This is a genomic window from Bacillus sp. F56 (assembly GCF_001748205.1).
Classification (GTDB): domain Bacteria; phylum Bacillota; class Bacilli; order Bacillales; family Bacillaceae; genus Bacillus; species Bacillus stercoris.
Map to the genome: position 1 here is coordinate 342,827 of NZ_BDFC01000007.1, position 115,343 is coordinate 458,169.

General features: G+C 43.1%; 115 protein-coding genes, 2 tRNA genes, 2 pseudogenes, 1 riboswitch and 2 other annotated features (1 of these 122 cut by a window edge). Of the genes and pseudogenes, 16 read left to right on the forward strand and 103 right to left on the reverse strand.

What is annotated here, in order from left to right:
- Positions 1-484: 484 nt before the first annotated feature.
- Positions 485-727, reverse strand: coding sequence for a helix-turn-helix domain-containing protein (locus tag BFW96_RS12990; RefSeq protein ID WP_069839619.1), 243 nt, complete (start codon positions 725-727; stop codon positions 485-487).
- A gap of 507 nt (positions 728-1,234) precedes the next feature.
- On the opposite strand from BFW96_RS12990, the gene BFW96_RS12995 reads away from it, so the two are divergent.
- A complete protein-coding gene (locus tag BFW96_RS12995) occupies positions 1,235-1,819 on the forward strand; it encodes a hypothetical protein (protein ID WP_069839620.1) in 585 nt (194 codons plus the stop codon).
- Positions 1,820-1,831: 12 nt separating this feature from the next.
- Entirely contained in the window at positions 1,832-1,978 is a 147-nt protein-coding gene (locus BFW96_RS21665) for a hypothetical protein (RefSeq protein WP_159427647.1), read from the forward strand.
- 22 nt (positions 1,979-2,000) lie between these two features.
- Here the strand turns inward: BFW96_RS21665 and BFW96_RS22155 are convergent, their stop codons facing one another.
- The 25 genes from BFW96_RS22155 to BFW96_RS13115 form a co-directional block, all read right to left on the reverse strand.
- A complete protein-coding gene (locus tag BFW96_RS22155) occupies positions 2,001-2,930 on the reverse strand; it encodes an N-acetylmuramoyl-L-alanine amidase (RefSeq protein ID WP_069839621.1) in 930 nt (309 codons plus the stop codon).
- A 41-nt stretch (positions 2,931-2,971) separates the two neighbouring features.
- Positions 2,972-3,394 (reverse strand): phage holin family protein, encoded by a 423-nt coding sequence (locus tag BFW96_RS13005; RefSeq protein WP_069839622.1) that lies wholly within the window; start codon positions 3,392-3,394, stop codon positions 2,972-2,974.
- Between the two features lie 40 nt (positions 3,395-3,434).
- Positions 3,435-4,274 (reverse strand): glycerophosphodiester phosphodiesterase, encoded by an 840-nt coding sequence (locus BFW96_RS13010; protein ID WP_069839623.1) that lies wholly within the window; start codon positions 4,272-4,274, stop codon positions 3,435-3,437.
- An 18-nt stretch (positions 4,275-4,292) separates the two neighbouring features.
- Entirely contained in the window at positions 4,293-4,436 is a 144-nt protein-coding gene (locus BFW96_RS21170; RefSeq protein ID WP_083252875.1) for an XkdX family protein, read from the reverse strand.
- Entirely contained in the window at positions 4,437-4,790 is a 354-nt protein-coding gene (locus BFW96_RS13015; RefSeq protein ID WP_069839624.1) for a hypothetical protein, read from the reverse strand. It abuts the gene before it with no gap.
- Positions 4,791-4,803: 13 nt separating this feature from the next.
- Positions 4,804-6,336: a phage baseplate upper protein gene (locus tag BFW96_RS21920; protein WP_069839625.1), complete on the reverse strand. Its 1,533-nt coding sequence runs from the start codon at positions 6,334-6,336 to the stop codon at positions 4,804-4,806.
- A gap of 12 nt (positions 6,337-6,348) precedes the next feature.
- On the reverse strand, positions 6,349-8,916 hold the full coding sequence (locus BFW96_RS13025; RefSeq protein ID WP_069839626.1) for a peptidase G2 autoproteolytic cleavage domain-containing protein: 2,568 nt from the start codon (positions 8,914-8,916) through the stop codon (positions 6,349-6,351).
- 10 nt (positions 8,917-8,926) lie between these two features.
- Positions 8,927-10,792, reverse strand: a complete 1,866-nt coding sequence (locus tag BFW96_RS13030) for a phage tail protein (RefSeq protein WP_234698039.1) — start codon at positions 10,790-10,792, stop codon at positions 8,927-8,929.
- A 22-nt stretch (positions 10,793-10,814) separates the two neighbouring features.
- Complete coding sequence (locus BFW96_RS13035) at positions 10,815-11,648, reverse strand: phage tail domain-containing protein (RefSeq protein ID WP_069839628.1); 834 nt, start codon at positions 11,646-11,648, stop codon at positions 10,815-10,817.
- A 12-nt stretch (positions 11,649-11,660) separates the two neighbouring features.
- Positions 11,661-15,437, reverse strand: coding sequence for a phage tail tape measure protein (locus tag BFW96_RS13040; protein ID WP_069839629.1), 3,777 nt, complete (start codon positions 15,435-15,437; stop codon positions 11,661-11,663).
- A gap of 62 nt (positions 15,438-15,499) precedes the next feature.
- Positions 15,500-15,682: a hypothetical protein gene (locus tag BFW96_RS13045; protein WP_069839630.1), complete on the reverse strand. Its 183-nt coding sequence runs from the start codon at positions 15,680-15,682 to the stop codon at positions 15,500-15,502.
- Positions 15,683-15,693: 11 nt separating this feature from the next.
- Positions 15,694-16,056 (reverse strand): phage tail assembly chaperone G, encoded by a 363-nt coding sequence (gpG, locus tag BFW96_RS13050; protein ID WP_069839631.1) that lies wholly within the window; start codon positions 16,054-16,056, stop codon positions 15,694-15,696.
- A gap of 59 nt (positions 16,057-16,115) precedes the next feature.
- Positions 16,116-16,697, reverse strand: a complete 582-nt coding sequence (locus BFW96_RS13055) for a major tail protein (RefSeq protein WP_069839632.1) — start codon at positions 16,695-16,697, stop codon at positions 16,116-16,118.
- Complete coding sequence (gene gp17, locus BFW96_RS13060; protein WP_069839633.1) at positions 16,690-17,109, reverse strand: tail completion protein gp17; 420 nt, start codon at positions 17,107-17,109, stop codon at positions 16,690-16,692. The genes BFW96_RS13055 and gp17 overlap by 8 nt, the downstream gene beginning before the upstream one ends.
- Positions 17,106-17,498 carry an HK97-gp10 family putative phage morphogenesis protein gene (locus BFW96_RS13065; protein WP_069839634.1) on the reverse strand — a complete coding sequence of 131 codons (393 nt, stop codon included), beginning with the start codon at positions 17,496-17,498 and terminating at the stop codon, positions 17,106-17,108. The genes gp17 and BFW96_RS13065 overlap by 4 nt, the downstream gene beginning before the upstream one ends.
- Positions 17,498-17,824, reverse strand: coding sequence for a phage head closure protein (locus BFW96_RS13070; RefSeq protein ID WP_046160693.1), 327 nt, complete (start codon positions 17,822-17,824; stop codon positions 17,498-17,500). The genes BFW96_RS13065 and BFW96_RS13070 overlap by 1 nt, the downstream gene beginning before the upstream one ends.
- Positions 17,814-18,107, reverse strand: a complete 294-nt coding sequence (locus BFW96_RS13075) for a head-tail connector protein (RefSeq protein WP_069839635.1) — start codon at positions 18,105-18,107, stop codon at positions 17,814-17,816. The genes BFW96_RS13070 and BFW96_RS13075 overlap by 11 nt, the downstream gene beginning before the upstream one ends.
- Before the next feature lie 54 nt (positions 18,108-18,161).
- Complete coding sequence (locus tag BFW96_RS13080; RefSeq protein WP_069839636.1) at positions 18,162-18,545, reverse strand: collagen-like protein; 384 nt, start codon at positions 18,543-18,545, stop codon at positions 18,162-18,164.
- Positions 18,546-18,572: 27 nt separating this feature from the next.
- Positions 18,573-19,775 carry a phage major capsid protein gene (locus BFW96_RS13085; RefSeq protein ID WP_069839637.1) on the reverse strand — a complete coding sequence of 401 codons (1,203 nt, stop codon included), beginning with the start codon at positions 19,773-19,775 and terminating at the stop codon, positions 18,573-18,575.
- Positions 19,776-19,823: 48 nt separating this feature from the next.
- Positions 19,824-20,420 carry an HK97 family phage prohead protease gene (locus tag BFW96_RS13090; RefSeq protein WP_069839638.1) on the reverse strand — a complete coding sequence of 199 codons (597 nt, stop codon included), beginning with the start codon at positions 20,418-20,420 and terminating at the stop codon, positions 19,824-19,826.
- On the reverse strand, positions 20,413-21,639 hold the full coding sequence (locus BFW96_RS13095; RefSeq protein ID WP_069839639.1) for a phage portal protein: 1,227 nt from the start codon (positions 21,637-21,639) through the stop codon (positions 20,413-20,415). The genes BFW96_RS13090 and BFW96_RS13095 overlap by 8 nt, the downstream gene beginning before the upstream one ends.
- Before the next feature lie 4 nt (positions 21,640-21,643).
- Entirely contained in the window at positions 21,644-21,850 is a 207-nt protein-coding gene (locus BFW96_RS13100) for a hypothetical protein (protein ID WP_069839640.1), read from the reverse strand.
- A 16-nt stretch (positions 21,851-21,866) separates the two neighbouring features.
- Complete coding sequence (locus BFW96_RS13105) at positions 21,867-23,600, reverse strand: terminase large subunit (RefSeq protein WP_069839641.1); 1,734 nt, start codon at positions 23,598-23,600, stop codon at positions 21,867-21,869.
- Positions 23,590-24,075, reverse strand: a complete 486-nt coding sequence (locus BFW96_RS13110; protein WP_014479865.1) for a phage terminase small subunit P27 family — start codon at positions 24,073-24,075, stop codon at positions 23,590-23,592. The genes BFW96_RS13105 and BFW96_RS13110 overlap by 11 nt, the downstream gene beginning before the upstream one ends.
- A gap of 246 nt (positions 24,076-24,321) precedes the next feature.
- Entirely contained in the window at positions 24,322-24,930 is a 609-nt protein-coding gene (locus tag BFW96_RS13115) for a hypothetical protein (protein ID WP_069839642.1), read from the reverse strand.
- Positions 24,931-25,430: 500 nt separating this feature from the next.
- On the opposite strand from BFW96_RS13115, the gene BFW96_RS13120 reads away from it, so the two are divergent.
- Positions 25,431-25,652: a hypothetical protein gene (locus BFW96_RS13120; protein ID WP_069839643.1), complete on the forward strand. Its 222-nt coding sequence runs from the start codon at positions 25,431-25,433 to the stop codon at positions 25,650-25,652.
- A 194-nt stretch (positions 25,653-25,846) separates the two neighbouring features.
- Here the strand turns inward: BFW96_RS13120 and BFW96_RS13125 are convergent, their stop codons facing one another.
- The 17 genes from BFW96_RS13125 to BFW96_RS13195 form a co-directional block, all read right to left on the reverse strand.
- The gene (locus BFW96_RS13125) at positions 25,847-26,248 is read right to left on the reverse strand and encodes a hypothetical protein (protein ID WP_069839644.1); all 402 of its coding nucleotides are present in this window, start codon (positions 26,246-26,248) and stop codon (positions 25,847-25,849) included.
- Positions 26,249-26,688: 440 nt separating this feature from the next.
- Positions 26,689-27,066: an ArpU family phage packaging/lysis transcriptional regulator gene (locus BFW96_RS13130; protein WP_019260088.1), complete on the reverse strand. Its 378-nt coding sequence runs from the start codon at positions 27,064-27,066 to the stop codon at positions 26,689-26,691.
- A gap of 121 nt (positions 27,067-27,187) precedes the next feature.
- Positions 27,188-27,391, reverse strand: coding sequence for a hypothetical protein (locus BFW96_RS13135; protein WP_069839645.1), 204 nt, complete (start codon positions 27,389-27,391; stop codon positions 27,188-27,190).
- Entirely contained in the window at positions 27,388-27,783 is a 396-nt protein-coding gene (locus tag BFW96_RS13140) for a YopX family protein (protein ID WP_069839646.1), read from the reverse strand. The genes BFW96_RS13135 and BFW96_RS13140 overlap by 4 nt, the downstream gene beginning before the upstream one ends.
- The gene (locus BFW96_RS13145; RefSeq protein WP_046159989.1) at positions 27,770-27,961 is read right to left on the reverse strand and encodes a hypothetical protein; all 192 of its coding nucleotides are present in this window, start codon (positions 27,959-27,961) and stop codon (positions 27,770-27,772) included. The genes BFW96_RS13140 and BFW96_RS13145 overlap by 14 nt, the downstream gene beginning before the upstream one ends.
- Complete coding sequence (locus tag BFW96_RS13150; protein ID WP_069839647.1) at positions 27,962-28,477, reverse strand: putative metallopeptidase; 516 nt, start codon at positions 28,475-28,477, stop codon at positions 27,962-27,964. It abuts the gene before it with no gap.
- 37 nt (positions 28,478-28,514) lie between these two features.
- A complete protein-coding gene (locus BFW96_RS13155; RefSeq protein ID WP_069839648.1) occupies positions 28,515-29,054 on the reverse strand; it encodes an ERCC4 domain-containing protein in 540 nt (179 codons plus the stop codon).
- Positions 29,051-29,488 (reverse strand): hypothetical protein, encoded by a 438-nt coding sequence (locus BFW96_RS13160; protein ID WP_069839649.1) that lies wholly within the window; start codon positions 29,486-29,488, stop codon positions 29,051-29,053. Before BFW96_RS13160 ends, BFW96_RS13155 begins: the two co-directional genes overlap by 4 nt.
- 197 nt (positions 29,489-29,685) lie before the next feature.
- Complete coding sequence (locus BFW96_RS13165; protein ID WP_069839650.1) at positions 29,686-32,103, reverse strand: phage/plasmid primase, P4 family; 2,418 nt, start codon at positions 32,101-32,103, stop codon at positions 29,686-29,688.
- A 60-nt stretch (positions 32,104-32,163) separates the two neighbouring features.
- On the reverse strand, positions 32,164-32,601 hold the full coding sequence (locus BFW96_RS13170) for a DUF669 domain-containing protein (protein ID WP_069839651.1): 438 nt from the start codon (positions 32,599-32,601) through the stop codon (positions 32,164-32,166).
- Positions 32,602-32,625: 24 nt separating this feature from the next.
- Positions 32,626-32,823 (reverse strand): hypothetical protein, encoded by a 198-nt coding sequence (locus tag BFW96_RS13175; protein WP_139123537.1) that lies wholly within the window; start codon positions 32,821-32,823, stop codon positions 32,626-32,628.
- Positions 32,813-33,751: an AAA family ATPase gene (locus BFW96_RS13180; protein WP_069839652.1), complete on the reverse strand. Its 939-nt coding sequence runs from the start codon at positions 33,749-33,751 to the stop codon at positions 32,813-32,815. The genes BFW96_RS13175 and BFW96_RS13180 overlap by 11 nt, the downstream gene beginning before the upstream one ends.
- Positions 33,752-33,754: 3 nt before the next feature.
- Positions 33,755-34,309, reverse strand: a complete 555-nt coding sequence (locus tag BFW96_RS13185; protein WP_069839653.1) for a host-nuclease inhibitor Gam family protein — start codon at positions 34,307-34,309, stop codon at positions 33,755-33,757.
- Positions 34,310-34,375: 66 nt separating this feature from the next.
- Entirely contained in the window at positions 34,376-34,513 is a 138-nt protein-coding gene (locus BFW96_RS21740) for a hypothetical protein (RefSeq protein ID WP_200761848.1), read from the reverse strand.
- The gene (locus tag BFW96_RS13190) at positions 34,503-34,778 is read right to left on the reverse strand and encodes a YqaH family protein (RefSeq protein ID WP_041055414.1); all 276 of its coding nucleotides are present in this window, start codon (positions 34,776-34,778) and stop codon (positions 34,503-34,505) included. Before BFW96_RS13190 ends, BFW96_RS21740 begins: the two co-directional genes overlap by 11 nt.
- Positions 34,775-34,930: a hypothetical protein gene (locus BFW96_RS21745; protein WP_166638362.1), complete on the reverse strand. Its 156-nt coding sequence runs from the start codon at positions 34,928-34,930 to the stop codon at positions 34,775-34,777. The genes BFW96_RS13190 and BFW96_RS21745 overlap by 4 nt, the downstream gene beginning before the upstream one ends.
- Before the next feature lie 68 nt (positions 34,931-34,998).
- The gene (locus BFW96_RS13195) at positions 34,999-35,271 is read right to left on the reverse strand and encodes a helix-turn-helix transcriptional regulator (RefSeq protein ID WP_060399201.1); all 273 of its coding nucleotides are present in this window, start codon (positions 35,269-35,271) and stop codon (positions 34,999-35,001) included.
- Positions 35,272-35,550: 279 nt separating this feature from the next.
- Here BFW96_RS13195 and BFW96_RS13200 point away from each other — a divergent pair, with 279 nt between their 5' ends.
- The 3 genes from BFW96_RS13200 to BFW96_RS13210 are packed head-to-tail and all read left to right on the forward strand — an operon-like array spanning position 35,551 to position 37,912.
- On the forward strand, positions 35,551-35,985 hold the full coding sequence (locus tag BFW96_RS13200; protein ID WP_069839654.1) for a helix-turn-helix domain-containing protein: 435 nt from the start codon (positions 35,551-35,553) through the stop codon (positions 35,983-35,985).
- A gap of 13 nt (positions 35,986-35,998) precedes the next feature.
- Positions 35,999-36,445 carry an ImmA/IrrE family metallo-endopeptidase gene (locus tag BFW96_RS13205; RefSeq protein WP_060399203.1) on the forward strand — a complete coding sequence of 149 codons (447 nt, stop codon included), beginning with the start codon at positions 35,999-36,001 and terminating at the stop codon, positions 36,443-36,445.
- Positions 36,446-36,475: 30 nt separating this feature from the next.
- The gene (locus BFW96_RS13210; RefSeq protein ID WP_200761849.1) at positions 36,476-37,912 is read left to right on the forward strand and encodes a recombinase family protein; all 1,437 of its coding nucleotides are present in this window, start codon (positions 36,476-36,478) and stop codon (positions 37,910-37,912) included.
- Between the two features lie 12 nt (positions 37,913-37,924).
- On the opposite strand, the pseudogene radC reads toward BFW96_RS13210, so the two are convergent.
- From radC to valS, 6 genes and pseudogenes are all read right to left on the reverse strand, one after another.
- Positions 37,925-38,332 (reverse strand): annotated as a pseudogene (gene radC, locus BFW96_RS13215) (RadC family protein); the annotation flags it as partial.
- A gap of 36 nt (positions 38,333-38,368) precedes the next feature.
- On the reverse strand, positions 38,369-38,938 hold the full coding sequence (locus tag BFW96_RS13220; protein ID WP_040082267.1) for a Maf family nucleotide pyrophosphatase: 570 nt from the start codon (positions 38,936-38,938) through the stop codon (positions 38,369-38,371).
- Positions 38,939-39,089: 151 nt separating this feature from the next.
- Complete coding sequence (locus tag BFW96_RS13225) at positions 39,090-40,088, reverse strand: SPOR domain-containing protein (protein WP_069839655.1); 999 nt, start codon at positions 40,086-40,088, stop codon at positions 39,090-39,092.
- A gap of 133 nt (positions 40,089-40,221) precedes the next feature.
- Entirely contained in the window at positions 40,222-40,968 is a 747-nt protein-coding gene (locus BFW96_RS13230) for a prepilin peptidase (protein WP_083252878.1), read from the reverse strand.
- A gap of 139 nt (positions 40,969-41,107) precedes the next feature.
- On the reverse strand, positions 41,108-42,400 hold the full coding sequence (locus BFW96_RS13235) for a bifunctional folylpolyglutamate synthase/dihydrofolate synthase (RefSeq protein ID WP_069839657.1): 1,293 nt from the start codon (positions 42,398-42,400) through the stop codon (positions 41,108-41,110).
- A 59-nt stretch (positions 42,401-42,459) separates the two neighbouring features.
- Positions 42,460-45,102: a valine--tRNA ligase gene (valS, locus tag BFW96_RS13240; RefSeq protein ID WP_069839658.1), complete on the reverse strand. Its 2,643-nt coding sequence runs from the start codon at positions 45,100-45,102 to the stop codon at positions 42,460-42,462.
- 59 nt (positions 45,103-45,161) lie between these two features.
- Positions 45,162-45,384: a binding site (T-box leader), on the reverse strand.
- 165 nt (positions 45,385-45,549) lie between these two features.
- On the opposite strand from valS, the gene BFW96_RS13245 reads away from it, so the two are divergent.
- Positions 45,550-45,741, forward strand: a complete 192-nt coding sequence (locus BFW96_RS13245; RefSeq protein WP_003222590.1) for a hypothetical protein — start codon at positions 45,550-45,552, stop codon at positions 45,739-45,741.
- An 18-nt stretch (positions 45,742-45,759) separates the two neighbouring features.
- Here BFW96_RS13245 and cotN read toward each other — a convergent pair whose 3' ends face one another.
- The 8 genes from cotN to hemA all read right to left on the reverse strand — a co-directional run bounded on the left by cotN (position 45,760) and on the right by hemA (position 54,902).
- On the reverse strand, positions 45,760-46,785 hold the full coding sequence (gene cotN / locus BFW96_RS13250; RefSeq protein ID WP_069839659.1) for a spore coat protein CotN: 1,026 nt from the start codon (positions 46,783-46,785) through the stop codon (positions 45,760-45,762).
- A 32-nt stretch (positions 46,786-46,817) separates the two neighbouring features.
- Positions 46,818-48,518, reverse strand: a complete 1,701-nt coding sequence (locus BFW96_RS13255) for a LysM peptidoglycan-binding domain-containing protein (protein ID WP_069839660.1) — start codon at positions 48,516-48,518, stop codon at positions 46,818-46,820.
- A gap of 130 nt (positions 48,519-48,648) precedes the next feature.
- Entirely contained in the window at positions 48,649-49,941 is a 1,293-nt protein-coding gene (gene hemL / locus BFW96_RS13260; RefSeq protein ID WP_069839661.1) for a glutamate-1-semialdehyde 2,1-aminomutase, read from the reverse strand.
- Positions 49,942-49,970: 29 nt separating this feature from the next.
- On the reverse strand, positions 49,971-50,945 hold the full coding sequence (gene hemB / locus BFW96_RS13265; RefSeq protein WP_069839662.1) for a porphobilinogen synthase: 975 nt from the start codon (positions 50,943-50,945) through the stop codon (positions 49,971-49,973).
- A complete protein-coding gene (hemD, locus tag BFW96_RS13270; protein ID WP_069149998.1) occupies positions 50,942-51,730 on the reverse strand; it encodes a uroporphyrinogen-III synthase in 789 nt (262 codons plus the stop codon). The genes hemB and hemD overlap by 4 nt, the downstream gene beginning before the upstream one ends.
- Entirely contained in the window at positions 51,720-52,664 is a 945-nt protein-coding gene (gene hemC, locus BFW96_RS13275) for a hydroxymethylbilane synthase (RefSeq protein ID WP_083252879.1), read from the reverse strand. The genes hemD and hemC overlap by 11 nt, the downstream gene beginning before the upstream one ends.
- 32 nt (positions 52,665-52,696) lie before the next feature.
- Complete coding sequence (locus BFW96_RS13280) at positions 52,697-53,527, reverse strand: cytochrome c biogenesis protein (protein ID WP_003222575.1); 831 nt, start codon at positions 53,525-53,527, stop codon at positions 52,697-52,699.
- Between the two features lie 7 nt (positions 53,528-53,534).
- On the reverse strand, positions 53,535-54,902 hold the full coding sequence (gene hemA, locus BFW96_RS13285; protein ID WP_014664862.1) for a glutamyl-tRNA reductase: 1,368 nt from the start codon (positions 54,900-54,902) through the stop codon (positions 53,535-53,537).
- 229 nt (positions 54,903-55,131) lie between these two features.
- Between hemA and BFW96_RS13290 the strand changes: the two genes are divergently transcribed.
- A complete protein-coding gene (locus BFW96_RS13290) occupies positions 55,132-55,629 on the forward strand; it encodes a hypothetical protein (protein ID WP_069839663.1) in 498 nt (165 codons plus the stop codon).
- Between the two features lie 21 nt (positions 55,630-55,650).
- On the opposite strand, the gene yihA is transcribed toward BFW96_RS13290, so the two are convergent.
- From yihA to ilvB, 13 genes are all read right to left on the reverse strand, one after another.
- On the reverse strand, positions 55,651-56,238 hold the full coding sequence (gene yihA, locus BFW96_RS13295) for a ribosome biogenesis GTP-binding protein YihA/YsxC (RefSeq protein ID WP_014114673.1): 588 nt from the start codon (positions 56,236-56,238) through the stop codon (positions 55,651-55,653).
- Positions 56,235-58,559, reverse strand: a complete 2,325-nt coding sequence (gene lon / locus BFW96_RS13300; protein WP_069839664.1) for an endopeptidase La — start codon at positions 58,557-58,559, stop codon at positions 56,235-56,237. Before lon ends, yihA begins: the two co-directional genes overlap by 4 nt.
- A 180-nt stretch (positions 58,560-58,739) precedes the next feature.
- Positions 58,740-60,398 carry an ATP-dependent protease LonB gene (gene lonB, locus BFW96_RS13305; RefSeq protein ID WP_040082257.1) on the reverse strand — a complete coding sequence of 553 codons (1,659 nt, stop codon included), beginning with the start codon at positions 60,396-60,398 and terminating at the stop codon, positions 58,740-58,742.
- 150 nt (positions 60,399-60,548) lie between these two features.
- Positions 60,549-61,811 carry an ATP-dependent protease ATP-binding subunit ClpX gene (clpX, locus tag BFW96_RS13310; RefSeq protein WP_003229613.1) on the reverse strand — a complete coding sequence of 421 codons (1,263 nt, stop codon included), beginning with the start codon at positions 61,809-61,811 and terminating at the stop codon, positions 60,549-60,551.
- Positions 61,812-62,083: 272 nt separating this feature from the next.
- A complete protein-coding gene (gene tig, locus BFW96_RS13315) occupies positions 62,084-63,358 on the reverse strand; it encodes a trigger factor (RefSeq protein ID WP_014480469.1) in 1,275 nt (424 codons plus the stop codon).
- A 227-nt stretch (positions 63,359-63,585) separates the two neighbouring features.
- On the reverse strand, positions 63,586-64,590 hold the full coding sequence (ddcA, locus tag BFW96_RS13320; RefSeq protein ID WP_069839665.1) for a DNA damage checkpoint antagonist DdcA: 1,005 nt from the start codon (positions 64,588-64,590) through the stop codon (positions 63,586-63,588).
- Positions 64,591-64,708: 118 nt separating this feature from the next.
- A complete protein-coding gene (gene leuD, locus BFW96_RS13325) occupies positions 64,709-65,308 on the reverse strand; it encodes a 3-isopropylmalate dehydratase small subunit (RefSeq protein ID WP_014664869.1) in 600 nt (199 codons plus the stop codon).
- 12 nt (positions 65,309-65,320) lie between these two features.
- Positions 65,321-66,739 carry a 3-isopropylmalate dehydratase large subunit gene (gene leuC / locus BFW96_RS13330; RefSeq protein WP_040082254.1) on the reverse strand — a complete coding sequence of 473 codons (1,419 nt, stop codon included), beginning with the start codon at positions 66,737-66,739 and terminating at the stop codon, positions 65,321-65,323.
- Between the two features lie 49 nt (positions 66,740-66,788).
- Positions 66,789-67,886: a 3-isopropylmalate dehydrogenase gene (gene leuB, locus BFW96_RS13335; protein WP_014664871.1), complete on the reverse strand. Its 1,098-nt coding sequence runs from the start codon at positions 67,884-67,886 to the stop codon at positions 66,789-66,791.
- A gap of 20 nt (positions 67,887-67,906) precedes the next feature.
- The gene (locus BFW96_RS13340; protein ID WP_040082253.1) at positions 67,907-69,463 is read right to left on the reverse strand and encodes a 2-isopropylmalate synthase; all 1,557 of its coding nucleotides are present in this window, start codon (positions 69,461-69,463) and stop codon (positions 67,907-67,909) included.
- Complete coding sequence (ilvC, locus tag BFW96_RS13345) at positions 69,450-70,478, reverse strand: ketol-acid reductoisomerase (protein WP_003222549.1); 1,029 nt, start codon at positions 70,476-70,478, stop codon at positions 69,450-69,452. The genes BFW96_RS13340 and ilvC overlap by 14 nt, the downstream gene beginning before the upstream one ends.
- Before the next feature lie 23 nt (positions 70,479-70,501).
- Positions 70,502-71,020, reverse strand: coding sequence for an acetolactate synthase small subunit (gene ilvN, locus BFW96_RS13350; RefSeq protein WP_069150004.1), 519 nt, complete (start codon positions 71,018-71,020; stop codon positions 70,502-70,504).
- Complete coding sequence (gene ilvB, locus BFW96_RS13355; protein ID WP_069839666.1) at positions 71,017-72,741, reverse strand: acetolactate synthase large subunit; 1,725 nt, start codon at positions 72,739-72,741, stop codon at positions 71,017-71,019. The genes ilvN and ilvB overlap by 4 nt, the downstream gene beginning before the upstream one ends.
- A gap of 121 nt (positions 72,742-72,862) precedes the next feature.
- Positions 72,863-73,107: a binding site (T-box leader), on the reverse strand.
- Positions 73,108-73,553: 446 nt separating this feature from the next.
- Between ilvB and cotQ the strand changes: the two genes are divergently transcribed.
- The 3 genes from cotQ to BFW96_RS13375 all read left to right on the forward strand — a co-directional run bounded on the left by cotQ (position 73,554) and on the right by BFW96_RS13375 (position 75,511).
- Entirely contained in the window at positions 73,554-73,889 is a 336-nt protein-coding gene (gene cotQ, locus BFW96_RS13360; protein ID WP_069839667.1) for an inner spore coat protein CotQ, read from the forward strand.
- A 164-nt stretch (positions 73,890-74,053) separates the two neighbouring features.
- A complete protein-coding gene (locus BFW96_RS13365; protein ID WP_040082248.1) occupies positions 74,054-74,515 on the forward strand; it encodes a GNAT family N-acetyltransferase in 462 nt (153 codons plus the stop codon).
- A gap of 168 nt (positions 74,516-74,683) precedes the next feature.
- On the forward strand, positions 74,684-75,511 hold the full coding sequence (locus BFW96_RS13375) for a YsnF/AvaK domain-containing protein (protein ID WP_040082247.1): 828 nt from the start codon (positions 74,684-74,686) through the stop codon (positions 75,509-75,511).
- 59 nt (positions 75,512-75,570) lie between these two features.
- On the opposite strand, the gene BFW96_RS13380 is transcribed toward BFW96_RS13375, so the two are convergent.
- From BFW96_RS13380 to sdhC, 16 genes are all read right to left on the reverse strand, one after another.
- A tRNA-Arg gene (locus BFW96_RS13380) sits at positions 75,571-75,643 on the reverse strand.
- A gap of 243 nt (positions 75,644-75,886) precedes the next feature.
- On the reverse strand, positions 75,887-77,290 hold the full coding sequence (locus BFW96_RS13385) for a restriction endonuclease subunit S (protein ID WP_069839668.1): 1,404 nt from the start codon (positions 77,288-77,290) through the stop codon (positions 75,887-75,889).
- Positions 77,287-78,717 (reverse strand): class I SAM-dependent DNA methyltransferase, encoded by a 1,431-nt coding sequence (locus BFW96_RS13390; RefSeq protein ID WP_069839669.1) that lies wholly within the window; start codon positions 78,715-78,717, stop codon positions 77,287-77,289. Before BFW96_RS13390 ends, BFW96_RS13385 begins: the two co-directional genes overlap by 4 nt.
- A gap of 133 nt (positions 78,718-78,850) precedes the next feature.
- Positions 78,851-82,057: a type I restriction-modification system endonuclease gene (gene hsdR, locus BFW96_RS13395; RefSeq protein ID WP_069839670.1), complete on the reverse strand. Its 3,207-nt coding sequence runs from the start codon at positions 82,055-82,057 to the stop codon at positions 78,851-78,853.
- A 498-nt stretch (positions 82,058-82,555) separates the two neighbouring features.
- Positions 82,556-82,629 (reverse strand) — tRNA-Arg (locus BFW96_RS13405).
- A gap of 129 nt (positions 82,630-82,758) precedes the next feature.
- The gene (locus BFW96_RS13410) at positions 82,759-83,268 is read right to left on the reverse strand and encodes a metallophosphoesterase (protein WP_014664882.1); all 510 of its coding nucleotides are present in this window, start codon (positions 83,266-83,268) and stop codon (positions 82,759-82,761) included.
- A 15-nt stretch (positions 83,269-83,283) separates the two neighbouring features.
- A complete protein-coding gene (locus BFW96_RS13415; RefSeq protein WP_083252880.1) occupies positions 83,284-83,880 on the reverse strand; it encodes an XTP/dITP diphosphatase in 597 nt (198 codons plus the stop codon).
- Between the two features lie 12 nt (positions 83,881-83,892).
- Positions 83,893-84,630 (reverse strand): ribonuclease PH, encoded by a 738-nt coding sequence (gene rph / locus BFW96_RS13420; protein ID WP_069839672.1) that lies wholly within the window; start codon positions 84,628-84,630, stop codon positions 83,893-83,895.
- 110 nt (positions 84,631-84,740) lie between these two features.
- Positions 84,741-85,841 (reverse strand): spore germination protein GerM, encoded by a 1,101-nt coding sequence (gerM, locus tag BFW96_RS13425; RefSeq protein ID WP_014664884.1) that lies wholly within the window; start codon positions 85,839-85,841, stop codon positions 84,741-84,743.
- A 113-nt stretch (positions 85,842-85,954) separates the two neighbouring features.
- Positions 85,955-86,773: a glutamate racemase gene (gene racE, locus BFW96_RS13430; RefSeq protein WP_083252881.1), complete on the reverse strand. Its 819-nt coding sequence runs from the start codon at positions 86,771-86,773 to the stop codon at positions 85,955-85,957.
- A gap of 7 nt (positions 86,774-86,780) precedes the next feature.
- On the reverse strand, positions 86,781-87,221 hold the full coding sequence (locus BFW96_RS13435) for a MarR family winged helix-turn-helix transcriptional regulator (protein ID WP_069839674.1): 441 nt from the start codon (positions 87,219-87,221) through the stop codon (positions 86,781-86,783).
- Between the two features lie 246 nt (positions 87,222-87,467).
- The gene (gerE, locus tag BFW96_RS13440) at positions 87,468-87,692 is read right to left on the reverse strand and encodes a spore germination transcription factor GerE (protein WP_003184172.1); all 225 of its coding nucleotides are present in this window, start codon (positions 87,690-87,692) and stop codon (positions 87,468-87,470) included.
- Positions 87,693-87,807: 115 nt separating this feature from the next.
- Positions 87,808-88,251, reverse strand: coding sequence for an acyl-CoA thioesterase (locus BFW96_RS13445; RefSeq protein WP_040082240.1), 444 nt, complete (start codon positions 88,249-88,251; stop codon positions 87,808-87,810).
- 60 nt (positions 88,252-88,311) lie between these two features.
- Positions 88,312-89,073, reverse strand: coding sequence for a succinate dehydrogenase iron-sulfur subunit (sdhB, locus tag BFW96_RS13450; protein WP_069839675.1), 762 nt, complete (start codon positions 89,071-89,073; stop codon positions 88,312-88,314).
- Positions 89,074-89,075: 2 nt separating this feature from the next.
- The gene (gene sdhA / locus BFW96_RS13455; protein WP_014664887.1) at positions 89,076-90,836 is read right to left on the reverse strand and encodes a succinate dehydrogenase flavoprotein subunit; all 1,761 of its coding nucleotides are present in this window, start codon (positions 90,834-90,836) and stop codon (positions 89,076-89,078) included.
- 33 nt (positions 90,837-90,869) lie between these two features.
- Positions 90,870-91,478, reverse strand: a complete 609-nt coding sequence (gene sdhC, locus BFW96_RS13460) for a succinate dehydrogenase cytochrome B558 (protein WP_003222512.1) — start codon at positions 91,476-91,478, stop codon at positions 90,870-90,872.
- A 292-nt stretch (positions 91,479-91,770) separates the two neighbouring features.
- Here sdhC and BFW96_RS13470 point away from each other — a divergent pair, with 292 nt between their 5' ends.
- Positions 91,771-92,217: a YslB family protein gene (locus BFW96_RS13470; protein WP_003222508.1), complete on the forward strand. Its 447-nt coding sequence runs from the start codon at positions 91,771-91,773 to the stop codon at positions 92,215-92,217.
- 43 nt (positions 92,218-92,260) lie between these two features.
- Here BFW96_RS13470 and BFW96_RS13475 read toward each other — a convergent pair whose 3' ends face one another.
- The 14 genes from BFW96_RS13475 to zapA form a co-directional block, all read right to left on the reverse strand.
- Entirely contained in the window at positions 92,261-93,487 is a 1,227-nt protein-coding gene (locus BFW96_RS13475; RefSeq protein WP_014664888.1) for an aspartate kinase, read from the reverse strand.
- 124 nt (positions 93,488-93,611) lie between these two features.
- Positions 93,612-93,791: riboswitch (Lysine riboswitch) on the reverse strand.
- Between the two features lie 64 nt (positions 93,792-93,855).
- A complete protein-coding gene (uvrC, locus tag BFW96_RS13480; protein WP_069839676.1) occupies positions 93,856-95,628 on the reverse strand; it encodes an excinuclease ABC subunit UvrC in 1,773 nt (590 codons plus the stop codon).
- A gap of 135 nt (positions 95,629-95,763) precedes the next feature.
- On the reverse strand, positions 95,764-96,078 hold the full coding sequence (gene trxA, locus BFW96_RS13485) for a thioredoxin (RefSeq protein WP_014664890.1): 315 nt from the start codon (positions 96,076-96,078) through the stop codon (positions 95,764-95,766).
- Between the two features lie 322 nt (positions 96,079-96,400).
- Positions 96,401-97,888 (reverse strand): alpha-L-arabinofuranosidase AbfB, encoded by a 1,488-nt coding sequence (abfB, locus tag BFW96_RS13490; RefSeq protein WP_069839714.1) that lies wholly within the window; start codon positions 97,886-97,888, stop codon positions 96,401-96,403.
- Positions 97,889-98,103: 215 nt separating this feature from the next.
- Complete coding sequence (gene etfA, locus BFW96_RS13495; RefSeq protein WP_069839677.1) at positions 98,104-99,081, reverse strand: electron transfer flavoprotein subunit alpha; 978 nt, start codon at positions 99,079-99,081, stop codon at positions 98,104-98,106.
- Positions 99,082-99,116: 35 nt separating this feature from the next.
- Positions 99,117-99,890 carry an electron transfer flavoprotein subunit beta gene (etfB, locus tag BFW96_RS13500; RefSeq protein ID WP_014664893.1) on the reverse strand — a complete coding sequence of 258 codons (774 nt, stop codon included), beginning with the start codon at positions 99,888-99,890 and terminating at the stop codon, positions 99,117-99,119.
- Positions 99,891-99,904: 14 nt separating this feature from the next.
- Positions 99,905-100,681 carry an enoyl-CoA hydratase gene (locus BFW96_RS13505; protein WP_069839678.1) on the reverse strand — a complete coding sequence of 259 codons (777 nt, stop codon included), beginning with the start codon at positions 100,679-100,681 and terminating at the stop codon, positions 99,905-99,907.
- 14 nt (positions 100,682-100,695) lie between these two features.
- Positions 100,696-101,280, reverse strand: coding sequence for a fatty acid metabolism transcriptional regulator FadR (gene fadR, locus BFW96_RS13510; protein ID WP_040082234.1), 585 nt, complete (start codon positions 101,278-101,280; stop codon positions 100,696-100,698).
- Between the two features lie 101 nt (positions 101,281-101,381).
- Positions 101,382-103,064 (reverse strand): long-chain-fatty-acid--CoA ligase LcfA, encoded by a 1,683-nt coding sequence (gene lcfA / locus BFW96_RS13515; RefSeq protein WP_069839679.1) that lies wholly within the window; start codon positions 103,062-103,064, stop codon positions 101,382-101,384.
- A gap of 189 nt (positions 103,065-103,253) precedes the next feature.
- Positions 103,254-103,658, reverse strand: coding sequence for a DUF350 domain-containing protein (locus BFW96_RS13520; protein WP_003222485.1), 405 nt, complete (start codon positions 103,656-103,658; stop codon positions 103,254-103,256).
- A 14-nt stretch (positions 103,659-103,672) separates the two neighbouring features.
- Positions 103,673-106,030, reverse strand: coding sequence for an endonuclease MutS2 (locus tag BFW96_RS13525; protein WP_014664897.1), 2,358 nt, complete (start codon positions 106,028-106,030; stop codon positions 103,673-103,675).
- 20 nt (positions 106,031-106,050) lie between these two features.
- The gene (gene polX / locus BFW96_RS13530; protein ID WP_069839680.1) at positions 106,051-107,763 is read right to left on the reverse strand and encodes a DNA polymerase/3'-5' exonuclease PolX; all 1,713 of its coding nucleotides are present in this window, start codon (positions 107,761-107,763) and stop codon (positions 106,051-106,053) included.
- Between the two features lie 72 nt (positions 107,764-107,835).
- Entirely contained in the window at positions 107,836-108,369 is a 534-nt protein-coding gene (locus tag BFW96_RS13535) for a CvpA family protein (RefSeq protein ID WP_014664899.1), read from the reverse strand.
- 6 nt (positions 108,370-108,375) lie between these two features.
- A complete protein-coding gene (zapA, locus tag BFW96_RS13540; RefSeq protein WP_003229534.1) occupies positions 108,376-108,633 on the reverse strand; it encodes a cell division protein ZapA in 258 nt (85 codons plus the stop codon).
- Between the two features lie 133 nt (positions 108,634-108,766).
- Between zapA and rnhC the strand changes: the two genes are divergently transcribed.
- The gene (gene rnhC / locus BFW96_RS13545; protein ID WP_069839681.1) at positions 108,767-109,708 is read left to right on the forward strand and encodes a ribonuclease HIII; all 942 of its coding nucleotides are present in this window, start codon (positions 108,767-108,769) and stop codon (positions 109,706-109,708) included.
- A gap of 36 nt (positions 109,709-109,744) precedes the next feature.
- Here rnhC and pheT read toward each other — a convergent pair whose 3' ends face one another.
- Positions 109,745-112,159, reverse strand: a complete 2,415-nt coding sequence (gene pheT, locus BFW96_RS13550; RefSeq protein WP_069839682.1) for a phenylalanine--tRNA ligase subunit beta — start codon at positions 112,157-112,159, stop codon at positions 109,745-109,747.
- Positions 112,160-112,174: 15 nt separating this feature from the next.
- Positions 112,175-113,209: a phenylalanine--tRNA ligase subunit alpha gene (gene pheS, locus BFW96_RS13555; RefSeq protein ID WP_069839683.1), complete on the reverse strand. Its 1,035-nt coding sequence runs from the start codon at positions 113,207-113,209 to the stop codon at positions 112,175-112,177.
- Positions 113,210-113,289: 80 nt separating this feature from the next.
- Between pheS and BFW96_RS21195 the strand changes: the two are divergent.
- A pseudogene (locus BFW96_RS21195) lies at positions 113,290-113,497 on the forward strand (hypothetical protein).
- Between the two features lie 66 nt (positions 113,498-113,563).
- Here BFW96_RS21195 and BFW96_RS13560 read toward each other — a convergent pair.
- Entirely contained in the window at positions 113,564-114,310 is a 747-nt protein-coding gene (locus tag BFW96_RS13560; RefSeq protein WP_069839684.1) for a TrmH family RNA methyltransferase, read from the reverse strand.
- 118 nt (positions 114,311-114,428) lie between these two features.
- Between BFW96_RS13560 and sspI the strand changes: the two genes are divergently transcribed.
- Together sspI and BFW96_RS13570 are read left to right on the forward strand one after the other, a co-directional pair.
- A complete protein-coding gene (sspI, locus tag BFW96_RS13565; RefSeq protein WP_003222464.1) occupies positions 114,429-114,644 on the forward strand; it encodes a small acid-soluble spore protein SspI in 216 nt (71 codons plus the stop codon).
- Between the two features lie 68 nt (positions 114,645-114,712).
- A protein-coding gene (locus BFW96_RS13570; protein WP_069839685.1) for a CdaR family transcriptional regulator crosses the window boundary here: on the forward strand, positions 114,713-115,343 show its 5' portion. It continues 476 nt past the right edge of the window; the window shows 631 of its 1,107 coding nt (coding positions 1-631); the start codon lies at positions 114,713-114,715; the stop codon falls past the right edge of the window.

A 115,343-nucleotide genomic window follows, 5' to 3' on the forward strand; every position in this document is an offset into this window, starting at 1 on the left:
GATGAAAATTCAACGTGAGTTACCTGTTGGAACACACCATGACCCACCTGTAGGAATGGGGTTAGGTCGTGAAATAAGAGTAGGTGGTTAAATAAAAAAGGCCTTTCGTATGACGAGAGGCCTTTTGTTTATTGATGGACACGGCAGCCGCAATCACAATGGAAATGGACATGCCTGTTACCGTACCAATCGCAAATATAATTAGTCGATTCTTTAAGGCATGATGGGCAAGTGATAGCCGGTTTTTCTGCTGGCTCTCCTTCGTGCTGCTCGTATATCTCTATAACTTCATTAATTAGGAAGGTAGTTCTTTCAAGTTCTTCAAGTAGTTCTTTTGGTAGCTCTTTCACACCTATCACCTCAAAAAGAAGATACCAGAACATTCGTTCCTAAACAATTGAAAAACCTTCAGTTCGAGATAAAAGGGAGAAAAGTACCATGTGATTCCTAGATAAGTAAAAAAGCCCTGCTCATATGAGTGGGCTCAATTATTATGGGGACGATATTTTTTATTTGCTTCAAGTTCTTCTTTTAAAGCCTCCGCATCCTGGCGTAAAAACAAACTTGTGTTCCCTATCTTCTTTACAGCTTCGATGCGCTTATCACTTATCAATTTACTCATGCGCTGCTTATTTACCCCTAAAATCCCGGCAACTTCGGAAGTGCTGAGGACCTCAGTTTTTACAAAGCCCTCAACCTCCTGGCGACCTCTTAAATGATATTCCATGTTATTTTCTCCTTAAAGCAATGTCCTTGAGAACAGCATAAATTGTCAATGCTACAATTATAGCCATTACAGACGTTGTAAATGCGTTTGTCCAAAAGGAGCGCACGCTTATTGCTGCCGCACTCAAAAGAATTAATGAAAAGATGAACTTTTGGTTTTTCTTCATTTTTTATGCTAGACTGATTATAATGTTATTGAGAAGCGAGCTCCCACTCGCTTCCCTGCAATCGTTAATCCTTCTTATTATCTTTCTTGTTACTATCGTGGGACTGCTGAAAAATCCAACCGATAGAAACAACATAGAAGATAATTTGAAGGATTTTTATTATGTTGTCTAGCATTTCCTCACCTCCTTATATATTTATTATAGCATATCTGTAGACTAACGTCTATACATATAGGGGAATATTTTGCATTAGCTGAAAATATTTCTTGCCTTCAATTAATCCAGTTATATAAAATATCTTTAAGAAAAAGGCTGCATATAACAATTAGAAAGGAAAAATAATGGGGACTTCACAAGAACAGGAAAGCACTGTACAGATCAATTCACAAGAACAGGAAAACACCGAACAAATTAGTTATCCGAGTGTTGAAACTCTTCTATCTACTGTCACCAGAGAATACGACACAGAAGCTAATAGAAAAAGAGATATTGAAACTAGAGCTGGTGTCCTCATTGCCCTGTTAGGTGCTTTAATAGGATTTTATACATCAGCTTTGGATTTTTCATTTTTTAAAAAAGCAAATAGTTCAATAGAAATTCTCTGTTTTGTAATAGTAAGTGTATTGTATATATTCCCCGCAATTATGCAATTAATTGCTTTTAAACATTTGATTAATGTCTTAAAAACTTACGAATATGACACTCTTGGTTTAGGCGGATTCGACAAAGAACACGTTGCACAAAAACCTAAAGAGAATCTTCAATTTAATTTGACAAAACAATACAAAAAAATAATTGTTGTCAATCGTAAAGCAAATGATACTAAAGTTGAACTTTTCAAAAAAGGAATTAAAGAGATTTACATATCTATAATTGGCATAGTAGTTGTATATTTTATGAAACAAATATTACTTCTAATTGTTTAAGGGGGTGATATAATGGCTGATAAAGAAGAATGGTGGCAAGATACTGCTGAAGATAAAAAATCTGATGATGATTACGGTTTTAGTCCTAGAAAGGTTGAAAGCAACGAAAAGAAATTAAAAGAGATGATTGGAATGAAAAAAGATAAGCCCTCAATGTAAACCATGAGGGCTTTTTTTATAACTATAGTAGTGCTTTTAATTTTGATTTTGTTTTCGGTCCGTAAATGCCGTCAGCAACCAATCCATATATGGATTGGAACCGTTTGATCGCGTTTGCTGTTTTCGGACCATACACGCCATCAATGCCATTATTCTTTGCCCCTTTATCCGGGTAGAAATAAAGAGCTGCCAGCGCTTTTTGAATCCGCCTTACATCATCCCCTTTTCTCATAGGGTTTGTTACTTTAAAGATGCCAGAAGGCAGCGCATATGACGTTTTTTTGCTGCTTGGTTTAGGGCTGGAGCCTTTAAGCTTTAGCTTTTGGCCAACTGTGATTTTATTAGGGTCTTTAATGTTATTCCAGCTCTGAAGGTTTGCCACACTCCCCCCGTGCTCTTTTGCAATTTCGGAAAGTGTATCGCCTTTTTTGACGGTGTAGGTATCTCCGGTGGTTTTCTTAACTGTTTTTGTCGGCGAAGATGCAGCACCGTTGATTCCTGCTTTAAATGAATCCCAACGGTCCAGCAACTTCCGAGGGCACTCTTTACCTGACCAATGTTTATGAGGCACGACATTAGCAAAAGAAATCCCCTGTTCTTTCATCAATTTCTTGATAAGCCACTGAGCATTTGAAACAGCTTTTTCAAAGTCCCCATCACTATTTTCACAGATTTCAATACCAATTGATTTACGGTTTCCTGTCCCGTTTCCGTCTCCTGCGTGCCAGCCATTTTCATTTAAAGGAAGGTGTTGATAAATCTTTTCATCATCCACAGTAAAGTGCCAGCTGGTTGCTGTTTCCGGATTTTTAACATACCGAGCATGACTGGCAGCGTCCGCACCTTTTGCAGTATTCGAAGTATTATGAACCGTAATATACAGAGGATTCATAGGGTATGCTGGTCTGTTTTTATTTCCTTTCGGAATGAAGTCTTGGATAATATTCACCATGTTTCATCGTCTCCTTTTTGTGTATAGAAAAGGCCGCCGGGTTATCCAGCAGCCTGTTCATCCTTTTCGTTTGTTTGTTCGTTGTCATTTTCGATTACGTGAAGCCGGTCCGTGATAGCAGCCGGAATCTTAACGCCGATCTGTGCAAGGTTCTCCGTAATGGAAAGCCCCTCATTGGCGATATAAAAAAGAACGGTTCCAAATGTCAGGACACCGTTCAGACTGAGGATTGTATCTACGATATTTGCCACAATGACCACCAGAAAACTGAGCATTTTTCGGACATAACCGAACCAAGCGCTTCGGCTGCGGAGCTCCTTAAACTTCCACGCTTTCACCACACCGGTAAGGATGTCAATGATGTTCAGCACCAGCATTAAATCAAGATATTTCACACCCCCAAACAGATAAACTCTCGCTAAATCCAATGTTTCAAAATTAATAAACACAGATGTCTCCTCCATTTCTTGTTATCACCTCCTTAGAGGCAAAATAAAAAACCCGTCAATTTGACGAGTTTATTAGTCTCTTTGTATAAGCAGGGTTATTAGAAAATAATCCATCCACCCTTAAATTAATCATTTTCATTGTTTGTTTTTCCTCATTCTCCGCATCGAAAAAGACATGAATCTTTAAATTCGCGGCATGAATTTTTCCAACTGTGGATTTATCAACTAATTTGGCATTAGGGCCTACTGCATAAGCGTAACGTTTTATCTGCTTTAGCTTATCGCTATTTAAGACCTTCACTTCATCATCACCAAGTAAGCGTACCAGCGGTATCTCTTTATTAATAGAATGTATCTTCTTTAAACTCTTTTCACTGAATGATTGTAATACCACTTTGTGTTCAGCTAAAAGATTGTATTTATTTAGAATGTCAATGAGTTTTTGTTCCATTACTAGGTTTCCGTTATCATCTTCTCTCGTTTCTATATAATACTTTGTTGAAAGACCAAATTCTTTTATTATCTCTTCTATTGTCAATATTTTTTGACTCTTACCTGCATTGAATTTTTTTAATTGAGACAGAGTAAGATCCTGAATCTTTCCTTTTCCGTTTGTTGTTCTTACAACATCCTTATCATGAATAGCGACCAACTCATGATCCTTTGTTTGCCTTAAATCAATTTCAATAAAATCCGCTTTATCTTTTATGGCACGCTTATATGAGAGTAATGTATGTTCCGGCTCTAACGCTGAAGCGCCCCTATGTGCGATGATTAATGGATGATAATCAGGTGTTTTTGACGAAGAACCTTTAACAGCAGCTGTGCCGCTATATGTTGAACACCCACTTAATATAATAAAAGCAATAAAAAGTAAATAGATAGTATTTTTCATAGATTTAAATTATCATATTTAATCTACAGTAACAATATCTTCCTTAACTATTTCTTCATATTGACTTTCGGTTATTTTATTGAAAGAGACAAAAGCTTTAACGTCATCCCTTGAATAACATCCCCATTTATAACAAGTAAGTATGCTTTTATACCAGTCCATTTAAACAACCCCTTTTTGTGCAAGTGATAATATTAAATCGGCGTACATATTAGCTTGTTGCTGAGCCATCGATTGAGTTTCAGCCAATTGTGAGATAAGTAAAGCATTTTGCTGTTTTAGTAATTCCAAATCTGAAGGTTCTCTGGTGGGTTTTAGGCTTATAATGTATTCTTTGGTTGCTGCCTCCCCCCATTCGTTCAATTCGGGATTGAATTTAGGCTTATACATCCCATCAGGCGGTGCAATCTTTGTGCAATTATTAGGGAGACTTTTTCCACCGTTAGCGTCTATTCCATCGACTATTACAGGTGTTTCAAATATAAAATCGTCATTATATTTATATACTTGTATCATTTATATATTCTCCTTAAACAGCCTTAAAACTAAACCCTAAACTAATATAATCATTAGGCTTAACTGTATTTGAACAATTTTCTATAATAACTTTCCCATCAATATCTACAAGCAACCTATGTGTCTGTGGAACGCCTGACATACCACCTTGAGAAGCTACTCCAACCCACTGGATGGCTCTAGCTGGTCTGTATCCCTCAGGTAAAATAAAGGCAGGAACCCCAAATCCTATTATTCCTTTTGAAATAGCACCTTCTACAAATACTGTACCTGTTACATCCTTGGCATATCGTACTTTATATTTTGTTTGGTCTGTTGCGTTTGAATCAGTGTAATTCACCCAACTATTTTGTAACGTCGGGGAGAACCATGTTAAATCTGTTAGTTTTTTTTCAAGGTTATCAGTGTATGACCTGGCATTGTGCTCTGTTTCTAATTTAGACCAGCCAGTCCACCCTTGATTTAAGTTCAGATAATTTGTAAAGACGTTATTTTTATAATCAATTGCAACTACATAACCAAATGTGCCCTTTCCATCACTATCCGTTGACGTAAAGTGAAAAAATCCTCTAGTTGATAATGAAGAAGGACCATTTGTTGACTTTCCTGACGAATAAAAGGTACCGAATTGCTTTCCAGCTTCAACAATTTCACTCAGAAAATCATCCGTATCTCCTATTGATATAAGAACTCCGCCTGCATCATTTGTAATTTTAAGAAGTTGAGCACTATTCCATTTCATACGCTCAGCCGCAGTTATGTGTTTTGCCATATCCGCAGCATGGACATCTGTGTAGGCTTTCGCATTAGCCTCGGCAGTATTCCATTTGTCCTTATCTGATTGGGTGACGTGAATATCCGTTTTATTTGCATGGGCGTTCACTTTTTCCTGTGCGCCGGAAGGAGTCTCCTTTGCATTCCATGCCTCGCGCTCTTTTGTCGTAATATGCTTTGTCTGATCATTTGCGTGTTCATCGGTATAGTCCTTTGCGTTTTGTTCCGCGGTGTCGGCCTTCTCCTGGGCACCGTCCTTTGTTTCAATTGCTTCGAGGTCGGCAAACTTCTCACGCAGCTCTTCAACTGTTCGGCTGATTTCGTCCACTGTCTGATTAATGCCATTCCGTAACGTCTCAAAATCATCAATGTAGTACTCAGCTACTGGGACAATGTTCTGATCTTCCAATGTCTTTGATATCGTAAAAGTAAAAAAGGAAGTAGCCAGAGCCTGACCATTTGTGTAGTAAAGCTTTAATTCTGCCTTCACAATGCCGTAATGCTTCAATTCTTCATCAGACAAGATGTATTCAGCTTTTCCGTTCACTTTGTCTATGAGAGTGAGACTCTTTTTGTAGAAAGAGCCGTCCGGATAAAGCAAAACAATTTTTGCATCGACCGCGGACAATGGAAGTGGGGCACCGTCTTTTGTAAAAGAAAAGGACAGCTTGGCGCTGCCCGTGTCTTGCGTCATAAATTGAATGTTTGTTGCTCTCCCGTCTGATCTGCGGGAATTGATATCATAAGTAACGTTTGCGTCTTTATAAATCAAGGTTCAGCCTCCTTAATGCTGCGGTGTAACGATCATCTTGGCTACCCCGTAGCCTTTTTCTTCGTCGTATGGCATTTCAATTTTCATGACAGTGCCGTATCCATTAGACTCAGCTTTTGTTGCTATTCCATTAATGGCAGAGACGCTATCACCTACCCGTACTGTGGAGTCAATACGAACAAACACCTGACCAATAAGCCCGATAACATGCCACTCGTCTCGTTCTTCACGAGGCTTATATTCTTCAGAAGGATCGTAGTCTGGATTTTCCGCCGGGACGGTTATAACCCGGTCACCGTCGTAAACCTCTCGATAAATAATGCCGCCAAACTCATCCCTCAAGTACCGGTCTTTCCAATCGAAAGCAGCACCACCGAGGACAAGCCCGGCCGTCTTCGATACGACACCCAGAATTTTATCGCCAGCTTCGGCTTTCCGAATCTTTTCGCCTTCCAAAGCTACAAGATAGGAGGCTTCAATTTTCTGACCGTCAGTTGACTCAAAGTATTCCGCGAAGTCTTTAAGGTCTGAGACGCTTTCCACACGGTTTGTAGCGCGTACATTACCGCCCATTGCGTCTAACTCGATCTTTTTGTTTCCTTCTGATGGATTACCGTCACCATGCCCTAAAGCGATGCTGTATTCCTTGGTATTGATTACATTTTTGGAAGCCATAACAACCGAAGAACCGCTGTCTCCTTTTGTATGAGAGTCCCATGAGAAAAGCACACCATTGCGCGAGCCTTCTGTGGACGCCCCGCCAGCATTCCCGGCAATAAGGTTGCGCTCCCCTTTTGCAATTGCTGAGCCGCTATTGGCAATAATAGCGCTTGTGTTGGTTAAGGGTGTTCCGGTCGTGGTAGCAGCGCGGAAGCCGCCTTTCATATTGTTTGGAACAGTTTTATATTTTTGCCCTGCTAAAATTGCAGCGTCTGTATAGCCAACTGCACGAACGGCAATGATCTCTGTCTGGTTGTTTGGCGATGTGATACCAGCTGTTCCGCCCCTTGTATGAGCAATGCCATTCATTAACGTAACGTTATAAACGCCACCCCCGATACCAATTCCAACGGGTGCCGAGTCATGAATTGTAAAACCTGAAATGTGAACATCATCCGTTCTTTGATCTCCTCCATAAATATGGATGTCTGAGCCTGCTGTGGCAAAACCAGAAATTTTGAGGCCGCTAACATCAATTTTTCGGCTTTTGTATTGGAAAGTAATGATATTTGTTCCCTTATAGTTATATGCGGGGTCGCCGATAGCCGTAAAACCAATGATATTAACTCGCTGATATGCAGAGACAGCAAGCGCCTTTGGCTCTAAACCCGCATAAAGATCATTGAAAACTGGCTCTTTTGCTGTGCAGTTCACCAAGGTAACGTCCCGTGCTGTTTCACTCCACGGCTCGCCAGCCAAATGATGCCCGATGTGCCGAAGATCGTAAGAACGCACATCCCGGAAAGATTCATGTCCGTGAATATGAATGTTTGATGGTGCCGGCCATTGTGCATGAGCTTTCACTTCTACCCCGCGAATATTACCTTCAGTATAGTTATTTAAGAGCCACACGTTTTTTGAACCGTCGTCAACTTCAATTCCATTTGAATTGGCTTTGCCTGCCGCATGAGCTGTTCCCGATGGATTCAGACAGACATTATTTGTAATGAATATATTTTCACTGTAGTGGGTTGTTATTCCGTCGTCCCCGTATCCTTCGCAGATACAATGATCTATCCACACTAAGTTACTTCCGTTTTTAGTGTAGTCGCTGTCTGAAATATCGTAAGTAGGCGCAGAAATATCAATCCCATGTAACGCCGGGTTCACAGTGCGTACTCTTTGTACCCATGCATTAGTAACGTGAGCTAACAACAAGCAGCTGGATTTAACCCCGCCCATCGCTTTCATCGTGCCATTTTGTCGGTTCCGGTTCCAATCAAGGGTCATGTCACGAATCACAATATTTTTATTGCCCCCTTGATGATCAGCATTTGTAATCACCCATTCATCAGACGGCGTATTTTCATGAAGAATAAGAGTCGTGATATCCAATCCGTCACCTTCAAAAATGACATTATCCTTTAGTTTTACGCCGCGAACAACGTAGACACCTGGGCCCAACTTAATTTTCACTTTACCGTTACCCATGGCCTTCACAATTGCATCGGAACTGTCTGTCACTCCGTCTGCAACGGCTCCGTAATCATCCACATGAACAACACGTTTTATACGCTTATTCAGCCTCATGTAATCCCGATCAAGCCGTTCTTTTAATAAGGGCGCAATATTACCGTCAGCATCAACACGGGCATCGACGACCTCTTTTACATTTGTTCCGTCAGCATTAAGAATCAAATTTCGCATCCGGTTATAAAGGCTTTCAATATATGTGCGTAAAGAAAAACCGCCATGGTCGATTTGATCCGACGTATGGGCGGTCTGTGATTTTTCATGATATTTTAATTTACCTTCTAAGAGATTGACCTCATGTTCTGTGGCCTTTGCATTTTCATCAAGTTGGCTAAATAATTTTGTGTTTGGGGCATCACCATGCCTTTTGTTTAAATAAAGCGTCATAAAGTCACCTCTATTTTTGTCCTACTATGAGGATTTTTACTTTCGATCCGTCTGGAACTCCAAGAGGATCACTGAGTTTACCATCTTTATATAGGGTTATATTAATCTTGTTTACGTCAACATCATCAACATAAAGTGAGTAGCCCGCCTCTTTCATAATAAAATTAGCATCACCGGTCACATACTGGATGGTGTAATCATCGTCTGTATTCAAAGAAAGGATGCCAGATTCCAAGGAAGCAAAGCCTTCGCCATAAGACACAGACCATTCACCATTTAAGAATTGAATAGAGAAAGTATATGTGGTCTGCTGAGACGGTTGTGCAGTAGCCAAGCTCTGCTTAATCTGAGTGATTTCAGCCAACCCGGTGGCCAATTGATTTTGATAATTCTTGATCGCCTGCTCCTGATTCTTTGCACGCTTTTTCTCTTCAATTTCCATGTCTACCCGGCTTTTTCGTTTCCCGTCAATTGTTAGGTCAGAAGGCTGTTCTGGTCTCAGTGGGTTATATGAAGCCCCTGTTGCTCTCAGCTTCCCATCAAATGTAATTCCGTTTAGAGGCGTGTCAGCATATACACGAATGGTGTCCCCTGCCATAACCGGCTCTTCTATATCAGCCAAGGCCTGATCTAACAATTCCACATAGTCGGCATCATAGGACACCTCTGCGTAAGGATTGACTTTGGTTTTAAGCAGCTTAATCATGTCATCCTTTGTCTTGATTGAATCATCCGTGACCGGTTCCGCCCAGGATGGCTGCCCATTGATTAGAAACTTTTCTTCTTCCGGGTGAACATAGGTGACTGGTGGAAAGATATACTTTTCATCCTCATTCTTAAAAGTTCTGTACACCCCGATAATGTTGCCGCGCAGAAGATACATGACCGGGTCGACTTTCTTTGTGCCTTTTGTATTAGGGTTATTGCTGTCCCTGCTTTTAAAGGTAGCCACTACCTTATAAGTTTTACTGTCCAGGCCGCGAATGATATCAAACTCTTTTTCTGTCGGGGCTGAATCTTTATAGACAGATATGGTTTTCGTCTGATCGCCTATCTTAAATTCCCATTTACCACCCAGCTTTGACACTAGGGTTTTAAATTTAAAGCCTGTCCCTGTGAAGGAAAAAGAAAACGTGGCTCCTATTTTCTTGGTGTAATCTGCTTTTAATGAACTATTATACGTCCAAGTGCCTGTTTTGGAATCGTAGGGAATGGACTGATCGCCCAGGATGTCTTTATCTTCCTTGAGCTTCCCGTATCCTTTCACCCGCGTTGTCGTGTTATCTTCACTTGTTGTAATCTGTAAAGACGTGAGATTCGAAAGGTTATCCAGCCTTTTTACAATCTCTTTGCCGGCTTTTTTGTAAATGTATAAATGAGTGTTATCCGGGATGATCTCCACTCCAAAGGTGGAAATGATTTCATCCATCAGCTCGGAAGTCTTTTTATTGCCGAAACCCTCCAGCTTTTTAGCGTCGATCTCCTTCGCATCAGGCATAATTGTAAATGTGATTTCACTGCCTTTTACTGCGTGCTTAAGTGCTTCATTGAGAGTTTTTGTACCTTCAATAGTTTCATGAACAACATGCTTGATCGCCCTAAAGGAATAGATATGCGTAGCTGTTATGTCTTTTGTCAGCAAGGCCCCTTCTTGTTTAATAGTGGGCGTGTTAATAAAATACTGCTGCTTTTTATACCGCACCTCGTCGATAATAATAAAATTCCTTCCGACTAAAGCATTGAAAGGAATCTGATTGTATTCAGTTAAAGTAATTGAGAAAGACAAATCCTTTTTCCCAGTGATATCATCGTTCACTTTGGGCTCAACGTGAATGAGTTCATGCTGTTGACCGGTTTTAATGTCATGTACAAACATCTGATTCAAAGAGCATCACCCCCTATTTATAATAAAAGTGTGTAATGAATCGGATATCGCTGTAAGTAGCGCCGGCAATTCTAAATTGATTCTGGCCGGCTGCAAGAGTCGGGAACCGCCCACTTCTATCGGAAATAGGTGCAGAGTTCTTCAAAATGTGGTGCTTCAAAAGAGTTATCTTATCCGTTTTTGAAAATTTCCCGTTCAGCATCAGGGTTTCGTTTGTTGTGATATTAGTGATTGAAATATCAGTACCCTGCAGGTACATTTCGACGTTGTAATTATAATTAATCGGGTCCAATTTTACGTCCCCTATGTTATCCACTATAAAAGTGTTTTTATTTTGAAAGCGAAACACAGGGATTGAGTCCCGCCGGATATTCATGCCCAAGTGAAATTTTTCGTCCTTCAATTCCATAGATACTGTGCTGTCATATAGTGACTCAGCAAGCCCCTGAATGGCTGTCAATGCAATATCCACTTCCTGATACTTTTTGCCGTTTTCTTGATAGATAGAAAATGCGTCATCACACGTAACAAGCCACCGTTTATAAGGCTGCTGTGTATTGATCACATAGTAAGGGTCCTCTTTTACAAAAAGGTTGTAAACGGCGTCCCTTTTGATCTGGAACTGATAAGAACTGTTTGCCTCCACAAGCACTTTTATGTTGATTTTTCTATCTGTGTAACGCCCAGTGTTCCCCCGCTTAAGCATCATCGTCCCATTAATGAGCGCGTTTGTCCCTGCCGTCTGCCTTTCGAACACTGGCGCCTCTGGCCTAAATGAAGAAAGCGAGACACCTGGAAGAGTCTCGCTTAAATACTTGCCGTCTATTATTAGATCATAGTTTATCAACCTACCACTCTCCTAAGAGAAGCTTACATTATTCAGCAATCCCTTTTGGTTTCTTTCCTTGTTGTATGCTTCGTCTTGAATTTTATTTAATTCTTGGACGCTTAGTATTACATTTGGGTCTTTCGCTACAAGCTGCGTTAATAGTCTTACCGTTTGGCTTAACAGATTAATTTCGGCTTGCTGATTGCTGTTTTGTTGCTGCAGCAGAGCCACCATGGTTTTTAATGCGTTTGCATCGTTTGAGCTTGACCGGCTTTCCGGCTCATACCCAACCATTTTACCCGCCTGGCTGAGAACCTTATGAGCTTGGCTGCGCCTAAATTGACGCAACGGCAGCAGCATTTCCCCTTTATGCACCTCCGCCATATGATCACGCGTAATCAATCCGCCTGTATCGTAACCGATGTAACGGCCGCCGCGCGCCATTGACTTTAAGCCAGGATGATTCAAAATGCCGCCATATCGACTATTGAGATAGTTGATCGAGGCTAGAATTTGGTGTACTGGGTTTTTGATATTCCCATATCCAGGCTCCTTATTGGCGTTAAAGGTGCTTGGTATGAACTGCATAAGCCCCTGGGAAGGGTGTCCTGCTTTCCAGTTTGAATCCCATCTGTTAACGACATTCGGATTTCCGCCTGATTCCTTCATCGCTATTGTCTCAAGTGCTGAGGCATATTCTGAACCCAGCCCTTTTATCTTTAAGGCTTGAGCAACCCACTTTTTGACGGCTTCCGTGCCGCCCTCACCAAAGTTGCTTGATTCTCCAAACTTATCTTTGATGAAATTAACAAAATTCTTTTTGATAAGGGAGAAAGAACCCTTTAAGACATCACCGGTAATGCCATTTACTTTAGGCAGTTTTAACCCCAGCTTTTCAATAACCTTTTTGATAAGTTTTGATGGGTTGCTGATATAGTCAAATACATCTAAGGCAAGGTCCTTCACTTTTCCAACGGCTGCCTTTGCTCCATTCCACATCTTAGAAATGAAACCTTCTTTCTTCTTTGTTCCGTTCGCATAAGCTGGAATTCCAGAAAGAAAAGCTCTCGTGTCAATTGCCGACAAGACTTGTGTTCCTTTGGGAAGGTTCATAAGTGTATCAGTCGCAGGACTCAGCCCCATGTGACCCGAAGGGGTGATAAAAGCTTCTGGTCCTGCATTTGAACCTCTACCATCACCGAGAATTGCCGGGCCTCCTGGATGCCCACCAGTACCATTTGCATACTGCGGAACTTCCCATTTAGGGATTTTAGTATCAACCCCGATTTTTCCTAAAATCCAGTTGATACCCTGCTGAGTAAAGCCATTGATGATTTTACCGAATCCACGGAGCGTTCTGTTTCCAAACGCTTTTATTCCGTCCCAGGCTTTGCCTGCCATGCTCTTAATTCCGTCACCCATTTTTTTAGGCAATGACTTGGCAGCATCGACAATATCCCAGAATTTCTTAACAATGCCGTCTTTCATATCACCGACAATCTTAAACGCTTTGTCTTTGAGGTATGTGAACATTTTCCCTGCATTTGTGGCTCCATCTTTAAATAAACTTTTGATCCACCCCCACATTTTTGGAAAAATGCCCTTTAAGCCAGCGCCGAGAGCCTTGGCACCGCCAAGAATCTTGCCGAAAAATGAAAGTTGGATAGCATTCCAAACAACTTTTATCGCGCCAGAAAATATTTTCTTAATTCCTTCCCACATTTTTGAAAAATTCCCGGTCAATAACCCAGAAAAAACGAGGATAACGCCCTGGATAATTGAAATCGCGCCAGTGATGACGCCCTTTATATTCCCCCAAACAGAACGTATGATCGCAAGTATAGCCGGCATGACAAATTGGACAATCGACCAAACATTTTGAAGGGCTTGAGTAATAACGGAACCGTTTTGCTGCCAGAAAGACTTCCACTGCCCAGTGAGTTGACCAATGAAAGACATCACGCCGCCCAGTGCCTGTTTGACCAGAGGACCAAGAGTTCCAAAAACTTGGGATGCAATAGTGCCAAGAGCTGAAAAGGTCGGCTTCATGGCGTCAAAACTTGCCTTCATGTTGGATATGATGGGCTGTGCCTGCTGCTTAAAGCCCGAAAAAGCTGTCTTGATATTGTTTATCCCGTCGATAATGGTTTGGACCGTTAACACCGGGAAAAAGTCCATCAGTTTATCGGCACCTTTTGACGTATCACCATTGAAAACGTCCATAACGCCAGAGAAAATAGTCTTTAGATTCTTTCCAGCATTCGCGATATTGTTAAAAGTCGGTTCAAGGCTTTTCATGCCAGACTCTAAGCCGGACATGACCGGTTCAAGTACGCTTAGGACCCCATTTCCAATAGGCTCTAACGACGCCAAGGCAGAACGGCCAATCTTTTTAAGCCTTGTCCCAAAATTATCTTGTAGGGCCTGGCCTGCTTTTTTGGTTGCTCCGCTTGTATTTGAAAAGCTATTCTCTATATTAGCCAGTGCAGAGACGCCTTTTTGTCCTAAATCCTCGAACTGCGTACCCATAATTTGCTGCCCTATCTTATAGGCATCGCTTTTGTTTTTCATACCGTCAATATCTTTCATAACGGCCGAGAAAACCAGGTCGCCGCCTTTCCCAGTCTTTTTAAACTGAGCGTATAAATCTTGGGTGTGTTTTGATAGTGACTGCATGGCTTCGTCTGCTGTTCCGTCTGATAAACGAATGTTCATTTCTTTGATCAGATCGCCAACCTTATCCAGCTGGAACGCCCCTGATTCAGCACCCGCCTGAAAGACTGAAAACATTCTCTGTGTGGAGAATCCTGCAGCTGCAAACTGATTGGAATATTCGTTAATCGAATCTAAGAACTCTCCGGAATAATCAAGACCCTTCTGAAAACCACTGGTGATCATGTCCATTGCTGCATCAGTGGAAAGTCCATCAAATGAATTTTGCATCGCGTTGATTGACTTTGTAATGTCATTCCCGTCCTGGTCAAAAGCTTTGGCAATTGTCATGGTGCCCTTCGTGACTTCTTTTACTGTGTCATCGGTTGCACCCTTTAATGACTTTACGTTTTGTTTTACGTTGACGATTGCGTTTTTTGCATCCCCAACGCTGTCACCAAAACCATCAGCCCACAAGCTTTTTGCTGAACTTGCAACCTTCTGAGCCTCTTTTTCTGTAAGTCCTAATTGAGCCCGAATTTCGCCCTGGGCTACCTGTGTATCAAGTGCCATTTTGGCACCAAGCCCGCCGATTGCAGCTGTTAAGGCGCCCACACTGGCAACGCCTGCAGTCAGCGCACCGACTAGCCCCACTTTGATAAACGAACTGAATTTGGATACTTTCCCGCCAGCGTCTCCACTCGCATCACCGATTTTTCTTTGGCTGTCACTCAATCCCTCAGCGCTTTCACTTGCCTGGCTTTGGGCTTGCTCCAATCGTTGATATTGCATTTGTGCACGCCGCAGTGAACCTTCCAGAGAATGATACGATTGAATCTGAGTATTTAGCCGCTGGGCGTATTTCTGCGCCTGCTGCGAGCCTTCGCCGTATAACTCAACCTGTTTCTCGTAAGATTTCCGGTACTCTTCCACAATCTTCTCTTGAATGGAAAGCTCATTTGATAAACCTTCAACTTTCTTTTTGCTGGCCGTGAGTTCATCACCCATCGCTTTAAACTCTTGAACAGTTGCTTTTGTAGCTGTCCGGGCTGTTTTAAGATTATTTCTAAGCCCAGTTATCCCTTTGTTCACGCCCGCATCGTTCAGGGTGGTATTAATGACTAAATTTCCTATCGGTCTGCCTTCTGTCGCCAAATAGTTACCTCCCTTCTATCTTTTTCTAGAAATGCAAAAAGAGCATCTTTCCAGACACCCTTTTACAAAGTAACGCCAAATATTTGATAAGCTGGGACCAGTTTGTTCTCTTCCTCGTGCTTGTAGTCTGCAAGATCAAAGAATCGTTGTACATCCATTTCATCTATTTCATGAAGCTTGTATCCATTCTCCATCAAGTCAAGGTACATTTGCTTCATCCTGTTAAGATAGTCCCTGTAGGTCATTGACTTCCCTGTTATATTTGAGCTTTTTCGGCCTTCTTTTTCAATTGAGCCTTTTTTTTACCCTTTGTCATCGCTTGGTCAATAATATCTCTGAGCCAGTCTCCTAAATCCTCAGAAGCAACACCGTCCAAAATATCATCAAAGCTAAATTGACCTTTAAAAATATCCACGACAAGACCCATCATATCCGTCATTACTTCATATTCGGTCATTTTTGAATCCTCATCCGTTGCTAACGCATGAATCTCCAATGCTCTGTAAGTAAACCGCGATGTAACAATCGGCTGAATGAATGTTTTTTCAGGAACGGAGACAATCTCCCCGTTTTCGCCAATTTCAGCATTTGCATAATCTTTCAATACCGCTTTAATCATGTGAAAAAACCACCTTTATAATTTTTATAGAAAAAGCAGCCGCTGGCCGGCTGCCCGTTTTATTTTCCTAAATCTGCGCTTACTTCTTCTGTTGTCATGCCGTCTGGCAGCATCCCATAAGCGCGTTCATAGAATTTTTCTAATGTGAATCCATCGTTTTGATCGTAACCAATCAGGAACACAAGCCCGTCCGATTTACGCGGCAAGAATTGCCCTTCGATCGTATCTGTTTGATAGTCAACTTTATCTTCTTTCGTTTTCCCTTCCACAGAAGGGATGCCAAATTTCCCTTTTAACAGAGCGTAATACACATAGCCTTTCTCATGGTGTTTTTGACGCCATGTAATGCACACGTAAGGCGGCTCCATATCTTTGTGGTACTCTTCAATACCATCAACAACCTTCACACCTAAAAGTGTTCTTTTCATTTCGGTAGTAAGGTCTGCGACATTTAACTCAAGTTTTGTTTCACTGACTCCTGTACTTTTCACCGCAAAAATGCCGTCATCTGCATAAAGAGGTGATAGTTCAGAAGAAACATCCAGCTTCGCTTCAATTGCCCCAGGCATATCTACGATAGCAGAGGCTTTTTCATCAACAAGCTCGGCATATTTAATGCCGCTTAGTCCCGTCTTAGCCATTCATATCATCCTTTTCTATGTTTATTTTTTGAATATCAATTAATTTGGTCGCTCTGTATCTCCGGGCGTACCGGTATAGAGCAATATCTGGGTCACGGTCAAAGGCTGACGCATATTGCTTGTAGTCGTTCTCTGCCATGATCTGATCAATCACAGGTTGTATAGCCTGGGCGTCCTTTATGGTTTTAGTCCATAAATCTATTTGAATATCAACCTCAAATGTTAGGGCCCTATCGTCCGCATAGTCTTTTCTGTGGCTCTCAAGCTCGTTAATGCGAATCATCGGGGCCTTTTCTATGTCCTGATCTTCTTCTGGAACAAAGACCAGAAATATCCGGTCACTGTCCACAAGAGAAGTAAGGGTTTCGTTTTTACTTAAAAGCTTTTCAACTTCCTGAATGGGAAGCATCATAGTCCCAGCTCCCTCATGTATACTAGCTGTACGATCTGCAAAACCGTTTGCTCCATTTCGTTTGATGTTCTCTCAATGAAGTGCTGCGGGGGCTGATTGATCGTTCCAAAGTTAGAGAAGTGCAGGCGGGAGGCTGTTTCTTTCCCATAACCCACACTTGCATATATCTCCCCGTCTTCCTTGGCCTTTGAGTACACCACATTATCTTTCATGTGTACTTTGTGGAGATCGTGGTCGCTTTCTCTGCCTCGGGGCGTATTACGTTCCAGCGCCTCAGCAAAAACCTGTGCGCCTGCCTGGACGGCTGCTTTGGCTGCCCTGGTATTTTTTCTTGAAAGCTTATCAAGCTCTTTTTCTATACCGCCGATACCGTCATCTTGCCGCGCCATCAGCTCACCTTCTCCGCAAAAACATTGATCAGGTTTTTATCCTGAGAGTTCGGGAGAATGTCTTTTATTTCGTAAAGCTCATCATCATGAAGAACATGCATGTTATTAGTCGCCTTCTTAACTTGCTGATAGCGAATAATGAACGTGACGCTGTTTTCTAAGAAGGTACCAGCAGTCGTGAGCTTTTCCCTTAACTTCTGTTCTCTTATCTCAGCCCAGCAAGAAAATAAGGGCTCATTTATCACAATATTCTCCCTGGTTTCCGGATCCTTTCCGTTCTTTCGTGTAACAAAAGTGATGCGTGTATTGAGTCGGCTAAAGTCCATCTGTATACGCCCCTCTGAATTGTTGAATAAAGTTTGTTACGCCGAAAGGTATTTCTTGCAACGCTTTGTCCATTGAGGACACGCGCTGTTCATACCAGGCACCAACCAGGAACATGACAGCTGTATCAAATTTAGGGTTGTTTTGAAAGAAAGCATCCCTGTTTGGCGAAAGCGTTACGGCATCTTTTATATAATCTTCCGCAGTATCTTTCAGCTGCTCGATGAACCCATCATCAAAGTTGTGATCTATCCTCATCGCAAGCTTTAATTCTTCCAGCGTCATTCCAACACTCCTTTACAAACAAAAAGGGACGCCGGTATGCGTCCCATTACGTCATTATTTTGCTTGTGCTGCTTTTTCCAAGGCTTCAATGCGTGAAACAAGTTCATTGTATTGCTCTTCCGTCCCAAAGCCGTCTTTACCAGGGTCGCCCTTCTCTCCTTTAGGACCTTGTGGGCCAGCTTCCCCCTGCGGACCCTGGGCGCCGGTCTTTCCTTGAGGACCTTGTGGGCCCGTGTCTCCTTTAGGGCCCTGTTCCCCAGGATCGCCTTTAGGGCCCTGCGGACCTGCTGGACCTTGTTCCCCCTGCATCCCCTTGATAAACAGAGGATTTTCTTCACTGTTTCCGCCAAGGTAAACCCGTGTTATTGGTTTTCCGTCCGTGTCCATTTCCGATGCTGTCCAAACGTTTCCACTTTTATTTAGAAATTCTTTCTCCATTTTTAATCATCCTTCCCAATTATTTTTTTATTGTCCCACGTCTACTGCTGACTGATCTTCTGTGCTAGTTGTCGGTTGATTGATTGTTACAAAATAGCCGGCTTTGTCATCAGCTTTCTTAACGTCGAAACGAATCGCCAGGGAAAGGACCTGTCCATAAAGATCATTTTCCACCCATTTCGCTGTAGCTTTTAATCGATTCGCAAAAAGAACCGCCCTTTTTAAATCCCCGATAAACATAACCGCGTCGCCATCTTTTTCACCTAAAACTAGATCATCTACAACTGTGTTCGGTATCCCAAACAATACTTTTCCGGATGGGGATGAAATATTTTGCTGTAAAATGTACTGGCCGTTTTTATCTTTCAACGTATCTAAGAATTGGAACGCTGAAGAAGTTGCGACAATATCACGCTTATAAGCCTGTTTTAAATACACATTTAGAATTTTCTTAAGTTCGTCAGTTCCTGAGACTGTCATCGTTGTAAATGTCCGCAGAACTGCAGCAATTCGTGAATTACGTGTATTGCGTTCAATCTGTTGCAAATAATTTGCTACAAGAGCCGTTAAGTCAACACCTGAATCGTCAATAGCCTCCTGAGAAATTGGTAATTGACCGCGGTATGTTACAACCTTCCACTCCACCTTCTTAAACTTTGGTTTCGCTAACTCTGGATTTTTCTCTAGTTCTTCTACAGAGTTGAGTTGTGTGCTAGCGTTCTCCAGAACTGGATAAGTACCAGATGAAGTTGTAACAGAAACGTTATTTACCATTGTGCCAAGGTCCACAACGTCTTCCAGTTCCTGTTGTGGCTTAGTGATTACATCAATAGGAATCAGCACTTCAGCTCCATCAGATTTCAACCCGTCGCGCTTTTCCCCTTTTGATCGCAGAAACTCTTCAAAAGCTCTTACCTCTTCTGTCTTCCCAGGTTTGATAATTGTACGGAATCCACTGCCTGACATTGATCTTTTCTCCTCGTCCTCTTCTTTACCCCCAGCTGGTGCAGGGTTCTCCGGCTTAAGCCCGGCTAACTCTTCATACTCCGCAAGCTTTTTCTGCAGGCCGTCAAGCTCTTCTTTCATGGAGGTAATTTCACCTTTCAGAGCTGTAGCTTCGTCCAACTTGTCTTCCTCTGCTCGTTTTTGGGCATCTGTGATTTTTGTATTAATAGCCGTTTGTTTTTGAGTAATCTGTGATCTTAGTTCCTTAATTTTTTCAGATAACATGTGTTTGCTCCTTTTCAAATAAAATAAGCACCCGGTTTTCGAGTGCTTTTACAATCCCATTTTTAATAAATCCAGCTGCAGCAGCAGCTTTTCTTTTTCCGGATTCCGGTTTCTTTCCTCGTACTGCTGTAAATTCCGTTTGGCAATTGTCACGTCAGTGTCTTCATAAGCCGGATAAGTAACGACTGACACATCTGTAAGCTTTGAAATGTTTCTCAAGCTCCGCAACGGCAGGCCGGTTTCCTGGTCACGAGTAAAACTGTCTCCATCCTTCCCCAGCATGAAGCCGAAAGAACAATTTGAGATATTACCAACCCGCAGATTCTCGTATAAATCCGATGCGTACTGTGTATTCGGCAAAGTAACGTCGAATCTTAAGCCGATGTCATCAACTTCAAGCTTAAGCGTTCCGGCAGACGTACGCCCGAGAATCTTGGACGGGTCATGATCAATCAATGCCCGCACATCGCTCATGTCTGTCTGATCAAGGGCTCTTTTATCAATCATTTCGATAAAACCACCCAAATTGTGGCTGCGGGTGCCGAACTTTAAAGCATAACCGCTAATTACTTTTGGGCCGTCATCGTCTGAATGAGCTTTTAAGGCCCCTTCCTGCGATGTTCTAATTTCTACTTCCTTAGACATTCCCCTCACCTCCTTCACCTGCTGACGAGATCGGCAGGCTCTTTGCTTTTGCTTTCTGAATCTCGTCCATCAAATCAATGTTCACATAGTTTAAACTCATGTAACGGTTGTCCCCGTTTGGTATTGGCTCGTAACCATACTCAGCCAGGGCATTATTGAGAGAGAAAATACCGTTTTGCAGCAAGGCAATAACGTTCTCACGCTTTGTTTTTGCGTCTGTTTCTCTAAATCGCCGAGTGTCGAATTGAAATTTCAGCTGTAGGTTTAAAGGATACGGCAGCATTTTGAAATTCAGTTCTGAGGCAATGGCCGTGAAATAGTTTGATAATGTATTTGTCAGATAGTCTAGGTTAGCTTGTTCCAGCGATGTATTGACTTGCTCAATGCCCAGCTTGTGCGCCGGCAACCCGAACACTTTGGCTATCTGTTTCGTTGAATGCGTGTAGTTATTCACGACCTCAAGCACTTTCGTATTGATTTCTAATTGGCTAAACTCCATGTTTTCATCAAGAACAACAACCCGCTGCTGATTCTTCATTCCAGAGTTTGCTTTTTCAAATTCATTACGAATTTTGTCCTTTGCCTCAGGAGACAAATGGCCTTTTTTCATATTTACAATACCGCTTAGATTGACGCCTTTTCTAAAAAAGTCTGTAACAAGTCGTTTCCCAGCTTCCTGGCTTTCAATCTCATGCTTTAGACTGGAAAGAGGGCTCATCCCCGTTATACCGTCCAGGCTGAAAAATTTAATGTGCAGGACGTTTTCCGGCTTCAAGACTCTTTCTTTGCCGCCAGACGGATAATACCGGTACAGTATTTCATTCCGGTCCTGCAGCTGCTCGGCATAGACTTCACTGTTCCGCATATGGATAAGCTCCAAGGGCGTTCCTTCTTTGTCCCGGATGATTTCGGCGTATGATTGCCCGTTCATTAGCGCGTTAGCCACAAGAATGAATTTGAAAAAGTACCCCGAATAATAATCATTGGGTTTCTCATTCAGCAGCCTGAATAGATCAGAGTTCTTTTCTTCTACACCATTATGAGAAACCATAATTGGAGACGACGCAATATCAGAAGATAGTGTAAGAATCGCAGTGAATACATCGCTGTTTTTTATTGCACTTACAGACGTGTAAGACAGACCGTCCAAACCAACAATAATTTCATTGAACTCTCGGGCTCCTGGACTCTGTTTATCTAACGATCGAAAGAATGCCACTTAATCACCTCCCTTCCTCTTCTTTTGGATTCAGTAAGAAGGCAATGACAACGAGAAAAAGCCCTGCCACAATAAAGCCGGCAACTGGATGTAGGTTGAAAACCCCATAGTCGATAACAAACAATCCGGCCAAAAATAAAAGAGTATGCAAGTTCAATTTAATAAACTGACATACTCCCAACAAAAAGGTATTTATTTTTCCGATTTTCATGGCGTTCCCTCCTTCCCTAAAGAGTAAATTCTTCGCTTTCATAATAAGAATTCCAATCAAATTCCTCTTGTTTGTAATGGTACATTGCACCCGTGTGTGCGTTCATCATTGCCGCTGCAGGGTCAATCTTTTCCCTGTTCAGCGCTTTGTCAATTTGAATCGTATCATTCACTTTTTTCAGCATTGCATTGTGCATCGCCGTATCAAGCAATGGATTCTTACTGTGTATGATTTTCCCGTCGAATACATTCAAACGAAAATCTTTTGTTGGTTCAGATAATGTGCGAGGACCTTGACGAACTTCAATCAGCACATCCTCATAGCCATATTTCTCAATCTCATTTAAGACTAAAGAGATATTGTAAGGGTCAAAGAAAATTCCCTTTACTTGTAAATCAAATTCTTTAATATGATTGATCATATATTCCACAACCTGCTGCAGATTAATGATCCCTGATTTTTTATCAGTTATGGTACAATATCCGGCTTTCGCAAGAGTGCGATAGTCCAGTTTGTCACGTTCAATTTTATTATCCAGTCCACCTTTTGTTCCAACAAATGAATGACTGTCCACATAAAATGTCTCATTCTCATCCTCTAACGGATAAATGAAACTAAGGGCAGATAAATCATCTGTTCGTGATAGGTCAATCCCTATGTAGACCGGCTTTCCTGTAATGTCCGGTGCATCATCCACACCGCGCTTTTTCCAATCGTTCCCGTTGATAAAGCTTTCAGAGGAAGCAGACTGCCATATATTAAAGTTTTTTACGAGAGTACCGTTTAGATCATCTTTATCAAGGGCCTCTTTCAATTTCTTGCGTAGGTTTTTCAATATTTTCTTTTGTAGACCCTCCACCTCAAGTAGTGGATTGCTTTTTATCCAAGTGCTTTCGTCGTAAATTTCCTCTTCGTCATCTTGTTCGTAGACAATTGCAAAATAGTTTTCGTTTTCCTTACGGCCACTGAGAATATCATCAACATAAGGATACTCCTGCGAATACATGGGGCCGTTCAGCTTAAAACCGGCGGTACTAATGATTAAGATAAGGCCCTGGTCCTGCTGACCTTGGGAAGACTCCAGGACTTCCATCATTTTTGTGTTAGACGCCGTATGGTACTCGTCGAGAATTCCGATAAGAACGTTCAAGCTGTCCAAGTTATCGGTATCCCTCGATAAAGGCATAATGACGCAGTCATCTTTCAGGTACCGGATTTCATTTTGTATAATCTTTGTCCATTTCCTCATGAATTTCGATTTACTTCGTATCTTCTTAAGCTGCATCGAAATCATTTTAAAGACGGTTTTCGCCTGGCCTCTTGAATTAGCTGTCGCATAAATTTGCCTGTCAAACTTAGGTGCTTCGCCGTAAATCAACTCGTATAGTGATAGACCTGCAACGAGTACAGATTTACCGCCCTTTCTCGCCATGCTTATATACGCTTTGGTGAATCGCCGGAAGCCGGTTTCTTTATTCCTCCAAGCATAGAGCATGTACACAATGAACTTTTGAAACAAAGCCAGCTTTGTGGGCTTTCCCGTTGATATATCTGGCAGCATCTCAAGAAACTTAATAACCTTACTTGCTTTTTCAGGTCTGTATTCATATTCGTAGGACGGGTCAGCTGCTCTTTCCAAATCTCTCAGGTGACGCTGGCAGGCTTTTATGACTTTCTTGCATGCCGTTATTTCTCCGCTGACAACCTTTTTCGCGTAAAGCGTGCCGGGGTCAAGATGTTCAATCGTCATCTATCGCCATTGCTCCAAACTCGTCATCTTCTTCGCTGTCGCTGTCGAGGCCGACGATTCGTAGCCGTGAATCCAGAGACAGACCAAGCTGGCCGGCAATGCCCCGAATCTCTTTAGACATGCTGTTCATTATGTCCACAGATGGATTTTTCTTTTTAACCGTCTCACCCCGGCTGTTTTTTTCAAACATGACTTGGCCGTCTTTGGCTATATCGGCCATCGCTTCTCGATACTGTGCATAGCTGTTGCAATAGATCGCAAGCAATGTCGAATCTAATTCAGAGATTGGCAAATTGATAATGTGCGGGTAGATGCGCCGCCATTCATTCTTCGCCATAGTGGACAGCCAGTATGGTGGCTTTTCTTGCAAGGGCGAAAAATCTTTCAGTTTTTCTTCCTGCTGCAGACGCTCTTCCCGCTCTTCGTTGGTAATTTGTCCTTTTAACGTTTCCGTTAATTGTTTTCGTCTCGCCAATCAAAACCACCACCTTTCGTCCAAAATACATCACATAAATTTCGGTAAAATCAGCGAACGACAAAAACGCCGATCAACTCATACGAGATAAGGGATCGCGCGTAATATTTCAGTATTCAAAATCCAGCTTAAATAGCAAATTTCAAAATTTCATTTCAACATTTTTTACAAAGTTGAGGGGGCGCCGATGCCCAGGAAATTTTTCTTGGTACCCGGTTAAAATCCTGGGGGACTTATATCCCTAATTTACTTATAAAGAATACAAAGAAACCTTTCTACAACGCTAATAAACTCCATACAAAATTCTTCACTAAGTATTATTTTGTGATGACTATTTTCATGAACATGTTTTAACTCTTGGATTGCATGTCTTACTTTTTTGGGGTTTTTCGATTTCTCTACATCTCCCCCACAGTGAACAATACAATTTCTAATATGGTTGGCATTAATAATGAAGTGCCATTCTTTAATATCATCAGGAAAAACTTCTTTCCTAATCTTTTTTATATATAAAGCTGCTCTGGTAATACCGTTACCCTGTAAATCTTCTAGTTTAATACTTGTCTCGTCTGGCTGACCGCATAAGTCTATAATCTTTTCCTCTAAAAAAGAATACACACTAATGAATAATGAATTTCTCATAATGGAAGGAAAGACATCTCTAAAATTGACTATTTCATCATAATGCCAGTCAACAAATTCTTCTTTTTCTTCATCACTGAATTCCTTCATAGACTCTTCAAAATCATAAATCTCCCTACCGAGACTTTGCTCAATGTATTTAGCATACTCCCTAAATGTCTCTAATTTCCAACTAACCAAAAAATAATATCTGAAATTTTCAATGTTATTCATAATCGATTACTCCTTTGTTACCAATTATAGCCTTTCAGGTTCCAAAAGTAATCTGATTATGATGATATTGACACAGTACCTCAAGATTATTTAAATCGGTACGTGCCTGATCATCATTTAAAACGTCTCTAAGCTCTTTGAACTTGTGATGGACTACTAACCTATGAGACTTATTTAAACGTCCCTGCGAGGCACAGACGGCACAATGATAGTTACTTTCTCTAAGCTTTTGTTCTCGGAGAAGCTTCCACTCTCTCGAATGGTAATAGGAATAGAGCTCCTTGTTCTCCCTGTTGTATCTCACATCTTTGTTGTACTGCTTGTCAGCATAGCCTTTGTGCTTCTCACAATAGCGTTGTGTCCAGTCCACATAGTTGCGGCAGGCTGGGACATTACATCTTTTTAACGGCAGGACTATCACTTCCTTTCCTTTTATCAACTAGAAAAATATAACACTTCAATTCCCAAATAAGATATAATTTAACCAGGAGGTGATAAATATGGCTGATATTACTACTAAACCAACCCCTATTCAGCGTAATCCAGTGGATGTTGCAACTGAACTAACACAGTTACATATTAAAAAGTTCGGTGCTGATTATGAAGACGATATTGCTGATCTTTATGCAAAATATTACTCACTAGCTGTAGTATTGAAAGCAAAGTATCCATCAGACTTATATGGTTTTCTTCCTGAAGAGCTCAAAACAAAATTGAAATAAGATAATGTTAGTACCATCTATACCTTATGGTGTAGATGGTTTTTTTATTAGCTCTATCCCTCCTATATATTCTTTATAAACTGCCACCGTACTCAAGCCGTTAACCGCCAATTGTCTATCCAGAGACTTATCGGAAGCAGTTTACAGAGAATATAAAAAAGCGCCCTCCTATGGAAAGCGCTACTAATTGATTCTTATGAATCAAATTGTTCAGGTAAATCCTCTCTGCGGAGTGACTCCCATTCTGTAATAATCTTTTGATTTTCTACGTCATGAGAAAGAATAGTAACTATCTCAAATTTCTTAACCTTATCAAGATATAATCTCCCTGTTTTACACAACCATTTCTTTATGTCAATATCCTTTAAATTACAAGGAGCATTTACAAGAGCAGTCCCAGAGACTCTTAATTCCAATAAATATTCTCCGTTTTTGGTGAAATAGACACCCTCATAATCACCATTTCTTGGACTTCCCTCGCATTTCACTTTTTGTCGCTCAGCTTCTTCTCGACGACGTTTTTCTTCTTCATCTCTTTGACGTACAATTGCTTGCTGCTGAGGACTATGGTTCTTCATATCATGTCTGTAACTCATGTCATCACCTCCCACCTTATTATCGGTGAAAGAGAAGAAATAAGGAATAATTTGCAGAATTTGTCGAAAAAAATTTATTGCCTCCTTTTGCTAATAGCTTAATTGAATTGATCCCACACATACTCCGAGAGGAAGCCAAGTATAGTAAGACCGATCAATGAAACACGATATTACTATTCTCCCGATACGGACGCCTCAGACTAGCTGCTATCCAGGCTCAGAATGTTCCTCTCGTATGGTTTCATTCCTCAACACCTTTGTTCCGTATCCGAATTCGCCTTGATAAGGGAAAGACGCTTCTCCCGTATATTTCGATAAGTTTTATTTATCGTATTTCGTTGATAGGTTAAGTTTATCGAGATTTCAAACATAAATAGTCCCCCTTTTTGTCCCCTAAAATGTCCCCTGTTTTATCGGAAATTTATCGACAAAAAAAGCACTCAGATAATTCCGAGTGCTGTAGCAATGCGCAAAATGGCACGCTGTTTTATTTCATAATAGGTGTCCTTTTTCATGCCGAGTTCCATATAGATATGAATGTCTTTTGTTTGACTGGCTGTTAAGTATTTTTTCTCAATGATCATCCGTTCTTCATCGTCCAGGCTGTTTTCTAACGCCCTTTCCATCTGTTTGACCTTCAATTCATTTAATATGAAAGAATCTCTGATAGAAGGAAACGGGCTAATGCCAGCATCAACCGATTCCTTTTTATTCTCAAGCTGTACTTTCAAAGCTCGATAATCTTTGAGTTCTTTGATCACGATTTTACGGACTGCCTTCAAATCCACAGGATGAAGGAATGAAAGTTGTTCTGTCACACCCGTCCTCCTTTCCTCTATTTTTCTTGTTCCCATTTTTGTATTCGACTTTCCGTGAAGCAAACCCATATGAGAAGTGCGACTGAATTAAACATAAAGAGAGCAGCTAAAATATAGATGATCACTCTGCGCCCTCAACTTTTTTAGTAGTCGTAAAATAAAACATGCTTGTAAAATCCACATTGAAATCCTTTTTGCATTTCTCACAATCCATATCGAAATTACCTGACATATACCCTACATCGATCAAGTCCTCATATCCCATCAAATAATGGCAGTGAGGGCATTTTATGATGTCCACTGTCTCTGTCTCTTTTTTACTCACTCCGCACCCTCCAAAAGCTGAGGATCTTCATAAATGTTGCCGATAACTTCTGACGCCCCGTTGTAAAAATTCAATCCTCTTTCTGAATGATGACCAACAATATATCCAGAACGTTTTGTTTCATTTCTTATGATCTTGTAACCAAACCCTTGACCCGTCCATAAGACTTCCATGTGATAATCTTTGTTTTCTTTATTGCTAATTTGCAAAATATCCCCTTCGTAAATCTCCCGCCCGTTTCTGTCCTTCAATCCGGTGTATTGCATGATATTATAAGGTCTTTGATCCGGAGTAGATATAAATAACTCGTTAAAAGGAGCGTCCCACAAATCTTCATGTGTAAGCATCTTTTTCCAAACGATATCCCAGACCCGAAATTTAATTTCTCGCATTCTCCGTTTTCCTCCCACCATTATTTTTCTTTAATCCACATTCCAACGCATACAACATGGCTTTAAACTTGCTGTTCTCATAAGGACCGTATATTTTATTTTTCATAATCAATACAAACTCACGTTCGGTTTCAATGCATGCAAAATCCCCTAATATAAAGTTTCTGACTACACCCATTTATTTCACCCTCGATAGACGCTGCACGTCTGAAATGGTCATTTGGTGATCAGCTTCACGTACTGCCTCGGCAAATGTTTCAATGCCGGTATCCCATAAACCATGGCGCTCGATAATCTCAGAGAATTCCTCAACGTCATGCTCACGGATGCCCCAGCTGTCTGGATCAGTGGCAGCGCCGTATACAGTCACCCATTTACTTTGGTCTTTCGGATCAGGCTCTTCCCATTCTTCTCGAGTAAAATGGCAAAGCTCATGATCTACCAGGGCAGCGCGTTGTTCCTCCAGCATAGTCTTCCATGCAGCTTTATTGATAAACACGAATAGCATGTAGTCCGTCATATGACGTTCAAAAGCAGTGCATTTCTTCGCCTTTCCTGCCCATTTGCTGTTACCCTCACGGAGATAAAAACCTATTTGCTGTTTAGCGTCTTTTAAATGTGGGTGGTACTCGTCAATTAGGCTTTCAGCCAGCTGCCGTACTTCCTTCGATTCTTCAAAACCTACAAATGCCATGTTTGTTGCTTCCTCCCTTTGATTGTTTTATTCAGATTTACACGAGTCCGCCTTTCAGCAGCTCCCTGGCCATATAATGAAAGTGATGGTAAATATAATTTCCAGTAGCGTTTGGGCTGAGAAAAACAGTTGAAAAGCCGTAACGAACCTCAAATGTTTTCAAGCTGCCCAGCAGCGCTTTCGGTTCATACTTTGAACGATATTTTCCGTTCAGTATTTTTTGATACCCTTCCAGGTCTTCCACAAGAAGAGTGAACGGATGCCTGGACGCCCGGATCAATTCATTTTCAAAACGAGAACGATCTTTAATCGACTGCACCAGCTCGTCCACTCCATTTTTCCGTTCAATGGCTGCATTCAAATACATATCACGGCTGATTCCAAATTCATCATTTTTAGGAATCATTGCAGAGTAATCGCCGGTTTTCATTCCTTTGAATTTGATTCCCACTTTCTTTTTATGGAGATAATCAAGAACATGCTGATTCTTTTGCTCCCTCGTATCCACAATAATGATCATGCTGTCCAGAATCTCTTTTAACTCAGTTTCCGAATAGTTATAGTGAATAATTGTCATGCTTTCTTCCCCTTAAAATACGACATGGCCCGATCATAAATTTCTATGGAAAGCCGGTCCGTTTCCTCACTTTCAAAGTTTGAAACGGATTCCTTTAGCTCCCTCCAGCCGTTCTCCCAAAAGAGAACAAGCAATTTCATCACCTTCATAACTGATTCATAATCATGATTGAACCAGTCATCTATTTTTTTATTAATCTCTTGATCAATGCCCATGAAATAATTAATGATTTTATCTATTGTCTGTTTCACATTATGTTCATGATCCGAGTATTCGCCTTTCAAATACCGGATAATTCGCTTTTTATAAGATTGGACAAACGCCTCAAGTTCCGGATAGACTTTCTCTGGTTTCTCAATATATAGATCATTTCCATCAAGAACCAAACGAGAGCCCAATACCTCTAAATCGGAACAAATTTGTTTTGGGTGCAATTTTCTCACCTCTTTTTATCAAAACGGGTTAATGAGTTAACGAAGGTTAATGCATTTTGTATTAAAGCCCTATATATATTTATTTTTTTATTAATTAATTTTCATGTGAGGGGAACAAACAAAATCATTAACCCTTATTAACCCTAAAAATAATTAAAATCTATAGATAGAGCCTTAACCCCTTGATACTAAAGGATTTATAGCTTTTTTCTATTTATAGAAGCAACCTTTTTGGAGTCACTGTTTGCATTTGATTCATTAACCCCTTCGTTAACCCTTTCCGAAAAATTCAAGTGGCTCTGATATTTGTTTAGCCCTATACCATAAAAGAAGACTTTATTTTTCGCTCCGTTTTCCTTCTTAAACCCTCGAATTTCAATTTGTCTATAAAAAGCACGATTTTTGAGTTCAATCTCATCATTTTCATAGCACCAGTTTTTGTAATCCTTATAGAGCTCTTTTGCTTCAATTTTTGCTGAGGGATGAACAACACATCTTTCTGACATATACGGCCCTAATATATCCATATCCTCACGGTAACCTTCCGTTGCTTTTCGGATCACTTCTGGTTCTTTAAGCCCTTCCTTCTGCCACTTCAAGCAGCCTTCCACCGCCCACCGAAGAATGCCTGGCATTTCTGCAGCAAGTTTCTGCGGAAGCTTTTTATCCACTTTCTCTTTCGGAATGGTGACAGTGAACGGGACAAGCCGGATACGCCGCCAGATACCCTCGTCGCTTCCCTTTACGATTGGTTTATGGTTTGTCGTAAAGAACACTTTAAATTCTGGCGTAAACTCAAAATACTCCTGGCGCAAGAAACGCGCGGACATCTTTTCGCCTCCGGTGATCTGCTTCACCAACGACTCGGACAGCTGCTGACCTTCTTCACTCTCAACGGCCGACACAAAGCGCGCCCCGTCGAGCCGGGCAATGTCATTGTTGATGCTACTATCATTCTTCTTTTTTATGAATGTGTCGCTGTTCGTCTGCCGGCCATAGTCGCCCAGCAGCTGCTGAACTGTATTGATAAACGTTGATTTACCATTACGGCCATTACCAAACAAAAAGAACATGACTTGTTCCGTAGTATCACCGGTTAATGAATAGCCAATAGCTTTCTGCATAAAATTAATAATTTCATAGTTGGGCTGACCTTGTTCATCTATAAAAATACTTTCTAAGAATGCCTTCCAGTTTGGGCAGTCGGCATCCTTTTGATAAGCTACTGATGAAATTTTAGTGAATAGAAAATCACGGTCATGTGGCAGCAGTTCACCGGTCTTTAAGTCAATCACACCATTCTCACAATTAAACAGATATTTATGAGAGTCGAGATCTTGCTTTCTTACAGCAACCATCGGCCGGGTATCCAGGATGGTGTTCATTCGAATATTGCGACGCTCACATTTTTTAGCCCAATCGTTAAGTTGCTTTTTTCTGTAGCCGTCTTCCGTGGCTTTCGCTTCCCCGTAAATGGCCCGGAGAGTTTGGGCAGTTAATGCCTCGATCTGCCTTTTGCTGTCTTCCTCCCACATCTTCCCATTCCAGATTAACCAGTCGAGCTCGTTACAATATCTGATATTCTTGCCATGGTAATATACAAGCCTTTCAGCGTTCCCTAGCTCAGTCAGGTGAAATACCGGCGGCGTGTCTATGATTTCCTCTGTGTCAGCAACCTGCGAGGACCGCGTTTGTGAAAAGTACACTTCATATGGTTGCTCTTGCTGCTCCATCAAGTCGGATATTGTGGAGCCGGTTGAGTAGATAGCTGCAGCAATGGTCATTTCTCCATATGTAGCTCCGTCGGCTGAATGCTGCCGATCCCACTTTTCGCGGAATAAATCTGATTCACGAAACATGGAATCCATTTTAGCCGCGTCCTTATCCGTCCAGAATGCCAAGTGATTACATAAAGCCATATCTGTGGAAGAATGATCGCCATTAATCAGATGACCGTTAAACAGGTCCTGAATGCTTTTTCCGTTTTTACTGTTGAACATTCTTTCCCAAATTTCTTTATTTGAAAGATTACTCATATCGCTTGCTGATTGTGATCGGGTGCTTACTGATTTTGCTTCTTCCTTCTCTGTCAGGTACTTATCAAAGATAGTTTTGATTTCTTCTGATCGTTCCTGAACAGGTCCAACATCAAGACTGTTTCCGGTGAATGTGAAATACCGGCCATGCCTGTATACTTCCAGGCCTTTATCTATATTTTTTCTCCCTGTGCCCGGTCCGCGTAATGGGAGCTTGCCTTTCGCGATTATATGAACACCTTCGCCACTTGGAGAGTATTCAGTATAGCTGCTGATCGTCTGGATGATTTCCTGAGCGAAAGGAGATAGAACGCCATCATCTACACAGTAATCTATATCTATTCCGATGAATGGATCATCTTTAGAAAACATGAAGCCGATGCCGTCATACTCCTGTTCATTGAAAAACTTCATGATAGTGGCAAAGGTGGACCATGTTCGCTTATTGCTTGATTGAGCCATGCTGCCGTCAATCTGGTATGGCACTTTAGTTTTTTTGCCGTTACGCTCTTCCGAACGCCATAAAATCCACTGAGGGGCGTTTTTTAGCTCTTGCGGTATATTTTTAAAGTCATACATGTATTAACTCCCCTTTAAAAACGAGGGAGCTATACACTCCCTCAAATGTATTTCTTGTGATCAAAACGGTACATCTTCATCGCTCACTGTTATTGAGCCGGTATCCGGTGCCGGCGCTTCTGACGGCTTAAACGCTTTGACTTCTGGATATTTTTTGCCGTTATGCTCTCTTTCTCCAACAACTAGGCGGATCGGTTTATTGAGGAAAGCATTCGCCCATTCAATATGATCCTTAAATTTCATTCCGTTCGGGAAGCCCGCGGCCTTTGATGCTTGATGAAATCTCCACATTGCATTATCTGTAACAGTGAAATTGTCGTATAGGATTTTCTGGCCCTGACATGCCTGCTCAACGTCAGAACGGATTTCATAATCAACGACAAGACGCTGGTTGCCGGATGCAGCCGTTTTTCCTTCAAAGTTGATAACTGTCGCTTCATATTCTCCTGGTTTAATTGGTTCAAATGCTTCGCCTTTGCTGTGATCTACTGTAAACATATTTAATTCCTCCAATTTTTTGTTTTAGTTGCCTTTTAGTACAGCTACAAGATTTTGAGTAATTGAATCCACTACATGCGGATCGGTGATGTCTTCATTTCGCAAATCATAAATCACACTGTCTATGCCACTATTCAATCTATCAATCTCTGAAATTAACCAGGGCACATCAGATATGGTCGCATGCCCCCGAATCTCTTCGAGTTTTGAATCATTTTTCACTTGGATCACCTCCAAGCACACTGTTTAATCTATCAATAGCAGCATTAGCAAGTTTGATATTCCATTGTTCAAGCTTCTGATTCGCTTTGATCTGGAACTCCTCAATCATTTGCGCAGCCTTTTCGTTGCTCTCAATCATCATTTTGATGTGAGTAATCAACCCGATGCGTTCTGTTTCTTCCTCCGCCTTTACGTCAATACCGAGCTCAAGCCACTGATAAAGTTTGCGGCCGACTTCCGGGTTTAGCTTGATTGAAGAGCCTTCAAACATTCGCGTATTGTCTTTTGAGGTCTCAGCCATATGATCAATGTCAATATTAAAGTTGAGCATAAACTCGTATTCCATTTCATCTTTCTGTACAGGTTTTGTCCCAACCTTACGAGGAGCCATTTTGCCGTTATTATCAGGCTCCACTACATACTCCGTTTTTGTTCTCAATGTCGCTAAGATGTGAACATCATTTTGCGTTAACGTCTTAATGAGCTTGGTTGTTTCCGGCGCAAGCTTACCCCAGTTTTGAAAAGAGTTACCGGACATGCTGCCATGTGTTTCAACTATTCCGCCTTCACCCTGCCAATTGTGTGAAAGTGAATCAATCACGACAACCTCTGCACCGGCGTTCTTTATTGCTTCGACTGCCATTTGATATCGTTCTGTCGTATATGGCGGTGTAAAATCAATATGCTTAAAGCTGCCGATGCGAATTTCATCAAACTGCAAATTAGCGTACAGTTTTGCGCGTCGATGCTCGGTATCAACGACGCCGATCTTCGACCAGATTACATCGTCGCTTGCTTCTGGGTATGCCTCACGCATCATTCCGTAAGCTACCAGCAGGGCACCGGCTGTTTTACCGGAGCCACTTGGACCGATAAATCCCACAATTGCTTTTTCCTTTTGACGCTGCGCGTCTGTTACTTGAAACATCCCTTACACCTCCACTTTAAAGCTGACTGTTTCCGGCTGCACTTCCACGCCTGGGACAGCCTGTCCATTTGAATCAATTACGATTGGTTTACCTTCAAGCTCAGTGACAGTCAATGTCTTCTTAAGATCACCCCATGCCACAGACTCTTTTATAAACTCCTCCATACCGGCATCCTTCACATGCTGCAGAAGTTTTTCCTTGTCCACTTCTTTAGGCGCTGCTTTTGTGGTACGGCTTTTAGATTTCCCATAAGGTGTGGAAAGAGTTTTTGCCTTCGGGTCTTCCTGCAGCTGCTTTGTATGATAGACACTCACCAGTTTTTCAAAGAATGAAAGACTGTCAGCTAAAGGCTTAAGCTCCTGCCTTTCCCATTCTTCAATACGTTGCTTTTCTGTGGCTGCCAGTGCTTTGATTTCCTTTTCCTGCGACTTAAGTGCAGCTATTTTCCGGAAAGCCCAGTTCAGGCTGTTCATATCAGTAATTTCAAATTGTGGACGGTTCCCTGGCAATTCGCCGTTATTAATTTCATTTAGTTCAAAGTCCTGTAATGGATTCATATGAGACACCTTCCTCTATTTGATTTTGTTGAGAGTTCCATTTAAAATAAAGTTGCTTGTTTGTTTTTAGTCCACATTGCCGTGTGGGCTTTTTTTATTTATTTCTTCATCGGCATCCTCTACCCGATCCCGGTCATATTGGAGATACTCTTTTGGATAACCGTAACGATTAATTTCCGTTATGATCGGATGCTCAAGATTCATATACAGGCCTCTTTACAATTGAGACATCAAGACCTTTACTAAGAAATTGAGTTGCAACTTCATGTAGCTGAACGACTTGTTCAGGATGATGCATCCGTTTGATTTCCTTGAACATTTCAGCAGCTGACAAACAGAGATCAATACATTCATCGAAATTGTTGTCCTCTATTTCATCTGGAAGCAATTCGTTCAGCAGAAACTGTGCTGATGCCAATTTACGTTTAGCTTTTTCCTTATCTGATTTAAGAAATTGATTTAGATTCATGCTTTTACTCCCTTCATTTCTAAATAGACATGACAACATTTGACCATTTGTTTGTTAGAGAAATGAGCAATTTTAAATCGGTTCTTTTTGATCATCTTCTGCTCAAATTCAGCGAAGAAGGCTGCAAGTTCAATTGCCTTTTCTTTCGTCATTTGATTTGTCTCCTTTCTCCAATGCCTCTTTTTCGAGAATCCTTGGAACCGATAACTTCATGAAAATTTCATAAAGCCTGGCTTCTACATGTGCTGGCAGCTCTATCATATCCACCCTCCTCAACTACTTGTATTTCCGTCATTTTTAACACGTTTAAATCCAGATTTATAAAAATCGCTATTCTGGAAAGTGTCTTTGTACTTGGCAGATATCTTCCGTTTTCAATGTCAGAAAGATAAGTCCTAGACAGGCCTAGCGCCTTCGCCATTTCTGTCTGTTTCAAGTGCTTTTCTTTCCGTTTGTTTTTAATTAAAGCTCCAAGCTTTTTCCCATCCAGCATGTTTATCACCTCCCGTTAAGGTATGGCTAAATTGTATGGTATTCACGACATTTTGTAAAAGTCGAAATATGACGAAAATCAAGCATTTTAAAGATTTAGAGAGTATTTATCTTGTATTTCCGTCATTTTGCTAAAAAATACTTGTATTTCCGTCATTCTTGGTATTGTATTTCCGACATTCGGGCACTATAATTGGGACATAACAAACGACTCGTGTAACCTCGTGTAAGCTCGTGTAATGCAGTGAGGTCCACTGTGTTGTAAAGGAGATAACCGATAATGACTGTAGGGCAAAGAATTAAAGCTATTAGGAAGGAACGGAAGTTAACTCAAGTACAACTGGCTGACAAAGCTAATCTTTCTCGTTCATACCTTGCAGATATTGAAAGAGATAGATATAACCCCAGCCTTTCCACCTTGGAATCTGTAGCAGGCGCACTCGGTGTGCAGGTCTCTGCAATTGTTGGTGAAGAAAACCTTATAAAAGAAGAGCCTGTAGAATATAACGCTAAAGAAGAAAAAGACATTGCAAAGCGTATGGAGGAAATAAGAAGGGACTTAGAGAACTCGGATGGACTAAGCTTCTCTGGCGAGCCTATGAGCCCTGAAGCCATTGAGTCCCTCATGGAAGCAATGGAACACATCGTCCGTCAAACGCAAAGAATCAATAAGAAATACACTCCAAAGAAATACAGAAAAGACGATCAAGACTAGGGGGCCTTATACTTTGATAAAAGCAGCTGTGCAAAAACTAATTAAAAAGTATAAAACCAGTAATCCTTATGAACTTGCATCATATTTAAATATCAATGTTTTTCAATGGGACTTACACCATGAAATAATGGGGTTTTATAAATACGACAAAAGAAACAAATATATCGTTATCAATTCTAACTTAAGCCAAGGTGAAAAAACATTTGTCTGTTCTCATGAACTGGGGCACGCACAATTGCACCCTCGTGCTAATACCCCTTTCATGAAAGAACATACTCTTTTCTCAGTTGATAAGGTCGAAGTTGAGGCAAATACTTTTGCCGTTGAACTTCTTCTTCCCGACTGGGTTATAAGCCAGTATAAAACTACAAACTTTACCCTAAAAGACGTTGCTGTGATGAATGGGGTACCAGCAGAGTTAGCACATTTAAAAGATTTATCGGGGGTTAAAAATTTTTAACCTCAAAACAGAACATACGTTTCTAGGAGGATGTTTCAATTGGAACTAATGGAAGCGAACAGCCTTAAGAATGTTGGAATATACGTTAGGGTTTCGACAGAAGAACAAGCAAAAGAAGGCTATTCAATCGCTGCTCAAAAGGAGAAACTGAAAGCCTATTGCGTTTCCCAAGGATGGGCAAATTACAAATTTTATATAGACGAAGGAAAATCAGCTAAAGATATACATAGGCCATCACTTGAATTAATGCTCAGACACATAGAACAAGGTATCATTAACACAGTGCTAGTATATAGGCTCGACAGACTGACCCGGTCTGTTCGTGATCTCTATTCTCTTTTAGACTACTTTGACAAGTACAATGCCGTTTTCAGATCCGCCACTGAGGTCTATGATACGGGATCAGCAACTGGCAGGCTTTTTATCACGTTAGTAGCCGCTATGGCTCAATGGGAAAGAGAGAATTTAGGGGAACGTGTAAAAATGGGTCAAGTTGAAAAGGCTCGACAGGGACAATATAGCGCCCCTGCCCCCTTTGGTTTCACAAAAGAAGGTGAATACCTGGTAAAGAATCCTCAAGAGGGCGAAATTCTTTTAGATATGGTAGATAAGATCAAAAAAGGCTATTCACTCAGAGAATTGGCAGACTATCTCGACGAATCAGATGCTATGCCTAGAAGGGGTTATAAATGGCACATAGCCTCTATACTCGTAATGCTGAAAAATCCGGTACTTTACGGCGCTTTTCGGTGGGGTGATGAGCTAATTGAAGATGCTTTTGAAGGCTATATCTCTAAAGAGGAATTTGAGCAGCTACAAAAAATATTACACGATCGGCAAAATTTCAAAAAAAGAGAAACCTACTCAATTTTCATATTCCAAACAAAAATAATTTGCCCAAATTGCGGAAATCGGCTTACATGTGAGCGTTCTAAATATTTTCGGAAAAGAGATAATAAGCATGTAGAAAGTAATCACTATAGATGCCAAGCCTGTCTTTTGAATAAACGCCCTACCATCGGAGGCAGCGAGAAAAAATTCGAAAGAGCTTTAATTGAGTATATGCAGAATGTAAAACCAAGACTCGAACCGAAAATACCGGAAGAGAAACAACAGGACTTTGATAAGCTCCATCAAAAAATACTCAGTATTGAAAAACAAAGGAAAAAATATCAAAAAGCTTGGTCTATGGATTTAATGACTGATCAAGAATTTGAGCAACTAATGGCAGAAACAAAAGATGCTTTCCAAAAAGCGCAAACTGCCTTAGAACAAGAGCAAACTTTTCATAAACCTAAAAACCCCATTGATATAAAGCGTGCTAAAGAAATTGTAACTATGTTTAACACAAGTTGGTCTGTATTAACCAGCGAAGAGAAAAGACAAATAGTCCAAGAATTAATAAAGCAGATTGAATTTGAGAAGAAAGACCGTAAAATCAAGATTTTAGACATTCAATTTTATTAGTATTTATGTAAAGTATGAGCAGACAAAATGCTCCTGGGTTAAAAAGCGCATATCCTCCATGACAAGATTAGCGCCGTCTTCCGGGGAGCGAATGACGAAATGTTCTTCGTTGGCTAATTTATGAATCCGGCTTCCGAGCTCAACTGCTGCCAGTATTTGAATCGCTTTTACCATACCGATTCCCGGGATGCTTGACAGCTCTTCAACCGATGCTTCCTTCAGCAGACGCAGCCCGTCAAAAGAGCGCAGCAGCCGGTTTGACAGCTCCAAAACAGATTCGTGTTTAGTCCCTGTCCGCAATAATATAGCCAAAAGTTCATGATTCGCTAAGTTCTCGGCTCCGACTTTCAGGAGCCGTTCTCTTGGCTTTTCTTTCGTTGGGAAATCTCTGAGTTTTAATGGCAGATCGTGTATGACCAAGCACTCCTTTTCTTTCCCTTCCCGTTTATAAAATCATCATGCCTTTATATCAAAATGACGTAGAGCTCTCATTGTTTTTGATATAGGAAGGCCCATGACTGAATAATAATCTCCGTCTATTTTCTTTACAAAAAGCGCGCCTCTTCCTTGGATGCCGTATGCACCTGCTTTATCCATCGGCTCTTTTGTTTCAATATACGTCCAAATCTCTTCTTCACTGAGGGGCCAAAACGCAACTTCTGTCTTATCATAAAAAGTCTCGCTGTGATTTTCAGCTTGAATGCTGACCGCGGTTATTACTGAGTGACTTCGGCCTGAAAGCCTCCGCAGCATGGATGCAGCTTCTTCTTGATCCTGCGGTTTTCCGAGGCATTCGCTGTCAAGGCATACCATTGTATCAGCACCGATAACAATTGCATGCGGGTGGAGATCAGCAACAGCCTTAGCTTTTTGTTTTGCCAACCATTGGACGTTTTCTTCCGGTGAAAGGTTTCGATTTAATTTTTCTTCTACTTCACTGACAATAATGGAGTAGGGCAGCTGGAGAAGATCGAGGAGTTCTTTCCTGCGCGGAGATTGTGATGCAAGTATTAGCGGTTTTGTCATGTTCGTCATCCTTTCAGGGTTTGCTTAAGAAAAAAAGATACTCGTTTATCCTACCAAATCACGGGGCTTGTCACAATTTCAGAAAAATAACTTTTTCATGACAAAATAAAAAAAGCCTGTCACTAAAGGACGAAGGCTCACGCATTTTCTCTTATTTAACGACGGCTAACAGCTGCTGCTGAGCCTTCCATCCGGCTGCAGCACTTGGCTCCTCTAACTCCTTTAATGCCTGCAGAATCGCTTTTTTCTCTCCTGTTTCTGTCGCTTTTGTTTCACCAAGCGACTTTTCTATTTTTTCTACACTCGCTTTTGTAAAGTCTTCTCCGAGAATCGCCTTTGTCGCAAGCTCCGCTGTTTCCTTAAAAGAATCTGTCATATCCGACTCTATTGATAAAGAAAGCTCCTTTCCTCCCCAAGCTTCAAAATCACTGTCGATTAAAAGCTGTCCTAACTGCTGTGAGACATCCTTTTCACTTGCTAAGCCTGCAATAACATACGTATACCCATCATCCTTTGACAGTGACACGGCGGAATAACCTTTTTCGGTCAATTGTTTTGTTAACGTTTCGGCACCCTTTTCATTTGAAAATTTTCCGGCTTGCACAGCGTATGTTTTGTATGTACCTTCAGTTTGTGCCGCTTGTTTTTCTGTGCCTGAGGTTTGTTTATCAGCAGAAGCATCTCCGGCTTTTGCCGTTTGGCTGCCTAGAGAATCCTCTAAAGAGGCCGGTGCTGACGCTTCTTTATTCCCCGATATGCTTAACGCGAATAGCCCTAATCCAGTGCCAATGACAGCCGCGAAGGCAATCGTCGCAGCCACTCTTTTTACTGGTTTGGCAGTCCCGGTCTTTCCTTTTGCATAAGACTTTGATTTTTTCTTTTGATAAGGAGGAACAACTTTAGGGTCCTCTTTAAACACCTTGTCCTCCTCGGAATCCCAATTAAATTCATCTTCATCAGGATGTTCCTGGGATGCCGCAACCTCTTGTTCTGCCTTTCTTTTTTCCTCCCAATTTGAAAATGTCATGCTTTTATCCGCCTCTGTATCTTGCGTCTCTTGTTCGTAAACTGTCTCTTCTTTTCCATTAATCGTCACCTTGAGGGCTTTTTCTGCGGCTTTACTGTTTTTTTTATTCTTTCTTTTTTTCAATTCCGCTTCCTCCCTTCATTTGCTTGACCGTTCTTGTCGGCTTTTCATGCTACACACTTTAGCACAGGCGAAAAAAAAAAGAACAAGACTTTTGTCGTCTTGTCCAAAAAACGTTCGTCAAATTTTTCAGCAGTCATCCCGATGCCATTTTGATATAAAACGAAATGATAGAGTTCCCATATAAATAGGTTAAAATACTCCCTGCCGCTATTGCAGGGGCAAAGGGAAGCGGCTGCTTTTTGGCGAGTCTACCAGTCAGAACAGCTGCCGACCCGTACAATGCGCCTATCAAAACAGAAAAGAAAAAGGCAGCCGCCAGCATTTTCACACCAAGCACAAAGCCAATCACCGCAAATAATTTAATATCTCCTCCCCCTACTCCCCCATGAGTGATTGCGGCAATTAAAGCCAGAAATAGAAATCCGGCTGCAGCACCTAACAGGCCTGCATACCAGGAATCAAGCGGAGAAATCAATCTCGCAGCGACCAAAAAGGGAAGGAAAAAAATCAATATTCGATTTGGAATCAGCATATAATGAAGATCTGTCACTGCAACAATAATGAGAAGAGAGAGAAACACGACAGCGGTTAACAATTCCAGCGACATGCCAAAGCGTATTCCTGCGGCGGCAAATAAACACGCTGTCACAAGCTCTGCCGCGGGATACATAAAAGAAATCCTATGCCCGCAGCTTTTACATTTACCTTTTTGAAATAGGAATGACAGGATGGGAATTAATTCTGCAGGGGCCAAAGCCCGCCGGCAAAACGAGCATGATGAACGGGGCGCGATAATAGATAGATGTAAGGGGATACGGCGTCCGGCCGTATAGTAAAAAGAACCAAGGATAAGCCCGAAGATAAAAAGAATGAATAGCATAGACAACACACCTTTACTCACTGAGTTATGCTATGGATTGTAGCAAAATGAGAAACCTGAACTCCAATCGGGATTATGCAATTTTACACATAAAAAAGCCGGCAGAATCTTTTTTCGATTCTGCCGGAACCTGATTCGTTTATTTCAACCGTTTGCGAATGTCAGAAATAAAATAAAGAGATCCGGTAATCAGCACAATTTCATGTGAGCCCTTTTTGCTTTCTACGAAATTGATCACATCGTCTGGATCTTCACTCCAGCTTTTATTGCTGATTTCACTTGCATCATAGAGATCTTTTGCAAGAGAAGCACGGGGAAAATCAAAAGAAGCAAAATGAATTTCATCAGCTATGGTTTCCAGTCTTTTAATCATGTTCTGATACGGTTTGTCCTTTAACGCGCTAAATACCACAGAAATGCGTGAATTGGCGAAACGCTGCTTCATCGTTTCCGCCAGCTTTTCAACACCTTCTTCGTTATGCGCACCGTCTAAGTAAACCGGAGGATCTTCTTGAACAAGCTCTAACCGTCCAGGCCAAGCAGCCTTCACAAGCCCGCTTCTTAACGCTTCATCACTGATATGGGCAATATTCTCCTTATTGAGCCACTCCGCAGCCAAAATGGATAAAGCAGCATTTTGTCTTTGGTGGGTGCCAATCAAGGATGTCCGAATATCTTCATAACATTTTTCGCCCGTTTTGAATGAAAACTGTTCTCCTGCAGGCAGAGCCTCTTCATTGAAAATAACACAGGTATCATGTAATGACTGGAACGGCGCAGCATGCCGTTCAGCTTCATGGCGGATGACCTGTAAAGCTTCAGGCTGGGTAACTGCTGTAACGATTGGAATACCTTTTTTAATAATACCGGCCTTTTCTCCTGCAATTTCTTCAATGGTGTTTCCCAAAATGTTCATATGATCGTGTCCGATGCTTGTGATCACAGTTAAAAGCGGCTCTACTACATTCGTAGAATCGAATCTGCCGCCCAAACCTGTTTCAAAAATAATAAAATCTACCTTATGAAATTCTGCAAAATATAAAAATGCACAGGCCGTCATAATTTCAAATTCTGTCGGCTGCCCGTGTTCCATTTGATCAAGGGCTTCAACGTGCGGTTTCATTTGATTAACGAGTGCTGTCCATTCTTCATCTGTAATCGGTGTCCCGTTTACGCTGATCCGTTCATTAAACGTAATGATATAAGGCGATGTAAACGTTCCTACCGTATATCCGGCTTCCTGCAGCATAGAACGGATAAAAGCGACAGTTGATCCTTTACCGTTTGTTCCTGCGACGTGGAGCGCGCGGATTTTTTTTTCAGGATGTCCTAAACGCGCCATCAGCTGCTCCATTCGGCCAAGCCCGGGTCTCACCCCGAATTTCAGCCGCCCGTGAATCCAGCTGCGCGCTTCTTGATATGCAGTAAACAATGATAATCCCCTCTTTTATAAGACAAGGCGGTTTCTCTAGAAACCGCCCCGGCTTTTCATTAGCCCTTCAGCTCAGCCATTCGTTTTTGAACAGCGTCACGCTTTGCCACATAATCTTTTTCTTTTTCACGTTCTTCATCAATTACGTGTGCAGGCGCTTTTTTCATAAATCCTTCATTTCCAAGTTTCTTTTGGACGCGCTCGACTTCTTTCGTCAGCTTATCGAATTCTTTTTGCAGACGGGCAATTTCTTCATCAATATTAATTAAGCCTTCAAGCGGAAGAATAACCTCTGCTCCTGAAACAACGGCCGTCATCGCTTTATCAACAGCCTCGATATCCGTGCCGATTTTAAGAACGCTCGGATTCGTAAAGCGTTCAACATATGAACGGTTCGCTTCGAGGCGGGCTGCTATTTCGTCTGTGCTTGTTTTAATATACAGTTCAACCTGCTTGCTCATTGGCGTATTGACTTCACTGCGGATATTACGCACAGAACGGATCAGCTCAACAAGAAGCTTCATGTCAGCTGCCGCTTCCGTATCAGTATGCTCCGGCACGACAACAGGCCATTGACTTACTGTAATCGATTCCCCTTGGTGAGGAAGGTGCTGCCAAATTTCCTCCGTTAAGAATGGCATAAACGGATGGAGCAGACGCATCGTTTGATCAAGCACGTAAGCAAGGATGGAACGGGTAGTTTTCTTAGCCGCTTCGTCTTCTCCATAAAGCGGAAGCTTCGCCATTTCAATATACCAGTCACAGAAATCATCCCAAATAAAGTTATATAAATGGCGTCCGACTTCACCAAATTCATATCGGTCAGCAAGCTGGGTCACGTGCTCGATCGTTTCATTTAATCGCGTTAAAATCCACTTGTCAGCGACTGATTTTCCGCCTGACAGATCAAGCTCATCGTACGTCATGCCATCCATGTTCATTAATGCAAAACGAGAGGCGTTCCAAATTTTATTGGCAAAATTCCATGTCGATTCCACTTTTTCATAGCTGAAGCGCAGATCCTGGCCAGGAGAGCTTCCAGTCGCAAGGAAATAACGCAGAGAATCAGCTCCGTACTTGTCAATGACATCCATCGGATCGACACCGTTGCCAAGAGATTTACTCATTTTCCGGCCTTGCTCGTCACGGATTAAGCCATGAATTAAAACATCCTTGAACGGGCGCTCGTTTGTAAATTCAATGCCTTGGAAAATCATGCGTGACACCCAGAAGAAAATGATGTCATACCCTGTCACGAGAACGTCTGTCGGATAGTAGCGTTTAAAGTCTTCAGCTGTTACATCAGGCCAGCCCATTGTGGAGAAAGGCCATAGCGCAGAACTGAACCATGTATCCAGCACGTCTGTATCCTGTTCCCAATTTTCGCTATCCTCCGGCGCCTCAAGCCCGACATATAGCTCTCCTGTTTCTTTATGATACCAGGCAGGAATACGATGCCCCCACCATAACTGACGGGAGATACACCAGTCGCGAATGTTTTCCATCCAGTGTAAATACGTTTTTTCAAAACGGTCAGGCACAAAATTGACTTTTTCTTCTTTCTTTTGCAGCTCAATCGCTGCATCAGCAAGCGGCTGCATGCGCACAAACCATTGTGTAGAAAGATAAGGCTCCACAACAGCCCCGCTTCGTTCACTATGGCCGACAGAATGCATATGATCCTCGATTTTAAAGAGAACTCCCGCTTCCTGTAAATCTTTTACGAGCTTTTTACGGCATTCAAAACGATCCATACCTTGATATTGCAATGCATTTTCATTCATCGTGCCGTCTTCATTCATGACAAGAATGCGTTCTAAATTGTGGCGGTTGCCAAGCTCGAAGTCGTTCGGATCATGAGCAGGCGTAATTTTCACCGCACCTGAACCAAATTCCATATCAACATAGTCATCACCGACAATCGGAATTTCACGATTTACAATCGGCAGGATCACCGTTTTTCCGATAAGGTGTTTATAGCGTTCGTCTTCAGGGTGAACGGCAACTGCTGTATCACCGAGCATCGTTTCAGGACGTGTCGTCGCAATTTCAATTGAACCTGTCCCATCAGCAAGCGGATAGCTCATATGATAGAATGCGCCTTGAACATCCTTGTAAATCACCTCAATGTCGGATAGGGCTGTCTTTGTCGCTGGGTCCCAGTTAATAATATATTCGCCTCTGTAGATCAGGCCTTTTTCATAAAGCTTAACGAATACTTCCCGTACCGCTTTGCTTAAGCCCTCATCCAGCGTAAAACGTTCCCGGGAATAATCAAGGCCAAGACCTAATTTCGCCCACTGGCTGCGAATAAAGTCAGCATACTCTTCCTTCCACTTCCACGTTTCTTCGAGGAATTTTTCACGGCCCAAATCGTAGCGGGATTTGCCTTCTTCACGAAGTTTCGCCTCCACTTTAGCCTGTGTCGCGATGCCGGCGTGGTCCATGCCAGGCAGCCACAGCACATCATAGCCCTGCATGCGCTTCATTCTTGTTACAATGTCTTGCAGCGTTGTATCCCATGCGTGGCCAAGGTGTAGTCTTCCAGTTACGTTTGGCGGCGGGATGACAACAGAGTATGGCTCTTTTGTCTGGTCACTGCCCGCTTCAAAAAATTTGCCTTTTAGCCAAAAATCATATCGGTCTTTTTCGACCGCTGCCGGATCATATTTCGTCGGCATTGTTTGTTCATTCGTTTCCATCATAACCCTCCAGCATGTTTAAAAATGGCTGAGAACGAAAAAAGAGCTCTTCATCCCTGTAAAAGGACGAAAAACTCTTTCGCGGTACCACCTTTTTTCATGAACTCTATCAGTTCATGCACTTATAACGGATAACGGGTGTTTCCCGAATTTCTCTACTCTTCCTTCAAGAAATTATGCTCCCGGGCGACCTTCCAATCAGACAGCATAAGAAGCCTTTCAGCAAACGGCTTCTCTCTCTGCATGCGCCTTTTTTGTACTCTTCCCGTTCTAAGCAGGTGTATTTATCAGCTCATTGTATACATTATTTATGTTCTTTATTATAGTAAAAGTGTTTTTGATTCGTCAATCATCTTTTCCAAAAACACCGCTTTCTATACAGATAGGCAGGCACCTATTGCCCAAGTTTACATATGATGCTTGTAAATGCGTAGAGGAGGATGCACTGTGAAGAAACGTTTCAGCTCTTATTCGCTGCCGCCATGGGTCAGGCAAATTCGGCTTGTATCCGCACAAGTGATTATTCCCATTACGATTTTTCAAGGAATCAGAACCATTTTCTTTCCGACAACCTTTGATGTTTTGCTGCTCGCAATCCTAATCTTTTTAGCTTGCGCCCTTCATTTAGAATGGATATAAACAAACAAGTCCGCGCCATTAAGACGTGGACTCGTTTTCAGCCTGAAATTTTTTCTCTTGTTCAATCTGATGAATTTTCATCACAAACGGCTCTATATTTTTCATTTGCCAATAAGCCTTTAATAATTGTGTACATTCCTCTTTTTCATGCTGTCTTTTCCCGGCTTGATAACCGTTCAGCACCTTGTACATGGCTTGCGGATAAGCCATATAGCTGAGAAATAGACTGACTTCCGCTTCACGTAAAGGAAATGATTTCGTGTATCCATAAAACCATTCGACGCATTCCGGACAAGCTTTCGGAAAGCCTCTGAACATTTTTGTGAAAAAGCCGAGCAGGTCGTTTTGCGGCGGACCGACAGAAGCTCTTTCGAAGTTTGTAAAATATCCGGTCCCGGTATCATTATATAGAAAATGGTGTATAGACAGGCTGCCGTGGTTCATCACAACCCTTGAAACGTCCTTTTCCTTTGCCGACTCATACCAGTTCTCCAGCCGCTCCAGCGCAAAGTTCACCGCGGAAATGGTTTCTGAAAAATAGGTGATGGCCTGAAGTTCAAAAGGAGAAAGGTACCACTCCTTCTCTGCTCTATCCACAAACTGTTCATAGAAGATCTTATCATGTTCCCACTTTTTTTTCGTTTGATCGTAATACCGTTCAATCTCATCACGCCTAACCTTTAGTTCCTGCATGGTTCTTTCGTGAAGGCGGGCTGTCTCTCTAAATAAATAAGCATGTTTCTGATCACGTTCTTCTTCTTGGTCAAATTGGAGCCAAGGCATTAAATAGTAGGTATCTCCGTATTGCCTGCCTGCTGAGAAAAACTCACCGCTATTTGTTCTGTATACAGGAACAAATGAACGAAAACCTTTTTCCTCAATCGCCACCATATGATCTGTAAATTGCCTGCCGCGACCCTCTTTCAACTTTTTCAGGGCAAATACGCCATAGTCTGTATACACTTTCCAAACAAGAGGACTGACAGGCTCAATAAATTGAGCAGTCAGTCCGTATTCCTGAAGAACCGATTGGGTATCTTCCATTTCATTCACCACATTTTCCGATCGCTTACGGTTTATGCATGGCTATTTTTATATTGAGGAATATAGAGAATCTGTCCTGCTTTTAATTCATCATCCAAGGCTAAAGAATTCATCCTGATCAGCTGCTGGGATGTAATTTCATACCGTTCGCATAAACGTTCGATCGTATCTTCCTGCTGCACAATGCAGATTTTCATTCTCGAAAACTCATCCTCTTCTCTTGTAAAAAGTTTCGTTAGATAAAGAGAATTATCACTTTCCTTTGTTTGAGGTTCCTTCGTTTCAGCAGCAGGAGAAACCCTAGGAACAGCATTCGTTTCCTTCCTTTCAGTCTCAGAGGATTCAGGCAGCTGGAAGGATTGAAAAGGTGTTTCTTCCACAGGCTCTTCAGCCGGTGGTGTTTTTCTCACTTCAATTTCGAAGCTTTCTTCCTCTTGTTCTTCCTCCTCCAGCAGCTTAGGCGCTGAATAAAAAGAGTCCTCCTCTTCTTGTTCGGGCAGGAAGGTCCGATAGGCCGGTTCAGGCGATTCTTCTTGAGATGCCTCCTCCGAGCTTGTTTTTTGATTGAAATGGAAATGCAAATCGGCTTTGTCATTCTCCGCATATACAGCTGAAGCTGATTCTCTGCTATCTTCTATGGAGAGAGCGGCCTCTGGTACATTCTCCAAAGCTCCATCCGGTTCCGTTTCTTCTTGACAAAGCGCCGTACCAGCCTGATCTGATTGAGGCTCTTCTTCATTTTGAGCCTCTTGACGCAATGCGTATTCATGAATAGATGTTTCTGCTTTTTCCTCTTTGACCACAGTCTCTGAATGAAGTTCAGCTTCCAATACAGGCGATTCTTCTGCGCCAGCGTGTTCACGAAGCTCATCCTCCGCTGGAGAGTCTGCTTTTTCACGAACATCTGCTACAGCTGCCGGCTCTGCCGTTTCTTTTTTTGCTTTAACGATCTCTTGAATCTCTATTTCTGAAGCAGCAGGTTCTGGCTCAGATTCTGCTTTTTCCGATTCTGTACGAACCTCTGCTTCCATCACTGCAGGCTCTTCAGCCTCGTCTTCCTCTTTTACATCTTCTCTGGCCTCTGGTTCTGAAGCAACCGATTCAGGCGGCTCAGATTCTGCTTTTTCTGTCTCCAGTTCTTCACGGAGCCCTGCTTTTGAGACAAAAAGTTCTGGCGGTTCATCCTGAAGAACTGCTTTCTCTGCCGATGATGCACCTGGTTCTTCTACATTATGTGCCGGCGGCTCTGAAAGCTCTTCCTCCCTGAACGCCTCAGGAGCTTCATATAAAGGTATCTCCGGTTCTTTGTCTTGCGTATCATCCAAAAGACCTTCGATCGCTAAATCAGCTTGAATTGTTAAAATGCGCGAATCCGTTAATTGATAGTCAAATGCGTCAATAAAAACAAAGACATCCTGTAAATGGCTTACTTTATTTTTTGGAATGGTAATATCCACAGGAAAACAGTGAGCCAGTTCCGCACTTCCATCCTCTCTCTTTCTGACTTGCTCAACAAACCGCTTATCTGTATACATCTCTTCGGTATGTTTGTTTTGATCTATGTTGTACTCACCTGTAAGTTCAAGCGATCCTCTGATTGATACATAATCATTTACTTCCTGAACCCTGATATCAGGATCTAATGAAATTGAAAGCAGTTCAGAAACTTCCTGTCCTTTTCGGAAACAGATCGATTCTTCTACAGAAAATTGCAATCGATGATTTTGCGGCAAGTTCATATCCTCCTTTCATCTAATCCTTAAAATTAGATGTCACTAAAGGTGTATGTATGAACTGGAGAAAATATGAGTGGGAGCGCACGAAAAAACCGGCACAAGGAGTCCTTGATGCCGGTTTTCACTCTTATCTGCGGCTGATCTCAGCAAGTACGTTCTCAGCTGCCTGGATTGTGTTTTCAATATCTTCATCAGTATGGGCCGTTGAGAGAAACAGTCCTTCGAATTGTGATGGCGGAAGGAAAACCCCTTCATTTGCCATCCCTTTATAATAGCTTGCAAACAGCTTCAAATCTGATGATTTCGCTGTTTCATAATTGATGACAGGTTCGTTTGTAAAGAAGAAACCAATCATGGAGCCTGCACGGTTAAAGGTATGCGGAATGCCATGTGCCTCGGCGGCTTTTGAAATTCCTTCTTCCAGCCTGTCGCCTTTTTTGATGAAATTCTTGTAGGATTCAGGTGTCAGCTGCTTCAATGTCTCTAATCCAGCCGTCATCGCAAGCGGGTTGCCTGACAATGTACCCGCTTGATAGATCGGACCGCTCGGAGCGATCTGTTCCATGATTTCTGCCTTTCCGCCATAAGCGCCGACAGGAAGTCCGCCCCCGATTACTTTTCCTAAACAAGTCAGGTCAGGCGTTACGCCGAAGTAGCCTTGAGCGCAGTTATAGTCGACGCGGAAGCCTGTCATCACTTCATCAAAAATCAGCAGGGAGCCATATTGCTCAGTGATATCACGCAGACCCTGCAGGAAGCCTTCTTGCGGCGGAACAACGCCCATATTTCCGGCAACCGGCTCTACAATGACTCCCGCAATGTCTTCACCGAATTGCTGGAAAGCAAGCTTTACACTTTCTAAATCATTATACGGAACGGTTATGGTGTTTTTTGCAATGCCTTCAGGCACACCAGGGCTGTCAGGCAGACCGAGAGTGGCTACACCTGAACCTGCTTTAATCAAGAGGGAATCGCCGTGTCCGTGGTAGCAGCCCTCAAATTTTAGAATCTTGTTGCGGCCCGTATAGCCCCTTGCCAAACGGAGGGCGCTCATTGTAGCCTCCGTTCCGGAGCTGACCATACGTACAATTTCTACAGATGGCACACGATCAATGACGAGCTTTGCGAGTTCATTTTCCACTTCTGTCGGAGCACCGAAGCTTGTCCCGTATTCAGCCACTTTTTTAAGGCTTTCAACAACGCGGTCATTCGTATGTCCTAAAATTAAAGGCCCCCATGACAAGACGTAGTCAATATATTCATTCCCGTCAATATCAAAGATTTTCGAGCCTTTTCCGCGCTCCATAAAAATCGGGTCCATGTCTACCGATTTAAATGCGCGAACGGGACTGTTCACACCACCCGGCATGAGTTTTTGCGCTTCTTTAAAAGCCGTTTTTGATTTTTCATAGCTTCTCATCTGCCTCAACTCCTGTCAACTGAATAAAATTACTCCGCAAGCCATTTTGCTGCGTCTTTCGCATGATACGTAATAATCAGGTCCGCACCCGCGCGCTTCATGCTTGTCAAAATTTCCAACACAATTTCTTTTTCCTTGATCCAGCCGTTCTGCGCTGCAGCCTTCACCATTGAATACTCTCCGCTTACATTATAAGCGACGAGCGGCAAAGTAAACTCATTTTTCACGTCACGCATGATATCCATATATGAAAGCGAAGGTTTGACAATCAAAAAGTCCGCGCCTTCCTCGACATCTGATTGTGCTTCGCGGAGTGCCTCCATACGGTTGGCAGGATCCATCTGATATGTTTTGCGGTCACCAAATTGCGGTGTGCTGTTTGCTGCGTCACGGAACGGACCGTAAAACTCACTTGAATATTTTACAGCGTAAGACATGATTGGAATATTGACGAATCCTTCTTTATCGAGCGCTTCTCTGATCACTGTAACAAATCCGTCCATCATGTTTGATGGCGCAATGATATCCGCACCTGCCTTCGCTTGGCTGACAGCTGTCTGCGCCAAAAGCTCAAGCGATTCATCATTGAGGATGACCCCGTCTTTGACAAGTCCGCAATGGCCGTGGTCTGTATATTCGCATAAGCACGTGTCAGCGACAACCACCATTTCAGGGAAGTGTTTTTTAATTTCCGTGATGGCTTTTTGAACGATACCATGATCATGGTACGCTTGAGTTCCGCAATCATCCTTTTCTTCCGGGATGCCGAACACGATAACAGATTGAATTCCCAGTTTGACCAGCTCAGCTACTTCATCCTTCAATAGATCTAATGATACATGATAAACATCAGGCATTGACGGAACATCTTTTTTGCCTTCAAGCCCTTCAACGACAAAAATCGGATAGATAAAATCTGATGGATGCAAACGTGTTTCCTTTACCATCTCTCTCATTGCATTTGATGTCCGCAGGCGGCGGTGTCTATTAAATGATTGACTCATATTCTCTCTTCCTCTCTAGACATGCTGCACATTAACTCAAGCATGCCATCTATTGTAAATGTATCTGGTGTATATGATGTAATGCCATACGTCAGAAGGGCGTCCCTTGTTAAAGGTCCGATGGTTATACAGGCAGTCTCATTCGCCTTCCACTTTTTTAATTCTTCTCCCAAGACATGCATAAACGTATGTACGGTTGATGAACTCGTAAATGTTACATAGTCAAAGGAATATTGACCCGCAGCCTTCTTCAGTGCCTTGATGCCTTCTTCGTCCGGAATCGTTTCGTAGAGAACCCATTCCTTCACTTCAAAACCGAGCGGAACAAGCTCTTGTTTTATCACATCACGTGACAAATTCCCCTTCATCACGGTAATCCGCTCTCCCGGTTCAGCATGCTGCTTAAGAGCGGCAGCCAATTGTTCAGCAATATAGTCCTGCGGCATCACATCAACCGATACGTTATGCGTTTTTAAACGGCGGGCGGTTTTTTCACCGACGGCCGCAATTTTTTTATGTGCAGGGAGAATAAGCTGATTTTCCTTCAGATAAGAAAAAAAGAAGTCTGCCCCATTCACGCTTGTAAAAACAAGCCAGCCTGGCGCGGCAAGATCCTCTCTCACCTGTTCCGCAACATCATTCGGCAAAGCGGGGCGAAACGTAATCAAAGAGGTCAAAACCGCTTTTCCGCCAAGCGCCTCCACTTTGTGCCGGAATGATGTTGCCTGTGCCTTATTCCGGGTGACAAGCACTGTTTTTCCTTTCAAGGGAAAATCATTTTCCATCCTCATCAAGCTCCCGTTTTACACGATCAATTAAATCTTTTGCTCCTTTGTCAGCCATAAGAGCGGCACAGCGCTTTCCTACTTCCTCCGGATCGTTGCCGATGACGGTTTCTTTAAAAATGATTTTGCCGTCAGGAGAAGCGACAAGCCCTGTCATTTCAATTTCATCCTGTCCGTTTAACACGGAGTAGCCTGCGATCGGAACCTGGCAGCCGCCCTCCATCGCATTTAAAAAAGCACGTTCTGCCAAAACAGTCCGTTTTGTATATTCATCTGTAAACTGAGAAAACAACGCCAACAGCTCTTCATCCGATTCTCGGCACTCAATCGCCAGTGCTCCTTGCCCCACAGCAGGCAAACAGCGCTCAGGCTCAAGGAATTCGGTTACGACATCCTGCTTCCACCCCATTCTGGAAAGGCCGGCAGCGGCTAAAATAATCGCGTCATAATCCTCTGTTTCAAGCTTTTGAAGTCTCGTATCTATATTCCCTCTAATCCATTTAATTGTAAGGTCAGGCCGCTCAATCAAAAGCTGTGCGCTTCTTCTTAAACTGCTTGTGCCAATGACAGCGCCTTCCTTCATTTCTGAAAGCTTTACGCGATTCTTTGAAATAAGGGCATCACGAGGATCTTCCCGTTCAGGAATACAGCCGATCACAAGGCCTTCAGGCAAAACAGCAGGCATGTCCTTCATGCTGTGCACTGCCATATCAATTTCTTCGTTTAAAAGCGCTTGTTCAATTTCTTTGACAAACAGCCCTTTTCCACCCACTTTTGAGAGTGTGACATCGACAATCCGGTCACCCTTTGTCACGATCTCTTTAATTTCAAAAGTAAACGAAGGGTTGATTTCTTTCAGTTTTTGGATAACCCATTTTGTTTGAGTCATAGCGAGTTTGCTTCGTCTGGAACCTACTTTAATCGTTCTCATCATTTCTTTCCTCCCGAATCTGCTTGGGACATCATTTAACTGAACCAATGGAATTGCGACAGGCTTCCAAGCAGGAAATAATTGATCATCAGCACGAGAAAACAAGCCGTATTCCACAGTGCAGCGACCTTTCCTTGCAGCTCTTTAATCAGCCTGATATAAAGATAATAGCTGTACAGCAGCAGGACGACAAATGAACCAAGCACTTTGGCGTCAAACCAATACAGCGTTTCTAGAGAGACATATGCCCAAATAACGCCGAGAATCAAACTCAGCAGCAGCATCGGAACGCCGATCACATTTAAAACATACGCCATATAATCAAGCTTTGATAAATCTTCTATTCTCAACAGCCATTTTCCCCACTTTTTCTTTTTCAGCAGATGATATTGAAACATGTACAACACAGAAAAAACGAAAGAAAGGGAAAAAGCGCCGTATGAAAGAATCGCCATTGTAATATGAATCACCAAAAGTTCTGACACAAGCTGCCCGGAAAAAGCCGCTGACTGCTGCTCTGTCGGTGAAAATGTGTGAATGGCAATCATAGAAAATCCTATAACATTTGTAAAAAACACAATAAAATCAACACGTAAAAGCTTTGTCAGTACAAGTGACAGCGTGACAAGCACCCAGGCATAAAAATAAAGCGCCTCCGTCACATTTAATACCGGAAACCGCCCCGTCACCCACATAAAATAGGCCAAATACACGGTTTGCAGAGTCCAGACAATAGAAAGCAACCAGAAGGCCATTTTTCCAGCCTTCCGGTTGTGTTGAAGAAAATCTATAAAATAAAAGAGTACACTTAACGCGTAAATGACGATTGTCCCCTCATTAAGTCTTGCCATTGCAGTATCAATCATTCAGCTTTCACTCACTTACAAGTGGGCTAAAGCCCGCTTTTGATTCAGCCTTTTTAAAAGAGTGGACCTTCTGGCTGCTTTCAAGGGTTTTCATCATTTGACGTCCCGCAGCTTCTTCAATATCAAAAATCTGCATAAACAACGCGAGCTTTTCTTCAGAATCAACATCTGCTGCAAGCTCTTTCACCTTTAAAATCGGATCACGCAGCATTTGGTTAATGATACTTTTGGTGTGTTTATTCAACAGTTTTTTCTCTCTTGTGCTTAAGTGAGGCAGCTTACGCTCGATGCTGTCCATCGTTTCTGACTGGATGGCAAGCGCCTTTTCGCGCAATGCAGAAATAACCGGCACAACACCAAGTGTATTCATCCATTGTTTAAATTCGACAATGGTTTCTTCAATTAACAGTTCAACTTTTTCAGCGGTTTCTCTCCGCTCTTTCATGTTCGCTTCTACAATGCCTTCCAGATCGTCGATATCATAAAGAAAAACACCTTCAAGATCATTCAGCGCCGGATCAAGATCTCTAGGCACGGCAATGTCCACCATAAACAGCGGACGTCCCTTGCGAAGCTTATTCGCGTTTTCCATCATCTCTTTGGACACGACAAATTCACTTGCACCGGTTGAACTGATTAAAATATCAGCCTCCGCAAGCGCGCTTTCAAGCTGATTCAAGCTTCTCGCTTCACCGGAGAAACGGTCAGCAAGCTCCTTGGCTTTCAAGTATGTTCGGTTAATGACAGTGACCTTGCCGATTCCTTGTCCGTGCAGGTTTTCTGCAGCAAGCTCGCCCATTTTTCCCGCACCGAGAATCAATATGTGCTTGCTTGAGAGATTTCCGAAGATTTTTTTAGCAAGTTCAACTGCAGCATAGCTTACAGACACCGCATTTGAGCCAATGTCTGTTTCGGCGTGAGTCCGTTTGCCCACTGTAACAGCCTGCTTAAACAGCTCATTAAAAATAGTACCGATCGTTTTTTCTTGCTGAGCTGTTTTAAAGCTGTCGCGTACCTGTCCGAGAATCTGCGTTTCGCCAATCACCATCGAATCCAATCCGCAGGCTACACGGAATAAATGCTCAACAGCTGCATCGCTCTCATAAAATGTTAAGAACGGTGACAGCTCTTCTTTGCTTAATTGAAACCAATCAGCTAAGAACTTTTTTATATAATAACGGCCGGTATGGAGCTGGTCGACTACCGCATAAATTTCAGTGCGGTTGCAGGTGGAGACAATGATGTTTTCCAGAATGCTTTTCTCTTCTTTCAGCTGCACCATCGCGTCTGCCAGCTCATTCGGCTGAAAACTTACTTTTTCACGTATCTCAATAGGGGCGGATTTATAATCTACTCCCACAACAAGTATATGCATCGCTTTAATTACACCCCCAACACCCAATCTTAATTTATAATTATTCTAACATAGAACTCATTATTTATAATAATTATAACATAGATTCTTTCACAAAATGTGAACAGATTTTAAAATTCTTATGCTATATTAGAAAAAGCTTCAGGGAAAAGAAGCATTCCTATTGACAATACCAAAAACAGCAGAAATTTACTACACATCAGCTCTAAAAAACAAGAAGGTGATATGCATGAAACAAAAATCAATTTTATTCCCTTGTCTGCTGCTTGCCGCTTCTTTATATGCTTGGCTTGAAAGCGGCCAAGCGGAACTGTTTTCAGGTCAGGATCAATGGCCTGTTCTCCTCATGCTGTTAGGCGCAGCCTTTGTATATCAAGGAAAAAAAGAAGCCGTTACCCCCCATTTCTTTATCGGTTTGCTTCTCTTCGGGATCGGTTTACACTTTTTTGCCAAGCCGAAATGGGTATGGTGGCCGGATGATTTTGAAATGATTCTCTTTATGATCGGCTTCTCACTACTCGTTTCAACCGTTCAAAAAAAAGAATATGTATATGAGGCTGTGTCGATGATTTGTTTTTCCCTGTTTTTGTACTTTTTCAAACAAATTATGGCGTGGCTTGAGTCTGCGCATATTCCAACAGCACTTCTGAAGGAGTATTGGCCGTTTGTCTTTATTGGAATCAGTTTATTGTTATTATTGATAAAACGGAAAAAATCTATACGATAAATAAAACCGGTAGAGGATTCTCTACCGGTTTATCATTTTTTTGATCGCTCCCCAAGCTTCGTCTTTCCCCTTTTTCGTTTCTGAGGAAAAGAGAATCAGCTCGTCTTCCGGATCAATATTTAATGTTTGTCGGACAACCTTCGCGTGTTTGTCCCATTTTCCTTTCGGGATCTTATCCGCCTTTGTAGCGATAATAATAACAGGAATGCCGTAATACTTTAAGAATTCATACATCTGTACATCATCATTGGATGGCGCATGCCGCAAATCAACGATCTGTACCACTGCTTTTAATTCCTCGCGTGTCGTGATATAGGTTTCAATCATTCTGCCCCAAGCTTCACGCTCAGACTTTGACACTTTGGCAAAACCGTACCCCGGCACATCCACAAAATGCAGCTCATCATTGATAATATAGAAATTGAGCGTTTGTGTTTTTCCAGGCTTTGACGATGTTCTCGCAAGATTTTTGCGATTGATTAATGAATTGATAAAAGACGATTTTCCTACGTTTGATCTTCCGGCCAATGCAATTTCCGGTAGCCCTCCTTCAGGGTACTGTTCCGGTTTTACTGCACTGATCACGATTTCTGACTTTGTGACTTTCATTTCTTCTCTCCTACTAAGGCATGTTCCAAAACTTCGTCTAGGTGGGATGCCAATATAAATGTCAGCCCCTCCCTGACGCTTTCAGGAATATCCTCTATATCTTTTTCATTCTCTTTAGGCGCAATAATGGTCTTCAACCCCGCTCTATGTGCGCCAAGCGCTTTTTCCTTCAGTCCGCCGATTGGCAGCACGCGCCCGCGAAGCGTAATTTCCCCAGTCATGCCGACTTCACGAGAAACTGCCCGCCCCGTTAAAGCAGAAACAAGTGCTGTTGCCATCGTAATGCCGGCTGACGGACCATCTTTAGGCACCGCACCCTCTGGTACATGTATATGAATATCATACTTCTCATGAAAGTCAGGTTCAATGCCAAGTTCTTCTGTTTTGGATCGCACATAGCTGAATGCTGCCTGAGCTGACTCTCTCATTACATCTCCGAGCTTTCCAGTCAGGATTAATTTCCCTTTTCCCGGTGAAAGCGATACTTCAATCGAAAGCGTATCTCCGCCAACGGTTGTATACGCAAGCCCTGTCACTACACCAACTTGATCCTCTGTTTCAGCTTGTCCATATCTGAAAATGCGTTTTCCGATAAAATCTTGAAGGTTCTTCTCAGTAACCGTAATCCGTTTTCGCTCTTCAGCAACAATGGCTTTTGCAGCTTTACGGCAAATTGCGGCAAGCTGGCGTTCAAGGCTTCTTACACCCGCTTCTCTCGTATAGTAACGAATAATATCAAGAATCGCCTGATCACGCAGCTGCAAGTTGCTTTTCTTCAGCCCGTGTTCTTTGATCTGCTTTGGAAGCAAGTGATCCTTTACGATTTCGAGTTTTTCTATTTCTGTGTAGCCTGCGATATTAATAATTTCCATTCTATCTCTGAGCGGCCCTGGAATTGTAGCCAAATTGTTCGCCGTTGCGATAAACAGCACTTTTGATAAATCAAAGGTTTCTTCAATATAGTGATCACTGAAGCTGCTGTTTTGCTCTGGATCAAGCACTTCAAGCATAGCAGATGACGGGTCTCCTCTAAAATCAGATGACATTTTGTCAATTTCATCTAATAAGAAAACTGGATTCAGCTTGCCGGCTTTTTTCATCCCCTGAATAATCCGTCCCGGCATTGCTCCGACATAGGTTCGTCTGTGTCCGCGGATCTCTGATTCATCCCGTACTCCTCCGAGTGAGATCCTGACGAATTTCCGTCCCAAGCTTTTTGCAATTGATTTGGCTAAAGACGTCTTTCCGACACCTGGAGGTCCTGCCAAACAGAGGATCGGGCCTTTCAGGGATTTTGTCAGCTTCTGGACAGCCAAATATTCTAAAATACGTTCTTTTACTTTTTCAAGTCCGTGATGCTCTTCGTCCAAGAGACGTCCTGCTTCTTTCAAATCAAGCTTATCATCTGTTTCATCCGTCCACGGGAGAGCAATCAGCCAGTCGATATAGCTGCGGATGACGGAGCTTTCCGCAGAACTTGACGGAATTTTTTCATATCGGTTCAATTCCTTAAGGGCTGTTTCCTTCACATGATCAGGCATGCCTGCTTCTTCAATTTTTTCAGTCAGCGTCTGAACTTCGCCAGTTTTGCCTTCTTTATCGCCAAGCTCTTTTTGGATCGCTTTCATCTGTTCACGCAAATAGTATTCCTTCTGCGTACGTTCCATTGAACGTTTGACACGCTGGCCGATTTTTTTCTCAATCTCCAGCACTTCTTTTTCATTATTAATAAAATCAATGACCTTGTTCAGCCTGTCTTTGACATCTGCCGTTTCTAAAATATCCTGCTTATCCTTTAGTTTAAGGGGCAGATAAGAAGCAACGATGTCTGCCATTCTCCCCGGCTCTTCGATATCAGTAACCGCGGCGTACGTTTCGGCCGAGATTTTTTTAGAAATTTTTATGTACTGATCAAAGTGGTCTAGCAAAGTCCGCATCAACGCTTCGTCTTCTGTATCTTTTGAATCATCTTCATGAATGAGTTGAATGTCAACCGACGTGTATTCCTCGTGTTCATTATATTTAACGATTTGGGCGCGCTTGAGGCCCTCCACCAACACACGAATCGTACCGTTCGGAAGCTTCAGCATTTGCTTAATTTTTGTATAGGTGCCGACAGTGAAAATCTCGTCTTCACCAGGTTCGTCTATCGAAATATCCTGCTGAGTGGCTAAAAATATCATATGATCATGCATCATTGCCTGTTCAAGAGCCTGAACCGACTTGTCACGTCCTACATCTAAATGCAAAACCATCGTCGGGTACACTAATAAACCTCTTAAAGGGAGGAGCGGGATGCTGCGTTTTAATTCTTCTGCCATGTGACTGACACCTCCGTGACTTTAGTATGAACCATTATAATACAACTTTTTCATCCTTGTACAATAAACGGCATGGTTCCATTTTCTATAAAGCAGTCTCCTCGTAGTATACCCTTTCTTTCTGATATGAAAAAGGAAAAGATGTCCTTCATGAAAAAAACCCTATTATAAAAATAGGGTTTAAACGGATTCTTTATTAATTTCAATATGGAACGGTTTTTGTTCCGTTGGCGGATTCACTAAAATTTCATCAAGCACTTCTTGGAACGTCTTCACTGCAATAATCTCGATTTCGTCAATCTGCTTTAAGATCGCCTGCTGATTTTCATGTGGGATAATCACCTTTTTCGCACCGGACTGCTTGGCCGCTTTTATTTTCGGTATAACGCCTCCGATAGGTTTCACAAGGCCGTTCAAGCTGATTTCGCCTGTCATCGCAACGGTATTGTCAATAGGAATTTTATGTATCGCCGAGAAAATCCCCGCCGCCATCGCGATGCCCGCTGACGGCCCATCAATCGGAACCCCTCCTGGGAAATTGATGTGAATATCATAATCAGACGGCTTCATTCCCATTGTCCGGAGCACGGTTAACACATTTTCAACCGAACCCTTCGCCATGCTTTTTCGCCTGATTGATTTTGATTGGCTGCCGATGCTTTCTTCTTCAGCAATTCCTGTGATATTAATTGATCCTTTATCTTGAGCCGCGGTTACACTTACTTCGATTTCCAGAAGCGACCCGCTGTTAGGCCCATAGACTGCAAGTCCATTTACAATGCCGACCTGCGGTTCAACACCGATTTTTTGCTCATGCTTCGGTGTAAGCTGACTAGAGTGGATGACCCATTCAATATCCTCAATGGTAATGTCTTTCCGATTCTCCGTAACAGCCATCCCCGCTGCGATTTGAATCATATTGACAGCTTCCCGTCCGTTCCTCGTATAGCTGGTCAGCAGATCGAGGCCTTCTTCAGAGATATTTTTTTCAATTTTATCCGCTGCTGTTTTGGCAACAGTTTTCAGTTCGTCCTTTTCAAGCTCGCGGAAAAAAACCTCCAAACAGCGGGACCTGATAGCTGGCGGAATTTCGTTTGGCATTCTTGTGGTTGCGCCAATCAGGCGAAAATCAGCCGGCAGCCCATTTTGAAAAATATCATGAATGTGATTCGGAATTTGTGTATTTTCCTCACTGTAATACGCACTGTCTAAAAAGACTTTTCTGTCCTCAAGCACCTTCAGCATTTTATTCATTTGAATCGGATGCAGCTCCCCTATTTCATCAATAAACAGCACACCGCCATGGGCATGAGTAACAGCCCCCTGCTTCGGCTGCGGTATCCCAGCCTGCCCCATTGCTCCGGCCCCTTGGTATATCGGGTCATGGACAGAGCCGATGAGCGGATCGGCAATTCCTCTTTCATCAAAACGGGCTGTTGTCGCATCGAGTTCCACAAAAACAGCTTGCTCTTTAAACGGTGATTGTTTATGTTTTTTTGCTTCTTCCAACACAAGCCGCGCAGCAGCCGTTTTTCCAACTCCCGGCGGTCCATAGACAATGACATGCTGAGGATTCGGTCCGCACAAAGCCGCCTTTAATGCTTTAATACCGTCTTCCTGTCCGACAATATCTTGAAAGCTTTTGGGGCGGACCTTCTCAGATAATGGCTCGGACAAGCTGATAGCGCGCATTTTCCGAAGCTGCTCCATTTCCTTCTTTGATTCTTTATCTATTGTGACCTTTTGTGTCCTTTGATTTTTAAGCAAATTCCAAAAATACAAACCAATGATGATCCCAAAAAACAGCTGAATAAATAACGCGATCCCTGTCCAACTCATGGTGGTCCCTCCTGAAAAACAATTTATGTATCCAATTCATTCCTCTGATTGCTAGTATCTCCCATAGGAGGCGGGAATAAACGTTTTTCCGGAAGAGTTTACATGCAAAAAACCTCCTGAATAATTCATTCAGGAGGTTTGTGTTTATCTTTATGCAGATGTTTTATCTTGGCTAACCTCAGTGCCGTCTTTTAATAAGAGGCGAGGAGGCTCTCCGTGTGTCACAGTTGCCCCGGTAATCACACATTTTTCAATGTCATCACGAGAAGGCAGTTCAAACATCACATCAAGCATGATGCCTTCAATGATAGAACGGAGTCCGCGTGCGCCAGTCTTGCGTTCAATCGCTTTTTTAGCGATTTCAGAAAGCGCTTCTTCTTCAAATTCAAGCTCAACATTGTCAAGCTCAAGCATTTTCTTGAATTGCTTAACAAGAGCGTTTTTCGGTTTTGTTAAGATCGCAACCAAAGCTTCTTCGTCCAGCTTTTCAAGGCTTGCAATAACCGGAAGACGTCCGATAAACTCAGGAATTAACCCGAAGCGGAGCAAATCTTCAGGAAGCACTTTTGAAAGAAGATCTTCTTTCTCAAGATCAGCAGCTTTGTTGTCAGCACCGAATCCAATCACTTTTTGGCCTAAACGGCGTTTGATGATTTGTTCGATACCATCGAAAGCTCCGCCGCAAATGAACAAAATATTTGTTGTGTCAATTTGAATGAATTCTTGATGAGGATGCTTACGTCCTCCTTGAGGCGGCACACTCGCCACTGTACCCTCAAGAATTTTAAGCAATGCCTGCTGTACGCCCTCACCTGACACGTCACGTGTGATAGACGGGTTTTCAGATTTTCTAGCCACTTTATCGATTTCATCAATATAGATAATGCCTTTTTCGGCTTTTTCCACATCATAATCAGCAGCTTGAATGAGTTTCAAGAGAATATTCTCTACATCCTCACCCACGTATCCAGCTTCAGTCAAAGATGTAGCATCTGCAATCGCAAACGGCACATTTAAAATGCGAGCCAACGTTTGCGCCAGAAGGGTTTTACCGCTTCCTGTAGGCCCGATTAATGAAATATTACTTTTTGAAAGCTCAACATCATCGACTTTGCTGTTGGAGTTAATGCGCTTATAGTGGTTATACACAGCAACAGCAAGTGATTTCTTCGCTTGATCTTGGCCGATGACATATTCATTCAAGATTTCACGAATTTCCTGAGGCTTTGGTACGTCTTTAAATTCTACTTCTTCTTCTGTTCCGAGTTCTTCCTCTACAATTTCAGTGCAGAGTTCGATACATTCGTCACATATATATACACCAGGCCCAGCTACAAGCTTACGAACCTGATCTTGTGTTTTTCCACAGAACGAGCATTTCAATTGTCCTTTTTCCTCGTTAAATTTAAACATTCTTTCACCCCTTAATCTTGTCTCACTTTTTCTTTTACCGGCAGAGCAAAAGAAAATGATTCTTGAAACGAAACGAGTATGTATTGCATTTTACCATACTTTCCAAAAAGACGGTAACAATGTGTTTCTGACTTGCACATTCTATATGTATGACAAAAAACTGCCCTGCATTAACTATCTTGCCCCAAGAAAAAGAGATAACTCATAATTGTACAAAACAAGGCACGAATGATTCGCGCCCTGTTTTATTATTACTATTATTATGCACCATATTAACGGTTTTCTACAAGAAAATCAATTGCTTTGCGAACTTTTAAATCTTCTTTCATCGCGTCAGTAGAACCGATGGCTTGTTTAATATTTTCAACAGGCATGTTGTATGCTTCAGCCATTTTAGTAAGCTCAGCATCAACTTCCTCATCTGATACTTCAAGGTTTTCCGCTTTCGCAATCGCCTCAAGAGTCAGGTTAGATTTTACGCGTTTTTCAGCATCTTCTTTCATTTGCTCTTTTAACGCAGCTTCATCTTGGCCTGAGAATTGAGTGTAAAGCTCAAGGTTCATGCCTTGCATTTGCAGACGCTGTTCGAATTCTTTCAGCATGCGGTCAAGCTCAGTGTCAACCATTGCTTGCGGCACATCGATTTCAGCATTTTCAGAAGCTTTCAGAACAAGCTCTTCACGCAATTTAGCGTCAGCTTCGTTTTCTTTCGCTTCTTCTAAACGTTTCTTAGTTTTTTCAGTTAATTCAGCGAGTGTTTCCACTTCTTCATCGATATCTTTAGCGAATTCATCGTCAAGCTCAGGAAGCTCTTTCGCTTTGATTTCGTGAATTTTCACTTTGAACACAGCTGGTTTGCCTGCAAGATCTTCAGCATGGTACTCTTCAGGGAATGTCACTTCAACATCCTTCTCCGCACCTGCTTCAAGGCCGACTAATTGATCTTCGAAGCCAGGGATGAATGAACCAGAACCTACTTCTAGAGAGTAGTTTTCAGCTTTTCCGCCTTCGAATGCTTCGCCGTCAACGAATCCTTCGAAATCAAGAACAACTGTGTTTCCTTCTTCAACAGCGCCTTCTTCTTTTACAACAAGCTCAGCTTGACGCTCTTGAAGCGCTTTTAGTTCGTTTTGAACATCTTCGTCAGTTACAGTTGTATCGTCTTTTTCAATGCCTAAGCCTTTGTAGTCGCCAAGCTTCACTTCAGGTTTTACTGTTACTTTCGCAGTGAAGATTAAGCTTTCGCCTTTTTCGATTTTCTCAACATCGATTTCAGGACGGTCTACAGGCTCGATTCCAGCTTCTTCAACCGCTTTAGGGTATTCTACAGGAAGAAGAATATCCAAAGCATCTTGGTAAAGAGCTTCTACGCCAAAGCGCTGTTCGAATAATCCGCGAGGAATTTTACCTTTACGGAATCCAGGAATTGAAACTTGTTTTACTACTTTTTTAAATGCATCATCAAGTGCTGTTTTAAACGTTTCAGCATCAACTTCAACCGTTAAAACGCCTTCGTTGCCTTCTTGTTTTTCCCATTTTACAGACATGTGTTTCCCTCCAAAAATCTATTCAGGTTGTGTCGGTCTTCCATTCTAAAGCAATCATTCGGCTTCGTCCAACAAAAACAAAGCTGCCAAAGATCAGAGTCATTATGTATAGATGTTAATAATGAACTGCAAAGCCTGTCCAACCGTATTTCTTATAACCCGTTATACACAAATACAACCACTATATTATAACATAACACATAGCGCTTTCAACTATATGGCGTGATTTACAAATAAGAAATTTCTTCAATATCTTTTATCATTGTGCAAGCTTCATCGAGTTCTCTGTCGGTAAATTCATACATCATATGAAGTTCTTCTCTTTCAATTTCAATCCCGTGCATCTCGTAACCGACTTTATGCAGGGCAGCCGCCCAAAGATCAGCCGACAGCAATTTCGGCTGGAACGGATATAAAACGTATAGATGTCTTCTCCACAATTCTTCTACGGCCGCATACAAGGTTGGATTTTCATTTCCAAGTGTCTCATCCAGCACCCTGAGAACACGGTGCAGAATCGGAGCGGCATCAGGCGGGACAATCTCAGACGGTTCAATTGTCAACGACTCGCCAAATTTACTAATGTGCACAGGTTTACTGTACTCATGCTCGGCCAACAGCATAACAATCATCGTTTTGATAATCGGGTGGGCTGAGGGGTCTTGAAGGATTGTTTTGAGCAATCCTGTATACTTTGCTACGTTACGGTCTTTTAAGGAATGAATGAGATTCATTTGCTCCTCAGGGCTTGCCAGCACTTTCTCGGTGTCAATTGTATCCTCGTATTCTTCAGCCCAAGCCTCGTCCTCTCGATCCGGATCGGTCATTTTCCGGCTGAAATCAAGCAGCTTGTAAAATTGCTCGGCGCTTTCTGCCGGCAGCTGATTTTCTTCCAAAACGGCTTCAATAGTGCTTTTGACTTCTTCGTATTTTTTGAGCTGAATTAAGATGGTCATGTACACCTGCAAAACCGTAAAATAATGGCCATAACCTTCTTTGAGCATCTTCTCGCACACACTTTTTGCCTCTTCCAGCTCGCCCAGCTCTAAAAAGCAGATCGCCTTCCCTAAGTGAAGATCAGATTCAGTATCATCATATTTCATTGCTTCTGAAAACAGCTCAAGCGCCTCTTGATACTTTTTTTCCTTGAGTGATGACATCCCTTTTTCCACGAGGCGGTCTTTCAGATGAGGAAAAGGAATAATTTTTGCGTTTTTCTTGTCATGCGTCATACCTATATTCCTTTCAGGCATTTATTTTGTTCAAGTGTATCAACACCTGTGAACAAACACAAGAAATGAAAGGTTTCACCAGGCAAAAAAAGCCGCCGGACAAAGACCGGCCGCTTCTTCAGGCTTGAAGCCAAGAGCTTCTTTTCGATTCAAATAGCTTGATTTCATCTTCAAGCAGCAGCGTTAATGAAATTTCATCATAGCCGTTGATGAGCATCTCTTTCCAATGCGGATCAACTTCAAATGAAATTTGATTGCCTTCACTGTCATGAATCAGCTGATTTTCAAGGTCAACAGTCATTTGCAATGACTGGTTTTCATACTGGCTGACTAGCTGTTTCCAATTGTCATATGGCATGCGGATTGGAAGCATCCCGTTTTTAAAGCAGTTCTGATGGAAAATATCAGCAAATGACGGCGCAATGATAATTTTAAACCCATAATCATCAAGCGCCCACGGAGCGTGTTCGCGCGATGATCCACAGCCGAAGTTTTCTCCTGCTATTAAAATGGAAGCTCCTTGATAAACAGGCTGGTTTAATTCAAATTCAGGGTTCGGTTCACCATTCGCATCATATCTCCAGTCAAAAAATGCAAAACGCCCATAGCCTGTTCTTTCAATCCGCTTCAAAAATTGTTTAGGAATAATCTGGTCAGTATCAACATTGATCCGATTTAATACGGCCGCTTTCCCCGTATGTGATTTCAAAGGTTCCATCTCGCGCACTCCTTACACAACTGTTTTTTCCTGATAAAACTTTCTGACATCAACGAAGTGTCCGTGAATGGCAGCCATCGCAGCCATTGCCGGGCTGACGAGATGTGTTCTTGCACCTTTTCCTTGTCTGCCCTCAAAGTTGCGGTTAGAGGTTGACGCACAGCGCTCTCCCTCAGGAACAACATCATTATTCATACTCAAACACATGCTGCAGCCTGACTCTCTCCACTCAAATCCAGCTTCCAAGAAAACCTGGTCAAGCCCTTCTTGTTCAGCCTGAAGCTTCACACTTTGGGAGCCTGGCACGACGATGGCTCTAACGCTGTCAGCTACCTTCTTCCCTTTGATCATATCAGCAGCCTGACGAAGGTCAGTCATGCGGGAATTTGTGCAGGAACCGATAAATACGTGCTCCACTTTAATGTCTTCGATTTTCTGATGGGGAGTCAGCCCCATATATTCATAAGCTCTAATCGCCTCTTTTTTGTCATCTTCTGCAGAAAAGCTTTCCGGCGCTGGAACTTCAGAATCGACAGGAAGAACCATTCCCGGGTTAATGCCCCATGTCACCATAGGAGAAATGTCGTTGCCGTCAAGGACGATAGATTTATCGTAAACAGCGCCCGGGTCTGTGCGCAGCGCTTTCCATTCCTCTACAGCCTTGTCAAATTCTTCGCCTTTTGGCGTGTACTTGCGGTTTTTGCAATATTCAAACGTTACCTCGTCCGGTGCAATCAAACCTGCTCTTGCTCCTGCTTCAATTGACATGTTGCAAACGGTCATTCGTTCATCCATCGTCATATTTCTGAATACTTCCCCAGTGTATTCAATGACGTAGCCAGTGCCGAATTTCACACCGTATTTACCGATGACAGCAAGAATGACATCCTTTGCCGTTACCCCTTTTTGAAGCGTTCCATCTACACGCACTTCAAGTGTTTTCGGACGCTGCTGCCAAAGAGTCTGTGTGGAAAGGACATGTTCAACTTCACTTGTCCCGATTCCAAATGCAAGAGCGCCGAAAGCGCCATGTGTCGATGTATGACTGTCGCCGCACACGATCGTTTTCCCTGGAAGCGTTAAGCCCAGTTCAGGGCCGACGACATGGACAATCCCTTGATCCACACTGTGAAGATCGGCAAGGCGCACGCCAAATTCTTCACAGTTTCTTTCAAGCGCCGTTACTTGGCGTTTCGCAACTTCATCCTTTATCTCAAAACGATTGACGGTCGGGATGTTATGGTCCATTGTCGCAAATGTGTTTTGGGGTCTTCTGACCTTTCTTCCCTTTTGTCTCAAACCTTCAAATGCCTGAGGTGACGTCACCTCATGAATGAGATGCAAATCAATATAGAGAAGATCGGGTTTTCCCTCACCATGTTTTACAATATGCTGATCCCAAATCTTTTCGATGATTGTTCGAGGCATCATCTTTATTTCCTCCCTCTACCTATGAACTAAGACCGCTTATCGTAAGCTGTCACACATTAGAAATTGTATTTTCACTCATGATTGCTGCCTTAACTTCCTCCGTAATGGCCTGAGTGCTGCTGAACTCTTCACCCCGTGCCAAGTCTCTTGTTCTTTTTCCGGAAGCCAAGACTTTGTTTACCGCATCTTCTACAGCTTTCGCTTCCTCTTCAAGCCCGAAAGATGTTCTCAAAAGCATTGCCGCTGACAATATGGCCGCGAATGGATTTGCCATCCCTTTGCCGGCAATATCAGGCGCGGAGCCATGAACAGGCTCAAACAGATGAAGACCTGAGCTTGATAGGCTGGCTGACGGGAGCATTCCGAGTGAGCCTGTAAGCATCGACGCTTCATCGCTTAAAATGTCACCAAACATATTTTCAGTCACCACGACATCAAATTGATTCGGTGCATAAATCAGCTGCATGGCTGCATTATCCACAAGCATGTGCTCCAGCTTTACATCAGGAAAATCTTTTGCAACGTCCTCGGCCACTTCACGCCACAGTCTGCTTGATTCTAGAACGTTTGCTTTATCAACAGAGGTTACTTTTCCTTTTCTGGCTGCTGCCATTTTAAAGCCCTCTCTGATCACGCGTTCAATTTCCGTCCGCTTATAAAACAGGGTGTCTACTGCTTCCTGCTCACCTTCAGTGTTTACATAGCGTTTGCTCGGCTGGCCGAAATACAAGCCGCCTGTCAGCTCTCGGACGATAACAAAATCAACATGATCGATGTATTCTTTTTTCAAAGGGGAAGCGTCAGAAAGGCTTTCAAACACCTTCACTGGACGTAAATTCGCAAACAAATCAAGCTGTTTTCTGATGCTGAGCAGCCCTTTTTCCGGTCTCAGCTCCGAAGGGTTTTGATCCCATTTCGGTCCGCCGACAGCGCCAAGCAATATCGCATCTGCATTTTTACAAGCGGCAACGGTTTCCTCTGGGAGGGGGTTGTTATGTTTGTCAATCGCCGCCCCTCCAATCAGGCCATATTCAAATTCAAATTCATGGTTAAAGCGTTCGGCAACACTTTTCAGTACGTCTGTCGCTGATTCTAATACTTCAGGGCCGATCCCGTCTCCGGGCAATAGAGCAATACGTTTCTTCAAATTAACCGTTCTCCTTTCTTTTATGATCCGACAGCTGTGTGGTTTTTAAGTCCGCTCATATTCGACTCGAAAACCAATTGACGGTTTACTGCGTTCAAATAGGCTTTCGCTGATGCTTCTAATACGTCTTGCGCTATGCCCCGCCCTGCTGATTCTTTTCCGTTCACCAAAACTCTTACATACACCTGGGCAAATGCATCTTCGCCTTTTCTGTTAGACTGAATGCGGTAGTCTAAGAGCTCCACGTCTTTATCGATGCAGCGCTCAAGCGTGTTGTAGATTGCTTCCACACTTCCGGCCCCAGTTGCAGCTTCCTGAATAAGCTCTGCGTTTTCTTGATTTTTCAAAGAAAGAGTAGCCGTAGGGACCTGACTAGTTCCGTAATGTACTTGCAGAGAAAGAAATTCATACCCAATCTTGCGATCTGTTACTTTTTCTTCTAAAATAAGAGAAACAAGATCCTCATCAGTGATTTCTTTTTTCTTCTCAGTCAACTCTTTAAACATCGTAAAGAATTTATTAATCTCTTCACTGTCAAATTGGAATCCTAAAGCAGTCAACCGGTCTTTAAATGCGTGGCGTCCAGAATGTTTACCTAGGACAAGCGCATCTGCGGTTACACCGACAAGCTCCGGCGAAATAATTTCATAAGTTGATTTCTCTTTTAAAAAGCCGTCCTGATGGATGCCTGATTCATGAGCAAATGCATTATCGCCCACAACTGCTTTATTGCGCGGGACAGCCATGCCGGTCAGCTTGCTTACTAAATCGCTTGTTCTCTTAATCTCGTTCAATGTAATACCTGTTTCAACTTGGTAGAAATCTTTTCTGATATGAAGGGCAACGGCAATTTCCTCTAATGCCGCGTTTCCGGCTCTTTCACCGATCCCGTTCACAGCGCATTCAATTTGATCAGCGCCATTTTCAATCGCAGCAAGAGAGTTAGCAACTGCCATTCCCAAATCATCATGACAATGAGCTGAAAGCTTTGCTTTGTGAATGTTCGGAACGTTTTCCTTCATATATTTAAAGATATTTCCGTATTCCGCTGGAGCCAGGTAGCCGACAGTGTCTGGAAGATTGATAACACTGGCGCCTGCGTCAATCACTTTCTCGACGATTTCTGCCAGAAACGGCAGCTCAGTACGGCAGGCATCTTCAGCTGACCATTGCACAACCGGAAAACGTTCTTTTGCGTATGTCACCATTTCAACTGCTCTTTCAATGACTTGCTCCCGTGTCATTTTCAGCTTGTGTTTCAAATGAATGTCCGATGTGGCGATAAAAACATGAATTCTCGGGTAAGCACCATCCTTTAACGCTTCCCAAGCAGCATCAATATCACCTTTTACACAACGGGCCAGACCAGTCACTGAACAATTTTTAATGGTTCTAGCGATTTCCTGAACAGCTAAAAAGTCACCTCGGGACGAAGCGGGAAATCCCGCTTCAATGATATCTGCCCCGAGTCTTTCGAGCTGCTTAGCTATGGCAAGTTTCTCCTGTGTATTCAAGTTCACTCCAGGGGACTGTTCACCATCACGAAGCGTCGTATCGAAAAAATTAATTTTGCGCAACGGAGACCACCGCTTCCTTCTTCTTGCCTTGTTTCACAAACGGCATCATTTCACGAAGCTTTCTTCCCACTACTTCGATTTGATGTTCGTTCTCGCTCGCATTGATAGCGTTGAAACGAGGACGGTTTACTTGGTTTTCGACGATCCATTCTTTTGCGAATGTACCGTTTTGGATATCTTTTAATACTTCTTTCATCGATTCTTTTACTTTAGCATCCACAACGCGAGGGCCTGATACGAAATCTCCCCACTGTGCTGTGTCAGAAATTGAATATCTCATTCCTGCAAGTCCTTCTTCGTACATAAGGTCTACGATTAATTTCAGCTCATGAAGACACTCGAAGTATGCAAGTTCAGGCTGATAACCTGCTTCAGTTAATGTTTCAAATCCTGCTTTGACAAGCGCGCTTAATCCGCCGCAAAGAACCGCCTGCTCACCGAACAAATCTGTTTCTGTTTCTTCCTTAAATGTCGTTTCTAATACGCCCGCTCTTGCGCCGCCGATTCCTTTTGCATATGCGAGAGCTTTGTCTCTTGCTTCTCCAGTCACATCTTGATAGATTGCGAACAATGCAGGTACGCCGGCTCCTTGCTCATATGTTCTTCTGACCAAGTGTCCCGGACCTTTAGGCGCTACCAAGAATACATCAACATCCGCCGGAGGAACAATTTGATGGAAATGCACGTTAAATCCGTGAGCAAATACTAATGATTTTCCTGCTGTCAATTCATCTTTGATTTCAGCTTCGTATACTTTTTGCTGCTGTTCATCAGGAAGCAGAACCATGATGATTTCAGCTTGGGCTGCCGCTTCTTTTACTGAAAATACTTTATGTCCGTCTTCTTGGGCCTGCGTGAAAGATTTTCCTTGTCTAACACCGACGATCACGTCTACTCCGCTTTCTTTAAGGTTCAAGGCATGTGCGTGGCCTTGCGAACCGTATCCGATAACCGCTACTGTTTTGCCTGCCAATACGTTCTCTTTGATATCACCGTTATAATATACTTTTACCATTTCAATCTCTCCCTTGTTATGTTTTATACAATAGATATTGTTTTATTGGATGACGCCTTTTGCTGGGTACCCCTCGCAAAAGCCGTTGTACCTGTTCTCGCGATTTCTTTAATGCCATAAGGTTTCAACAATTCAATAAGCGCTTCAACTTTGTTAGATTCGCCTGTCACCTGAACAACGATGCTGTCTCTGCTGACATCGACGACAGAAGCTCTGAACGGTTCTATGATTCCATTAATCTCTGTTCTCGTTGAAGGTGCGGAGACGACCTTTATTAAGGCCAGCTCCCTCTGGACAATCGATTGATTTGTGATGTCTGTGACTTTCAGAACATCAATCTGTTTGTTGAGCTGTTTTGTTAACTGTTCAACATCATTTTCTCCTTCAACATGAACGACAAAGGTGATTCTGGAAACGCCTGCTGTTTCTGTGTGTCCAACTGTAATGCTTTCAATGTTGTAATGCCTTTTTGTAAATAGACCGGTGATCCGGTTTAACACACCTGAGCGGTTCACCACAGTCAATGTGATAATTCTTTTCAAGGTTTCACCCCCACCATTTCATGCAGCCCTTTTCCCGGAGCCACCATCGGGAATACTTTTTCTTCGCTGGCAACCCGCACATCAATGACAACAGGTTCTCTTGACGTTAATGCCTCTTCCAGCTTTTCCTTCGCTTCCGCCTCTGATGAAATTCTGATGCCTTTAATGCCGTATGCTTCGGACAATTTGACGAAGTCAGGCTGAGATGCGAATTTAGATTCTGAATAGCGTTCTTCATAGAAAATTTCCTGCCACTGTCTGACCATTCCGAGACAAGCGTTATTTAAAATCACTACCTTGACTGGAAGATTTAATTCGCGAATGACATCGAGTTCTTGAAGCGTCATTTGGAAACCGCCGTCTCCGACAACCGCGACGACAGTGGCATCTTTATCAGCCAGCTGTGCACCGATCGCCGCCGGAAGGCCGAATCCCATCGTTCCAAGTCCGCCTGACGTGACCCATTTATCTGCTTTTTGGAACGGATAAAATTGCGCTGACCACATTTGATGCTGGCCTACATCCGTGGCGACAATGGCTTCTCCTTTTGTAAATTGATGAATATATTCAATCAATTTCTGAGGTTTAAAACCCTCTTCTTCATTCTCTTCATACCAAAGCGGGTACTCTTCTTTCCATTCGGCGAGCTGTTTTTTCCATTCGCTTGAATCACTTGGTTTGCCATCTTGTTTGATCAGCTCCTGCAGGACAATTTTGCTGTCTCCCACTACAGGAATCTGTGTTTTCATGATTTTTCCGATTTCAGCTGGATCAATATCGATGTGGGCAATCTTTGCGTTTCTGGCAAAGTGTTTCAGGTTTCCTGTGACACGATCATCAAAACGGGCGCCGATGCTGATTAAAAGATCACAATCATGAAGAGCCATATTGGCTGTATACGTACCGTGCATTCCCGCCATCCCCAGGAAAAGCGGATGGTCAGCCGGGAAGCCTCCGAGCCCCAAAAGGGTGTGCGCCACAGGGATTTGCTGCTGTTCGACATAATTTTTTAATTCTTCTGATGCTTTTCCGTGCAGTACGCCCGCACCCGCCAGGATCACCGGTTTCTTCGCACTGCTCACGGCTTCTACTAGCTTGCGGATCTGCAAGTAATTCGGCTCTGTTGTCGGCTGGTATCCCGGGAGGTTCATCTCATGATCGTAGCTGAATTCTCCTTCAATAGTTGCTACATCTTTCGGAATATCGATCAATACTGGGCCGGGTCTTCCAGTTGTTGCAATATGGAACGCTTCTTTAATGATGCGCGGCAGATCTTCCGGCTGGCGAACCTGGTAGCTGTGTTTTGTCACCGGCATCGTAATCCCTAGAATGTCTGCTTCCTGAAATGCATCACTCCCGATAACAGAGGTTGCCACCTGCCCTGTAAAGACAACTAACGGCAATGAATCAATCATGGCATCAGCAAGGCCTGTAACAAGGTTTGTCGCTCCCGGTCCTGATGTGGCGATGACGACACCCGGTTTTCCAGTGACTCTTGCGTATCCTTCCGCTGCATGAATCGCGCCTTGTTCGTGACGGGGTAGGATATGTACCAACCCTGAATTGTATAGCTTATCGTAAATCGGAAGCACAGCCCCGCCCGGATAACCGAAAATCATTTCTACTTTCTCTTTTTTTAATGATTCAATCAGCATTAATGCTCCGCTCATCGTCTGTGTACATTTGGCAGATGCTGAATCCACCTGTACATTAGTCCTCATTTTAGTTCCTCCTTTTGGATTTTCATCCTTTAAAGATCATCTTTTCATTAGCTAGATAGCTGATTATTCAATAAAAAAAGCCCTTCCACCCACAATCAGCCGCGCAGTAACTGCGATAGCTAAAAGGGGCGAAAAGGCTTTTCTTTCCGCGGTACCACCCTTGTTTACGGCCTTAGTCGGCCGTCTCATGGATATTTCTATCCGCTTTAGTAACGAGTGAATCAAATTCACCCGGCCAAGTCCTACTGTCATTTCAGACTGGCACTCTGAGGCGAGTTCACCTTGTAAAGCTTCGCCGGTTCTCAGCTAACCCGGTTCTCTGTGGAAAGCTTTATCAAGGCTACTTATCCTCATCTGCGCTTTTCATATTCAGCCTTCAGAACGGCTTGTAAGCTGTTCAATAAGGTCGATTGTTTTTCATTTTTTCAGAATCATATTGCGATCATTTTCGCTTGTGAAGCTTGCGTTATCTTTTGTTGAACTCATATTACGCCGCTTTGGACGCAGTGTCAACAGCATTTTTTAAAATTATTAGACAATTTTGATTAATCAATCTATATTGTATACGCTTTCATTATTGGTACAAAAGGAATTGCAAATGTTAAAAGTTTTTATAATTTTTTTATTAATCTATCAAGGATACACCAGAATAATTCATTTTTACATAAACGTGTAAGATTTTATAACACGCTATGATTCGTGTAGGAATTGAGTCTGACAGATCATCTTGCAAACCCATTTCATTTCGGATAGGCACTCCCCTTGTTCCCTCGGCATACATTAATGGTATCTTGCAAAGAAAAGGTGATACGATGAATAAATCATTTGCAGACATGCAAGGATTTCCTTCGGGCTTTCCAAGCTTCCCCAGCTTTCCGCAGCAGCATTATCCTGCTACCCCTGCCTTTTACCAGCAAAGCCAGCAGCCATTTGGAGGCTACGGATACGGACAGCCGTTCAGCCAGGCATACAGCCCGTTGACCACTCCCTCTGCTATGTACTCCTCTTATCCATACACTTCAGATTTTTTCGGGCAGCAATTTTCAGGCACTGGCTTCAGCGGCCATAGCGGCGGGTTCAGTATTCCGGCGACACATGTCGGCGGTTTTAGCGGAACAGCCGGTGTGCATGGAGGCTTTAGATATTAAAGAAGACTGCAAGGGCCGAACAACGATTTCGGCCTCTTTTTGCTTTCAAACATCTTTTGCAACTCATATATTTCAAAGGGGCTTCAATACTGTCAGGTTTTCTGTCTTTATAGTTGGAAACAGGATGAAATATGATTAAGATCAAAGTTTGAGGAGGAATAAAATTGCATATAAAAATAGACGATTTAACTGGACGTCAGGTGGTCTCACTTGTGAATGAACATTTACATAGCATGACGCTTATGTCCCCGCCAGAAAGCACTCATGCCTTAGGTTTAGAGAAACTAAGAGAGCCTGAAATAACATTTTGGAGCGCTTGGGAGGGTGATGAACTCGCCGGCTGCGGAGCGCTAAAAGAACTGGACAGCCGGCATGGAGAAATCAAATCAATGCGAACATCTGCATCACATTTAAGAAAAGGCGTTGCCAAACAAGTTCTCCAGCACATCATTGAAGAGGCCGAGAAGCGAGGTTATGAGCGACTAAGTTTAGAAACGGGTTCAATGGCTTCATTTGAGCCAGCAAGAAAATTGTATGAAAGCTTCGGTTTCCAGTATTGCGAACCGTTTGCAGACTATGTTGAAGATCTAAACAGTGTGTTTATGACAAAGGAGCTGCAACTATGAAGATAGATAAGACAGAGGAAAGTCTGTCTTATCTATTTTTTTGTATTTACACACTTTTCACCCTTTTGATACCCGCCCAATGTTTTCAATTTTGTTTAATTCAAAGAACAGCGGGAATTACAAACGACATGAACGATATCATGCAAATTCATGAAGGAGGAGATTGATATGAAAAGCATAGTTGGTGTATTCGAAACTCCGCAGGAAACCATCGCAGCGATTGAAGGGTTACTCACAAAAGGCTATGATTCTGATGACATTTCTGTTGTGACAAGCCGGCGAGATACAGATTATTTGGAGTCACGTACAGGAACAGAGGTCAATCAAGCCATCGATGCACATCAGGGCGAATCTGAATCTTTTTTCGATAAACTGAAAGATTATTTCACAATGGATGATACTGCTGCACACAGCAAAGCATTATCCGATTTGGATATTAGAACGGATGAAATAGACAAGTATCAAGAAGATTTGGATGACGGAAAACTTCTGGTAGCCGTCGATACAGATGCAGATGTAAATGCTCCTATGGATAACGGCAATGCCCTTTCAGGCGGCTTTTCAAGCACAAATGAAATGGCGGATTATACAACGAAAGAAGAAAAAACGATGCCGCTCCGGGAAGAACAGCTGAAAGTCGATAAGGAAGACGTTCAAACCGGCGAAGTAGAGATAGGAAAAGAAGTGAAAACAGAAAAAAGAGATATGGACATCCCGGTGAGACACGATGAAATTTATGTCGAACGCCGGCCAGTGGATGAAAATAAAGCGGATGCTTCTCCCGTCAACGATTCGGAAGAGATCAGAGTGCCAATCGTTGAGGAAAAGCTGGAAGTGACTAAAAAACCGGTTGTCACTGATGAAGTGGTTGTCGGTAAACGCACTGTTGAAGAAAATGAACATATTTCTGAAACTGTGAAAAAAGAAGAACCTCGTCTGAATAAAGAAGGAAAAGTTGACGGCTTGGATGATGATGATCCGTTAAATAATAAATAAAAATCATAGACCGACAACAAAAAACCTCAAATCCTAAATGGATTTGAGGTTTTTCATTTTGGTACGTCCCAGGAGAGATTCGAACTCCCGACCGACGGCTTAGAAGGCCGTTGCTCTATCCAGCTTTAACGCTTGCAGTATCTAGTTTTTTCACGGACAGGTACAACGGTCATCTTTCGAACTTTGACCGTTATCACTCTTTTCATTATAACTCATAATTGTACAATTAGACAGTTGAAAATTGGAAGATGATTAAAGAAGGAAACCTTTAGTAAGATATACAGAATAATCTTAGAAATGTATCTCATCCGACAGTTGGCATTATCTCAATAATATATAAAAAGACACCCGATTTATTCGGATGCCTAGCTATAGCTATTGCACTTGTTCCTGCAATACTTCTTTTAATAATTCAATAGCATTTTCTTCTCTGGGATCATTTGTTCCAAGTTCACCTCGGAAGGCTTTAGAAAGGATAGACTGTTTAATGATTGCTAAATTATCTGTTAAAGTTTCAACTAATTCCTGCTCTACTTCAAATTTTTTTAAAAGATTGGCTACTTTCTCAGCAATTCGTTTTTGTTCGCTTAAAGGTGGAAGTCCTATACTAAAATCCTCAATAAGTTCCTTCCTTACACCAGTTTGACCTGCAGTTCTATGTGATTCTCTGATAACAGGGTTTTGAATAAAAGGTGCTTGTAACAAATAATACAAGAAGTCATTATCCATCAATTCTTTAATAGGGGTTGCTTTCATTAAAGCAACGTTATAAGCACCACTCAGTCCTCTTAAGATTTGAAATACTGGTGGACCATATCTACCAATCATGACGTCATTTTCACCAAAAGTTCTTTTTGCAAGCTCTTTAGGTATATATGTCTTGTATTTATCTGACTTAAAGTCCCTTATTTGAACTAACCTAATATAATCATCAAGCCGTTCCCCTTTAAAAACTGACTTTGGGGGTTGGCTACCACCTTGGAATTTGGCTACATTTCCTAATTTTACATAAACCCAATTCTTTGGTAAGTCATTTTCTGTTGAAACCAATACTTTGTCTTTGCCTAATAAATTTATTATGCTTTCTTCATTCTCAACATTTGTACCTAACTCCCCACGAAACGCTTTATCCAGAATAGCCGCCCTCTGCAACTCAACCGTTTCCTTCGCTTCCTCAATCAACATCTTTGCTTCTTCAATTTTTGCTAAAAGTCGCTCCACTTTCTCAGCAATCCGTTTTTGTTCGTTAATAGGAGGAAAGTAAAGAGGGGCATTCCTTAATACATTTAAAGGAACGAACTTTTGTGTACTCCCCTTCTCATTATTTTTTAAATGATTCATATATGTCGGTGATTGTAAATAGTAGTAGAAATACTTACTATCTAATTTCTGAATGTTTGGTTTAAACAATGCTACATTCTTAATACTAAATTCTTGAGAAATCTGTTCAATTAAAACTGGATTACCAATTGTTCCAATCATTGCGAATAATATGTCATTTACTTCAACGTTTGACCGTTTTGCTATTTCAAGATGAGATTCTTCACTTATAAACTTAGCTGTTGTGAAATCAAGCTTCCCATTTTTTAAGTTTTTTGATGTAATTAATGGAATGCCTTCTTCTTGATAAGCAGGAGTATCATGCGTTCCATCTCTTACATCTACAACAGTATTTGTCTTCACTACCGCCCAATTATTAGGGGCTTCAAATGGTTGTCCTTCTTCTGATACTACTACTTCTTCTAATAATTCCTCGATGGCCTTCTTTTTCTTACTCATTTTCTGACCACCTCATCTTCTTCAACAGCACGTAACTCCTCGACTACTTCATTTAATAAATCCACTGCTTGTTGAAGTTTCGCAATCGCTTCTTCTGCCGATTCAATTGGGTCTGGTAAGTTGTCGTATGAAGATAGTGATTCATCTGAAATCAATCCGATATCTAAACTATCACCTTTTTTTGCAATTTCTTCTCGTGTAAACACATTCCAACGCTCATCTTCTACTTTAGAACGGTCTTCTGCTACATAGGCCTTCATGAAGTTTTCAAAATGAGCCATTGTTAGCTGATTGCGCTTTCCAAACGAAGACATATTTGTGCGAAGGTCGTATACCCAAACATCTTTCGTATTATCTTGGTCAGTTGTTCCTCTTGTAAAGAATAAGACATTTGTTTTAACGCCCTGTGCATAAAATATACCCGGTGGTAAACGTAAAATGGTGTGTAAATTACATTTGTTCATTAAATCACGACGAATTTGCGAACCAATACCACTTTCAAACAACACATTATCGGGCAATACAACCGCTGCCCGTGCTTGTCCATCATCTTTTAAAGCGTTATAAATCAACTGCAAGAAATTCAACTGCTTATTTGATGTTTCAAACGTTAAATCATCACGGGATACACGTTCTCCACCTTTTTTTGTTCCAAACGGAGGATTTGTTAAAATAACATCAAAGTTCTTCATCCATTTCCCATTCCCCGATAAAGAATCCCCTTGTTCCAAACGCCCTTCCATGTTATGAAGTAAAGCGTTCATTAATGCAAGACGATGTGTGTCTTTTACAAGTTCCATTCCTGTAAAGGCTTCTTTCTTTTGGAATTCAGCTTCTTGCGGGTCGAGGTCAAAATAGTCATCTGTTTTATTTTTTAAATATTGGTCTGCCGCAATCATGAAACCAAATGTTCCACAGGCAGGGTCATTGCATCGCTCTCCCACTTTCGGGTCAATAAGGTGTACCATTACATCAATTAGTACACGAGGTGTGAAATATTGTCCCGCTCCCGATTTCTTTTCACTTGCGTTCTTCTCCAATAAACCCTCATAAAGATTCCCAAGTCCTTCTTCTTTCGCATTGTACCAATCAAGAGCATCAATCGATTTGATGATTTTCTCTAGGTTTTTTGGCTCGGCAATACTTGTAGAAGCATCACTATAAATGAGACGTAACCGCTCATTGTCACTGCTTCCTAAATCAAGCAACAATCGCTGGTAAAACGTCTTTAATTCTAGACCTTCTTTGTCTAACAAGTCATCCCAACGGTAGCCCTCTGGAATTACACCTTCTGTTTCCTGCTCTTTCATCATTTTTAAAAACAGTAAATAAGTTAACTCCGTTACATACTGCTGATAAGTAATTCCGTCATCCCGTAACACATTACACAGATTCCATAGTTTTTGAACGATTTCTTGGTTGTTCATGTATTAACCTCCTGCTAATTACACTTATATTTTCATTCAGGGTTCCTCGTTTGAACCCCGCTAAAGCGAAAATTAAAGCCAATCTAACTTGTCTATTATAACTTAAAAAATGCCCCTATGAAGAGGCACATTGTTAACTAATATAAAGGTTCTCATTTATAGTGGTAACAACCGTATCAATATAGTCACCAAACTCCCGCTTCAGCAATTTATAGCCGCCAGAAGTTTTAAATGGCTCTTCCGAGAATGCCTCTTCTGCAGTTGGTGCTAATACAGGCACTTGAAGTAACTGTTTTTCAATTCTCTCTAACCACTTCTTCTGTCTTGGAGTCCAATCATGCAGTGAATACACTTTTTGCATCGACTGTTTAATACGTGCTTCATGGTCAACTAGCGCTTCACCTAATGCAGCTTGGCGAATAAAGCTAATAATGTCTGCTGCAATGTCTTCATTTTTTGTCTGTTTCCAAGCTGTCTGCAAATGAGATTGCTTAAAGCCTTTCGTTTCTAGAATGGTAATAAGTTCTCGTAAATCCTGCCTTGTTAAATCTTTCGGGCGTGTGCAAATAAGATGAAGAGCAGGAATTTCATTAATATTTTCTTGGATAAAACGAACGAAACCTTCTAAATAATCTTCTGGTCTCTTGTTTCCTTCACCGTATCCCCGAACCACATCTGTTACTTCATCCTCTTTGTTGGAGATATATCGTTTCTCGCCTTTTACCCGATAGGCTTCCATATATTCAAATAACATGTTGTGCTGTTTTGCTTCTTGTGGCGTATACGTTTGAATTTCTTTCGCCCACTCATCCACATTTTTTCCATTCGACAATTCTTCAAACTTTTGTTTTCCTTCTTCATTCAGCCTTTGCTTGCGACGCTGAATTTTCGCTGCCAATTGGTCACGATAAAACGAAGCTTCATCTTCTGCAGTAGCATTGGCAAGTGATTCATATAGTTCACCGATACTGTAATTTTGTTTCTTTACAACAGGTTTCATCTCCGTATAGCTTTGCAATTTATCGTAGATGCCCACTGCATCGTAAATGTTAAAGTGTGTTTTTCCAATGTCGGGACAAAGACGGGTTGCACGTCCAAGCATTTGGTCATAAAGAATACGAGACTGTATACGCCGTAAGAATACTAGATTTGTTATTGGAGGAACGTCAATGCCTGTGGTGAGTAAATCAACCGTTACAACGACATTTGGCAGCCGCTCGTTCTTAAACCTTTTAATGGCATCTAATGGCTTATAGATATAGCCAGTAATTTTCATAATAGCATCATCTTCAATTTCATCGCCACGTTCTTTAAAGGCTTCCTTTAATAACCGAACAACTAAATCTGCGTGTTGGTCAGTCGCTGCAAAGATAAGGGTTTTCTCTTTTCCTGTCGGATCAATGTATTCAACCAGTTTGTTTAGAACCGCCCGATTAAAAGGTTCAGTAATTACCCGTTTATTAAACTGTTCAACCTCAAAATGAATGGTATCTTCCATTTTTTCTAGTTGAATCTCGCCTTTATCAACATCATACACTTCAACTTCTTCGTCTTTTTCAAGAGTAATGCCGACTTGTGAAAGTTCTGTCTTAAACAGATATGGTGGTTCATGGTCAACTAAGTAGCCATCCAGAACCGCTTCACTATAAGAATACTTAAAAATAGGCATACCAAAAATCTCTGTTGTATGAAGAGCTGGTGTTGCAGTAAGTCCTAAACATGCCGCATCAAAATAATCAATTACACGTCGATATTGGCTAATATAATCATTTTGGTCACGGAATTCCAATTCTTCCTCTGACATTTCTTTGTCACTTGTATAGCCACGATGTGCTTCATCTACAATGATGAAATCATACTGCCCGACACTTGGAAGCTTCTCGTTATCGCTATAGAAAAGTCTTCTAACCATTCCCTGCACCGTCGCAATTTGCACCTTCGTTTCAACTTCTGGAGACATGTCTTCTAAAGACTTTACATCGTATATATCAGCAAATGAGTAGCCTTCAATTTTTGTATCCTTAAGTGCATCCTCTGTCTGTTTTCCTAACGAATTACGGTCTACAAGGAAAAGAATACGACGACATTTTTTGGACTTAATTAAGCGATACATGAGGGCGATAGCTGTACGAGTTTTCCCAGTTCCCGTTGCCATCGCAATAAGCATTCTTCGTTGCCCTTCTTTTAATCCCTCTTCAGCGGAAAGTACCGCTCTTTGCTGATAATGACGCAAACCAAACTTCGTAATATCCTCTTCTTCTAAGCGTTTATTTGCATCCTTGTCATCTTGACTAAGAAGAAGCTGCAAGTCATCAGGTGAATGCCAGCCTTCTAATGGGCGAGCATGTTCTAACGGTTTACGTGAATCCCAAAACCAGATGCCCGACTCTTCTTGAAGTTGTCTCAAGTATGGTCGGCCGTTCGTTGCGTATAAAAACGGCACTTTATATTCACCTGTTGTAGGTATGATGACTTCATCTTCGACTTGTGTCACATTTTTTGCATACACTTTTGTTTGACTTTCTAATGCGCCAGGAATCGTTTTCTTTTTTGCCTTAGCTTCAATAAAGCCAACAAGCTTTAAGCCAATAAACAACGCATAGTCAACCCTGCCGCCATTGACCTTCCATTCTGCAATTGCCATGTTTCGATTTTTCTCTGGCAGCGTTCCGTTCTTTTGATGATTTAGTACAGTTGTGTCTACTTCCCACCCAACAGCACGTAGTTTTCCATCAATAATCGTACGTGTTTCAGCTTCAGTTAATTGCTGTCGACGCATAAAGTTTTTGGATATCTTTTTACGTTCGATTTTTACCTCTTCTTGTTCCACTTCCGCCTGTCGACGAATTGCCTCTAATTCTTCTTCAAGCTTTTTGACTTTCTCCTCATATTCTCGCTGAAGTGTTTCTGTACTCTGTTCTACTTGTTCTTGAAGTTCTGTATACTCTGGTGCTTGAAAATCCCAATCACCATATACCTCCATGAACCAAATGGACAAGCGGAACGTTAATTGCAACAAAGCCTTTGCTTCTTCTACTTTTCCATAATCCGCTTCATGCATCGCTACATTCCCTTTGCGACGAAGAGCCTCTAATATATCAATTAATTCAGGCTCAAGTAACCTTTCCCGACGCAAAGTGTTAATGCGATCCACTTGCGTTGTACCATATGCCTCTTTAATATTTTCAGCGGCAAGAATAAATTTAGTTAGTGTTTCAGCGAACAATCGCAGTTTCATTACTGTTGTATGGGGGTCATGATATACATTTCTCTCAGCTGTCTCTCCCAAGTTAGCAAGTACATCCCATTTCCCTTGAAAAAATGAAAAGTTGCTACTCATTTTTATCACCGTTTCCTAAAAGATTGTTTGTGTCCATTATACTATAATCATGCAAAAATTAGGAAAGAAGATGTATCGCTCTTTTTCTACTCTGCTCCTTAGTTTAGGTTCATTCTTTAACCAAGTGAATAAAAGACGGGTTTTATTAGTTATTGTTTAAATATCGAGGCTACGACATCAGATTTGATCGATAAAAAGAAGAGCCTCAATTGTTATACTCTGAAAATGCTCTACATGGAGGACATAATCGCTTGTTGTACGGCTTCTATTCTCACTCACCTTCATTTGCCTAGTGTTGGTTTCGAGAGCATCAGAAATCAACATTGAGTCATCCAAGACCTCAAACTGTTTTATTTTTTCTTTTGAAGCGGTGGAACTAGTTATGGTCAATCCATTTAATAATCCCTTTACATCCGAATCAACATCTAATAATCCTTTTCTTTTGGTTACAACAAAAAACCTCAAATCCTAAATGGATTTGAGGTTTTTCTTTTTGTACGTCCCAGGAGAGATTCGAACTCCCGACCGACGGCTTAGAAGGCCGTTGCTCTATCCAGCTGAGCTACTGGGACACGTTTTGTTTTTTGTTTTTCGCTTTAACTATCAGCGACAAGATTTATTATATATGGGATGCAACAATAAGTCAACGGTTTTTTAGAATTTTTTTCATGAGGAAGAAAATTTTCTTCCTCATGACATTTTCATAGTGTGACTCGGTTTTGCAGATCCTCAATTTCATTGCCTGCTTGGTCGTAAAAACGGACTGTCGCAGCATCATTTTCTAATGTCAGTATAGCATAGCTTTCTGTCCTGCGCACCCTTGGAAGCCGGATGCTGCCTGGGTTAATCATCAGTTTTCCGCGCAGCACTTCGCTTCCCGCGATGTGCGAATGCCCGAAGCAGATAATATCCGCTCCGAGCTCCTCTGCACGATAGTATACGTTTAACAAGGTCTGTTTTATACCGTGAAGGTGGCCGTGTGTGACCAGTATTTTTCTTGAACCGGCAGTTAGAAGAAGCTCGTCCTTAAAATCGCCGGCAAAATCGCAATTGCCTTTTACAACCGCATAAGGCTCCAATGCAGGGTGCCCCGTTTCAAGCTCAGAGTCCCCACAATGAATCATAAGGTCAACTTCTGCTTCATGCCGTTTCGCAATGGTCTGGAGTTCTTCTTCAAGCCCATGGCTGTCACTGATAATCAGCACGTTCATGTACAAGCTTCCTCCTTATGCCTCCAAAAGCTTAGACAGCTTTTTAAGCGCGTCAGCCCTATGGCTGATTTTATTTTTTTCATCACTAGTCAGTTCAGCCATTGTCTTATCTTTATCTTTCACGATAAAGATTGGATCATAGCCAAAGCCATATTCTCCTCTCGGTTCTTCAGCAATATACCCTTCAACATGGCCTTCGACTGTTTTTGTTTCCTCTCCCGGAATACTCACGGCCAATGCGCAGCGGAAACGGGCGGTGCGCTGTTCTTTTTCGATTCCTTTCAGCTCGCTGAGCACTTTATCGATATTTGCCTGGTCGTCTTTCTGTTCCCCTGCATAGCGGGCTGAATAAACCCCGGGTCTGCCGCCAAGATTATCGATGGATAGACCGGAGTCGTCCGCAATCACCATTTTGTTCACTGCTTTGGCAACAGCTTCCGCTTTCAGAATGGCATTTTCTTCAAATGTATGGCCTGTTTCTTCAATTTCTTCTGTGAATCCAATTTCAGCTAACGATTTGACATCGTAGCCTTTTGGCTCAAGAATTTCTTTAAATTCCTTCACTTTTCCCGGATTATGTGTCGCAATAATTGCTTCTATCATGATGATCAAGCCTTTCTGTCTTTATTTCAGTTCTGGCAGAGAATCCCCCAGCACTTCTTTTTGCTTGTCAATCAGCTCTTGAATTCCTTTTTCCGCAAGACCGAGAAGACCATTCAGATCCTCTCTTGAAAAAGTCGCCTCTTCGCCGGTTCCCTGCAGTTCCACGAAACGGCCGCTGCCTGTCATGATAACATTCATGTCAACTTCAGCAGAGGAATCTTCTTCATAATTTAAATCTAACAAAATTCCCTGTTCCTTATCAATTCCAACAGAGATCGCAGCGAGAAAATCAGTGATCGGATTTGTCTTGATTGTTCCTGCTTTGATCAGCTTGCCAATGGCAATCGCCATCGCAAGAAATGCGCCTGTAATGGAAGCTGTTCTTGTTCCGCCATCAGCCTGAATGACATCACAGTCAATCCAAATCGTCCGTTCACCGAGCTTTTCCAGATCTACAATAGCCCGAAGCGCGCGGCCGATCAGGCGTTGGATCTCCATTGTTCTGCCGGAAATTTTCCCTTTAGAAGATTCTCTAATTGTTCTTTGATTAGTTGCCCGCGGCAGCATGCTGTACTCTGCTGTAATCCAGCCTTTTCCTCCGCCCCGCAAAAACGGCGGTACGCGGTCCTCAACAGACGCGTTGCAGATTACCTTTGTATTTCCCGCTGTTATTAGAACAGAACCTTCCGGATGGCTGATAAAATCCAAATCGAATGTGATTGGACGCAGCTCATCGTGTTGTCTTCCGTCATGTCTCATGTTTTACCTCCGATTGTATGTACATAAACCATTTTTGTCCCGGAATTGAATAAAGAAAGAGGCAGCCGGAACGCTAACCTCTTTCTTTCTAGTATATCAAAAATCCCAATTTAAAAACTACCCGTATTCACTTGAGAAGGTCTGGAGACCGGTTCTGTGAGCTTTTCGCCTTTTTCGTTTACAAGCTCTGATTTTCCATTCACTTTAACAGAGACGCCTTTTACATCCGGCTGTTCCGTTAACGTCAGCACAATGCTGTTCAGCACTTCTGAAGAAATCATTTTCGTCTTCTCATCGGCGCTGCCGAATATAGATTGATTGAAATCCAACGTCACGCGACCGTCTTTCATTTTCGGTTTGCTGACCAGCTTTACATCTTCATTGAAGTCTGTTAACAGCCCGCTCACCTTGCTTGGGCCTTTAGCCAATTCATTGATGGCTGCTGTAATGTCGTCTTTTTCCGAATTGTCGATTCGTTTCGTCACAGGCACGTAGTACTCACTGTCTTCGTTTTCCGCCAAATAGTAGACTGTCAGCGGGTGGGTAGCAGTGAGATCATTTACACCGGCTGTTTCCAAATTAATGCCGTCTTTGCGGCTTAAATCATCTGAGATCGGCGTACCTCCTACAGGCATCTCCTTCAGTTCATGCCCGTTTATTCTCAGCTTCACTTTATCTATCGAACTGAATTGCGTCAGCGTCCACGTCACAGATTGAACGATTTTCTGTTCGTCCTCTTTCTTATAATTTTTGAACTCATTAGAGAAATCAGCTATCGCGGTTCCATCTTTTTTGATGTCAACGTTAACCGTTGTGTCAGCCGGCAATACCGCTCTGAAGCCATTCGGAAGAATTTCAGACACAGGCCCGCCCTGTACGAGGTATTCAAGCGCCTGCTTAGCCGTGCTCTCACTTTTAGGAAGAGGCAGCGTTTGCGCGACGACATACCCGTTTTTATCAATAAGATATAGCTCCCTCATAACAGCAGATGAGGCTTGATCCGTTTTTGCGGTATCACTCTTTTTATTCTCTGTTTTTTCAGCTGCTGTAGTATTTGACTTAGCCCCCGCTTCATCGTTCACGTATGTAACGTCTTGAGGCGGATCAATTTCCTTGGCTGCCTTATCAGATTGAAACAAACCGCATCCGGATAAAAGCAAGGCAGAGGTGAGACAAGTCGCACCAATGACTGCAGGTCCTTTTTTCAGCATACTTTTCCCTCCTAAGGATGTTTGTACTATTATGTATACGAGCCTCTTTAGGAAATAGACCGAAGAATTCCGGCAAAACAGAAAAAACCCGCAACATTCCGTTGCGGGAAAACCTATCTTTTAATCGGTTCTTGCAGTGAGATACATTCCACATGCCCCACTTCATGGCCAAACCAATCGTCTGCGATTTTTGCAAACTGATCACGCGCCCCTGTTGTCAGGAACTGATGATCCGGGGCAATCGGAGACTGGTTCAGCAGCCCTTTATAAGAGAGAATTGTGCTGACTTCCCGGGCTGTTTCATCGCCGGACGAAATAATGTTTACGTGCTCTCCCATATATCTTTGAATGGCTTCTTTTAAAATAGGGTAATGGGTGCAGCCTAAAATCAGCGAATCAATCGATGTGTCTTTTAACGGATACAGCGAGGTTTTAACAATCTCGTCTGCTGTTTTGTCGAGAAACTTCCCGCTTTCCACAAAAGGCACAAGCAGCGGGCAGGCAAGGTTTTCAACCTTCAGATCAGGATTTAATGCCAAAAGCGCCTCTTCGTATGCATTGCTCTTAATTGTATTCTCTGTACCGATGACACCGATATGCTGATTATCCGTCACTTTTATCGCTGCTCTCGCACCAGGCTGGATGACTCCGACCACTGGTATACCGATGCTGCGCTGGATGTCATCCAATGCGATCGCTGTTGCTGTGTTACAGGCGATCACGAGCATTTTGATGTGGTGGTTTTCGAGTAAATAATTCGTCAGCTCCCACGTATATTGAAGCACCTCTTCTTCAGGGCGCGGCCCATAAGGACACCGTTTCGTATCCCCGACGTAGATAATATTTTCTTTAGGTAGCTGTCTCATGATTTCCTTCGCAACGGTTAAACCGCCAACCCCGGAATCAATGACTCCTATTGGTTGTTCCAACAAAATCGCCTCATTTTCTCTTCATTTCATGCTGCAGTTTCATCAAAGATTTTTCGAAGATGGCTATTTCTTCATCTGTAAACGATTCGAACATATCACGCAAATATTCCTGCCTTTTAGTAATGACCTCTTGGATAATCCGTTCTCCTTCAGGCAGCAGATGTATCCGGACAACACGTCTGTCCGCCGGGTCCTTGACCCGCTCAACAAGCTCATTTTTTTGCATGCGGTCGATTAAGTCCGTTGTCGTGCTGCATGCCAGATACATTTTGCCCGATAGTTCGCCGATTGTCATATCTCCCATTTCATAAAGCCATTGCAGGCCGACAAATTGCGGCGGCGTAATTGCATATTGGTTAAGGATTTCTCGTCCTTTTTGCTTAATGATCGCGGCAATGTGGCGGAGAGACTTTTCAATATCCGCAACATGCTCCAAAGGTTTTGATGTCATTTGTCCATCCCTCACTCAAGGATCTCTTACGCACAAAAGCGTTCCGTGTCTATTTTCCTTCTTTTTTGAAGAAAATGCAAGACTCGCAGGAGAGAAATAGAGGACTTTAGTCAAACAACATCAAGAAAAAAAATTCATTTTATGACTTGCCTACGTTTTGCACAGCATTCAAAAATATGGTTTCGAATGTTCCAAACAAACAGCAATAACCGGCTCCTTCCTGAAAAGAAGGAATACCGGCAAGAATTAAAGCTCTAGCTCACCCATTCTAAGAAGCTCAACAACGGCTTGCGAACGCCCTTTCACACCCAATTTCTGCATGGCATTTGAAATATGGTTTCGAACGGTTTTCTCACTGATAAATAGCTCGCTTGCAATCTCCTTTGTTGTCTTATCTTGAACGAGCAATTCGAACACTTCTCTTTCTCTTTTCGTTAGCAGCGGCTTCGATTGAAATTCTTTCTCCTTCAAGTATTGTAACCCTCCTTGCTAAGGTGAGAGCGAATCAGAAACGAATGGGTTTTGATATAGTCGAGATATCATATGTAAGAAGGGCGCAGGAGGTGACGTTTACAAGAGAATTAGTTTATCGTGTATGGAGAAGCGTTTCTTTCTCATCATCCGTCCAGCTGACAGCCTTGCCGCTTTCCTTCGAGACTTGAACCATCACGACTGCTCCGGTGAAGCAAGGTTCGCCTTTGTGGTTCTCTCCGAGATAATGCAAGGTAAGAGATGAACTGCCGACAGCGCTTGTTTTCACATAGATGCGCAGCTCTTCATAAGGCATGACTTGGCGCAAATAATCGCACTGCTGGCTTGCCACAACTGTCATGGTCTGTTTGTTTTCACTCATCATATTCAGCTTTTTAAAATAAGAAATTCGCGCCTCCTCAAAATATATAAAAGGGGTTACATTATTCATATGCCCAAACATGTCCGTCTCGGAAAATCTTACGGATACCTCATTAAAAAAAGAAAAGGATCTTTTCCATTCTGGAAACGGCATATCAATATAAGCAGGAAGCTTCATCTTTTTTCATCTCCTTATTGTTTAAAAAAACCTCTCCCATGCGGAAGAGGTTTTTTCTTCTTATACTCTGTCGCTTCCGAAGAAATTGCGGAACGCTTGTAAGTTTGTGTCTCTATTTAAGGCTGCAATCGAAGTGGTAAGCGGAATGCCCTTCGGACAGGATTGGACACAGTTTTGCGAGTTGCCGCAATCTGCAAGGCCGCCTTCATCCATTAGTGCTTCTAATCGGTCAGATTTATTCATGGCGCCTGTCGGATGTGCGTTAAACAGGCGGACTTGCGACATCGGTGCCGGCCCCATGAACTTCGATTTGCTGTTCACATTCGGGCAGGCCTCGAGGCAGACGCCGCACGTCATGCATTTTGATAATTCATATGCCCATTGACGGCGTTTTTCCGGCATTCTCGGCCCCGGTCCCAAATCGTACGTACCGTCAATTGGTATCCACGCTTTTACTTTTTTCAATGAATCAAACATTCTGCTACGGTCAACCTGCAAATCACGAACGACTGGGAATGTTTTCATTGGTTTTAAACGGATCGGCTGTTCAAGCTGGTCGATAAGCGCCGTACAAGACTGGCGGGGCTTTCCGTTTATGACCATTGAACATGCGCCGCATACTTCCTCAAGACAGTTCATATCCCATGTGACAGGGGTTGTCTTTTCACCTTTGACATTAACCGGATTCCGGCGGATTTCCATCAGAGCGGAAATGACGTTCAGATTCGGGCGGTATGGAATCTCAAATTCTTCATCGTAAGGCGTGCTGTCGGCTGTATCTTGACGTGTGATAATAAATCGTATGGTTTTTTGTTCACTCATGATTATTTCGCCACCTTCTTCTTCGAGTAATCCCGTTTCCGAGGCGTTATCAGTGATACATCGACATCCTGATACTCAAATTCCGGCGCTTCATACGGGCTTACATGTTTAGCCATTGTTGTTTTGAGCCATTCATCATCATTACGTTCAGGATAATCCGGTTTATAATGGGCGCCCCGGCTTTCATTACGGTTGTAAGCGCCAAGGGTAATCACCCTCGCAAGCTGGAGCATGTTCGAGAACTGGCGTGTGAACATCGCCCCCTGGTTGCTCCATTTTGTCGTGTCATTGATGTTGATCTTTTTAAAGCGCTCCATTAATTCCTGAATTTTGTCGTCCGTTTTCAAAAGCTTGTCATTATGGCGGACAACCGTTACGTTCGCCGTCATCCACTCACCGAGCTCTCTGTGAAGAACATAGGCATTTTCGGTTCCGTCCATGCTCATAATATCAGCCCATTTTTCTTCTTCTTTTTTAACGTGAGCGTCGAATAAAGAAGAAGACATGTCTTCCGCTGAAGATTCTAAGCCGTTTACATATTTCACCGCGTTCGGTCCGGCCACCATGCCTCCGTAAATCGCAGACAGCAAGGAGTTTGCTCCCAAGCGGTTGCCGCCATGCATAGAGTAATCACATTCTCCAGCCGCAAACAGTCCAGGGATGTTTGTCATTTGATCGTAATCCACCCATAAACCGCCCATAGAATAATGGACCGCCGGGAAGATTTTCATTGGAAGCTTGCGCGGGTCGTCTCCCATGAATTTCTCATAAATCTCAATGATGCCGCCAAGTTTAATATCTAGCTCTTTCGGATCTTTATGAGACAGATCGAGATAGACCATGTTTTCACCGTTAATGCCAAGCTTCTGGTTCACACACACATCAAATATTTCACGTGTCGCAATATCACGCGGCACCAGGTTTCCGTATGCCGGATATTTTTCCTCGAGGAAATACCACGGTTTACCGTCTTTATATGTCCACACGCGGCCGCCTTCACCACGCGCTGATTCACTCATCAGTCTTAGTTTGTCATCGCCCGGGATGGCTGTCGGGTGGATTTGAATGAATTCTCCGTTTGCATAGTACGCTCCCTGCTGATAAACGATTGAAGCAGCAGATCCTGTATTAATCATGGAGTTCGTTGATTTTCCAAAAATGATCCCCGGTCCGCCGGTCGCCATAATGACCGCGTCAGAACGGAAGGATTCAATTTGCATGTTTGTCAGGTTTTGCGCAACAATTCCGCGGCAGGTTCTGTCATCATCTAATACAGCGCCAAGGAATTCCCAGCCTTCGTATTTTGTGACCAGACCCGCAACTTCGTATCTGCGCACTTGCTCGTCCAGTGCATAAAGCAGCTGCTGTCCCGTCGTCGCACCCGCATAAGCCGTTCTGTGATGCTGTGTACCCCCGAATCGACGGAAATCAAGCAGGCCTTCAGGCGTCCGGTTAAACATAACACCCATCCGGTCTAATAAGTGGATGATCGAAGGCGCCGCTTCACACATTGCCTTGACCGGCGGCTGGTTGGCAAGAAAGTCTCCCCCGTATACCGTGTCATCAAAATGTTCCCACGGAGAGTCACCTTCCCCTTTTGTATTGACCGCTCCGTTTATGCCGCCTTGCGCACAAACTGAATGAGAACGTTTGACAGGAACGATGGAAAACAGCTTAACCGCCATTCCTGATTCCGCTGCTTTAATTGTCGCCATGAGGCCGGCAAGACCTCCGCCGACTACGATAATGCTTGATTGACTCATGATAGCCCCTCTCCCTCTAGTAATCTAGTACTCTTAAACAAATGCAAAAATCGCTTTTAAGCCTACGTATGACAGTGCAACAAAAATAATCAGCGTAACGTATGTCGAAATTCTTTGAGAACGAGGCGTGACCGTGATGCCCCATGTAACAGCGAAAGACCATAAACCGTTCGAGAAGTGGAAAATTGTTGATAAAACACCGACAATGTAAAAGCCAAGCATAGCCGGAGAGCTCAAAATATTCGCCATCATGTCGAAATTGACCTCAGCGCCCATTTGTGCGGCAATGCGGGTTTCCCACACGTGCCAGCTGACGAAAATAAGAGTGATGATACCGGTTACACGTTGCAGGACAAATAGCCAGTTTCTCATATAGCTGTATTGGCCTGCGTTATTTTTCGCAGTAAACGCTATGTACACACCATAAACTGCATGATAAATTAATGGTAAGAAGATAATAAAAATTTCCAAGGCATACCTGAAAGGCAGGCTATCCATAAAATGAGCAGCGCTATTGAATGCTTCAGCGCCCCTTGCAGCAAACTGGTTGACGACTAAATGCTGAATGAGAAAGATGCCGACCGGTATGACGCCAAGCAAGGAATGCAATCTTCGAAAATAAAACTCTCTGTTCCCAGACATTACTTTACCCCCTGTTTGATAAGTGCGAAATGTGCTAAATCTCTTCCTCCACTTCTTTCAATTGTAAGCACTTTATTAAGATTTATTGACAATTTCATTTTACTCCTCCCTCAAAAGGGCGTCAAGAAAACGCGTACATAAATTATAATTTTCCGAATTGATTAGTTGATTGAAAAATTTTATTTTATCAATATATATTTCTCGCTTAATTTTTCATAAGAATTACAGGATCATTCTGTAATCCTCCCCCCTGTTTGAGCTATAATATACGCAGGAGAGAGGGGAGACAGATATGAAGTCTAAATTTGAAGCATCTATTGACAACCTAAAAGAAATTGAAATGAACGCCTATGCCTACGAACTAATACGAGAGATCGTTCTCCCAGACATGCTTGGCCAAGATTACTCTTCCATGATGTATTGGGCAGGAAAACATCTCGCCCGTAAGTTTCCTCTTGAATCATGGGAGGAATTTCCGGCCTTCTTTGAAGAAGCGGGCTGGGGAACCCTCACCAACGTAAGCGCTAAAAAACAGGAGCTTGAATTTGAACTCGAAGGGCCGATCATTTCCAACCGGCTTAAACATCAGAAAGAACCTTGCTTTCAGCTGGAAGCTGGTTTTATCGCTGAACAAATTCAATTGATGAATGATCAGATTGCCGAATCATACGAACAAGTGAAAAAGAGAGCCGATAAAGTGGTTCTGACTGTGAAATGGGATATGAAAGACCCAGTGTAATCAAAAAGGCGGTGACTGCTTAGTCCCGCCTTTTTGATTGTCATTACACAGCTGAAGGGTGTTTTGAAAGCTCAAATGCATCGTGAAGCGATTCGACTGCTTTCACCATATCGTTTTCGCTTACGACGGTTGACACTTTGATTTCAGATGTGCTGACCATTTTGATTAAAATGTTTTTTTGCGCCAGTACAGCAAACATTTCAGCCGCTACACCGGGATTTGAGACCATGCCGGATCCGACAATGGATACTTTGGCCAATTTGCTTTCTGTCTCGATTTTCTCGAATTCCAGCGCGTCTTTATACTCTTCAAGCACCGCAACGGTTTGGTCTGCATCTTCTGTTTTGACAGAGAAGGAAATTCCAGTCTTGTCCTCGGCCTGCGTTTGGATAATGATATCCACGTTTATGTTTCTTTTGGCAAGTGTCGTAAAAATAGTAGACAACGTTGTCAGGCCGCTAGTCAGCCCGTAAATGGTTACCCTTGTGATTTGATCTTCAAATGCAATGCCTCTGACAATTAAATTCTGTTCCATGGATGATTCCTCCTCAATTAATGTCCCCGCTTCGGTTTCTGTACTTGAACGCACTTCTAACGGCACTTGGTAATTTTTCGCGAACTCAACAGCTCTCGGATGAAGAACGCCGGCGCCTAAATTGGCAAGCTCAAGCATTTCATCGTATGAGATGCCGGCAAGTTTTCTCGCTGATTTCACATAGCGCGGATCAGTTGTAAACACGCCGGGCACGTCTGTATATATGTCACATTTATCAGCTTTTAAAGCGGCAGCCAAAGCTACTGCTGTTGTATCTGAACCGCCACGGCCCAATGTCGTAATTTCACAATCCTCTGTCATGCCTTGAAATCCTGCAACAATGACGATTTTTCCTTCTTCAAGCCGGTCTGCTAAAACCGATGTGTCGATATCTGTAATTCTGGCGTTTCCGTGAACGGCCTCCGTACGGATTCCCGCCTGCCAGCCAGTATAAGACACGGCGTCATAGCCTTTTTCCTGCAATGCCATTGAGAGGAGTGAAATCGTGACCTGTTCGCCTGTCGCCAGCAGCATGTCCATTTCGCGTTTGCTCGGCTGGTCAGAAATGGCTTTTGCAAGGCTGACCAATTCGTCAGTGGATTTTCCCATAGCTGACACGACGACAACGACTTGATGGCCTTTCTGTTTTTCTGCAATTGCGCGGTTTGCCGCATTTTGAATTTTTTCGACTGAGCCGACGGAAGTACCTCCGAATTTTTGTACAATAAGACCCATGATTACCACCCTTTACATTTTGGTTCGTGCGGGTGAGGAGAAAGAGCGCTTTGTCCACAATAAAAAAAGCAATGAGAGGAATACTCTCATTGCTTATCAATTAATCATCATGAATGATTATGAACAACGAGATAGCCCTCCAAGAAAATGATTTCTTGACAGCCTTACATTTATTCAATGCACGGCCAGCAAATAATACCGATGGGGTTTTATTTGCTTCGGCGACGCTCCCCTTTCAGCCTTTTTCACAGAATCCATCTTTCTCCAAAGGCATACTCTTGAAGTTCGCACCTCTATCTTCACCATATAACACGATCTAACTATGAAATTAGTTCACATTTTATCAGATCTTATTGAAAAGGACAACATTATTTTTGCAATTTATCGTAAAGGAACTGAGCCGCCGCAGCGGGAACACCCGCTTTTTTGATGTCCTCAAGGCTTGCTTCCTTCATTTTTTTAACGGAACCGAAATGCTTTAACAGCATTTTCTTTCTTTTCTCTCCGATACCCGGGATATCATCCAATACGGATTGAAACGCGCTTTTTCCGCGGATTTGTCTGTGAAAACTGATTGCAAAACGGTGCACCTCGTCCTGAATGCGCTGCAGGAGGTAAAATTCCTGGCTGTTTCGTTCCAGATACACCACCTCCAGCGGCTCCCCGATCAGTAAGTTTGAGGTTCTGTGCTTTTCGTCTTTCGCTAAACCGGCGATCGGGATATCCAAGCCGAGTTCATTTTCAATGACATCCCTTGCAGCGTTGATCTGCCCTTTTCCTCCGTCAATGATGATCAGATCAGGCAGCGGCAGATTTTCACGAAGCACTCTCGTGTAGCGTCTTCTGACGACCTCTCTCATAGAACCGTAATCATCAGGTCCTGTAACGGTTTTGATTTTATATTTGCGGTATTCCTTTTTGTACGGTTTGCCGTCGATAAACACGATCATCGCGGAAACCGGGTTTGTCCCCTGTATGTTTGAGTTATCAAACGCTTCAATTCTGTGCGGCGTATAAATATTCAATGCCTCACCGAGTTTCTGCACAGCCCCGATTGAACGCTCCTCGTCCCGTTCGATTAAGGAGAATTTTTCTTTCAGTGCAATTTTCGCATTTTTATGGGCCAGCATGAGCAGTTCTTTTTTCTGGCCCTTCTTCGGCTGGTGAACGTTTGTTTCCAGCAGCTGCTCGATCATGGATTGATCTACGCTGTCCGGAACTAAAATCTCCTTCGGAAGGAAGTGGTTGTTTTTTGAATAGAACTGTCCGATGAATGTAAGGAACTCTTCATCCGCTTCCTGATAAAGCGGGAACATGCTGACATCGCGCTCAATGAGCTTCCCTTGGCGGATGAAAAAGACCTGCACGCACATCCAGCCCTTATCATATGCGTACGCAAACACGTCACGGTCAACTAGATCGTTCATCGTCATTTTTTGTTTTTCCATCGTTGATTCAATATGGGCGATCTGGTCACGAAGCTCTTTTGCCCGTTCAAACTCAAGATTCTCAGCGGCTTCGTGCATTTTTTCTTCGAGCTCTTTTTTGACCTCATTATAGCCGCCCCTTAAGAAACGGGTAATGCTTTCAACCAGCTCTCTGTTCGTCTCTTCGGAAATGTCCTTTACGCACGGAGCAAGACATTGGCCCAGATGATAGTAAAGGCACACTCTGTCCGGCAGCTTGGAGCATTTTCTGAGAGGGTACAGACGGTCGAGCAGTTTTTTTGTTTCCCTTGCTGCCTGTACATTCGGGTACGGTCCAAAATATCGCCCTTTGTCTTTTTTGACATTGCGGGTGACAATCAGCCTTGGGTGGCGTTCATGGGTGAGTTTTATGAAAGGATAGGTTTTGTCGTCTTTGAGCATGACGTTGTATTTCGGATCATGCTTTTTGATCAGATTCATTTCTAAAATAAGTGCTTCAAGATTGGAGGACGTCACAATATATTCAAAATCCTCGATTTCCGTCACAAGCCTTTGGGTTTTCGCGTCGTGAGAACCGGTGAAGTAGGAGCGCACTCTGTTTTTCAGCACCTTTGCTTTTCCTACGTAGATCACAGTCTGCTGCCGGTCCTTCATGAGATAACAACCCGGTTGATCGGGAAGGAGGGCGAGTTTTTCTTTCAGTTGTTTGTTCATATAGTACCCTTCCTTATATTTAATCCTTTGTTTCCAGTTTAACAAGAACGTTTGTTTTTCTCTATGATTCACAATTGGCGAATAAAAAAAGCGATCCCTCAATCGGAATCGCTCTGGCATGTAAGCAGCCGAAAATTAAAGATGTTTGTTTACAAGCTCTTGAAGCGCTTCTTTCGGTTTGAAACCGACTGAAGTTTCAACTACTTCTCCGTCTTTTAAGATAAGAAGTGTCGGGATGCTCATAACGCCGTATTTTCCAGCTGTTTCTTGGTTTTCGTCTACATCGATTTTTACGATTTTCAGTTTGTCGCCCATTTCTTGATCCAGTTCTTCAAGAACAGGTGCAATCATTTTACAAGGTCCGCACCAAGGAGCCCAGAAGTCTGCCAGTACGACGCCTTCGCTTGTTTCAGCTGAGAAAGATTGATCAGTTGCTTTTACGATAGCCATTATTGAATTCCTCCAATGTGAAATGATGATTTTTAGTATAGCATCTCCCATTCGTTCACGCTATCTTAATGCTTACAAATTATTTTTTCCTGATCATAACCGGTTTACTCATTTTTATCCGGGCTGAATGGGATGTGTCACTTTTATTAAAACACGAATCTGATAATGGCACCGATTACTACAATAGCCCCGATAATCATTAGAATAGTACGAAGCATAGGATAACATCTCCTCTTCACTGTCATGTACTTTACCATGCCCTTTTGTTGCTGTTTTAAAACATGAAAAAGCGCCGGCACAAAGCGCCGGCGCTCTCGCGCGATTACGAATCAGCACGCAGCGTAAGCAAGACGACTGACATTGGCGGGAGTTTTACTTTCAGTTTGTTTTTGCTGAGCGTGTATTGTCTGAACGCTTCCGGTTTGACGTGATGAGGATCGTCAAATGTGTTATGTGCATTCATTTTTTCTGCCGTAAGAATGACTCCGGAATGGTCCGCTGCCTTGTGTAAGCCTCTCAGCTCGATCTCAGCCTCTGCTTGGTTTTGGTGATCGATGTTGCAAATCGTGATATTGATATCGCCTCCAGCTTGTTTTGACGCTGACATGCTGATTTGCGGGAGCGTTTCACCCTTCCATTCATAGTCGGCACACAATACCTCTGTATCTAAAAGAGAAGCATCCTGGTGCACCTTAAACATATCAAACACATGGTACGTCGGTGTCAAAAGCATCCGCTCTCCCTCAGTCAAAATCATCGCTTGAAGAACGTTTACTGTTTGAGCGATGTTGGTCATTTGCACCCGGCGGCAATGCTGATGGAAAATGTGAAAATGGGAAGCCGCCACCAGAGCATCACGTATGGTGTTTTGCTGATAAAGGAAACCTGGATTCGTGCCTGGCTCAGGATCAAACCACGTGCCCCATTCATCAATAATCAGCCCGACCCGCTGCTCCGGATCGTACCGGTCCATAATCGTGCCGTGTTTTTGAATCAATTCATCGATGTATTTGGCTTTTTTCATTGTAATGAACCATTCATCCTCCGTGAATTCTGTGGCTGATCCTTTGCCCTTCCAGAAATCACCCGGAATCGTGTAATAATGAAGACTCAATCCGTCCATCAGGCCAGCGGCTTTTTTCATAAGCACGTCCGTCCAGTTAAAATCATCGACATTTGCGCCGCCTGCAATTTTATAAATTTCATTCCCGCTATAATTGCGGACATAAGTCTGAAAACGGCGGTACAGATCTGCGTAGTATTCGGGATGCATGTTGCCGCCGCAGCCCCAGTTTTCATTGCCTACGCCAAAATATTTCAGCTTCCAAGGCTCTTCTCTTCCATTTTGTTTTCTCCAGTCTGACATGGGCGTGCCTTCTTCAAATGTCATGTACTCAATCCATTCCGCCATTTCCTGAACGGTTCCGCTTCCGACATTGCCGCAAATATATGGCTCGCATTCAAGCAGCTCGCAAAGCATCATAAATTCATGCGTTCCGAATTCATTTGATTCAATTGTACCGCCCCAGTGAGTGTTAAGCATTGTTTTACGGTCACCGACACCGTTTGCCCAATGGTATTCGTCCGCAAAACACCCGCCCGGCCACCTGAGAACAGGAATATGCAGCTGTTTGAGCGCTTCCAGCACGTCCTTTCGTATTCCGTTGATATTGGGAATGTCTGAGTCCGTCCCGACCCATATCCCCTCATAAATCCCTCTTCCTAAATGCTCAGCAAAATGACCGTATATATTTTTGTTAATGGTTCCTTTTACGATATCTGTTTGAATCACTGCTTGATGTTCAGACATGCCTCTGATCATTCCTTTCATACGAATATGAAAAGCACCACAGTCAAATATGTGATCTGTCGTTTGCCTGAGGAGTCAGCATGAATGTAAGCGCTTTTAAAGTAACCATATTATATATGTTCGTACATGTCAACGATATTTTCTATCGTATTTATATTTGTACGTATGTATTTATAAATGTAAAAAACCCGGACTTTAAAAGTCCGGGTTTTCCTTTATGAGTGTATATTCAACTGTTTGAATTCCTCAGTTAATAACGGAACGACTTCAAATAAATCTCCGACAATGCCGTAATCGGCTATTTTAAAGATGTCGGCTTCAGGGTCTTTATTGATGGCGACGATCACCTTGCTGTTTGACATGCCGGCCAAATGCTGAATGGCGCCGGAAATGCCGCATGCAATGTACAAATCCGGGGTGACGACTTTCCCGGTCTGCCCGATTTGGAGAGCGTAATCGCAATAATCAGCGTCACATGCACCGCGAGAAGCCCCGACTGCGGCTCCCAGGACCTCAGCAAGCTCCTCCAGCGGCTGAAATCCTTCCTTGCTTTTGACTCCGCGGCCGCCCGCAACGATAATTTTCGCTTCAGAGAGATCAACACCGTCGGCTGTTTTTTTCACGACCTCTTGGATCACGGTACGGAGATCAGTTAGAGAAACATCAACGCTTTCGATGTTTCCCGACCTGCTGGTGTCTTTTTCTAAAGCTTGAATGTTATTAGGGCGAATCGTTGCAACAATCATCGGATCGGTGGAAATGACCCTTTCAAAAGCTTTCCCCGAGTAAATCGGACGTGTGAACACAACATTCCCTCCGGTAACGCTTACATCTGTAGCATCAGAAATTAAGCCTGTTTGCAGCCGGGCAGCAAGCTTCGGCGAAAGGTCCTTCCCCATTGCCGTATGCCCGAATATGACTGAATCAGGCTTTTCTTGCTCAATCACACCTCTCATGACCTGGCTGTATCCGTCTGCCGTGTATGATTTCAGCTTTGGATCCTCGGCTGTGAGAACTTTATCTGCTCCGTAGTGGATAAGTTCTTGTGCAATGCTTTGTACATTTTCGCCGATCAGAACACCGATAACTTCTCCATCGCCTGAAATGGTCCTTCCTGCAGCTATTGCTTCAAAGGTGACATTCCGCAATTCTCCGTCGCGTATTTCTCCGAGTACGATCACTTTTTTTCCCATTCTAACATCCCCCTGTTTCTTTGAATGTCCAAGCTTTAAATGACTTTAGCTTCGCTGCGGAGCAATGAGACAAGCTCTTTTGCCTGTTCGGCAGGCTCTCCCTGCAGAAGCTTCCCGGCTTCTTTTTTCGGCGGCAGAAAACGTTCAATGGTTTTCAGCTTTGGTTCGGCGTCCTCCTCGTCCAGGTCAAGATCATCAAGCTCAAGCTCTTCAAGCGGCTTTTTCTTAGCCTTCATAATTCCCGGAAGTGATGGATAGCGCGGCTCGTTTAAGCCCTGCTGAGCTGTGACAAGCAATGGAAGCGTCGTTTTGATTTTTTCAACATCTCCTTCGACATCCCTTTCTGCTTCTGCATCAGTTCCGTTGATGTCAAGTTTGGTGATCGTAGTGATACACGGAATGTCCAGGAGCTCGGCAAGCCGAGGCGCCACTTGTCCTGAGCCTCCGTCAATGGCAACATTTCCGCCGAGAATCAAGTCAAACTCCTGATCCTTCATATAATGGTATAAAACTTGAGAAATGGAGTATTGGTCGGGTTCTTCGAGATCATCTTCTATGTTGATTAAAACGGCTTGGTCACATCCCATGGCAAGTGCAGTTCGCAACTCTTTCTCCGCTTCTTCACCGCCGACCGTGACGGCGGTGATCGAACCGCCGTGCTTTTCCTTCAGCTGGATGGCTTCCTCTATTGCATATTCGTCGTATGGATTAATGATCCATTCCGCTCCGTCATCCTGAATCTTTCCTGCTTCAATGACGATTTTTTCCTCTGTGTCAAACGTCCGTTTCATCAGTACAAATAGATTCATGATCATATCCCCTTTTATTCGCCTTTGAACTGAGGCTTTCTTTTTTCGAGAAATGCCTGGATGCCTTCCTTGGCGTCCTCTGACTCAAATGCTTCCCCAAATCGTTTTGCTTCAAGCTTTAAGCTTCCTTCGTAGGAATACACCTTGTTGGAATAAAGAAGCTCAAGCAAAGACGCAAGCGTTTGCGGGCTTTTCTCTGCAAACTTAGCAGCAAGTGCTTTTGCTTTTTCAAGCACTTCTGCCTCATCTTTTGCTCCAATTGAGACAAGTCCGAGATCAAGCGCTTCTTTTCCGGATATCGGTTCTCCTGAGCCGATGAGCTCTAGTGCCTTGGCTGTACCGACATATTTCGGAAGACGCTGTGTTCCTGCAAAACCCGGGATGATACCAAGGTTAAGCTCTGGGAGCCCCAGCTTAGCATCTTCTGCCGCGATTCTGATGTGACAGGCCATTGCAAGCTCCAGCCCGCCTCCGAGAGCAGCGCCGTGAATCGCTGCGATAATCGGTTTTGGAAAGCTTTCAATTCTCTCCATTAACTGCTGGCCGCGCTCAGCGAGCAATGAGGAATCCTCATTGCCTTTAAACGATGTGAATTCTTTAATATCAGCGCCGGCTGAGAAAAATCTTCCCTCGCCGTGCATGATAATGCTTCGTACACCGGCATCTGTCTCACATTGATCAAGACAGGAAGACAGCTCTTCTAATATCTGGCTGGAAAGCGCGTTTGCCGGCGGATTGTGAATCGTCAAGACTGCCACAAATTGATCCACCGCAAGTGAAATTGCATTCATAGGACAGAACTCCTTTACTTATTGTGAATTCCGGATACCAATAATTCTAAAACGCTGTTTGAAAGCGCAACGAGATCGTACTTTTGGTCATTCATCACCCAAGTTGTCACGGTTTCGTCAATCGTTCCAAAAATCATCTGCCGGGCGAGGCGGACATCGAGGCCTTCTTTTATTTCGCCTGATTGTATACCTTCCGTCAAAATGCCATCCAAAATATTCAAGTAGCCTTTTAATATTTCGTTGATTTTCTGGCGCAGCTCCAAGTTGGATTGGCGTAGTTCAAGCTGAGTGACAATCGCGAGATTATGGTCACCTGCTAAAAGGGAAAAATGCTTTGAAATCACAAGCGCCAATTTCTCTTTTGCTGTTGTTTTTTCTTTAATGTCCTCTTCCATCCGCTCAATAAATTGGCCCATTTTTTCTTTGAAAAGAGAAATTAAAATATCTTCTTTGTTTTTAAAATAGAGATAGATGGTGCCGTCCGCTACTCCGGCTTGTTTGGCAATTTTGGATACCTGTGACTGGTGGTAGCCGTTTTCCGCAATGACTTCTACTGCTGCATCAATAATCTGCATATACTTTGGCCGTTTTTGCTTCAATGTTCATCGTTCCTTCCTATAGAAATGAATGACTATTCATTCATAATTTTATGATAAGAAGGATTTTCGGGTTTGTCAAGTTTATTCATAGGCGTTCTTTTTTATTTGATATGATGATTTTCGGCTTCTTCTTCAAGTAAACGCCTTCTTAAAATTTTTCCGACCGCCGTTTTCGGCAGCTCTTTTCTGAACTCATAGGCTTTGGGCACCTTGTATGGCGCCAGTCGGGATCTCGCAAAGGCGTCCAGTTCTTCTGCATCGGCATTTGCGCCTTTCTTTAATACGACAAATGCTTTTACTGTTTCTCCCCTGTAGGAGTCGGGCACACCTGCGACGACAATTTCCTGGACGGCTTCATGTTCATAAAGCGCTTCTTCTACTTCACGCGGGTAAATATTGTAACCTCCGGCAATGATGATATCCTTTTTCCTGTCGGCAATATAGAAAAAACCTTCTTCGTCCATATAGCCCATGTCCCCGGTGAACAGCCAGCCATCTCTCAGAACAGCGGCGGTTTCCTCTGGTTTGTTCCAATATCCTTTCATGACCTGCGGACCTTTTACAATGATTTCTCCATGCTCATACGGAGCGGCAAGCTCACCCGTCTCTTCAGAATAGATCGCGGCGTCCGTATTCGGCCAAGGACAGCCGATACTGCCCGGCTTGTTTTTCCCCCAGATAAAGTTGGCGTGCGTCACTGGGGATGCCTCTGACAAACCATAGCCTTCCACAAGTTTTCCGCCAGTCACCTTTTCAAATTTCTGCTTTACCTCCACAGGGAGCGCGGCTGATCCGCTAAGACAGCTTTTAATGGATGACAGATCATAATGCTGCAATTCGGGGTGATGCAAAAGGCCAATGTAAATTGTCGGTGCCCCTGGAAAGAGCGTCGGTCTGTGTTTGTCGATGATTTTAAGTGTTTCAAGCGGATCAAACTTAGGAAGAAGAATCATTTCGAAGCCTAGTTTAATCGAATAGTTCATGACTGCCGTCAGTCCGTAGACATGAAAAAACGGGACAATGCCCAGCACTTTTTCAGCGCCTTCCTTCACATCGAACATCCAAGCGGCACACATTTCAGTATTGGCCAAAATATTTTGGTGCGTAAGCATGACCCCTTTTGGATCCCCGGTTGTTCCCCCGGTATACTGGAGGACAGCGATATCATGCTCAGGATCGATTTTCGGGATTGTCAGGAGTTCAGTTTTTTCCTGCTTCAAACTGGAAGCGAACGTGTGAATGTTAGCTGTTTTGTCAAAGTCGATATGCACTTTTTGTTTTTGCGTCAGCGGGTAAAGAATATTTTTCGGAAAAGGCAAATAGTCTTTTACGCTGGTGATCAAAATCTGTTCGACTATTGATAACGTTTTCATTTTTATTGCCTTCGGGAAAAGCAAGTCTAAGGTGATGATCACACTTACTTCAGCGTCTCTGAGCTGATATTCAAGCTCATGCTCGGTATAAAGCGGGTTCGTCTGCACCACGATGCCGCCAGCAAACAAGACACCATAATAAGAAATCACTGTTTGTGGGCAATTGGGCAGCATAACAGCCACTCTGTCTCCTTTTTGCAGGCCATTGCACTGCAAAAAAGCTGCGAGTTTAAGAGCATCCGTCAGAATGTCATGAAAGGTGAGTTTTTTTCCATAAAAAGATATTGCGGTTTTGTCAGGGAATCGTGCGGCGGAGTCTATCAGGATGGATTGCAGGGTTTTATTCGGCAACGGAAGCTCATGCGGGATATCGTCGGGATACTCGGCAAGCCACGGCTTTTGAGACTGCATAAAACCTCCCCCTTTCGATTTTAGAGTTCCACCCTATCATTATAGCAGATGGACGGCAAAAAAAAGAAAAAGAAAGGTAAATCTTTCTTTTTCTCATCATACGAACAGATATATAAGACCAATTAACAAAAAGATTCCCGCCGCGGCGAGCAGTACTTTTGCAAGCTTTTCCATCTATTCTCCGTCCCCTTATATTCCGGCTGCCACCACAAATGAAAGCCCGACAGAAATGACAAATGAAATAAAGCCGACAGCCCGGTTATCATTTTCGATTTCCTTATCAATTTTAAACCGCGGAGTCAAAAACTCAAAAATAAAGTAGCTTAAAAGAAGCATAACAAATCCGTAAACGCCCCAGCCGATCATTTGCAGCAGCGAATTGTGCTGGGAGATGGAATGCTGAAACACGTTTGCGATTCCTAAAATTTTTCCGCCGGTTGCCATTGCCACCGCAAGATTTCCTTTTTGAATCTCTTCCCAGTTTTTATAAGCCGTCACCAGCTCAAACACAGTCAAAAAGAGGACGAGGCAGAGAACCGCGACACTGTAATACGCCGCGATTTCCACAAGCTCGTTTTCCCAAAAATCACTCATGGCCATACTCCCTTTTATTTTAGTTCAACAACCGTAACGCCTGATCCTCCCTCACCTGCTTCACCGAAACGGGAGCTTTTGACGCTGCGGTGGTTCTTCAGAAGATCCTGCACGCCTTTTCTTAAAGCGCCGGTTCCTTTTCCGTGAATGATTGACACTCTAGGATATCCGGCTAACACTGCATCGTCCAAATATTTTTCAACACGGCTGAGGGCATTTTCATAGCGTTCGCCGCGAAGATCAAGCTCAAGCGATACATGATAATCCTTTCCCTTGACCGCCGTAATGATTTTTTCTTTTTTTGGCTCCGGAGCTGATTTGATAAACTCCAGATCTTTTTCCTTTACTTTCATTTTCAATATGCCGATTTGTACATTCCATTCATTGCCGCCGGTTTTTTCAAGCAATGTTCCTTTTTGCCCGAAGGTGAGAACTTTCACCTCATCACCTGGCTTGAAGTCACGTTTTTGCGTTTTCGTTTTTTCCGGTTTTTTGGACTTTTCAAAGGTAGGAACTGCGCCTTCTAACCTTTTCTTCGCGTTGATCAGCTCGTGATCCTTGAAGGATTTGTGTTCTTCTTTTATGGAGCGCAATTCATGAATAATATCTTCGGCTTCTTTCATTGCCGCTTTTACTTTATCAGCCGCTTGCTGTTCAGCCTCCTCGAGCATTTTGTCTTTTTTGCTGTTAAGCTCGATGATTTGCTGCTGCAGCTCTTTGTGCAGCTTTTCCGCTTCTTTTCTGATTGATTCTGTCTCGGAAAGCTCTTCTTCCGCACGTTTTTTGCTTTGTTCCAGCGACGCAATCATTGTATCAACTTCGTTATGCTCAGCCGTCATTTCTGACTTCGCCTGTCCGATGATATGGTCTGGAAGTCCAAGGCGTTTTGAAATTTCGAAAGCGTTGCTTCGTCCCGGCACACCAATTAAAAGTTTATAGGTCGGTGACAGCGTTTCGATGTCAAATTCAACGCTCGCATTCATGACGCCTTCTCTGTTATAGCCGTACGCCTTCAATTCCGGATAATGCGTCGTAGCTAACACTCGTGCATTGGTGCGATGCACGTCATCCAGGATGCTCATGGCGAGGGCCGCCCCCTCCTGCGGATCTGTCCCTGCACCAAGTTCATCGAAAAGCACAAGGCTGTTTTCATTGACCTGTTCTAAAATGCCGACAATGTTCACCATATGGGATGAGAACGTACTTAAGCTTTGCTCAATCGACTGTTCATCACCGATATCAGCGAATACGTGCTCAAATACCGCCGCTTCTGACCCTTCATCTGCCGGGATATGAAGACCTGATTGTGCCATTAAGGTTAACAGGCCTAACGTTTTAAGGGTGACTGTTTTCCCCCCGGTGTTTGGCCCTGTAATGACAATGGTTGAAAAATCGCCGCCAAGCTCAATGTCATTGGCAACAACCTGATCAGGCGGAAGCAATGGATGGCGGGCTTTTTTTAAGCGGATAAAGCCAGTGTCGTTCATCATCGGTTTTGTCGCTTTGACCGCTTTTGCATATCTTGCTTTTGCAAAAATAAAGTCAAGCGTCTGCAACACTTGCAAATCTAGAAATAGCTCTTCTGTATGCTCTGCCGTTTTCTCTGTCAGCACACGCAAAATCCGTTCGATTTCTTGCTTTTCTTTCACTTTCGCCTGCTGAAGGGAATTGTTCATATCTACAATTGCCTGCGGTTCAATGAATAGTGTTGCGCCGGAGGACGAAGTATCGTGCACAATTCCGCCGTAGCTTGATCTGTACTCCTGTTTGACTGGGATTACAAAGCGGTCATTCCGAATCGTAACAATCGTATCAGACAGCATTTTTGAAGCGGAAGAGGAACGCAGCATTGACTCTAACCGGTCTCTGATTCTCGATTCGAGGGTTCTGAGCTGCGTGCGGATTCCTCTCAATTTTTCCGATGCATGATCAAGCACTTCTCCGTGATCATCGATGCAGGAATTAATGTCCCGTTCTAAATCGGACAGCGTGATAAGCTGTTCAGCGTGCTGATGGATCAGCGGAATGTCAACACCGTCTTCAGCCATTTGGGTGATAAAATGTTTCATCTGTTTAACTGCATAAAGCAGGCCTGAGATTTCAGTGAATTCTGAAGGACTGAGAACGCTGCCGATTTCCGCTCGTCTTAATGCTCCTCTGATATCAACAAGACCGCCAAACGGCGCTCGGCCTCTCAGCCGGATAATGGCAGAAGCTTCGTCTACTTCATCCAGCTGTTTTTTGATTTCGTCTATAGAAGCAGAAGGCTTAAGCTGGAGAAGCATTTCTTTTCCGAGCGATGAAGCGGCATGCTCAATAACCTGTTCTTTCACTTTATGAAATTCAAGAGCTGATAGTACTTTTTGCTGCACGATTGTGTGAGCCTCCTTACTTAATCGTTGCGCTTCAGGAATGCCTCTACGTCTTCAAGCGACCGGGCATTCAGAACGTTTTTCGTTTCCGTCCATCCTTTGCGCGCGGCAGTAACGCCAGTTTTCATATCGTCTAACATCTCAATGTTATGGGCATCAGTATTAATCACCAATGTAACCCCTTGTTCGTTTGCTTTCAGTAAATGCTCTGTGCGCAGATCGAGGCGCGCAGGGTTAGCGTTGAGTTCAAGCGCCGTATTTGTTTTTTTCGCAAGATCAATCAGCTTATCAATATCGATTTCATAACCGGCCCGTCTGCCGATCAGGCGTCCGGTCGGGTGTGCGATAATGTCAACATGTTTGTTTGTCAGTGCCGTCTCAAGCCGCTTCATAATCACGTGTTCCGGCTGATTAAAACTGGAATGAATCGATGCAATAACGATATCCATTTCCGCCAGCACATCGTCATCATAATCGAGCGTACCGTCAGGCAGGATGTCCATCTCGACGCCTTTCAAAATACGGAAGTTTTCGAACTCAGCATTCAACGCGTCAATTTCTTTTGCCTGCTGTTTAAGTCTTTCTGCAGTAAGCCCGTTGGCGACCTTTAAATATTGTGAGTGATCGGTGATCGCCATGTATTGATAGCCTTTTTTGATGCATGCTTCAGCCATCTCTCTGATCGAAAACGCACCATCGCTCCACGTTGAGTGCATGTGGAGATCTCCCTTGATTTGCCCGTGCTCTATCAGTTCAATGCTATCGCTGTAGGTTTCCACTTCTTGCCCGCTTTCACGGAGCTCCGGCGGAATCAGCGGCAGGCCGAAGTGCGCATAAAATTCACGTTCGCTCGGAAATGTTTTGATCTCTCCGGTTTCAACTGTCTCAACGCCGTATTCACTGATCCGCTCGCCGCGTTCTTTTGCGATTTGGCGCATCTTAATGTTGTGATCCTTTGATCCCGTAAAATGATGGAGTGTTGTCGGAAACTGCTCTTCCGTCACAAGACGGAAATCGACGCTCGTTTCATATTCAAAGGAAAGGATGACGGACACCTTCGTATCTCCGCTCGCGATCACGCTTTTGATGTTTGGCAGTGCAAGAAGCTGTTCCCTTACTTCAGCCGGCTGATCTGTAGCAATGATATAGTCCAAATCCTTCACCGTTTCCCGCGCTCTGCGAAGACTTCCGGCACGAGAAAATTTGATGATATGCGTAAATTGAGAAAGATGCTCCTCAATATCCCGCGCGATGCGGAGGGCATATCCGATCGGGAACCGCTCAGGCTGCTTTCCGGCTTCTCCGAGCGCCTGTAATATTTTTTCTTCTGATTTTTTGCCAAAACCCGCAAGGCCTTGCACTTTTTGCTGTTCACAGGCTTCCTTCAGAGATTCTGCATCATGTACGCCGAGCTCTTTATACAGCTTTGCGATTTTTTTGCCGCCGAGCCCCGGCAGCTTCAATAAAGGCACGAGTCCTTCCGGCACTTCTTTCTGCAACGATTCGAGCGTGCTTGACTTTCCTTCATCTATATACTCCTTAATGACGCTGTACGTTCCTTTTCCAATGCCGGACAGCGACATCATATCGTCCATTTCTGATAAGCTTCGGTCGTCCTGTTCCAGGGCTGCCGCTGCTTTTCGGAATGCGGACACTTTAAACGGGTTGTCCCCCTTTAGTTCCATATAGACTGCAATGGTTTCAAGCAGCCGGATAATATCTTTTTTATGCATACAATAACCCCCAGACGTTCACATATGTTTCCATCATACTCGAAAAAAACTTCTCCGGACAAGAGAAGTTTTTTATGCCCCGTACTGTGTCCACAGCTCTTCTAATAGCCCTGACAAGTACGGTGTATGGTTAATGATCACATTTGCGAGAGACGATTGCCCCATCATTTGCTGCAACGCATCTACCGGCAGAACGGATGCGACATACAACAGCACAAATGTAAATAAATAGACTTCTAGAAAACCGAGAACGGCGCCCAGCAACTGGTTGATTTGTTTGATCACCGGAATGCCGGCGACAATACTCAAGAACGAGCCGATGATTCTCAGTAAGATTTTAGCGATGATAAATAAAACGATAAACGCAATCGCATTATAATAGGCCGCTTCTAAATTTCCCGTAAAAAAAGAAAGAGCCGGCTGTCCCGCTGAAAAGTCGGGTGCGGGAATCCACTTTAAATGCGGCGCCACATTTTTATAGAATAAAGCCGCAAAGGCGATCGATAAAATAAAGCTCGTCAAGCGGATAAACTGCAGGATAAAACCGCGTTTTAACCCCAGTAAAGTCCCCATCAGGAGCAAGATTAAGATGATGATATCCAGCATAGTTGTTCAATCCTTTTCTTTAAGCTGACGCTCCAGTTTTTCACATTTCTCTTGTAACTTAACATAATCGTGCACCACATTTACCGCTGTCAGCACTGCAAGTTTATTTATATCAAGATATGGATTTTTTTCATTGATTTCTCTCATTTTATCATCAACAATTCCGGCGACATACCTCATATGGGCTCTGCTTTCTTCACCGACTATCGTGAAGTGCTGGCCGTAAATGTCAACGGTTGTTTTTGTTTTTTTGCCGTCAGACAACGTTTCTCCTCCATTCCGCGAGAATCCTAGTTCTTATCATAACACGTTTATTAAATGAATGGAAAGACGAGCCTCCCGCTGTTATGATACACTGGTATATACAGTGAAAAGTGTAAAAAAAGGAGATTATTACGTGTCCCATTCAGTGATAAAAGTATCGTTGTCTGCTATTGACCAAATGAAAATGACGTACAGCGGTTCGCTTACCGCCTCTGTTCCGCAGGGAGCCGTTTTTCAGGCGAAACCGCCCGGCTGTACCATTACAGCATATCAATCAGGCAAGGTCCTGTTTCAAGGCAAAAACGCAGCGGCAGAATCCGCGCGCTGGGGAACAGCTGAGCCTCAGGAAAAGAAGAAACCGGCCAAAAAGCCGGCTGATCCACGCTATGCCCCTCCGGCGGATATCGCCGGCATGTCTGTTATCGGCTCTGACGAAGTCGGAACCGGGGATTACTTTGGTCCAATGACGGTTGTATGCGCGTACGTCGACAAAACCATGCTTCCTTTAATGAAGGAACTCGGTGTGAAGGATTCTAAGGATTTAAAGGATCCGCAAATCATTGAGATTGCCCGAAACCTGATTAAAACCATTCCGTACAGCCTGCTGGTGTTAAAGAATGAAAAGTATAACAGCATGCAGGAAAAAGGCATGAGCCAAGGGAAAATGAAAGCATTGCTGCACAATCAGGCGATCACCCATTTATTAAGGAAAATGGATGGAATAAAGCCTGAGGCCATTTTGATTGACCAATTCGCTGAGCCGGGCGTCTACTTCAATCATTTAAAGGGCAGAGACATTGTGAAGGAGCGGACCTATTTTAGCACAAAAGCTGAAGGTATTCACCTGGCTGTCGCCGCTGCTTCAATCATTGCAAGATATTCATTTTTAATGGAAATGGATAAACTATCACGCGATGCAGGAATGACGCTGCCGAAAGGAGCCGGTCCGCACGTCGATGAAGCGGCCGCCAAGCTGATCCTCAAAAAAGGGGCATCCGCACTCAGAGCCTTTACAAAACTCCATTTCGCCAATACGCAAAAAGCGCAGCGCCTTGCTGATAAAAAACGTTCATAGAAAAAAGCTTGCAGATTTCTCTGCAAGCTTTTTTTATCAGCCTCTTAAAACAGCTTGATATGTGTCTTCTAACGCCTTCAGCACTTTACTGTGCGCTTTTGTCACTTCTTCTTCAGTCAGTGTTTGTTCAGGGTTAACATACTGGAGTGAGAAAGCGACAGACTTCTTGCCTTCCTCCATATGCTCTCCTTCGTATACGTCAAATACGGTTACCTCTTTCAGAAGCTTGCCGCCGGCCTCTTTAATGACGCTCTCGAGCTGGCCGCTTGTGACGGTTTTATCTGTTACAAGAGCGATATCACGTGTCACAGACGGATATTTCGGAATCGCCGTGTAAACAAGCGGTGCTGTTTCTGCTGCAAGTAACGCATGAAGATCAATCTCAAATACGTATGTTTCCTTTATATCCAGTTCTTTTTCCAATGAAGGATGGACTTGGCCGATGAAGCCGATCAGAGAGCCATTCAGTAAAATGTTCGCTGTTCTGCCCGTGTGCAGCTGTTTGCGTTCAGACTGTACAAATTCAATGCTGTCTAGGACGTTGAGTTTGTCTAACAGCCCTTCGACAATACCTTTGACAACAAAGAAATCAACTGGTTTCTTCTCACCCTGCCATAGCTGCTTGCGCCATAATCCGGTAACAGCTCCTGCCACGCGTTCTGTTTCAACAGGTTTTGTATCCTCTTCCTTCGTCAGAAAAACGGAACCGACTTCGTACAGTGCAACTGAGTCAGTCTGTCTCGCGAGGTTGTAAGAAACAGAATCAAGCAGATTCGGAACAAGACTGTGTCTGAGAATGCTTCTTTCTTCACTCATAGGAAGCGCAAGCACAGTGTTCAGTGATTTTTCAATCGCAAACGCTGCCGCTTTCTTCTCATTTGTCAATGAGTAAGTGATGGCTTGGGATAAGCCTGCGCCTTCAAGGAAACGTCTGACTTTACGGCGTTTTGCTTGATATGGCGTTAATCCGCCTGTTGTTCCCGCTGTCTCAGGAAGCGTAGACGGAATGTTATCGTAGCCGTACAGTCTTGCCGCTTCTTCGATTAAATCCTCTTCTATTGTAATGTCGCCGCGGCGTGATGGGACGGTCACAACGAGAAGATCATCCGCTTCACCAACCGTAAAACCAAGACGTTTATAAATGCTGATCAGTTCTTCCTTGCTGATCGTCATGCCTAGAACGCTGCTCACTCTGTCAGCAGACACGTGAATGTTATTTGCTTCGATTGTCAGGTGATCTTCCTCAACCGTTCCAGCAAGCACCTCACCGCCGGCATACAGATGGATCAGCTGTGCAGCCCGTTCTGCTGCAAGGCGTACGCGCGCAGGATCAATTCCTTTTTCAAACCTTACGCTTGATTCACTTCTCAAACCAAGGTCCTTGGAAGCCTTGCGAACCGTCTGCCCGTTGAAATAAGCAGCCTCAAGCAAAATCGTTTTCGTATCTTCCTGAACCTCTGACTCTGCTCCTCCCATGACACCGGCAACGGCCTGCGCTTTCGTTCCGTTTGTAATGACAAGGTGATCGGCAGACAGCTTACGTTCTTGATCATCAAGAGTGACGATCATTTCATTCTCAGCTGCTTTTCTTACTACGACTTCCTTAGAGCCAAATCTGTCATAATCAAACGCGTGAAGCGGCTGTCCGTATTCCAACAGGACAAAGTTTGTGATGTCAACAACGTTGTTGTGCGGACGAATGCCTGCATTCATCAGCTTTGTTTGCATCCAAAGCGGTGACGGAGCAATCGTGACATTTTTAATGATTTTTGCAGCATACAGCGGGTTCGCTTCTTGATCTTCGATTTTAACAGCAATGTAATCAGACGCTTGTTCTGAAACAGCCGGGTAATCCGTTTGCGGAAGCTTTACCTCAGTGTCTAAAATCGCCGCAACCTCGTAAGCAACACCAAGCATGTTCATGGCATCCGCGCGGTTTGGTGTTAAGCCAAGCTCAAGAATCGCGTCGTCAAGCTGTAAAGCCGCTAAAGCATCGCTTCCTGTTTCAGCGTCATTCGGGAATACGAAAATGCCTTCCGCATACTCCTTCGCCACAAGTTTGCTTTCAATCCCAAGCTCCTGTAAAGAACAGATCATGCCGTTTGATTCTTCACCGCGAAGCTTGGCTTTTTTGATTTTGAAATTGCCCGGCAGCACCGCTCCGACTGTTGCAACTGCGACTTTTTGTCCCTTATCCACATTCGGCGCGCCGCAAATAATTTGTACAGGGGCTTCCGCTCCGATATCCACAAGGCACTTATTCAGCTTATCAGCATTCGGGTGCTGCTCGCGCTCCAGCACATGGCCGATGACAACGCCTTTGATGCCTTCTCCTTTGTATTCAATTCCTTCAACCTCAATACCGGCTCTTGTAATTTTTTCAGCAAGAACAGCCGGGTCCATGCCTTTTAAATCAACATAATCCTCTAACCATTTATAAGAAACAAACATCCTTGCATCCTCCTCTTACGCCTGTTTAAACTGCGAAATAAATCTGACATCGTTTGTATAGAAGTGGCGGATATCATCAATGCCGTATTTCAGCATCGCGATGCGCTCAACACCCATTCCGAATGCGAAGCCCTGATATTCCTTCGGGTCAAAGCCAGCCATTTCAAGCACATTCGGGTGAACCATGCCGGCGCCGAGGATTTCGATCCAGCCTGTTCCTTTACATACTGAGCAGCCGTTTCCACCGCATTTAAAGCATGTCACATCCACTTCTACTGAAGGCTCAGTAAACGGGAAGAAGCTTGGGCGGAGTCTGATTTCGCGGTCTTGCCCGAACATTTTTTTCGCAACGAGTTCAAGCGTTCCTTTTAAATCACTCATGCTGATGTTTTTGTCAACGACAAGCCCTTCAATTTGCATAAATTGATGAGAGTGCGTCGCGTCATCGTTATCACGTCGATAAACTTTACCCGGGCAAATGATTTTAACAGGCCCTTTGCCTTCATGCTTTTCCATCGTCCGTGTTTGGACAGGAGAAGTTTGCGTTCTCATCAAAGTTTCCTCTGTGATGTAAAAGCTGTCCTGCATATCGCGCGCAGGGTGTTCTTTTGGCAGGTTGAGCGATTCGAAATTGTAGTAATCTGTTTCAACCTCTGGCCCTTCCTCGACTGTGTAGCCCATCCCGATAAATAAATCTTCAATTTCTTCAATGACAACAGTGAGCGGATGGCGGCCGCCGACTGCAACAGGATTCCCAGGCAGCGTGACGTCAATTGTCTGTCCCGCAAGCTTCTGCTTCATTTCCTCTTCTTCAAGCTTCTCGTTTTTGTCAGCAATCGCATTAGCGATACGCTCTCTTACTTCGTTCGCGAGCGCCCCCATTTTTGGACGTTCTTCAGCAGAAAGCTTGCCCATTCCGCGCAGCACTTCTGTAATCGGCCCTTTTTTTCCGAGATATTGCACCCGAATATCATTGACAACCTTTAATGAGCTTGCTGCTTCTACTTGTTCTATGGCTTCTTGTTCCAGCTGTTTTAGCTTTTCTTCCATTTTGCATCCTCCTTTTATGTAAACAAACCGTCATATGTCTTTGGAAAATAAAAAAAACCCGTCCCTATACAAGGGACGAGTTGTGGCCGCGGTACCACCCTTATTTCAGACAGACTGATGCTGTCGTCAGCTTCATTGACATAACGGAATCAGATTCCGGTTCACCTTTACGCGCAGTGTGGCGCGGTCCCGGCGACAACTCAAGAGGTGAAGCCAACTTCCGGCTGCGTTAAAAATGCTCTCAGTCAGCGGCATTTTCTCCCTGGAAAGCAGTTGATCAGAAATTGAGGTCCTCTGTCACGGTTTTTGAAATATTATGTTCTATTATAGAGAAATCCAACGCTTGGCGCAACACTATCCTCGCAAGTGATACACGAGGATGGCAGCCGCAACTGCGACGTTTAGTGATTCAGCCTGTCCGTAAAGCGGCACGTACAGGTTCAAATCCGTTTTTTCCAGCAATGCAGCATCCACCCCTGCGCCTTCATTTCCTACAATGAGCGCAAAGGATTTAGACTGAGGGATCTCCCGGTAAGGCGCTCCGTTTTGCAGCGCCGTGCCGTACACTTTTACGCCCTCTGCCTTCAATTCGTCCACATATGACTGCAGGTTTTTTCTCACAACAGGAATATGAAAGTGAGATCCTTGCGCAGACCGCAGTGTTTTTCCGTTAAAGGCATCGGCCGTGCCGTCACCGAGTACAACTGCATCCAAACCGGCCGCATCAGCCGTTCGAATCATTGTGCCTAGGTTTCCCGGATCTTGAACGGCATCAATCAGCAGCATCTTACGTGCCGTTGCCAGCTGTTCTTCAGGCATATGGCATACGGCGGCAATCTGCTGCGGCGTTTCGGTTTCAGTCACAGCTGAAAACGCATCTTCGCTCAGCACATAGCACTGGATACCCGCCTCAAGCTCTGAAGGAATCTTTGTTTCATCCTTTACAAGAATTTCTTTCACCGTACCCGGGCTTTTCAGCGCCTCTTCAACGAGGTGTTCTCCCTCTATCAGAAATGTATTTGTTTTTGTTCGTTCTTTTTTTGTGTGAAGCTTTTTCCAATCCTTCACTTTTTGGTTTTTTGCTGATTCTATATGTTTCACTGTCTGTGTGGCGCTCCTTTTTTCAACATGATGTTATTATATCGCAAGAACAGCACATAATAAACCAGGTGCAGGGTTAGAATATACGTATTACATTTTAGGAAAAGGAGCGTTTTACATGGATCTTAATTTACGTCATGCCGTCATTGCCAACGTAACCGGCAATAATCAGGAACAGCTTGAGCATACAATTGTAGATGCGATTCAAAGCGGTGAAGAAAAAATGCTTCCAGGGCTCGGCGTTTTATTTGAAGTCATTTGGCAGCACGCATCCGAAAGTGAGAAAAACGAAATGCTGAAAACGCTTGAAGGCGGATTAAAACCCGCCCAATAAGACATGAAACCGGGTGACTGCGCCCGGTTTTTTTCTTATATAATAAAAACATGATGAGGGGGAACGCCATGTTTTTACAGCCATTATTAGCGAAAAAAATTATTGCTGAAGTCAAAAAAATGTACGAACGTGAGGTCATTATTGTAAACACGGATGGCCTTATTATGGCGAGCACAAACGATGAGCGGGTCGGACAATTTCACGAGGGAGCGCTTCTCTGCGCAAAAGAAAAACGCAGCGTCATTATTACAAAGGAAGAAGAAAAAAGGTTAAAAGGAGTAAAGGCGGGCATAAACCTCCCTGTATTTTCTGATCATGATGTGATCGCTGTCTTCGGGCTGACAGGTGAGCCCGCTGAGATTCAGCCTTACGGGGAGCTGCTTCGAAAAATGACAGAGCTGTTCATTAAGGAATCATGGCATTTAGAGCAGTCCCAGTGGCGTGAAAGAATGCTGGAATCTTTTATGATCGATTGGCTGCAATTAAAAGAGTGGTCTTCGGGTTTTCTTGAGAAAGCTCAGCTTCTTGGTGTGGACCTTGCCTCCCGGCGTCAAATGATTCTGATTCAGGGATATGAGTGGTCACCTCATGATATTGAGCAAATGGGACGTAGCTGGAAATCCTCGTACCCTGCGGATTTGTTCATCAGGTGGGGAAATGAACGGATTTTGATTAATCACGAAGTGCCACAGCATGAAC

What these genes read in the sequence shown, in the direction of transcription:
- BFW96_RS13435 (WP_069839674.1), bottom strand. Translation starts at nt 87,221, where the DNA reads ATGACATCAAAACCTTTGGAGCATGTTGCGGATATTGAAAAGTCTCTC.
- BFW96_RS13475 (WP_014664888.1), bottom strand. Translation starts at nt 93,487, where the DNA reads ATGGGTCTTATTGTACAAAAATTCGGAGGTACTTCCGTCGGCTCAGTC.
- tig (WP_014480469.1), bottom strand. Translation starts at nt 63,358, where the DNA reads ATGTCTGTAAAATGGGAAAAACAAGAAGGCAACGAAGGCGTTTTAACG.
- BFW96_RS13105 (WP_069839641.1), bottom strand. Translation starts at nt 23,600, where the DNA reads ATGACGATTGAACATCTTGACCCCGGCACGCTTTACGCGAAAAAGGTT.
- hemD (WP_069149998.1), bottom strand. Translation starts at nt 51,730, where the DNA reads ATGGAAAATGATTTTCCCTTGAAAGGAAAAACAGTGCTTGTCACCCGG.
- BFW96_RS13185 (WP_069839653.1), bottom strand. Translation starts at nt 34,309, where the DNA reads ATGAATCCATTACAGGACTTTGAACTAAATGAAATTAATAACGGCGAA.
- BFW96_RS13280 (WP_003222575.1), bottom strand. Translation starts at nt 53,527, where the DNA reads ATGATTGATACTGCAATGGCAAGACTTAATGAGGGGACAATCGTCATT.
- BFW96_RS13010 (WP_069839623.1), bottom strand. Translation starts at nt 4,274, where the DNA reads ATGAAAAATACTATCTATTTACTTTTTATTGCTTTTATTATATTAAGT.
- BFW96_RS22155 (WP_069839621.1), bottom strand. Translation starts at nt 2,930, where the DNA reads ATGGTGAATATTATCCAAGACTTCATTCCGAAAGGAAATAAAAACAGA.
- BFW96_RS13005 (WP_069839622.1), bottom strand. Translation starts at nt 3,394, where the DNA reads ATGGAGGAGACATCTGTGTTTATTAATTTTGAAACATTGGATTTAGCG.
- BFW96_RS13045 (WP_069839630.1), bottom strand. Translation starts at nt 15,682, where the DNA reads ATGACCTACAGGGACTATCTTAACAGGATGAAGCAAATGTACCTTGAC.
- BFW96_RS13230 (WP_083252878.1), bottom strand. Translation starts at nt 40,968, where the DNA reads ATGCTATTCATTCTTTTTATCTTCGGGCTTATCCTTGGTTCTTTTTAC.
- BFW96_RS13210 (WP_200761849.1), top strand. Translation starts at nt 36,476, where the DNA reads ATGTTTCAATTGGAACTAATGGAAGCGAACAGCCTTAAGAATGTTGGA.
- BFW96_RS13410 (WP_014664882.1), bottom strand. Translation starts at nt 83,268, where the DNA reads ATGAACGTGCTGATTATCAGTGACAGCCATGGGCTTGAAGAAGAACTC.
- BFW96_RS21170 (WP_083252875.1), bottom strand. Translation starts at nt 4,436, where the DNA reads ATGGACTGGTATAAAAGCATACTTACTTGTTATAAATGGGGATGTTAT.
- BFW96_RS12990 (WP_069839619.1), bottom strand. Translation starts at nt 727, where the DNA reads ATGGAATATCATTTAAGAGGTCGCCAGGAGGTTGAGGGCTTTGTAAAA.
- BFW96_RS13070 (WP_046160693.1), bottom strand. Translation starts at nt 17,824, where the DNA reads ATGGACTTTAGCCGACTCAATACACGCATCACTTTTGTTACACGAAAG.
- BFW96_RS21745 (WP_166638362.1), bottom strand. Translation starts at nt 34,930, where the DNA reads ATGACGAAAGAAAAGGCAATTGAACTTGCAGCCTTCTTCGCTGAATTT.
- BFW96_RS13025 (WP_069839626.1), bottom strand. Translation starts at nt 8,916, where the DNA reads ATGACGCTTTATTTAAACAAAAGGCATGGTGATGCCCCAAACACAAAA.
- trxA (WP_014664890.1), bottom strand. Translation starts at nt 96,078, where the DNA reads ATGGCTATCGTAAAAGCAACTGATCAATCTTTCTCAGCTGAAACAAGC.
- polX (WP_069839680.1), bottom strand. Translation starts at nt 107,763, where the DNA reads ATGCATAAAAAAGATATTATCCGGCTGCTTGAAACCATTGCAGTCTAT.
- BFW96_RS13090 (WP_069839638.1), bottom strand. Translation starts at nt 20,420, where the DNA reads ATGTCTAAGGAAGTAGAAATTAGAACATCGCAGGAAGGGGCCTTAAAA.
- leuD (WP_014664869.1), bottom strand. Translation starts at nt 65,308, where the DNA reads ATGGAACCTTTGAAATCACATACGGGGAAAGCGGCCGTATTAAATCGG.
- abfB (WP_069839714.1), bottom strand. Translation starts at nt 97,888, where the DNA reads ATGTCTGAACATCAAGCAGTGATTCAAACAGATATCGTAAAAGGAACC.
- BFW96_RS13055 (WP_069839632.1), bottom strand. Translation starts at nt 16,697, where the DNA reads ATGGCTAAGACGGGACTAAGCGGCATTAAATATGCCGAGCTTGTTGAT.
- BFW96_RS13220 (WP_040082267.1), bottom strand. Translation starts at nt 38,938, where the DNA reads ATGACAAAACCGCTAATACTTGCATCACAATCTCCGCGCAGGAAAGAA.
- clpX (WP_003229613.1), bottom strand. Translation starts at nt 61,811, where the DNA reads ATGTTTAAATTTAACGAGGAAAAAGGACAATTGAAATGCTCGTTCTGT.
- BFW96_RS13100 (WP_069839640.1), bottom strand. Translation starts at nt 21,850, where the DNA reads ATGAAAATCGGAAAAATAAATACCTTTTTGTTGGGAGTATGTCAGTTT.
- BFW96_RS12995 (WP_069839620.1), top strand. Translation starts at nt 1,235, where the DNA reads ATGGGGACTTCACAAGAACAGGAAAGCACTGTACAGATCAATTCACAA.
- BFW96_RS13145 (WP_046159989.1), bottom strand. Translation starts at nt 27,961, where the DNA reads ATGGGTGTAGTCAGAAACTTTATATTAGGGGATTTTGCATGCATTGAA.
- gerM (WP_014664884.1), bottom strand. Translation starts at nt 85,841, where the DNA reads ATGCTGAAAAAAGGACCTGCAGTCATTGGTGCGACTTGTCTCACCTCT.
- etfA (WP_069839677.1), bottom strand. Translation starts at nt 99,081, where the DNA reads ATGGGAAAAAAAGTGATCGTACTCGGAGAAATACGCGACGGAGAATTG.
- uvrC (WP_069839676.1), bottom strand. Translation starts at nt 95,628, where the DNA reads ATGAACAAACAACTGAAAGAAAAACTCGCCCTCCTTCCCGATCAACCG.
- sdhB (WP_069839675.1), bottom strand. Translation starts at nt 89,073, where the DNA reads ATGAGTGAACAAAAAACCATACGATTTATTATCACACGTCAAGATACA.
- leuC (WP_040082254.1), bottom strand. Translation starts at nt 66,739, where the DNA reads ATGATGCCTCGAACAATCATCGAAAAGATTTGGGATCAGCATATTGTA.
- BFW96_RS13140 (WP_069839646.1), bottom strand. Translation starts at nt 27,783, where the DNA reads ATGCGAGAAATTAAATTTCGGGTCTGGGATATCGTTTGGAAAAAGATG.
- BFW96_RS13535 (WP_014664899.1), bottom strand. Translation starts at nt 108,369, where the DNA reads ATGCTGGATATCATCATCTTAATCTTGCTCCTGATGGGGACTTTACTG.
- lonB (WP_040082257.1), bottom strand. Translation starts at nt 60,398, where the DNA reads ATGAGTTGGACAGGGATCGCGTTATTTATTCAGCTGTTTTTTGGGATC.
- hemL (WP_069839661.1), bottom strand. Translation starts at nt 49,941, where the DNA reads ATGAGAAGCTATGAAAAATCAAAAACGGCTTTTAAAGAAGCGCAAAAA.
- BFW96_RS13375 (WP_040082247.1), top strand. Translation starts at nt 74,684, where the DNA reads ATGAAAAGCATAGTTGGTGTATTCGAAACTCCGCAGGAAACCATCGCA.
- ddcA (WP_069839665.1), bottom strand. Translation starts at nt 64,590, where the DNA reads ATGACGCATGACAAGAAAAACGCAAAAATTATTCCTTTTCCTCATCTG.
- BFW96_RS13030 (WP_234698039.1), bottom strand. Translation starts at nt 10,792, where the DNA reads ATGTTTGTACATGACATTAAAACCGGTCAACAGCATGAACTCATTCAC.
- ilvC (WP_003222549.1), bottom strand. Translation starts at nt 70,478, where the DNA reads ATGGTAAAAGTATATTATAACGGTGATATCAAAGAGAACGTATTGGCA.
- gpG (WP_069839631.1), bottom strand. Translation starts at nt 16,056, where the DNA reads ATGATTAAAGCGGTATTGAAAGATTATGCAAATGCTGAAATTGGCGAA.
- pheS (WP_069839683.1), bottom strand. Translation starts at nt 113,209, where the DNA reads ATGGAAGAAAAGCTAAAACAGCTGGAACAAGAAGCCATAGAACAAGTA.
- yihA (WP_014114673.1), bottom strand. Translation starts at nt 56,238, where the DNA reads ATGAAAGTCACAAAGTCAGAAATCGTGATCAGTGCAGTAAAACCGGAA.
- ilvB (WP_069839666.1), bottom strand. Translation starts at nt 72,741, where the DNA reads ATGAGGACTAATGTACAGGTGGATTCAGCATCTGCCAAATGTACACAG.
- BFW96_RS13200 (WP_069839654.1), top strand. Translation starts at nt 35,551, where the DNA reads ATGACTGTAGGGCAAAGAATTAAAGCTATTAGGAAGGAACGGAAGTTA.
- BFW96_RS13520 (WP_003222485.1), bottom strand. Translation starts at nt 103,658, where the DNA reads ATGAGTGATTTTTGGGAAAACGAGCTTGTGGAAATCGCGGCGTATTAC.
- BFW96_RS13505 (WP_069839678.1), bottom strand. Translation starts at nt 100,681, where the DNA reads ATGAATGCAATTTCACTTGCGGTGGATCAATTTGTGGCAGTCTTGACG.
- lcfA (WP_069839679.1), bottom strand. Translation starts at nt 103,064, where the DNA reads ATGCAGTCTCAAAAGCCGTGGCTTGCCGAGTATCCCGACGATATCCCG.
- BFW96_RS13165 (WP_069839650.1), bottom strand. Translation starts at nt 32,103, where the DNA reads ATGTATGACTTTAAAAATATACCGCAAGAGCTAAAAAACGCCCCTCAG.
- sdhC (WP_003222512.1), bottom strand. Translation starts at nt 91,478, where the DNA reads ATGTCTGGGAACAGAGAGTTTTATTTTCGAAGATTGCATTCCTTGCTT.
- hemB (WP_069839662.1), bottom strand. Translation starts at nt 50,945, where the DNA reads ATGAGTCAATCATTTAATAGACACCGCCGCCTGCGGACATCAAATGCA.
- BFW96_RS21665 (WP_159427647.1), top strand. Translation starts at nt 1,832, where the DNA reads ATGGCTGATAAAGAAGAATGGTGGCAAGATACTGCTGAAGATAAAAAA.
- BFW96_RS13470 (WP_003222508.1), top strand. Translation starts at nt 91,771, where the DNA reads ATGAAGTCTAAATTTGAAGCATCTATTGACAACCTAAAAGAAATTGAA.
- BFW96_RS13155 (WP_069839648.1), bottom strand. Translation starts at nt 29,054, where the DNA reads ATGACAATTATTCACTATAACTATTCGGAAACTGAGTTAAAAGAGATT.
- pheT (WP_069839682.1), bottom strand. Translation starts at nt 112,159, where the DNA reads ATGTTTGTTTCTTATAAATGGTTAGAGGATTATGTTGATTTAAAAGGC.
- BFW96_RS13190 (WP_041055414.1), bottom strand. Translation starts at nt 34,778, where the DNA reads ATGAATCTAAATCAATTTCTTAAATCAGATAAGGAAAAAGCTAAACGT.
- rph (WP_069839672.1), bottom strand. Translation starts at nt 84,630, where the DNA reads ATGAGACATGACGGAAGACAACACGATGAGCTGCGTCCAATCACATTC.
- BFW96_RS13085 (WP_069839637.1), bottom strand. Translation starts at nt 19,775, where the DNA reads ATGTTATCTGAAAAAATTAAGGAACTAAGATCACAGATTACTCAAAAA.
- BFW96_RS13180 (WP_069839652.1), bottom strand. Translation starts at nt 33,751, where the DNA reads ATGTTTCAAGTAACAGACGCGCAGCGTCAAAAGGAAAAAGCAATTGTG.
- BFW96_RS13170 (WP_069839651.1), bottom strand. Translation starts at nt 32,601, where the DNA reads ATGTTTACAGTAGATCACAGCAAAGGCGAAGCATTTGAACCAATTAAA.
- BFW96_RS13120 (WP_069839643.1), top strand. Translation starts at nt 25,431, where the DNA reads ATGGCTGATATTACTACTAAACCAACCCCTATTCAGCGTAATCCAGTG.
- valS (WP_069839658.1), bottom strand. Translation starts at nt 45,102, where the DNA reads ATGGAAACGAATGAACAAACAATGCCGACGAAATATGATCCGGCAGCG.
- sspI (WP_003222464.1), top strand. Translation starts at nt 114,429, where the DNA reads ATGGATCTTAATTTACGTCATGCCGTCATTGCCAACGTAACCGGCAAT.
- hemA (WP_014664862.1), bottom strand. Translation starts at nt 54,902, where the DNA reads ATGCATATACTTGTTGTGGGAGTAGATTATAAATCCGCCCCTATTGAG.
- hsdR (WP_069839670.1), bottom strand. Translation starts at nt 82,057, where the DNA reads ATGAGTAGCAACTTTTCATTTTTTCAAGGGAAATGGGATGTACTTGCT.
- BFW96_RS13065 (WP_069839634.1), bottom strand. Translation starts at nt 17,498, where the DNA reads ATGGCGCGGCAAGATGACGGTATCGGCGGTATAGAAAAAGAGCTTGAT.
- BFW96_RS13015 (WP_069839624.1), bottom strand. Translation starts at nt 4,790, where the DNA reads ATGATACAAGTATATAAATATAATGACGATTTTATATTTGAAACACCT.
- BFW96_RS13080 (WP_069839636.1), bottom strand. Translation starts at nt 18,545, where the DNA reads ATGGAGAAAGAATTTCTAAATAAAAGTGGAAACGTTTGGACAGCATCG.
- cotN (WP_069839659.1), bottom strand. Translation starts at nt 46,785, where the DNA reads ATGGAAGATACCCAATCGGTTCTTCAGGAATACGGACTGACTGCTCAA.
- BFW96_RS21740 (WP_200761848.1), bottom strand. Translation starts at nt 34,513, where the DNA reads ATGAATCTTGAGCATCCGATCATAACGGAAATTAATCGTTACGGTTAT.
- etfB (WP_014664893.1), bottom strand. Translation starts at nt 99,890, where the DNA reads ATGAATCTATTTGTACTGATGAAACGGACGTTTGACACAGAGGAAAAA.
- BFW96_RS13445 (WP_040082240.1), bottom strand. Translation starts at nt 88,251, where the DNA reads ATGAAGCTTCCTGCTTATATTGATATGCCGTTTCCAGAATGGAAAAGA.
- BFW96_RS13385 (WP_069839668.1), bottom strand. Translation starts at nt 77,290, where the DNA reads ATGAGTAAGAAAAAGAAGGCCATCGAGGAATTATTAGAAGAAGTAGTA.
- cotQ (WP_069839667.1), top strand. Translation starts at nt 73,554, where the DNA reads ATGAATAAATCATTTGCAGACATGCAAGGATTTCCTTCGGGCTTTCCA.
- lon (WP_069839664.1), bottom strand. Translation starts at nt 58,559, where the DNA reads ATGGCAGAAGAATTAAAACGCAGCATCCCGCTCCTCCCTTTAAGAGGT.
- gp17 (WP_069839633.1), bottom strand. Translation starts at nt 17,109, where the DNA reads ATGATGCTTCCCATTCAGGAAGTTGAAAAGCTTTTAAGTAAAAACGAA.
- BFW96_RS13075 (WP_069839635.1), bottom strand. Translation starts at nt 18,107, where the DNA reads ATGACGCTGGAAGAATTAAAGCTTGCGATGAGGATAGATCACAACTTT.
- BFW96_RS13115 (WP_069839642.1), bottom strand. Translation starts at nt 24,930, where the DNA reads ATGAATAACATTGAAAATTTCAGATATTATTTTTTGGTTAGTTGGAAA.
- BFW96_RS13150 (WP_069839647.1), bottom strand. Translation starts at nt 28,477, where the DNA reads ATGGCATTTGTAGGTTTTGAAGAATCGAAGGAAGTACGGCAGCTGGCT.
- BFW96_RS13125 (WP_069839644.1), bottom strand. Translation starts at nt 26,248, where the DNA reads ATGAGTTACAGACATGATATGAAGAACCATAGTCCTCAGCAGCAAGCA.
- BFW96_RS13390 (WP_069839669.1), bottom strand. Translation starts at nt 78,717, where the DNA reads ATGAACAACCAAGAAATCGTTCAAAAACTATGGAATCTGTGTAATGTG.
- hemC (WP_083252879.1), bottom strand. Translation starts at nt 52,664, where the DNA reads ATGATGAGAACGATTAAAGTAGGTTCCAGACGAAGCAAACTCGCTATG.
- BFW96_RS13195 (WP_060399201.1), bottom strand. Translation starts at nt 35,271, where the DNA reads ATGCTGGATGGGAAAAAGCTTGGAGCTTTAATTAAAAACAAACGGAAA.
- BFW96_RS13290 (WP_069839663.1), top strand. Translation starts at nt 55,132, where the DNA reads ATGAAACAAAAATCAATTTTATTCCCTTGTCTGCTGCTTGCCGCTTCT.
- sdhA (WP_014664887.1), bottom strand. Translation starts at nt 90,836, where the DNA reads ATGAGTCAATCAAGCATTATCGTAGTCGGCGGAGGTCTTGCCGGCCTC.